Genomic DNA, 101,784 nt, shown 5'->3' on the forward strand with positions numbered 1-101,784 from the left:
CGTCTCGTTGCTGGGCGGTGGAGGCTTCTTTGGCATCGGTGTGTCCGCGGCAGGGGTGAACGAAATCGAAGCCGCGCTGGAGTTCGGCGCCGTGGTGGCGATCAACCTGGGGGTGGCTTCCGGTAGTGTCGAGGTCAAAGCAGGCATCTACTTCCACTGGCTCGAACCCTCGCCCGGGGATGGCAGCGTGGAGCTGGCGGGCTACGTGCGGATTCATGGCGAGTTGTGCGTGTTGGCACTGATCTCGGTATCGCTGACCTTCAATCTGCAGCTGGGTTACTTGAAGGAAGGCGGCAAATCTTTGGTGTACGGCGAAGCCAAGCTCACCGTCGAGATCGAAATCCTGATGTTCAGCACGTCCGTATCGGTGCACTGCCGGCGGGAATTTTCCGGCGCCGAAGGGGACCCTAAATTCATCGAGCAAGTACCCGATAGCGACACCTGGGCCGCCTATTGCGATGCGTTCGCGCCGGTGAGCCTCTGATGGCCCGCCAGTCGCTGGTGTGTACGGCGCTGCCAAACGGCTACAGCACCGATGGCCAGTGGTTGCGGTTGTCGCTGCTGATCTCGCCGCGGCTGGATGCTCAGGCCGCCCCGGCGCGATTGGCCAGTTTTTTCCCGGACTGGGAGGACTGGCCCCATACCCTGAGCGGCGCCCGCATCAATGTCACCTGCCAGGGCACAACGGTATCCATGGCGGCCGATGGTAGCGGCACAGAGGATCGCCTGGACCCGACACTCGGGCTTGCGGATTCGGCCGTGTGGCGCGCGTTGTTCACCGCTGACACCTTTGTGCGCAGCTACGTCTTCCAGGACTTGTCCGGGCACGAGGTGCGTTCATTCGACAGCGTGGGCCTGATGGAACGGGTACAGGGCTTGTACCGCGACCTTGCCGGCAGCACTGGAGACGCGTTGCCTCGGGTGTCTGATTTCATTGAAAACCCGGCTTGGGGTCAATGGATTGCCGCGGTACGTCGGCTGGATTCGATCCGCGGCGGTGACGGCGGCTTGGAGGCCCCGCAGGAACTGATGCTCGCGTTGCAGGCCTTCCGCGGGTTCCATGCGCCCCTGGCTGCACCCGTCAGGCGCACGGCCACGCGCACGGATGACCCACGCATCCAGGCCAATTGGCAGGAGCACAGCCGTGCGGCCTTGCCCAGGCCCGAGGACCTGGCCGGCACATTGGACTTTCATCAGATCGTCGGCGCCATGGGTTCTTACCCTGTATTGCTGCGCAAGCTAGGCCTGGTGGTGGATGTATTGCTCAAGCCCGAGCACTTCGCGGGCGGTGCGGACCTGGCGTTGCAAGTGGCGGTGATTTTCCCGCCGGGTAGCTCAGGTACCGCCGCGACGCCTGCCGCCGCGCCCGTGACCCGTACCAGGCTGACCAAGACGGAATTCGCGGCGGTCAACGACGCAGCTGCGGATTTCCCGCTCAAGGATGGCTTGCTGGACCTTGCTCCCGCGCGTATCGGGTTATTGCAGGCGGACATCGACGGCGCAGCGCTGAAGGTCATGAATTTCGCGCGGTCGCTGGGCCGGCGGCTGGGCCCTGATCAGCGCGTAAACGCTGTTACCCGCCACGAAGACAGCGTTGGCGCGCCGGCCTTGCGCACGGCGGGCTGGATGCTGGTGCAGCGCCACCGGGGTGCCTGGCTACAGAGCCGCTTTGCGGTGAATCAGCTGCGCAATAACGCGGTAGAGCAGCAACTGGCCGGCACGCCAGCGGCGGTGGAGTTGCGTGCCGAGGACCTGGTGCGCGGCTACCGCATCGACATCTGGGATGCCAGCAAGGACCGTTGGGAGTCGCTGTGTCGGCGGCTGGCACGCTATTCGCTGAACGACGGTGCACTGATCGTGGAACCCGATGGCGAAGAAGAGGGCACCGTGCGGCTGGCCGCGACCACTTCGCCAGACCCTGTCAGCAACCCGAAGGTTATTTCGCTCCACGAAGCCCTTGTCACCTGGACCGGATGGAGCCTCGCGGCGCCGCCGCCCGGGCGTAATATCCAGCCCGACGACAGTGTAGACACAGCGCCGGCTGGCAGCGAAGCGGTGATTCCGCCGGGGTTGAAGTTCTCCTCGAGCTTCAAGCCGGTGACGTTTTCGCTACCGCCGTTGCGCTACGGCCACCACTATTGGTTCCGCGCCCGCGCGGTGGACCTGGCGGGTAACTCGCTGCCCTACATCCCCGGCAATTACGGCGCAGAGCAACCGGCCGCTCAGGCGCTGCCATTCCTGCGCTTCGAACCCGTGGTGGCACCAGTGCTCGGCCTGGTCGCCAACGACGGGGTGGTTGAAGCGCCGGGCCCCGGGGAGTCCATGGGCCATATGGTGATCCGCAGCTTCAACGATACCCCCGAGGACGTCACTGAAGTGAGCGGCGAGCGCGCCCGGCGCGCGTTACTCCCCGCCCGCGTCAGCACCCGCGAGGCGGAACTGCACGGCATGCTGGATGACGCCGGCCGCTTGAGCGCGGCCACGTTCACTCTGCTTGCGCACAGCCACGACCTTGACGGCCGCGACCCGGCCGCGGTGTTGCGTGAGGTGACCTTGCCAATGCCCGGCCCGACCGTGTTCGCCGTGCACGAGGCAGGCCGTGCCATGACCTACTTGCCGGACCCTTATGCCCGCCGCGTGGCCGTGCGCATTTTCGATCACCCCAACATTGCCTCTACACACATCATCAGCGTTCCCCTGTACCCGGAAACAGATTGGCCGCAGGCAAGCCCCTTCATGCTGGAGGTGTACGACGACGAGGCCGGGCAGCCGCGTTTCGACCTGGCCAGCCGCCGCGTATTAATCCCCTTGCCCAAAGGAGTGACTGCGCGGGTACGGGTGTCGTGCCAACTGGATGATGCGGCGTTGGCTACCTTGGGGATCTTCCAGTGGCTGGATGCACCCAGCCAGGCGGCGCAGCGAATGCGAGCACTGGCGGGCCAGCATTGGATGCTCACACCGTGGCAGGAAGTAACCCTGGTGCACGCGGTACAACGGCCGTTGAAGTTGCCGACAATTACTCAAGTGGCCATGCTGCCGCGGCCGCTTGGCGCAACGTCAGTACGGCCGATGCTGCAGGTGGGCTGCTCCATTGCCACTACCGACCGGCTGGACTTGCTCGCCCGTTGGCACGAACCGGTGGACACAGGCAGCGAGCCCCAGGCGCGGCAGCGTGAAGATGTCGCTTTTCCGGTCAAGCTTACCGACCGCCTGACCTATGCAACGGTGTTCGACGGTAATGCCGCTGGCGGTTACCCCGAGCACACCCTCAGCGCACCGGACGTGGTCGGCATCAACGCGCTGACCGATGAGCGCCTGGTGCCCAGGGTGCATGAACTGCAAAGCACCCACTACCGGCGAATAACCTATTGGTTCGATGCCACCACCCGCTTTCGTGAATGCTTGCCGCCCGCGTTGTTGCTCGACGAAACCGGCGCCCCCACTGATGAACACATCAAGGTCACTGGCGAGCCGGTGACCACGTGGGTGTTAAATTCGGCACCACCGGCGGCACCGGTTTACCTGTATGCGATACCGACTTTTCAATGGGTGCGAGCTCCGGACGATCAGGGTGGCCATCGCATCGAGCGCCGCGGAGGCCTTCGTGTCTACCTTGATCGCCCTTGGAATGGCTCCGGTTATGGCGAAATGTTGGCCGTGGTATTGCCGCCGCCCGGTTTTCGAGGCGAGCCCAATACGGACCCTCCTGGCCACCCCCTGCGCCAATACGTCACCCAGTGGGGCAGCGATCCGGTATGGAGCGCGCCGACCGTCGCTGGCCTTGCGCCCCGGCTGGAGCATTTTCCGCTGGCCCGCACCGCGCCCGACCCGCAAGGCGCCTGGCTGCCGCCGAATGCGCCTGCCGCCGAAGCGGACCAACCGCCCGGGGCTTTCAACACCGATCAGCTTGCGCCGCCGGGTTTTTCGCAGCGCACGCTGCCAGTGGCCGTGGCGCCCCACGACGTGCGATGGGACGCCGAGCGCCGGCTGTGGTTTTGCGACATCAACATCGTTCACCAAGGGTACTTTCCCTTCATTCGCCTTGCCCTGGCACGCTACCAGCCGAGTTCTGAGCCGGGGGCACACCTGTCCAACTGTGTGCTCGCCGACATTATCTCCGTGGTACCCGATCGGGTGCTCGCCATTGCGGCGGTCGCCGAAGGGCAGTGGCAAGTAACGCTCTCGGGTACCGGCTATATCGAGGGCCCCGAGCGCATTGGCAAGGGCGAGGTGGAGGTGTGGGTGGAGCGTCTGGAGCCGCGCCTGGGTGAAGATTTCGGTTGGCTACGGTTTCCCGAAGCCTCGGTGCAAGGTGGCCCGGGCGAGGCGCCCGTGCTCTGGAATGGCCGGGTGATGCTGGCGCGTAGTGCCGCAGGCTGTCGCCTGGTGGTCGCCGAATACGAGGTGTATTTCGTCGACAATCCAGCGGGGTTAGCCGCGCCGCCGGACCGCAAGGCGCGACGGCTGGTGTTTGTGGAGCACCATGTCCTTGGCCAGTGAGCGTTTGTTCTGCTCACCCGAGCCACGTGTGGGGCTGGTGATCGCTACTTTCGCGGCTTTGCCCTACGTACACCTGGCGCTGGAATCCCGTTGCCGCTTCTATCCGCAAGTGCCTGTGCTGGTGCATGACGACGGCAGCCCTCAGGCGCCGGTGCTGCGACAGTTGTGCGCTCAATACGGGGTGGCATTGAGCTGCAACCCGCACCGCTTGCGCCATACGGTAGGTGACCTGTCGGCCTTCGTTGAGGGTTTGGAATGGGCCGAGCACTTGGGGCTGGAGCTGCTGGTGAAAATGTCGCGGCGGTTCATACCGCTGGTGAACTGGCTACCTGGCTTGCAGCAGTTGGCCTGGCATTCTCAGTACGCCACCTATAGCCAGCGCTGCACTGGCAGCGGCTTCGGCTTTCGTACCGAGTGCATCGGCCTGCATGTGCCCAGCTGGCGCAACGGCGGGCCCTACGAAAGCCTGCGTCAGCGCACTTGCTTGAACGAACCGCTGTTCGTGGAAGGCTACGTGCACAACCTGGCGCGAACGCTTCACCGTTCATGTTGCGATGCCAACCGTCACTATGAGGCGCAGCACCCGCGCCCCAGTGAGGCAGAGGCCTATGGCGCCTGGCCCCTTATGCCAGAGAGCCGCTGGGAACGCAGCGCCCACCTGTTATGGCACGATTGCGACACGCCTGTGGATTACGCGCGGCTGGCGGTGCTGTATGGCCTGCCCTACAGCCCGCTGGATTTCGAAGACCCGAACCAGGGTGCCGGGCTGGGAGTAGACATGTCAGGGGTCCGCTGAATCAAGGCGGGCCAGCGACAAGCTACCTTGCGAGGTAGTCGATAGCGCCACCTTCGAAATACAGCTCCACCCCCCGGATCACGTCGTCCACCGTGACCATATGAAGGCACCGCGGCAAGCCATTGATCACGTCCACGCACAAGCTGCCAGGCGCATCCTTCTCGTCGCCGTCGCCCAGCGGCAGTACGCGGGATTTCCAGCATCCGCCGGCGGCGCAGCACTTCAGCGCGCCCGTGCGGTGCAGGTATTGGTGAGTCGGGTAGGCTTCCCAATGCGGCGGCTCGCGCCCGCCGGCCACCACCACACAGGGCCGTGCGGTGGGCTGGCCGGGCCCTGTTTCAATAGCGGCGGCCAAGTGCATCAGCAGGGTAACGGGGCATAGCACCCCCTGCGCGTGATACACCAGGCGCACCAGTTGGCGCAGGTCAGTTTGGCCACGCAGGTCAATCACCCCGTCCAGCGGCGGGTGTTCATGCCCTCGCTCACCCACCTGCACGAACAGGATGCTGCCCGAGAAATGGTCCACGACCTGCTGGTAGCGTTCCGCCGCCCACCACTTGGCGGTGTAGTCCGCCTTGCCGCCGGCTACCACGATCCAGAACGGCAGCGGCGCGCCTACCTGTTCCTCGACCTGGGACATCCAGGCTTTTTCCTGGTCGTGGAGGTGAATGTCGCCGTGAAAGCATGAGGGGCGAAGCGGGACACCCAACCGGTTTTCCAGAAACTGGCAAAAACCATGTATGAAGTGGTAGGGCAGCTGGTTGCTGCGATTGATCAGTGGGTACTCACATTCGATCACTTCTACGCCAGGGTCGCTTTCCAGCAGCGGGGTGAGGTAAGGGTTGTAGTCCCACAGCGCCGGGCAGGGCGTACGTACATCCGTTTCGAATTCACCAGGGTAGCTCCGATGGAGGTCACGCACGGCAGCGGTCAACATCACGATATCGCCGGGGGATTGATGGTTACGCAGTATCAATCGGCGCATGAACCGGAGCTCCACAGTGGTAGGCACCTGTTCACCATAGCGCAGCTTAATTGCTGCTCGTCGCCGATATTACTGGCGGTCGCTCGCTGGCGGCACGCTAGAGCCGGGTTCAGGCCCATCAAGCGTGCCCAGCAGGCTGGTCGCTTTGCTGTTCAGCAATGACCCTGCCTGGAAATAACCCATCACCGTGCTCACGCTTCGGTGTTCGGTCATGGCCATCACTTCACCCAACGGCACGCCCTGTCGACCGGCCTCGGTGACGAACCCCGAGCGCAGGCTGTGAGCTGCCCAGTCACCTTCCAGCCCTGCGAGCTTCGCCCGCCGCTGCACGATGCGCGCCACCTGGTCACCGGACAGCCCCGACGTACCTACCTTGCCGCCCTTGTACAGCCGCCTGAACAATGGGCCTGACGCCGCAGGCGCCGCCGCCAGCCAGGCCGCGAGTGCCTGGGCGGCCGGCCCCTGCAGTGGCTTGTCGCGGCGCACGCCGCCGGTGTCGGTTTTGGTAGCGCCCAGGGAGTACAGCCAGGTGTGCTCATCGAGGCGGCGCACATCCTCCACCTGCAGGCCCACCACTTCCGAGCGACGACGACCGCCACCGCTCCAGGCCAGCAGCAATAAGGCGCGATCGCGCACGCCGCGAACGCCATCCGTGCAGGTCGCCAACATCGCCTGCAAGGGCCCGGCGACCATCGCGGTTTTCTTTCGCACTGCCACGCCCTGGCGCGACTGGGCCTTGCGTGCCTCACGCAACAGCGTCTTGAGCGAGGGTGCTTCGGTCGGGCTGTCCCAACCACGAATGCGGTGCCATTTGCCGAGCACGGCCAATCGATGCACAACCGTGTTGTAGGTCAACGCCCCAGGCTTTGCCTTGACCCGAGCGCCAACGAGGGCGGTATCGATCGCCGGCGGCAACAGGTGCGCCCAGCTGCCGTTGCCCAGCGGGCGGGCTAGGTGATCCAGCACGAACTGCACCGTTACGGCTATCGGCAGCGGGGTATCGCCAAGGCCAATGCCATAGCGCAGCTGCAGCCAACCGGCCCAGTAAGCGAGCGCGCTACGGTAACTGCGCACGGTATTGGCCGCCGTGCCCGCCGCCACGAACGCTGCTGCAGCCTCCTGAGCGTTAGCGGCCAATGAATGCGCGTCCAGCGGCCCTTCTAAACGCGGCAAATGCACAAGTGTATTTTCTATTACGTTCAACGTATTATATTTCCGGTTTAAGAATTATAGCGTCGGATAACAATTCATTATCAGACCCAATATATAGCGGAGGGGCAGCAAATGGCGATAGGTGTGCCAGAAACAGCGGTGTTCGAAGCGGCAGACGCAGTACTGGCCCGTGGCGAGCGGCCAACGGTGGAACGCGTGCGCCTGGAGCTCGGCCGCGGTAGCCCGGCACGGGTCGGCGCACTGCTGGATCAATGGTGGGAGCAGTTGGCGGGGCGCTTGCGCGGCGAAACCCGCCTGCCAGGGTTGCCCGCCGAAGTCGCGCAAGCCTTCGTTGCGATCTGGCAACAGGCGACCACCCTGGCGCAGGCCGTAGTCGAGCAATCGGTGGCAGCGCAGCGCCAGGTGCTCGCCGAGGAACGCGAGCAATTGGCAACGGCTCAGGAGCAGGCGCGCCAGGATGTGGCAGCGGCCCGTCATCAGGCGGCCGAGGCGATTACGGCACGGCAGGCCGCTGACACCCGGCTGGCTGACCTGGAGCGGTTGCTGGAGCAGCGCCAGTCCCAGATCAATGACCTGCAGCAGCAGCGGCAGGAGTCGCACGAAGCGGTGCTGGCCCTTCAAGAGAAGATTCAAGGGCTTCAGCACACGCTGCTCGACGCGCAGCAACGGGCCGAAGCCGAGCGGGTGGCTCAGCAAGCCTATACCCGTGGAGTGGAGGATCGCGCCCATGCTGAAGTGGACCGTGCGCGCGGAGAAGCCAAGCTGCGCCTCACGGAGCGCCGCGAGCTGCAGCGTCAGCTCGAACTGGCCCAAGGAAAAGTGGAAGAAACCCGTGCCGCGCTTAACGAAACCCAGCGCGACGCGGCGGCCCAGCTGGCACGTGCAGAAGCGGCAGCGGAGCAGGGCGCGCGGCAACTTCAGGCCATGGACGCGCAGCTATCCGATGCATTGCGGGCCCTCGAGGTAGCGCAGCACGCGGCAGTGGCACAGCAGGCTCGGGCGGAGACGCTGGAGGCGCAGCTCGCTCACCTGCGCACCGCTCGGCAGCGTAAAAGTGCAGGCAAAGCAGCAAGAGGCCCCGCGGCGAAGGAGGAGTAGCCAATAAGCTTTGCGCCATCACGTTTCACAATACCTCCCAGCGCTCAATGCGATTGGAAGGCACCGCTCCCCCCGCGCTAAATTCCCTCGAGTCGATGCTGCCCAGTGGGTGGCTTTGTGCATAACACCTCATCCAGGAATAGAAAAGCGAGATGACCATGAGTGGTAGCGTCGTAAATCCGCCCGGTGCAGCCAGGCGGATTTTCCGCTGTGTCGTAGGGCTGGGCCTGGTGTTCTCCAGTATCGTTTCCCAGGCTGCGGACGCACCGGCGGATCCTGCGGCAAACGCGCTGCTCAAGCGAGCCGTCGATTACTACCAGCTGCAGGGCGATGCGGCGCTGGCAGCGTTCAGCCGGCAAGGCGAATTCATCGACGGTGACCATTTCATCTTCGTTGTCGACAGCCATGGGACCCTGCTGGCCAGCGGTGGGCCTTCAGCCGTGCTGATCGGCCGTGAGGTTTCCAAAGTGCTTGCCCCTGAGCTGAAGGCAGCTTTCGATCAGGCACTGAGCGCCAAGCAGGATCCCAGTGCAGGCATACAAACGGTTGAATACCGCTGGGACAACAAAGCCCAACGCCGGATTGAGCTCAAACGCGTGTACTTCCAGAAAGTAGGGGACCGCGTGATTGCCGCCGCGCAGTCTGTGCCACGTGCGAGCGCCAACCAGGCGCAGCAGTTGCTGAGCAAGGCCGTCGCTGCGATCCAGAAAGACCCGGAAGGTACGTTCAAGTCGATCAATGACTTGTCTGCGCAGTTCCATGAGGACGACTTGTACGTGTTTGTGGTCGACGCCAACACGCAGCGCTATGTTGCCCATGGGTACAACCTGCGCTTGCTGGGCGTGGATTTCGCCAGCATTCATGACCCGGCGGGAAAGCCGGTAGGTGCGCCGATCATGGCGTTGATGCGTAAGGCCGAATCGGCGAAGTACGACTACCGCTGGAAGAACCCGGTCACTGGCATTGTCGAAGACAAGTACGCGTTGATCCAGCGAGCGGGCCATTACCTGGTGGTCGTGGGCTACTACCGCGGCGCGGACTGAGCACAGGCGCGTTCGCCCGGTTCAGGTACCACCTGGCCGGGCAGCCATCCCAGCTCACCGGCCAGCGGAATTTCACGTATCGGCTTTGACACACTTGGCGAGCAAACCTATACCCTGCTTTCACCTCGCAGGCAGGGTCGTCCAATGGATAGCAAGCACCCTGGTCAGCCACGGCAGTCGGCCACCCACCGCACGTCAGCATTTCCCTTTCGCCCCACCCATCTGAGCCTCGCCCTGCTGGCTACGCTTGGGGCGTTTACCACGGCGCCAGCCGCGGCGAGCTGTGGCAGTGGCAGCATCAGCACGGCAGTGACCGAGCCTTGCGTGCTGGAGCGCAACACAAACCTGGTGATTACCAGGCAAGGCTCGATTGATGTGACAGGCGCTGCGGCGGTGAGCATCGACCACCCTGGCAATGGCACCCACCGTATTTTCAACAGCGGCACCCTGCGCGGTGACCAGGGGTTGTCGATTGACGGCGCGACCGTCACCGGCGCCGTGCAGAACAACGGCGGCGGGGTGATCGAAAGCCGGATCGGCCCGGGGCTGCTTGTAAAGGGCAGTACGTTCACGGGAAACATCACCAATGCTGGAACCATTGCGGCCCCAAGCTCCGAATACGCCATCCGCCTCCTGGAAAGTACCCTCAAAGGGTCGCTGAACAACTCGGGGCTGGCCAAGAGTGGTATTGCCATTGTCGAAAGCCAGGTGACCGGCGATATCACGAATAGCGAAACCGGCACCATAGAACTGGCAGCCATCTACGGGAGCACATTGGAAGGCTCACTGCGCAACGCCGGCGACATCAGCAGTGAGTCCGGCGGGCTGGCTATGGCCAGGACGGTTGTGAACAAGGACATACTCAATTCCGGCGTAATGGGCGGCTATCTTGGCCTGAGCATCGTATCGAGCGTGGTGCAGGGAAGGGTGGCCAATACCGGCCTGATCAGCGGTACCGCCCAAGCGCTTTACATGATCCAGGCCACACTGCGCGGTGGGCTCAGCAACAGTGGCGAAATCAGTGGCTACGGCCGGAACGTTATCACCTCCAGCACCCTGGGCGGGCTGGATAATTCAGGCATTGTGCGAAGCTCCAGTACTGCACTGTTGCTCAACAACGTCTTTGTCCGCGGCAACCTGAACAATACCGGCAGTTTTCTTGCTTCCAGCGGCGGCCATGCCGGGCTGGAGTTGATCGCCGGTACCGTGACCGGCAACCTGAGCAATTCCGGCACGCTGAATGGCGGTGAGGGCGGCTACGGGCTGATCATTTCACGGGGCACAGAGATTGAAGGCGACCTGGTCAACAGCGGCTACGCCATTGGTTACCAGGGCATACGCCTGAACGACACAACGATACGCGGAAGCCTGATCAATACCGGGCGCTTGCTGGGCGGCCTGGCCAGCGGGCAGGCTGGCGGCCAGGGCCTGAGGATGGTCGGCGGCAGTATTGGCGGCGACCTGGTCAACCGGGGCGCCGTTCAAGGGCGCAAGGACGCGATGGTGCTGTCGGGGGTGCACATCCAAGGCCAGATCATCAACACCGGCTTTCTCATCAGCCCCAATGCGCTGCGCCTGATCGACACGCAGGTAGACGGCGGCCTGGTGAATGCCGGCACCATCGCCGTGCGCAAAGGCGAGACCGGTTATGCCTTGTCCGTGGATGCCGATAGCCGCCTGGACAACCTTTACCTGGCTGGCGACCATGCGCGCTTCGAAGGCGCTGTGTATGCACCGCGCACCACGGCGACGGTTTACAGCACCGCCCGCTACGTGCTTGAAGCCGGGGATGATTGGACCATCGATAAACTGGTAAACCGCGGCACCCTGGAGTTGGCCGCGCCAGCCAGCCGCACCGCCACGCCCGCTACCATCGCCGGCGACTATACCCAGCGAAGCGGCGCGGTGTTGCGCACCGATGTGGCTGACGCCACCCATTACGGCAAGCTGGTGATAAGCGGCACCGCGGCGCTGCCCAGCGCGGCACGCATCGACGTTGATGTAACCCATGCCAACCAGCCGTTCAACGTGACGACGCTGCAGGATGTTCTGAGCGCCGGGACGCTGAAATCGGATGGCACCTTTGCAGTGACCGGCAACTCCGCGCTCTTTGATTTCAGTGCGCTGAAGGACGGCAACACTGTGGATCTGACGCTCAGCTCGCGCGCCTCCAATGGTGCCAGCAGGGCGGCGGCCAATGCAGGGCGCGGGGAGCTGGCCAGCGTGGCCAGGGTGCTCGATGGCCAGTTCAACCAGGGCAGCGGCAGCCCACTCACGCCGTATTTCGTCAGCGCCAGCAGTGAGGCCGAGGTCGCCCACAGCCTGGCGCAAACCCTTCCGCTCGATAATGCCGGGCTGCGTGCCAGCCAGGCGGCACTGATGGAAATCAGCGACGCGCTGCAACAGCGTTTGTTGCCGACCGGGCAAGGCATCGTGAATTACCAGGGGGTGGCGCAACCCACCCTGTGGTCACGGCCGTTCAATACCTTGGCCAGCCAAGGCCGCGGCTCGCGCAGCGATAACAGCGGCAAGGTGATCGGCATGGACACCCAGGCAGGCCCAGGGCGCCGAATCGGCCTGGCCTTCGCCTACGCACGTGGCGACACCGCGGGGGACGGCGCGGGGGGAAGCCAGAACAGCCGGCTGGACCTGTGGCAGTTCAGTGGTTATAGCGCCTACACCCTGGCACCCGACACGGAGGTCATGCTCTATGCCGGGGCTGGGCACAATTCGGTCGCAGGCGAGCGCAGCCTGAACCTCAGCGGGCTCAACAGCGATGCAAAGGCCGAGTACGACAGCCTGTTCGCCACCGTCGGCGCAAGCCTGGGCCATGCCTGGCGACTGAGTGACGCCACGCGGGTGATCCCGGCCCTGCGCCTCGATTACAACCATATCCGAGACGATGCCTATAACGAAAAAGGCGCGAGTGCCGTGGCGCCGCTGCTGCTGCGAGTGGATGCCAGAGAAACCGACCAACTGATCGCCGGGCTCGACGGCCGCCTGGAACATGCCTTCACCCCCGACGGTAGCCGCCTGGCGTTAACCGTGGGCGTAGGGTACGACCTGATCAATCAGGACAACACGGCCACTGCCAGCTTCACCGGTGCTCCGGGCCAACGCTTCACCGCCGGCGGCGCCAGCGCCAGCCCGTGGTTACTGCGCGGCGGGCTGAGCCTGATCACTCCATTGCCACGCGGCGCGGAGCTGTCGGTGAGTTACAGCGCGCAAAGCCGCAGCGACTACGATGCCCAGGCCGCGACCGTGCAGGTGAATGTACCGTTCTGAGGTAACCGCGTGCGTGATTTTCGCGAGCCGTCACCGAAAGGCAGAACCCCGCTTCCCACAGGGTAAGGGGCTCCTACAGAGCATGCAGGCGGCGGGGAGCCGCTGACCTGCGGCTTAATCTTTCTCCAGCCGACGGATCGTTCGAAACCCCACATGCTCGGTGGCCAGGTTGGCTTCCTGGCGCTCACGTGCCGCGACCCGGTAGCGCATGCAGTAGTTGGACGCACAAATGAACGAGCCGCCTTTGATGACTTGCCGCGGCACCCCAAGGATGGGCGTGAAGCCGAGCCGGGCGGGGTCACCGTTGGTATGGTTCTGCAGGGTGCCGGTGTACACGTCGGTCGTCCATTCCCAGAGGTTGCCGATCATGTCGAACAGGCCATACCCATTGGGCGTGAAGCAGCCGACCGGGGCGACGCCCGGGTAGCCGTCGGTGGCGGCGTTATCGAAGGGAAAGATGCCTTGCCAGTAGTTCGCGGTGGGCTTGCCCTGGGCATCCACCGGCGCAAGCGCGCCTTGCTCGCCGTCGCGCCCGCCTCGGGCGGCATACTCCCATTCGGCCTCGGTGGGCAGCTCATTACCCAGCCAATGGGCGTAGGCTTCGGCGTCCTCCAGCGTCACCAGCGCTACGGGCTGATTGGCGGACACCGGCTTGGCCTGAGCCGGCCCGGCGGGCTGACGCCAGCTGGCCCCGGCTACGAAATGCCACCACGGCATGGACTGCTCGCTCAGTTGCGCCTGGGTCGGCACCTGAAACAGCGCGGCGCCGCCGGTGCGTTCGGCCTCCGTGACGTAGCCGGTGGCCGCCACGAACGCCGCGAACTGGGCCTGGCTCACCTCAGTACGGTCGATCATGAAGCTCCCGACCTCGGCCGTGCCCAGCATCACTTCATCCGGGTAACCCTGCTGGCTGCCGGGCCGGTAGACGCCACCCTCGATTCGTTGCATGCCGGCCAGCGGGTTGGCCGGCCAGCCTGCGGGAATACCGTTGTAGCGCGAGCAACCCTGCGGCGCACCCAAGGGCGCGTCGCTCGACGGTAGCTGCCGCAGGCCGAGCAGCGCCCCCACCAGCGCGACCGCCAGCAGCCCGGCCAGCGCTGCGTGCCTCGCTCGGGTCATGGCGCCGTGGCTGCCGCCGGTGGCACCACTACACCCACCTGGCGCGCGTAGGCTTGCCAGGCAAGGCGCAGCCGTTGAAGCGTTTCAGGCTGGCTGGCAGCCAGGTCATTGCGCTCGCCGCGGTCCTTGGCCATGTCGAACAGCTGCCAGTTCAATGGTTGCGGAGCGCCGCCGAACCCGGGCTGCGGGCGCATCCCCAGCAGCTTGAGGTTGCCCTCACGGTAGTAGAGGTTGCCGAAGAGCTCACCGGCCAGCACGGGCGCCTCGCCGTGGGGCGCACCTTGGCCTTCGAGCATGGGCAGCATGCTCTTGCCAGTAATCGGATGCTTGGGCTGGCCTTGATAGCTGCTGCCCGGGTCGCCCATATGGGCAAGCGCCAGGAACGTCGGTGCCAGGTCATCGACGCGAGCGATACCGCGCTCCATGCCCTGGCGACGCAACGCCGCAGGCAGCTGCACGATCGCCGGCACGCTGATACCGCCCTCGGCGGTGGTGCCTTTGAACAGGTGGAAGGGCGCCGCGCTCACCTCAGCCCAGCGCACGCCGTAATCAATCTGCGAGCCTGGCTTGCCCAGGTTGGCCAGGCTGTTGTCAGTGTGTGGGCCTCGTGGATAGAACTGTTCGTGGCGCTCGGCGGCCGCGCCGTTATCAGACATGAACAGGATCAGCGTGTTGTCCAATTGCCCACTCTGTTTGAGGTAATCGAGCAACCGCCCCACGTTATGATCGAGGTTGTCGACCATGGCCGCATACACTTCCATCTTGCGCGCTTCAATCGCCTTGCCTTGCGCATCGAGCTGCTCCCAGGCAGGCAATTGGGGGTTGGCAGGAAGCGGCTGTGCCGGCTCGAAATCCTGCGGCAGGATACCTAGCTGCTTTTGCCGCTCGATCCGCGCCAGGCGCACCGGGTCGTAACCCTGGTCATAGCGGCCACGGTATTTTTCAAGGTAGGCAGCCGGCGCTTGCAGTGGCCAGTGAGGCGAGGTGAAGGCCGCGTAGGCGAAGAAGGGTTTGCCATTCTTTTCACCCGCCTGGAGGTAGCTGATCAGCTTGTCGGTGTAGAAATCAGTGGAATAGAAGTCATCCGGCAGCTCGGCGGGCTTGCCGTCCTCGCGGTAGTGCACCTGCTCGATTTTGGTGGGGTCCACGTTGGCGGGCTTGAAGTGTGATGCGCCGCCTTCGAGCAGGGTGAACGAATGCTCGAAACCGCGGGCGTCCGGCCCTTGGCCTGGCTCCAGGCCCAAATGCCATTTGCCGACCATCTGGGTGCTGTAGCCGCCGTCTTTGAGCAGTTGCGCGATAGAGTGGGACTGCTGATTGAGGTACCCCTCATAGCCCGGCTTGCCTTGCTGGAAGGGCAACAGCCCCTCGGCCATGCTGCCGAGGCCCGCCAGGTGATTGTCGGTGCCGGACATCAGCATCGAACGGGTGGGCGAGCACGTGGGCGCGGCGTACATGTTAGTGAGCACCAGTCCCTGCTTGGCCAGGGCGTCGAGGTTGGGCGTATGGATCTCACCGCCGAAGGCACCCAGGTCGGAATAGCCCAGGTCATCGGCCAGTATCAGTAGAATATTGGGCCGCGTATCGGGGCGTTCGCTGGCGGTGACAGAGAGCGTGGGGCAAGTCGCGACAAACAGCAGGCTCAGCGCGAATCGCTGCCACGCAGTGCGGGATTGGGTCATGAAAAGCTCCGGATGAATGACTGAAGGCAGGCGAGGGCGGCCACGGCACACGACAGGCGCGCAGCGGCCGCTTCAATGCTCAGCGAACGCCTTGCCCGGCCATGGCGGCGGGCGAAAACTCCGACGCGTTGTACTGGTCGACCACCTTGTATTGCGAAGGCAGGCCGGCGTACACGTTCTGGATAAACCAGGCGCCGGACGTCAGGTCATAGAAGCCCGAAGACAGCTGCGCCTGGGCGGGAATGTCCGGCATGTCCGCAGGCAAAGACCACAGAGTCTTGGCCAGGTGGCCGTCCGCATCCCAGCGGTCGGCGAGCAGCGCCTGCCAGGTGTCTTCATCCAGGTAGTAACGGCCCTTGGGCAGCTGGTGCCGCTTGCCCGGGGCCAGGTCGGCATCGATCACCCATACCCGGTGCAGCTCCCAACGCACGTAGTCGGGGTTGAGGTGATGGGCGCCCAGCAGGTCTTCAGGCTTGGCGGCAGCCTGGAACTTGTTGGTGTTGTAGGGGATGTACATCTCCTTCTTGCCCACCAGCTTCCAGTTGAAGCGGTCGATCCGGCCGGCGAACACGCTCAGTTCGTCAAAGCTCATCACCCCGGCGGTAGCGGGCGTGGGCGTATCGCAGCAGGCATTGGGGAGCTTGCGCACGCGGCGCTGGCCTGTCAGGTACACATGGGCCGCGGACTTTTCAGCATCGATGTTGGTGTGGCCGATGATCTGCTCGCCGGCCCGGATGGGTGGCCCGGCGTTGACCATGCGGAACAGCCAGTACTCGCCCTCGAAGGTCTCCGGGCTGCCGTTGGAGAAGTAGTAGGGCATCTGCTGGATGGCATTGCCGTCCGTGGTCATCACGGGCTTGCCATCGGCGGTGATCAGGTAGTGGCGGAAGTGCATTTCCAGCGCCGTACCGCGCCAGTTCAGCAGGTGGTTCCAGATGGCCTCGGCGCCGTTCTGCGGGATCGGGAACGGGATGCCCCCGTAGGCGCCTTTGGGCACCGGGCCACTTTCACTCTCGGCCATGGACGCGCGGGTCGCGTTCTTGAAGGTGTTGTCGTACACCCACTGAGGCGCCGCTGCGGTGCGGTGAGTGGGGTATACGTCGATACGGTAGGTATCCGGGAAGCGCTTGAACATCTCCTTGCTGCCGTCGCTCACCTTGTCGGCATATTGGGCGAGGTTCTTGGCGGTGATGCTGAACAGCGGCTTTTCGGCGGCGAAGGGGTCGAGCCGTTTGCCGCCCGGCTTGTAGGCCGGGTCCACATGGGTGTCACCGCCGGTCCAGGCCGGGATGCTGCCGTCGGCGTTGCCGGCGCGCTCCGCACCCATCGGGGTAAGGGTACTGTTGAGCTTGGCGGCGTCTGCGGCGGAGGCGGCCACACCGAGCGGCGCGTGGAGCACCCAGGCGCTCAACATGGCCAGGCTGAGGGTCTTCAGGGTCGTCTGGAGGGTCATGGGCAGCCCTTAGTAGGTCGTTTTAACGGAGAAGGCCAGGTAGTCCCGGTCCTTCAGCGATTGCAGGTAATTGAACTGCGACGTGGCGTTCAGGTTGGTGTCTTCGGGGCCGTAGTAGTGGGTGTAGGTGAGCCCGAATGTGACGCGGTCCATATAGGTGGCGGTGACGCCGATGTTCATGTCGCCGCCGTTGTCGGTTCCGAAGCTGCTCACCACCGAGGACTTGCCCAGCGGGAAGTAGCTCGCCCCCATGGGTACGCTTACATCGATGCCAGGGAACAGCTGGCGGTAGGTGGGGGTGTAGACAAAGCGCAACCCCAGGCCGTCATCGGTGGCGCCGGGGTCCAGCGCCGAACGGTTTTTGGTCACGCTCAGCAGGTGGTTCCAGGCGACCTCTGCAGCCAGGCTGCTTTCTTCGGCGATGAACGACGGGCCAAGCGAGGCGAGCACGTTGAGGTTGATGTGCGCGGTGCGCCCTACGGCGTACAGCGGATGGTCACTGTTGTCCGCGCCACTGCCGGCGATCACCGTCTGGCCGTTGGACACCAGCGGCATGTTCCAGCGCAGAGACGCTTCGCCGGCAAAGCTGTACTCATCCACCGTGGTGGCGAAGCTGGCGCCCAGTGCGCGGATGTCTTCGGGGTACACCCAGTAGTAATCGCCCACCTGGCCGGTGGCGAAGTTCGGCCCGGTGGCGCTGCTGCGCAGGTACAGCTTGGGGCTTTTGTCGTGGTACTGGATGGCGTACAGGCCGTAGTCCACCGACTCCCCGGCAAAGCGCAGCTGCAAGCCGCCCTGGCCGGTATCGCGGGCATCCTTGTCCTTGCCATGGAAGAACGCCGCCGGGCTGTCGGCGCTGCCACCCAGCGCGGAGGGGAAGGGCGCGCCCACGATCAGCCGCTCGTTGCCTTCGCCAATGGTGTCACTGCTGGAAAAGTAACTGCCCGCGCCAGGCAAGCGGTTTTCTTCCCACTCCAGTTGATAGAACGCGCCCAGCGAGATGTCATCGGTGAGCTGGAAAGTGCCGGACAGTTGATTGACCGGGCGGGTGATTTCCTTGAACTGGGTATTGGGCACCGACTGTGCCTTCACGATATCGACCGGGGCCATGCCGCCGGCAATGCCGTTGGCGCCGAAAAACAGGCTTTCACCCCAGATCAGTCCGTGGCGGCCGGCGCGTACCGACACTGCCTTGTCACTCAACTGGCCGTTCCAGTACACAAACGCGTCCAGTACCTCGGCATCACCGCCGTGCAGGTGGCGGGTATCGTCTGTGAATTCGTCATAGCCCACGGAACGGGCGTTGGCACGGCTCGCATCGTTGTTGTCGTTGTCGCCCTGGTACACCGTGTCGTACCAACCCGCCGCGCTCACACGCGCACCCACCTGGCGGTAGGCCAGGTCCAGCTCCGAGAGAATATCCAGGCGGTTGGAGATCAGCCCCTTGCCGAAGGCCCGGTCGCCGTCGTCCTGGTTCAAGGCGGTCTGCCCCGAGGTCAGCTTGTTGCTTGGGCTTTTGGTCCGCCATGCGTTGCTGTATTTGAAGGTGTTGTCCCAGCGAAGCTTGATGTCGGATTCGCCCGTGTCGATTTCCATCGCCTGAGCAAGGGGTGCCGACAGTAGCACCGCCGCCACCAACGCCATTTTGTGTGAGCCGTGCCGCATCCGCAGGGCGCGCCTTGGCCGGTTGATCGAGCAACCTGTCATAGGGTGAACCTCTTGTTGTTGTGAATTATTGCGAGGTGCCAGGGCGGCGCGGCGAAAGCTCGCAGGTGTCGGCCTGGGGAAGATAGCGGTCGGGCAGTAAGGGTGCGGGGGCGTTCGAAAAGCTCATTCCAATCCCTCGGGTTCTTGTTTTTATGGCAATGCATGCGGGGCATTTTTGTGAGCGAAGCCTGCCACCGGGTTACGGATTTTTACTAATCGCGTGACCGGATAAGACGTATGGCCAAATTCGATACCCAAGTGAAATCAGGCTGGAACAGCCGAGATAAGAGCGGCTCAGGCCAAATTCCTGTGGATCCACGGATGACTGCGTATTCGAATCTGCCTTGACTTCAACGGTAGTAATGGCTTTCTATGGATCCATACAACTACAAGAACCCGGAGAGCCTCATGTATCCAAAAAACACCTGGTACGTTGCTTGTACGCCTGACGAACTTGCTGAAAAACCCCTCGGCCGGCAGATTTGCGGGGAAAAGATCGTGTTCTACCGGGGTGCGGAAGGCCAGGTTGCGGCCGTGGAAAACTTCTGCCCACACCGTGGCGCGCCCCTGTCATTGGGCTATGTGAAAGACGGCAAGCTGGTGTGCGGGTATCACGGCCTGGTGATGGGCTGCGACGGCAAGACCGTAGAGATGCCCGGCCAGCGCGTGCGTGGCTTTCCTTGTAACAAAGCCTACGCAGTGGTGGAGCGGCACGGGTTTGTGTGGGTATGGCCGGGTGACCAGGACAAGGCCAACCCTCAACTCATCCCCCACCTGGAATGGGCTGAAAGTGACGATTGGGCTTACGGCGGCGGGCTGTTCCACATCGGCTGTGATTACCGGTTGATGATCGACAACCTGATGGACCTCACCCATGAAACCTACGTGCATGCCTCCAGCATCGGGCAGAAGGAAATCGATGAAGCCGCCCCGGTGACCACGGTGCAGGGCGACGAGGTAGTGACTGCCCGGCACATGGAGAACATCATGCCCCCGCCGTTCTGGCGCATGGCCCTGCGCGGCAACAACCTGGCCGATGATGTGCCGGTCGACCGCTGGCAGATCTGCCGGTTCAGCCCGCCCAGCCACGTGCTGATCGAAGTGGGCGTCGCCCATGCGGGCAAGGGGGGCTACCACGCGCAACCTGAGCACAAGGCATCGAGCATCGTGGTGGATTTCATCACCCCGGAAACCGAGACCTCCATCTGGTATTTCTGGGGCATGGCGCGCAACTTCAACCCAGGTGACGAGGCGCTGACCGCGAGCATCCGCGAAGGGCAGCGCACGATCTTCAGCGAAGACCTGGAGATGCTTGAACAGCAACAGCAAAACCTTCTCGCGCACCCTGATCGCAACCTGCTGAAGCTCAATATCGACGCCGGCGGCGTACAAGCACGGCGGATGCTGGATCGGATTATCGCCCGGGAGCGGTCACCTGAAATCGTGCTTGAGGGTGCGCAACAATGAGCGGGCCAGCCATGCTAGACGTCGTGGTCACTGCGCGCAGCCATGAAGCGCTGGATATCTACAGCTACGTACTGACCGCAGCCGATGGCGGGAGCCTGCCTGCCTTTACCGCCGGGGCCCACGTTGACGTGCACTTGCCTGGCGGCCTGATCCGCCAGTACTCCCTATGCAACGCTCCGGGTGAGCGCAACCGGTATCAGATTGGGGTGCTCAAGGACGCCGCCTCCCGTGGCGGCTCGCAGTGCATGCACGAGCGTATCGACGTGGGTGAGCGCCTGCGGATCAGCGAACCACGCAATCACTTCCCGTTGGTGCCCGAAGCTCGCCGCAGCCTGCTGTTCGCGGGCGGGATCGGTATCACGCCGCTACTGTGCATGGCCGAGCATTTGGCCGCAAACGGTGAAGATTTCGAGCTCCACTACTGCGCCCGTTCAGAACGGCACGCAGCATTCCTGGAGCGGCTCGGCGGGTCGGTGTTTAAGGGCAAGGTAGTGGTGCATTTCGACGAAATGGCCGATACCCACCTGGATGCCGCCCGTGTGCTTGCTGCCCCCAACTCCGGAACGCACCTGTACGTGTGCGGGCCGGGCGGCTTCATGCAACACATTCTGGATACCGCCGCAGCCCAGGGCTGGGCGCCCGGGCAGCTGCACCGCGAGTACTTCGCCGCCGCACCCGTAGGCCCTCAGGCCGCCGGGCACTTTTCCGTAAAACTGGCCAACAGTGATCAGGTATTCGACATCGGGCCGGACGAAACCGTGGTTCAGGTGCTGGAGCGCCACGGTGTGGACATTCCTGTTTCATGTGAACAGGGCGTATGCGGCACCTGCCTCACGCGCGTGCTGGAAGGGGAAGTGGACCACCGGGACCTGTTTCTCACAGAGGACGAGCAGGCCGCGAACGATCAGTTCACGCCGTGCTGTTCAAGGGCAAAGTCACCGCTGTTGGTGCTCGACCTCTGACTGCCTGCGAGGGTCTCATTTGCCACGCGATATCACGGTGAAGTCCGGGCTGCCCTCAGCCTCGCCGAACACCTTGGCGTAACGCAGGGTGGCATTGGCGTGCTCGCGCATGATGGCCTCGGCGCGAGCACCCTGGCGGTTGCTCAGGGCGTCGTACACGGCGTGATGCTGCATGTGGGCGAAATTGAAGCGGCGGTATTCGCGCACCATGGCATGGCGATCGATCGCCAGCGCCGAGACCGAGGCGAAGGGGCGGTGATCATTGCGGGCAAGCGCTTCGGCAATCGCCGCATTGCCACTGCTGGCGACGATCACCTGATGAAAGCGCATGTTGAGGTCGTGGTACACCTCAAGGTCCTGCTCGGTGACATACCCCTTGGCAAACAGGGCATCCCCTTGTTCCAGGCATTCGAGCAACGCCGCGTGCGCCTGCTCGGACAGCCCCCGTTCGGCACTCTGCCGCGCGGCCAGGCCCTCCAGCACCCCGCGTACCTCAACGGCGTTGGCGATATCGTCCGCGCTCAGCGCCCGCACTTGAAAGCCGCGGCCGCCGTGGCGTACCAGCAGCCCCTCTTGCTCCAGGGTGCGGAAGGCAATACGCACTGGCATCCGCGATACGCCGAAGCGCTCGGCGGTAGGAATTTCCATCAGCCGCTCGCCGGCGGCCAGCTCGCCAGAAGCAATCATCTTGCGCAGTGCGACCAGCACCAATTGGCCCGGCTTGGTCATTGAATGCGATTCCCTGTCAATGGCCGGCTATGGTACAGCACCGGCATTGCCGCGAGAAACAACGCCTGCCGGGTTCACCTCAGGCTGGCGAGGCACCCTCATAAGCGTCCTGCAGCAGCTGACGTATCCCGGCCGCTTCGATAGGGCGGGGGTTCCAGTAAGGGTTGGACAGGGCAATGTCGGTGGCGCGGTCCAGGTCGGCCTCGGTCAGCCCCAACGCTTTCAAACTGGTAGGTGCGCCCAGGGAACTGGACAGCTTGAATAGCGCAGCGGCTGGGCTGCAGTCGTGATCATCCAAGGCCCGGTTGATGCGCGACAGTGCCGGCGCCGCGCCTTGGTTGTAGGCAATGGCATGGGGCAGCACGATGGTGTGGGTCTGGGCGTGGGGAAGGTTGAAGCTGCCGCCCAGCGTGTGGCACAACTTGTGGTGCAAGGCCATGCCCACATTCCCCAACACCGTGCCGCACAGCCACGCGCCGTAGAGGCAGTCGCCGCGTGCGTCGAGGTCCTCAGGCGCCTGATAGATACGCTTCATGCCCTGGGCCAACGCGCGAATGCCTTCTTCGGCCATCAACGACATCACCGGGTTGCCATCTTGCGCATACAGGCCTTCCGCCGCGTGGGCGATGGCGTTCATGCCGCTGGTGATGGACATCTCAAGCGGCAGGCTGACTGTCAGCGAAGGGTCATAGATGACTGTTCGGGGCAGTACCCGCGGGTCCTTCCCGGTGCGTTTGAGGCCGTTTTCGGTCAAGCCATAGACCGGGGTCATTTCCGAGCCCGCGTAGGTGGTGGGAATCGCCAGGATGGGCAAGCCCGAATCCATGGCAATGGCCTTGCCAAGGCCTGTGGTAGAACCGCCACCGATGGCGACGGCGCAGTCCGCGCCCAGTTCACGCGCCACCTCGCGGGCCGTGCGCGCCGTCTCGATCGGCACATGCATCACCGCCTTGTCGAAGATAGCCGCAGCACGATCCCCCAGCAATGCGGCCACTTGCTCGGCCTGGGCGCGCTGTTCGGGGGTACAAAGCACCAGGGCGCGGCGGGCACCGAGGCGGTCTATTTCGGCCTCGAGCTGGGCGAGCGAGCCTTTGCCGAGAATCACCCGTGAAGGTTGGCCGTTATAAACGAAGTCCGGTGTAGCCATGGAAGTACTCTCCTGTACCTGGGATAGGGGCGCCTGAACCCGAGAACTGCACGGGGTGGTCAGGCAGGTGCTAGGACAAAATCGAATTCGAGCGTATGGAAGGGCGCCTGGCTGACCACGCCATTGGGCTGTGGCCCGGGCGGATGCTGTTTCCATTCGGCAATCAACCCAGCGCGCACGCCAAACAGGGCATCACAGGCCAGATAAGGGTCGCCTTCCTGGAATACGGACGTGGTGAGCGGTCGATAGCCTGCCGCGTCGATCTCAAAGGTCATGTGAGCCGGCCGCCACGCCGGGCGATCAAGGGCTTGGAGCAAATCGTTGACTGGCCCTTGGGCTAGCATTCGCTGCGGCTGTGGCATCGCACATGCGAACCGGAAAGTGCCGCCACCATCGGCTTGCAACAAGGCTGCTGGCGCCGATGGGTTACCTGACGCTGTAACGCGCACCCTGGCGTGGGGTATCGGCTTGCCCATCGGATCGCGAACGGTGCCGTGCACCCAGCCACGAGGGCCGGGCACGCTTGCACTGATGTCCGCATCAAGGTCATGAAGCGCGGCTGCGGCGCCAGGCCGTTGTTCCAATGCGGCGGGCTCCGTGCAGCCGCCCGGCCTGGCCGAGTGTTGGGCCAGCACCAGCGTGGACAAACCCAGCACATGGGACAGCAGCGCCAGCTCGCAGTGGCTGGCCGAACTTGCCTGGCCGGCCTGCTGAAGAAACGCAACGCCTTGCCGCCATTCGTGCTCGCTCAGCCGAATATCCCGCGCAAAGGCATGGAGGTGCTGCACAAGGCTGGTCATCACCTCGTTCAATCGCGCATTCGGCGCATTGCGATGTGTGGCCAGTACCGCCTGTGTGATTGTGGTTTCGTCCAGGTTGCGCATGGTGACTGCTCTTCTAGCCTGATGCGCTGAACGTTATAGTTCCACGAGCCGTTAAAAAAGGCCGGTTATGGAATTGTTTATTTCACTGATGAAAAACTAGAAGGGAACGCCGATGGACCGTCTCACTGAGCTGGAACTGTTCGTACTCACGGCCGAAGTAGGCACCCTGAGCAAGGCGGCGGAGATTCTGGGGCTGTCCAACGCCGCCGCCAGCAGGCATTTGGTGGCCTTGGAGCAGCGGTTGAACGTGCGGCTGATCGACCGCAATACGCGACGGCTGGCACTCACTCATTCAGGGCATCAGTTTTATACAAGCTGCAAAAGCCTGCTGGGCGAGCTCAAGGAGGCCGAAGCGTCGCTGACCGAGTCCTTGGTGCAGCCGATGGGCACCTTGACCATCACGTCCTCCATATCCTTCTGCATGCTGCATATCGCGCCGCTGATTCCGGCGTTTCGCAAGTTGTACCCCCACATCAATGTGAAGGTACTGGGTGAGAACCGCTATTTCGACATCATCGACAGCGAGATAGACCTCGCCATCAGAACCCGCGAGTACGAGCCGGATTCCAACATCACCATCCGCCGGCTGGCTGAAACGCGCCGCGTGCTGGCGGCAGCCCCTGGTTATCTTCAACGTAAGGGTATACCGCAAACGGTTGAGGACCTGGCCAACCACGACTTGCTGATCTACAGCCATGCCAACCAGCCGCGGGTAATGCGGTTCACCCGGGGCAGCGAGGAAGTGGCCTATAAGGTTGACCCTATCTTGGAAACCAACGACGGGCAGATCGTGCGGGCCGCGGCGCTGGCGGGTGGGGGCATCCTGGTGCAGCCAAAATACATCATCAATGCCGACCTGGTGGCCGGGCGCCTGATACCCGTGCTGGACGACTGGGACCTGCCGCGGCTGATCATCAATATGGCCTTTCAAAGCCGCCGCTACATGCCCACCAAGCTGCGAGTATTCATCGACTTCCTGTTGGCTGATTTCAACACCCACCAGTATGAGCGCCACTGGACCCGTTGAGCGGTTCAGATCATTCCCGGCTACGCGCGGTTCACACCTCGCGCGCCACTCAAGCGATCCGGACCTCTGAGTCACTGCTGGCTATCAGTTTTCCACCAGGCGGAAAACACATTTGCCGCATGCGCGTTTGTTTTCCGTTTCATTGGCAGTAATCTCGACCTCACTGAGCGTACACACAATTTCAATAAAGGTTGACCTCATGTCCGACTACCCAGCAGTACGTAGCGCGTCGTCGAAGATCCTCTGGCGTATCGCGGCCATTACCACCATGGGCTCGTTGGGGTTCGGCTACGACACCGGCGTTATTTCCGGTGCGCTGCCCTTTATGTCGCTCGACGCCGCCCAAGGCGGCCTCGGGTTGACCCCGGTATCCGAAGGGCTTGTAGCATCGGCGCTGATTTTTGGCGGGGCACTGGGCGCGTTGTTCGCGGGGCAGTTGTCCGACCGTTATGGCCGCCTGGGTGTGCTCAAGGGCCTGGCCTTGTTGTTTGCCATCGGCGCACTGGGCACTGCCTGCTCTCCCGATTTGACCACCATGATCGTCACCCGCTTCATCCTTGGCATCGCAGTGGGCGGCGCGTCGTCAGCGGTGCCGGTGCTGATCGCGGAGCTGGCAGCCCCCCGGCATCGTGGCCGCCTGGTGTGTCAGAGTGAATTGATGATTGTCTCCGGGCAATGCCTGGCCTATGTGGCCAGCGCCGGTCTGGCCCACCTGTTCGACAGCCCGATCATCTGGCGGTACATGCTCGCCATCGCTTTGGTGCCGGCGGCGCTGCTCTATGTCGGCATGCACTTTGTGCCCGCGTCGCCCCGCTGGCTGGTCAGCAAGGGGCGCATCGCCGAGGCCAAAGCCACGCTTTCGGGCATCCGCGACACCCAGCGCGAAGCCGACCTGGAAATGAAGGCAATCGTTACCCAGCACAGGCTGGAACGGCGCCACGGCAGTGCCTGGAGCGCCCTCAAGGCACCGTGGATGCTCAAGTTGTTGGCCATCGGGATCGGGCTGGGCTTCGTTATCCAGTTCACCGGCGTCAACGCCTTCATGTATTACACGCCGATGATCCTCAAGGAAACCGGCATGGGCACCCACGCCGCGCTGGTCGCGACCATTGGCAATGGGGTGGTCTCGGTAGTGGCTACGCTGATTGGTATGTGGGTGATCAACCGCATGGGCCGCCGCAGCATGCTGTTGCTGGGGCTGACGGTAGTGGTACTGGCGCAGATCTTCCTCGGCGTGGTGGTCAACTTCTTGCCGCACTCGCTGATGCAGAGCTACCTGGCGCTGTCTGGCGTGCTGGTCTTCCTGTTCTTCATGCAGATGTGCATCGGCCCGGTGTACTGGCTGCTGATGTCGGAAATATTCCCCACCCATGCCCGTGGTTTGATGAACGGCATTGCGGTAGGCATTTTCTGGGTATTCAACGCGATCGTGGCGTTCGTGTTCCCGATCCTGCTCAGCCAGTTCGGTGGCATGACGTTCTTCCTCTTCGCGGTCATCAACATTGGCTCCATTGTGTTCTGCAGCCTCTGGCTGCCCGAGACCAAAGGCCTGAGCCTGGAAGAAATCGAGACACTGATGGAACAGCGCCTCAGCGGCGGCAAACGTATCCCCGACGCGGCCCGGGCCTGCTGAATCTACATGGCAAATGTCGGCCCTTGCGCCTTCGGGCAAGCCGGCCTTCACGAATACGTGCAAAAGGTGAACACCATGAATGCGCAACTGGATGCTGAATCGCCCATTGGCGGGATGTTCGAAGAGGAACGCTCGGCCGACATCGTGAACGCTCGTATTGGCAAGGGCGCCGACGCCCGGTTGAGCGAAGTGATGGCGGTGCTCACGCGGCACCTGCATGCCGCGATCAAAGAGATCGAGCCCACCCATGAGGAATGGTTCAAGGCCATCGAGTTCCTGACCCGCACCGGCCAGATGTGCACCGACTGGCGCCAGGAGTACATCCTGCTGTCCGACGTGCTGGGCGCGACCATGTTGGTGGATGCGATCAATCACCGGCGGCCCACCGGCGCCACGCCCAACACCATCCTGGGCCCATTCTATGTGGCTGACGCCCCGCGCTACGAAAACGGCGCCAACATCTGCCTGGACGGCAAGGGCGAACCTACGCTGGTCAGCGGCCGGGTGCTGGACACCCAAGGCAAGCCTATCGCCGGGGCCACCCTGGACGTTTGGCAAACCAACGATGACGGCTTTTACGATGTGCAGCAAAAGGGCGTACAGCCGGACTACAACCTGCGCGGCCTGTTCACCAGCGATGAAAACGGGTTCTACGCCTTTCGCACGGTGAAGCCGCGGCACTACCCGATCCCGGCGGATGGCCCCGTGGGCAAGCTGCTCAGGGACCTGGGGCGGCACCCCAACCGCGCGGCGCACCTGCACTTTATCGTGACCGCGCCCGGCTACGACCAGGTGATCACCCACATCTTCACGCCCGATTGCCCGTATCTGCGTGAAGACACGGTGTTCGGCGTTAAAAAGGAGCTGGTGGCGCGGTTTACCACCGAGACCGACCCCGGCGTCGCCCAACGATACGATTTGCAAACGCCTTTCCTGGCTGTGAACTGGGATTTTGTCCTCACCCCGGCCTGACCTCCCAACGATTGCTCATCAACTTTGACCCAAGTGACCACCATGCCCAATAACAATGTAGAACTGCTGGCTGCTTATTGGACCCTCGCGGGCGACACCTACCCGGGCGCACCGAGCGAAATTGCCACGCATTCCCTCCAGGCGAGGGCCGAAGCCGCAGCCAAGGCCGGCTGGCGTGGCATGGGGCTGCTGCATGCAGACCTGTTGCATAACCTGGAAAAGCTGGGCCTGCCTACCATGCGCAACATCTTCAAGGACAATGGCATCAAGTTCCTCGAAGTCGAGTTTCTCACCGACTGGCACCTGCAGGGCGCGCCGCGGGCGGCCTCTGACAAAATGCGCGATGAACTGCTGGAACTCGCCGGCGAGCTGGGCGCGCACAACATGAAAGTGGCCGGTGGCCTGTTCGAGGAAGGCCCGCCTGATGTTTCGCTGATGCGAGACAGCTTCGCCATCCTGTGTGACCGCGCGCAGCCCTTCGGCGTGAACGTGGTGATCGAGTTCCTGCCGTTCTCCAGCGTTAACACGATCGACCGCGCCATTGCCGTGACAGAAGGCGTGCGCCCCAACGGTGGCCTGCTGGTCGATACCTGGCACGTGGCTCGCGGCGGCATGCAATTCGATGAAATTGCCAAGTTGCCGCTCGAATTGGTGAAGTCCATCGAGCTCGATGACGCCAACCACAAGATCGTCGAATCCCTGTTCAACGATTCCACTCACCATCGCAAGTTCTGCGGCGACGGCGAGCTGGACGTTCCGGCGTTCATTCAACAGGTGGTGAACCTGGGCTACCGCGGGCCATGGGGTGTGGAATTGATCAGCGCCGAATGCCGCAAGCTGCCATTGGAAGTGGCGGCCAAGCGAGCCTTCGATACCACCATCGCCCAGTTCGAGAACATCCGTTTTCCGGCCTAGAAACAAGCCGCAGGCGTCCTCTTACAACAATCAACAAGCACATCTGGAGAAGTACCATGGTAGGTATCGCAGTTTTGGGCGCTGGGCGCATCGGCAAGATCCACGCCGCTAACGTGGCCGCCAGCAAGCTGGCGACACTGGTGGCGGTGGCAGACCCCTTCGCGGACGCGGCCGCCAGCCTGGCGGATGAGCTTGGCACGCAAGCCATGACCGATTGCGAAGCCGCCATCGACCGCCCCGACGTAGACGCCATCGTGATCGGCACCCCGACGCACACCCATATCAACCTGATGCTGCGCGCGGTGCGCCAGGGCAAGGCGGTGCTGTGCGAGAAGCCGATCGACCTGGACATGGCCAAGAGCCTGGCGGCGGTGGAGGAAGTGGAGCGGCTCAATGGCCGGGTAATGCTGGCCTTCAACCGCCGCTTCGAGACCACCTTCGCGCAGATGCGCGCCGCCATTGACGCCGGTGACATCGGCGACGTGCGCCAGGTCATCATCAGCAGCCGTGACCCTGGCCTGGCACCCGAGGACTACATCAAGCATTCCGGTGGGATCTTCCGCGACATGACTATCCACGACCTGGACATCGGCCGTTGGCTGCTGGGCGAGGAGCCGGTGGAATTGAGCGCGATCGGCAGCCGCCTGGTGAACTCGCCACTGATGGAAAAATACGACGACTACGACACCGCGATGGTGCACATGCAGACGGCCTCCGGCAAACAGTGCCACATCAACAACTGCCGTCAGGCCGTGTACGGGTACGACCAGCGCATCGAAGTGTTCGGCTCCAAAGGCATGTTGCAAATGGACAACCTGCGGCCCACCACCATCCGCCGCTGGAGCCAGGACGTAACGGATGCGCGCGAGCCGCTGCTGAACTTTTTCCTCGAGCGTTACCAGCAGGCCTACAAGGCAGAACTGGAGGCTTACATCGACGCCCTGGCGTACAACAAACCAATGCCGACCACCGTGCAGGATGGCTTGCAGGCCTTGCGCCTGGCCGACGCCGCGGTGGAATCGGTTGCCACCGGCCGTGCAGTGCGCCTGTAAGCGGTTCGCGCTCAATTCTGGACAGCATCATCAGGAGAACCTCATGTCCTATCAACTTCAGAGCGGTACGACCATCGGCGTGGCCTGCCTGGGCATCACTCACCCACATACCTCGGGCCGGGTGAAAGCATTCCAGCGTATGGCCGATGTGCAGTTCCTCGGTGCCTTCGACGACAGCCCCTTGCTTGAACCGTTCTGTGACGCGTTGGGCCTGCAGGCACGCAGCAAGGAGGAGATCCTTGCCGACCCTAACGTGCATGTGGTGCTGGTGCATCCCAAAAGCTATCTGATGGCCGACTGGGCTATCGAGGCCCTGAACGCCGGCAAGGCGGTGCTGTGTGAAAAACCGGCAGGCCGCGGTAGCCAGGACACCAGCAGAATCGTCGAGGCAGTGGAGCGCACCAATGGGCTGTTCCAGGTGGGCTACTGCTGGCGCTACGCGCCGTCGGTTGAAAAGATGCAGCAAGTGCTCGAGAGCGGTGAGATCGGCAAGGTGCTGCAAGTGCGCGCCCATGCCGGCTGCTCCCATGACGAGGCAGACACCAACCACATGAAGCAGCCCGGGGACCGCGGCGGCGCCTTTTATGTGATCGGCTGCCACACCATCGACCGGATCCTGCTGCACTTCGGCAAGCCTCGCTCGGTCAACGCCCGCATCACCAAGTTTGCCGGGCAAATGAGCGAATCCGCCCGGGAAGACGCGGTAGGCGCGGTGCTCAACTATGACGACAAGCTGATCACCATCGACTTCATGTCATGGGACCCGATGCCCTGGACCGAGAGCTGGGACATCACCGCCTATGGCACCCATGGGGTGATGCATTCCACCCCCATGCCAGCGTCGTACAAGCTGTACCACGACGGCAAGAACGGCTATCAGCAGGGCTGGACGCACTGGAACGAGAACAGCTTCCCGGAAATCTGGGCAGTGCGCAAAACCGTGTACTCGCCGGAAATCGCCGAGATCGGCAACCCGGTGTACTTCGATCGTGAGGCCGCTGCGTTCGTGAAGTCGTTGCGCACAGGCAGTCCCTCCACCGTGCCGGCCACGCAGGCACACAACATCAACGTGATCCTCGAAGCGCTGTTCGAGTCCGCTGATGCCAACGGCCAGGAAGTTTCACTGGCCTGGTAACCCGATAGCCGTCCGAGTACGCAACGCCTGCTTCACCGGCCTCGATTTCGAGGCCGGTCGGGCGTTTGCACCCTCGAGAATTCACAACAACAACAAAAGCTGAGGGCATCATGCACAAGATCATCAAACTGGTTGCAACTGTGGCGCTGGGGCTGGCCGTTGCGGCGTGCTCCAAGCAAGACGCCAATACCAAGGGCACGGTAGGGATCGCCCTGCCGTCCAAGACCGAGGCGCGCTGGGTGTCGGACGGCAGCAGCATCGTCGACTCGTTGAAAAAACTGGGCTACGACACCGACCTGCAATACGCCCAGTACGAGGCGCCCACGCAGCTCTCGCAGATCGAGAACATGATGGTCAAGGGCGTGAAAGCGTTGATCGTGGCGCCCATCGACGGCACCACCATGGCCGATGTGCTCAAGCAGGCAAAGGAGAAAGGCATCAAGGTCATTTCCTACGACCGCCTGATCCGCAATTCCAAGGACTTCGACTACTACGTTACCTTCGATAACTTCCGCACCGGGGTACTGCAGGGCCAGTCCATCGTCGATGCGCTGGCGCTCAAGCAAGGCAAGGGCCCGTTCAACCTGGAGATCTTTGCCGGCTCCACCGACGATAACAACGCTCACGTGGTGTACGCCGGGGTGATGTCCCAGCTCAAGCCCTACATCGACAGCGGCAAGCTGGTGGTGCGAAGCGGCCAGGTAGACATCGACAAGACCGCCACCCCGAACTGGGACGGCGCCCTGGCCCAGGCGCGTATGGACAACCTGTTGAGCGCTTTCTACGGCACCGCCCACCTGGATGCGGTACTGGCCATGAACGACCAGATCGCCAACGGGGTGGTGTCCTCGCTGCGCGGGGTAGGGTATGGCAGCGGCAAGAGCGCGATGCCCATCGTGACGGGCCAGGATGCCGAAATCTCCAGCGTGAAGTCGATCATCGCCGGTAACCAGTCCTCCACGGTGTTCAAGGACACCCGTGCCCTGGCCGGTGCCGCGGCGCAGATGACCGACGCGGCCTTGACCGGCCAGACCGTGAGCGTCAACGACACCAAGTCCTACGACAACGGCTCGATGGTGGTGCCTACCCAGTTGCTCACGCCCCAGCTGGTGGATCGCAGCAACTGGCAGAAAATCCTCGTGGACGACACCAAGTTCTACACCGCCGAGCAGCTGCGCTAGGCACCGCGCACGTCAACGCCATCGGCTTGCCCCCTGGGCAGGAGAGAGCACATGAGCAAAACCATTCTCGACATGCGGGACATCCAGAAAAGCTTCGGGCCGGTCAAGGCGCTGACCCGGGTCAGCCTCTCGGTGGGCGAAGGCGAAATCCACGCCATCTGCGGCGAAAACGGCGCGGGCAAATCCACGCTGATGAAAATACTCAGCGGCGTGTACCCCCATGGCAGCTTCGAGGGGCAGATCATTTTCGACGGCCAGCCGAGGAGCTTTCACAACCTGCGCGACAGCGAGGCCCTGGGTATCTGCATCATCCACCAGGAACTGGCTCTGGTACCGATGCTGTCGATCACCGAAAACCTGTTCCTGGGCAACGAAATTGCCAGCCGAGGCGTGATCGACTGGGACAAGGCGCACCGGCTCGCCCGAGGGCTGCTTGATCGCGTAGGCCTGGACGTGCGGCCGCAGACGCTCGTTGCCAACCTGGGCATCGGCCAGCAACAGATGGTGGAAATTGCCAAGGCGCTGGCCAAGAACGTGCGGTTGCTGATCCTCGACGAGCCCACCGCCAGCCTCAATGAAAAGGACAGCGACACCTTGCTCAAGCTCATGCTGGAGCTCAAGGGGCGCGGAATCACGTCAATCATCATTTCCCACAAGCTCAACGAGATCGGCCGGGTGGCGGACGAAATCACGGTGATTCGCGACGGCAGCACCGTGGATGTCATCGACTGCCGAAGCGCGCCCATCGACGACGCCCGGGTTATCCGCTCTATGGTCGGCCGGGAGCTGTCCGACCGTTACCCCAGGCGAGAAGCCAGCATCGGCGAGGTGCTGTTCGAGGTCGAGGGCTGGTCGGTGGGTGACCCCGAGCATGCTGGGCGAGACCGGATTCGCGACATCACCTTCAACGTGCGCCGCGGCGAAGTGGTCGGCATTGCCGGGCTGATGGGCGCCGGCCGCACGGAACTGGCGATGAGCGTATTCGGCCGCTCCTACGGCACCCGCATCCGCGGCAAGGCCCGCCTGGAAGGCCGCGAGGTGGACGTAAGCACCGTGCGCAAGGCCATCGACCTGGGGCTGGCCTACGCCACCGAGGACCGCAAGGGCGCGGGGCTGGTGCTGGGCGACAGCATTACCCGCAACACCACCCTGGCCAACCTGGCAGCGGTGTCCCGGCGCTGGGTAATGGACGGGGCGGCTGAAACCAACGTTGCGGAGGACTACCGCACGCGTTTGCACATCCGCTGCCCAGGGGTGGATCAGCCCGTGGAAAAGCTATCGGGTGGCAACCAGCAAAAAGTGGTATTGGGCAAATGGCTGTTCTCCAACCCCAAGGTGCTGATCCTCGATGAACCCACGCGGGGCATTGATGTGGGCGCCAAGTACGAGATCTATGGCGTGGTCAATCAGGTGGTAAGCGAGGGCAGAGGGGTGGTGATGATTTCCTCTGAAATGCCGGAACTGCTGGGTACCTGCGACCGCATTTATGTGATGAACGAAGGGCGCTTCGTGGGCGAGTTCCCGATAGCCGAAGCCTCTCAGGAAAAGATCATGCAAGCGATCATGAATAACGAGGTGACCCCATGAGCGAAGCCACGCTGCCGCTTTCCACCAAACCCACGGCGCTTACCTCGTTCAAGCGTGGCGCGCGTGAATATGGCCTGCTGGCCTCGCTGATCGTGATCATGGTGTTCTTCCAGGTAGCCACCGGCGGGGCCTTGATGCAGCCGCTGAACCTGACCAACCTGCTGCTGCAAAACAGCTACATCGTGGTGATGGCGCTGGGCATGCTGATGGTGATCGTGTGTGGGCACATCGACCTGTCGGTGGGCTCGGTGGTCGGGGTGATCGGCGCCCTGGCTGCAGTGCTGATGGTGCAGTACCGGATGGATTTCTTCAGTGTGTCGCTGATCTGCCTGCTGGCAGGCGGGTTGATCGGTGCCGCACAGGGCTATTGGGTGGCGGTGTGGCGGATGCCTTCGTTCATCGTCACGCTGGCGGGCATGCTGATCTTCCGCGGCGCCACTATCGCCATTTCCCAGGGGCAATCTATCGGGCCGTTCCCACCGGCCTTCACGGCCCTCAGTTCCGGCTTCATACCGGAGCTGTTCGCGTACGCCGACCTGCGGATCACGTCTCTGCTGCTGGGCGCGGCCGTGGCGGCGATGTTCTGGGCCGTGGAGTATCGCAGCCGCCGAAAAGCCGCCAAAAGCGGCGCGTCAGTAGGGCCCATGGCCTTGTTCGCGCTGAAGAACGGCGTGATCGCCGCGCTGATCGTCTACTTCTGTTACCTGCTGTCGACCTACCGCGGCATTCCCACCGTGATGGTCATCATGAGTGTGCTGGTGGCTATCTACACCTTCGTGATGAACCGCACTGTGATCGGCCGCTGGGTCTACGCCGTGGGGGGCAACCTCAAGGCCGCCAAACTGTCCGGCATCAACACCTCACGCGTGACCTTCTTCGCCTTCGTCAACATGGGTGTGCTGGCGGCGGTGGCCGGGCTGATTTTCGTGGCCCGCCTCAACAGCGCCACGCCGCGGGGCGGTACCGGCTTCGAGCTGGACGTGATCGCTGCCGTGTTCATCGGCGGCGCCTCGGCATCGGGGGGTGTGGGCAAAGTAGTGGGCGTGGTCATCGGGGCGTTCATCATGGGCGTGCTGAACAACGGCATGTCGATCATGGGGATCGGGATCGACTATCAGCAGATGATCAAGGGCGCGGTGTTGCTGGCAGCGGTGTTCGTGGATGTGTACCAGAAGAGCAAGGCCTGACGGTCGCGGCAGCCTATTTTCAGAGAGACAGCGATGATCAAGCACATAGTGATGTGGAACCTTGCAGGCACCACCCCGGAAGAAACTCGACAAGCCTGTTTCTACCTCAAGGAGCTGTTCGAGGGGCTGGCCGGGCGCATACCCGGCCTTCTCAAGGTAGAAGTAGGCGTTGATTTCAGCCGAATCGACTACGCCTGTGACGTAGTGCTTTATACGGAATTCGATTCGGCGCAATCGCTCGCCGGTTATGCCGAGCACCCGGAACACCTTCGCGTGCGCAAGGCGCTTGGCAACTCGCGCATCGCCCGACATCAGGTCGATTACATCGTTGAATAAGGGATGAGCGGCCTCCCGCCCCTCAAACAATGGCAGAATCCCCTGACTGAAACGTTTCGGAGACTGCCATGCTTCGTTCATTCGAACGCCGCCTCGACCCTTTCCCGCCTGATGAAATACCGCCACCGCCGGACGGCCTGGCCCGTTTTCTCTGGGCCTGCACCCGTGGCGCGCGGGGGTATATCCTTGCAATGGCGGTGTTCAGCGCCGGTGTGTCGATCTACGAAGCCTGGCTGTTTTCCTTCCTCGGCCAGGTTGTGGACCAGCTCTCGGCCTGGCAGGCGGGTGGCGCGGCGGCCATCGAAGAAAAACGTGTGTTGTGGAGCATCGCGATCGTGTTGCTAACCAGCATCGGATTGGTGGCGCTGCGCACGATGGTTCAGCACCAGGTGTTGGCGATCAACCTCCCGCTGCGGCTGCGCTGGGATTTCCATCGGCTGATGCTCAGGCAAAGCCTGTCGTTCTTTTCGGACGAATTCTCTGGCCGGGTGACCACCAAGGTGATGCAAACCGCGCTCGCGGTGCGTGAGGTGCTGTTCACGGTAATCGAGATTGCCCCGGGGATTGGGGTGTATTTCATCGCGATCATTGCGCTGGCCGGTGGCTTCGACCTCAAGCTGATGCTGCCCTTCGTTGCATGGATTGTGCTGTTCGGGTTGGCCATGTGGTACTTCGTGCCCCGCTTGGGCAAGGTGGGGCAGGAACAGGCCCATGCGCGGTCGTCCATGACGGGCCGCATTTCCGATGCCTACACCAACATCACCACGGTAAAGCTGTTCTCCCATTCCCGGCGCGAGGCGCATTTTGCGCGGGCGGCCATGGAAGATTTCAAACACACAGGCTTTCGCCAGATGCGCCTGGTGAGCCAGTTCGAGATCGTCAACCAGGCGCTGGTGGTAGGGCTGATTCTCGGTGCCGGCGGCTATGCCCTGTGGCTGTGGCACCAGGGCGAAGTGGGCACCGGCGCCGTGGCGGCGATCACCGCCATGGCCTTGCGCATCAATGGCATGTCGCACTGGATCATGTGGCAGATGACCACGCTGTTCGAGAACATCGGCACCGTGCAGGACGGGATGTCGACCCTTACCCGCGGGCCCAAGGTGCAGGACGCGCCGGGCGCGGGCGTGTTGCAGACCACCGGCGGGGCGGTGGTGTTCGATAACGTGAGCTTCAACTACAACGGCGAGCGGCAGGTGCTCGATGGCCTGAACCTGGCCATACATCCTGGCGAGAAGATCGGCCTGGTAGGCCGTTCGGGTGCGGGCAAATCGACCTTGATCAACCTGCTGCTGCGCTTTTACGACGTGGACAGCGGCGAAATCCGCATCGATGGGCAGAACATCGCCAAGGTGACCCAGGACAGCTTGCGCAGCGCCATCGGCATGGTGACCCAGGACACCTCGCTGCTTCACCGCTCAATCCGCGACAACATCGCCTACGGCCGGCCCGATGCCACCGACGAGCAAGTACACCGCGCCGCGGTCAACGCCCAGGCCGACGGGTTCATCAGCCAGCTCAGCGACAAACAGGGCCACAGTGGCTACGACACGCTGGTGGGCGAGCGCGGTATCAAGCTCTCCGGTGGCCAACGACAACGTATCGCTATCGCCCGGGTGATGCTCAAGAACGCACCAATCCTGCTGCTGGACGAGGCCACCAGCGCGCTGGATTCGGAGGTGGAAGTCGCCATCCAGGAAAGCCTCGACGAAATGATGCAGGGCAAGACGGTGATTGCCATCGCGCACCGGCTGTCCACCATCGCGGCCATGGACCGGCTGATCGTGATGGATCAAGGGCGTATCGTGGAGCAGGGCACCCACGCCCAACTCCTCGAGAAGAATGGCACCTATGCCCGGCTGTGGCGGCACCAGAGCGGTGGCTTCCTGGGCGAGGATCAGGCGGTGGCAGAAGAAATGGAGTAGCGGCGCGCCTAACGGGCGGCGACTCACGGCGCGGGGCCCGTTACAATGGCTTCTTTTGCCTGAGCATCCTGTAATGACCGAAGCACAACGCCTGTCTCGCCGCCTGATAGAACTGGTCGGCTGCTCCCGTCGCGAGGCGGAGATGTACATCGAGGGGGGCTGGGTCACCGTGGATGGCGAGGTGGTGGACGCACCCCAGGCCCAGGTACAGCCCACGCAGCAAGTGGTGTTATTGCCGGGCGCCAAGGCCGAGCCGCCGGAACCGGTCACGCTCCTGCTGAATCAGGGCCCTGGCCTGGATGAGGACAGTGCCTTGGCGTCCATCACGCCAGACAGCCAGGCGCCAGCGTTCGACACGGGCAAGCGGGTGCTCAAAAGCCACTTTCACCGCCTGCAATGCCTGGCGCCACTTCAAGCTGGCGCCACCGGCCTGCAGGTGTTCACCCAGGACTGGCGCATTGCGCGCAAGCTTACCGCCGAGTTCGGCAAGCTAGAGCAGGAATACGTTGTGGAAGTGCAGGGCACCCTGCGCGAAGGCGGCCTTGAGCGGCTCAAGCGCGGCGCGATGCATAAGGGGCAGGCATTACCTGCCGCCAAAGCCAGCTGGCAGAACGAAACCCACTTGCGGATTGCCATCAAGGCGCCGACGCCCGGGTTGATCGCCTTGTTGTGCACGGCGGTCGGCCTCACGCCGGTGACGATGCGCCGGTTGCGCCTGGGCGGCGTGCCAATGGGCAAGCTGCCGGTGGGGCAATGGCGCTACCTCACAGGGCAAGAACGGTTCTGAATGCAACTGTACAAAGCGCCTCCGGCAGGCGCTGGTCACAATACATACACCTCAGGGGCAGGCATGGCACGCGGCGGTATCAACAAGGCGGTAGTGGAGAAGGCGCGCAACGCGCTGATTGCCCAAGGGCGCAATCCCAGTATCGACGCCATCCGGATCGAACTGGGCAACACAGGTTCCAAAAGCACCATCCATCGCTACCTCAAGGAACTCGAGCAGGCCGAAGGCACGCTTGCCGAGGGTATGCTTTCCATCAGCGAGGAATTGACGGCACTGGTGACTACCCTTGCCCAGCGGCTGCACGACGAAGCCCAGGGCCGCATCGATGTGGCCCAGGAAGGTTTTGACGAGCACCGGGCGCGGTTGCAGGCGCAGCTGAACGAAACCGCCAGCCGGGCGGACGCGCTGCAGCAGTCGCTCGCTGGTACGCAAGAGGCCCTGAGCCAGGCGTTGAAGCGGCATGAGACCCTTCAGGCGACGCACCAGGCCGAGCAAACGCGGAACGCGCGCCTTGCCCAGGCCAATGAAGACCTCCAGGCTCGGCTCGCTGACAAGCAGGCGCAGGTGCTTTCGATCGAAGAGCAACTTCGCCAGGCTCGCGATACGATCGAACAGCACCGCGCCCTGAGCGATGAGCAACGCGCACAGGTTCAGCGCCGTCACGAGGCGCAGCTTGAGCAGCTTCAGGCACAGGTGCAGCAGGCTCAGCACGCTTTGGCGGGACGCCAGGAGGCGCTGACGCAGCTTGAACGGGATAACGAACGCTTGATGTCCGCCCTTGGCCAGAGCGAGCAGCAGCGGCTGCAGGCTGTGGAGCATAGTGCTCACTTGCAGCGCGAAGTGGCGCGGTTGGCAACGCTCCAGGGCCAGGCCCAGGGCGCCCGCGAGGTATTGGCCAGCCAGTTGGCCGACACTCGGCAGGCGTTGGAGAACGCCCGCGAAAGTGCAGCGCAGCAGGGCCGCGAGCTGGCAGAGGCGCGGGTGCGTGGGGAGCTACTGGAGCAGGCGCTATCCGAGGCGAAGGCTGCGCTTCGGCCGCCTGTGATCGACGCGCCCGAGCTCGCCTGACCCGGGCCCGGTCGCGATAGGGCAAAAAAAAGCCACCGTCCCCAAAGGGCGGTGGCAAACGTTATCACCAAAGGACGAAGTGGAGACGCGCCGGGCCGCGCAGACGGCGGGGGATGCCTGTCGCCCCGGCAGCATCAGTCTTCAGGGCAAACGTTAACACCGTTCGAAAGGTTTGATGAATCAGGGCTGTTGATAGCAATCATCGCTCAAATCCATGAATGGAAAGCGCATTAAGCAGCGCAGCGCCGCCGGCTAAATCGTTACATTTGGTTCGAATTCGGAACAATCCGATACTCTGCGTTACCCCCAGCCCCTAAAGTGCCCGGCCAGTTCAATGGCGGGCTTTTCGGCGGCAGCATCTTCCTGGGTTTCCCATGCCGGGTCTTCGGGCTAAGCTCTGAAAACGGGAGATTTCCCGAGCCAAGCCTTCCGGCGAACTCCCCCAAGGAGCGTGCCTGGCGCGCCATGAACCGAAAGTTTCGAGGCTTGGCAATATGAAAACAGTAGTGCATGTACACGGCTCCCTTTTCCGGTTGAATACCGCAGCCGTCCTCTCAGGCGGGGTCGTCTCGTGATGAAGGCAAATTCCGTTCGCACCCGCCTGATGCTGCTCGACGACCATGAGTTCATCCTCCATGGCATCTCCCAGATCCTTGCCCGCCACCCTGATGTAGAAGTCATCAGCACGCACACCGAGAGCCGCACCCTGCTGGAAGCCCTGCGCATCATGCCGGTGGACATGGTGGTGATGGATTACGCCCTCAGCCCTGGTGAAGTCGACGGCCTTAACCTCATCAAGGCCATCAGAACCCGCCATCCCCGAACCCGCGTGATCGTGATTTCGTCACTGCATACGCCGTCTACCGTTGCGCTCACGCTTCGCTGCGGCGCGGCCGGTTTCGTGGGCAAGGAATTGGGTGCAGAGGAATTGCTCAAAGCCATTCGCGTGGTCTCGAACGGGCGGGTGTATCTGCACCCGGACATGGAGGACGCCCTCCAGCGCAACAACGTCGCGGTGCATCCACTGGGGCCTACCGAAGAGGTAGACGAGCCCGTGGCCGCGCTGGTCAATACCACCACCTTGACCCTGCGCGAGCGCGAAGTGCTGCGCTGCTGCCTGGATGGCTTATCCGTCACCGACATCAGTAGCAAATTCTCTCGAAGCATCAAGACCATCAGTGCGCAGAAACAGTCGGCCTACCGCAAGCTGGGCCTTCGCACCGACCACGAGCTGTTCAAGCTCCGTGCGCTTCTTGAACGTCGGTAACGCCAGCCGGCGCAGCCTGATCGCCGCCGTGTGCGGCCTTTGGGTTGGCGTGGCCACAGGGCAAACGTTCACAGCCCAGGAGCAGGCATGGATACGCGAGCACCCTGTGGTGCGCTATGCCATCGACCCCTATTGGCCGATGGAATACTACGGCGGCCGTGGCGAGCATCAGGGGCTCACCCGGGAATATATCGACCATATCGAGCAGGCCACCGGCCTTGCCTTCGAACTCGTGCCCAGCAGTGACTTCCAGCACAGCCTGGCCATGATCGAGCAGGGCGAGCTCGATGCCGTCTCGGCGGTGTCGGTGCGGTTGCTCGATGACGAAGTCCGTCATCGGCTGTTGTTCAGCGATCCCTATTTCGTGGGGGCGTCAGTAATCATGACCAAGGCGGCCAGCCCGATCGCCTATAGCCCGGCCAAGCTGGAGGGCCAATTGGTCGCCGTGAAAGGGGGCGGGGGCTACGAGCGCTACCTGAGCCGTAATTACCCGGGTATTCACTTGCTGTTATTGAACGACCCGGAAGCCGCCCTGGCGGCCGTGGATGAAGGGCACGCTGACGCCGTCATCGGCCTGGACCAAGTGCTGCGCCCTCTGGTACGGCGCAAATATTTCGACCAGCTGCACCTTTCCGGCATCATTTCTGACATGCCGGCCGTGATCGCCATGGGTATTGCACCCACCGAGCCGTTGCTTAAAAGCATCATCGACAAGGTGCTCGGGGAGCTCACATCTCGGGAAACCGACCTGATGGAAGCCCGTTGGATAGCCAGTACCGACTTTGGTGCCCCGTCCTGGGGATCGCTGTTGCGTTATTACCGCTGGGAGCTGGCCGGTACCGCCGTTTGTGTGCTGCTGCTGGCCGCGTTCGCCCGCCATGCACTGATGGCCCGGCGGGCCGCGCTACAAAGTGAGGGGGTGAAGACGGCATTTCTGGCCATGATGAGCCATGAAATTCGCACGCCAATGAATGCCATCGTTTCCTCACTCGAGCTGTTGCGACGCACGCCTATGCAGCCTCGGCAGGAGCAACTCACCAGCCTGGCCAGCAATTCGGCGGGGAACTTGCTGGAGCTGCTGGACAATGTACTGGACCTGTCGCGGCTGGAGGCGCAACAAGTGCAGCTGGAATTGCAACCCACCCGCCTGTGGGAGCTGGCCAGCGCTGTGGCGGATATCCACCGGTTAGCCGCCGACGCCAAGGGCATCGCCTTGCGGCTGCACACCCGAGGCCCGGCGCACGCAGTGGTGGAAATTGACGCCATGCGCCTGCGGCAGATCCTCGGCAACCTGTTGTCGAACGCGGTCAAGTTTACCGAGCAGGGCCAAGTAGACCTGCGCGTTACGCTGCAAGAGCAAGAGCAGGCCCACCTTTTGGTGGAGGTAGCCGACACTGGTATCGGTATCCCGGCCGACCGGCAAGCCAGGCTGTTCCAGCCGTTCGTTCAGGCCGACAACTCCACCAATCGCCGCTACGGCGGCAGCGGCCTGGGCCTTGCCATCTGCCGCGACCTCGCGCAGCTGATGAAAGGCGATATCGGCCTGCGCAGCGCGCCGGGGCAGGGCACCACAGTATGGGTACGGTTACCGGTGCGGGTACTGGCCATGGCTGCGGCCGCCGATCCGGTGCCACCCAACTCGAACCTGGAAACCTCGCGACGGCCGGAAGGACCGCGGCTGCTGGTGGTGGAAGACCATCCGGTGAACCAGCAAGCCATCGCTTTGCAGCTGCAGACCCTGGGGTATCGCCACGAAATAGCCGCCGACGGGCCCGCGGCCTTGGCCCGGCTGGCTGCTGGCGGCATCGACGGCGTGCTGCTCGATTGCAACCTGCCTGGCATGGATGGCTACGAAGTGGCTTCCCGGATCCGGGCCTGGGAGCGCGAAACCAGACGCGCACAGCGCTTGCCCGTACTGGCGATTTCTGCGGCCAATGACGATACACACCGCGAGCGAGTGTTCGCTCACGACATGGACGGCAGCCTGAGCAAACCCCTGCGCCTGGCGGAACTGGAAGATTTGCTCGCGCTGTGGGTACCGCCAGCCTCGGCTGAACCCGCCGATAGCCCGCAGGATATGCTCCGGGCGTTATTCATCAGCGCTACGCAAGCCGACCTGCTGGACATCGAGGCGGCAACGCGCGCAGGGGATCTGCAAGAGGTCGCCCACCGCGCCCACCGCATACTCGGTGCAGCATTGATGGTGGGCGCGACGGAAGTGGCTGCACTGGCCGGGGCCCTGGAGGAGCAGTTGACCCGCGCCCCCGATCAACCCCTCCAAGCCCCTGTGCTTGACGGCCTGCGGCAAGCCTTGAGCACATTCGCCGCAGCCAGGGTTTAGCTACAGCTTGAAGCGCAGCACGGTAGCGTTGAGGCTTACCGCCAGGCGCGACAAATCGTTGCCCGCTGCGGCGGTTTGCTGCGCGCCGGCGGCCGTCTGGGTCGACAGGTCGCGAATGCTCACCAGGCTACGGTCCACTTCACGGGCCACTTGCGCTTGCTCTTCGGTAGCCGAGGCGATGTTCAGGTTACGGGCGTTGATTTGTGCGATGGCAGCGGTGATGTCCGCGAGCGCGGCGCCCGCAGCCTGGGCCACGTCCACGCTCACACGGGCACGGTCGCTGCTTTCGGCCATGGAGTTCACGGCCTTGTCGGTGCCGGCCTGGATCGCCACAACCATCTCTTCGATCTGCGCGGTGGACTGCTGGGTACGGTGCGCCAGTGCGCGTACTTCGTCCGCAACCACGGCAAACCCACGGCCAGCTTCGCCTGCTCGCGCCGCCTCAATGGCCGCGTTCAATGCCAACAGGTTGGTTTGCTCCGCCACGCCGCGAATCACCTCCAGCACGCCGCCAATGCTGCGTACCTGCCCGGCCAATGCATTCAGTTCGCCGGCTGCCCGATCGACAGCGCCTTGCAGGTCATTGATCGAAGCTACCGTTTGCGTCACCTGCTCATGGCCATGCTCTGCCGCTGTGCTCGATGCCCGGGCGGCTTCGGAGGCCAACACGGCGTTGTTAGCCACCTCGTCCACCGCGGCGGACATCTGGTTCATAGCCGTGGCCGATTGCGCAATTTCGTCGTTCTGGCGCTGGATACCCCGCAAGGCATCGTCAGTGACCGCGGCCATTTCTTCCGAAGTGGACGCCAGCTGATTGGATGAATCCCCCAGTTCGGTCAAGGTGCGGCGCAGGTTCACCTGCATCCGCCCCAGTGCCGCCAGCAAGCGGCCGGGCTCGTCGGTACCGTCTTCAGGCACAGCCTGGCTGAAGTCATTCGCGGCGATGCGCTCGGCAACGCCCAGCGCGCGCGTGAGCGGTGCCACCAGGCTGCGGGTGAACAGCATGGCCAGGGCGATGGTCGCGGCGAGGGCCAGCATGATCACCACAATGGTCACCTCCTTGGCCTGGGTGTAGGTGGCGGTGGCATTGGCGTCTTCACGCTTGACCTTGCCGTCGATAAGGTCGTTGAGGGTCTGGATCAGCTCCTGCACCCGGTCTGCGGCCAGGGTCATCTCGCCCGTGCTGGAGGTGAGTACCCGGATAGTGTCCTCTTGCCCGGCGCGCACCGCCGCAAGGTAGCGATCATGCACACCAAGGTAGGCCTGGGCGGCCTGGCGCAGGCTGGCGTAGGCGGCCTGGCCTTTTTCACTGATCAACAACGGCCGCAGCACCTCGAGGTTGCCAGTGAGGTCTGTGCGGGCCTTCTGGATACGCTCCTCGGCGGACGCCGCACTGGCGCTGTCCTTGGCCAGCCGCAGGCTGCCGTTGTAAAGGCGGATGGAGAGCATGTCGTTGCGCAACTGGTCGATGGTCTGCACGCTAGGCAGCACGTTGAGTTGCAACACGCTTTGCGATGCGCGGATGGCAGAAACCTGACCCAGCGAGAACAAGCCGAAGCCTGCCACCAGTACGGCGAAAAAGCCGAAGCACACAAGTGAGCGCTGTGCGATGCGCATTTGACGTAAGAACATGAAACCCCCCGGTGTATAGATGACCTATTATCGGCTGAAACGGTTAATCTTTAGTATGGCCATGTGCCATTTCCTCGACCAGAGGCGTTTCAAGGGGTAGGAGCGGTCTGAGAGGCGAGGTAGGCGACCAGGTCGCTGAGCTTCTGCTCACTGCCGATCCACCAGAAATTCATTCGCGTACCGGGTACTACCGCCTTGGGGTCGTCGATATACGCCTTGAGTTTTTCCTCCGTCCACACAAAGCCCGCGTTGCGCATGGCTTCGGAATACTGATACCCCTCGCTGCCAGCGGTGTGGCGCCCTACTACGCCCGTAAGCAGCGGGCCGAACGCGTGCTGGGCACCCAGGCCGATGCTATGGCAACCGCTGCAGCGCGCCTGGAAAACCGCGCGGCCCGCCTCGGCATCCCCTTCGGCTTGGGCGCCAGTGGCGGCGGTGAGCATGAGCAGGGCGTAGAGGTAATGCGAGGGTGAAAGAGTCATGACGGTATCCACTGCTGGGCTGGCCAATAGAAGTGGCAGGCCGGAACGTGCGCATAAATAGAACGGATGCCCATCCAACGCAAGCCCAGGGCTCGCGACCCCTTGTCGCAGCCGCATGGGGGGCATGCCTGCGCAGGGGCCTTTACCCTTCAGCTCGCCACAGGCAGCATGGCCTTTTCGGTTGGGGGCTGGGCCATGCGACGACTACCGTCCCTGGGTGCGTTGAAAACCTTCGAGTGCGCGGCGCGCCATGGTCATTTCGGCCATGCCGCGGCTGAGTTGTGCGTCACTGACAGCGCGGTCAGCCACCAGATCCGCCAGCTGGAGGAGCAACTTGGCGTAGCGCTGTTCCTGCGCGAAGGCCGCAACGTGCGGCCAACGCCGGCGGCAGGGCGGCTCATGCAACGCTTGCAGCAGGCATTTGAAATGATCGGGGAAGCCTGTGACCAATTACGCGACCCCGCTTCATCTGCTGTATTGCGGCTGGCGGTCACCACGGAGTTGGCGCAAAAGTGGTTGGTAAGCCGGCTGGGCGATTTTTCCAGCCGGTACCCACACATCACTTTGCACCTCTATGAGCAAGCCATCGACGCCACGCTGCCGGGCGAGGACGTAGACATCGCAATCACCTATGGCGCCGGCCCGGCAGACAGCAGCGCCTACTTCGTTCGCCCGCTGCCGGCCTTGGAATTCTTCCCGGTGTGCAGCCCTGGGTTGTTCAACCTTGGCCGGCTCAAATCTCCTGCCGACCTGGCCGGGCACTGCCTGCTGCATGACGATCAGGATGGCAAGACCTGGACCGCCTGGCTTACCAGCCACGGCGGCGACCTGCGCCCGGCGCGCCAGCAGTATTTCGCCCATGCGGGGCTGAGCCTGGAAGCCGCCGCGCAAGGGCAGGGCGTGGCCATGGGCGACAACCTCACTGCCCAGGAAGACCTTCACAGCGGCCGGCTGGTGCGCCCCTTTGCCGCTTCGATCACAGCGCTGGGGCAATACGCGCTCGTGTGCGAGCGAGTACGGCTGGAGCGCCCGCCCGTGGCGCATCTGGTCGCCTGGTTTGCCGAGCAGTTGGGCGACCCCTGAGTTTTATTCAAGGGTTGGCCAGAAATGCTCGTTGGCGAGCGTAAGCGGTGATCCCGTAGGGTGCGTACGTCCCCTTACCACTCGAGGTTCACATGGCACGTTTGCTCGATACCCTTCCCAAAGCTGATGGTTTTCGCCTCCCCGGCGAGTTCGAGCCAAAGGCCGGCTGCTGGCTCGGGTGGCCGGAGCGCCCGGATGTATGGCGCAACGGCGGCAAGCCCGCGCAAAGGGTGTGGGTCGATATTGTAACGGCCATCGCCGCCAGCGAGCCGGTGACGGTCTGTGCCTCGGCGGCGCAGTTCGCCAATGCACGGCGCCAGCTTCCGGCGCAGGTCCGGGTGGTGGAGATGACCTGCAACGACACTTGGTTCCGCGACAGCGGCCCCTGCTTCGTGGTCAATGACCGCACCGGCGAAGTGCGTGGCGTGGACTTTGAATTCAACGCCTATGGCGGGCTGGACGGTGGGCTCTATTTCCCTTGGGACAAGGACGATCAGATCGCCAGCAAAATACTTGAGATCGAGGGCCTGGACCGCTACCGCGCGCCGCTGATCGCTGAGTTGGGCGGTATCCAGAGTGACGGTCAGGGCAGCATCCTGACGACCGAGCAGTGCCTGCTCAACCGTAATCGCAACCAGCACCTGGGCAAGGACGAGGTCACTCGCAGGCTTACCGACTACCTGGGGGCCGAGCAGGTGATCTGGCTGCCACGGGGGTGCAAGTTCGACGAAACCGACGGCCACGTTGACGACCTGGCCTGCTTCGTCCGCCCCGGGGAAGTGGTGCTGCAATGGACCGACAACCGCAGCGACCCGCAGTGGGAAATCTATCAGCAAGCCTACGACATCCTGCGCACCACCCGTGACAGCCGCGGCAGGGAGCTCACCATCCATAAACTCATGCAGCCCCAGCCACTGGAGTGGACCGCCGAAGAAGCCGCAGGGCTCGATCAGCTCGATACCACCCATAGCCGCCAGGCCGGCACGGTAATCTGTGCCTCGTACATCAACTACTACGCCGGTAACAGTGCAATCGTGGTGCCGCTGTTCGGCGTACCCGAAGACCGTCTCGCCCTTGCCACCCTGGCCGAGCTATTCCCCCGGCACCGCATTGTGGGTATCGAAAATTCCCGCGAGATCCTGCTCGGCGGCGGCAACGTAGCCTGTATCACCATGCCGCAATACGCAGCCTCTCGGCGCCAGGAGGGCGGGGCATGAAGCTACGCGACCTTGCCGTAGGCCTGGCCGGGTGCCTGGTATCGGCCACAAGTCTGGCGGCCGACAGCTCGCCCGCCACGGTCAACCTGTACATCTGGGGCGAATACCTTGCGCCCGATACCTTGGCCAATTTCGAGCGCAGCACCGGCATCAAGGTGGTCGCTGACCACTTCGACAACCTGGAAATCGTCGAGACCAAGTTGCTCACTGGCCGCAGCGGGTACGACCTGGTGCTAACGGCCGGGCAGCATCTGTCCAGGGCGATCACCGCCAAGGCCATCCAGCCGCTGAACAAGGCACAGTTGCCACACTTCGACGGTATCGGCCCGTGGTTCCGCCAGCAGATGGCAGTATTCGACCCCGGCAACCGTTACGCCGGCATCTACGGCTGGGGCACCACGGGTTTTGGCTATCAGCAGCAGGCCATCGCGAGCCGGCTACCCAACGCCCCCACGGATAGCTGGGCCATGTTGTTCGATCCGGCGGTGGTGTCGCGCTTCGCCGATTGCGGGGTAAGCCTGCTCAACGACCCGAACGAGGTGTTCGCGGCGGTGATGCGCTACCTCGGCCTGGACATCAACAACCAGCGCCTGGGCGACCTCAAGCTGGCTGAACAGCAACTGGCGAAGATCCGCCCCTACGTGCGCTACTTCGACAACGACCTCAACCTCAGCGACATGGCCAATGGCAACACCTGCCTGGCCATGTCGTGGAACGGCAATATCGGCATGGCAGCCGGCCAGGCGCAGGCGGCTGGCAAGCCTTTCAGCCTGGCCTACACAATACCCAAGGAGGGCACGCTGATCTGGTTCGACGCCATGGTCATCCCGGCAGACGCACCGCACCCCGCAGCGGCACATGCCCTGCTGGACTACCTCATGACGCCCGACGTCATCGCCCCCATCACCAACACTATTCATTACGCCAATGCCATTACCGCCGCCGATACGCTAGTAGACCCTGCCATCCGGAACGACCCGGCCACGTACCCGCCGGAGGCAGCACGCGCTACGCTGTACGCAAAGAACGACAACAGCAAGGCCTTCAACCAGGCATTGACTCGAGCGTTCACTCGCTTGAAGGCGGGGCTGTAACACGCTGAACCCCACTCTCTGGCCAGGGGTCTACCTCCGGAAGCCACAGCGTGGAACGACTGGATGGAACGCAACGAATGGATCGACCTGCTGCAAAAGCTGCTGATGGCCCGCGGCCCAGGCGGGCAGGAAGAAGACGTACGCGAGCTGTGTGATAAAGCCTTGAAAGGTTGCTGTGACGAGTTGCACGTAGACGCGGCGGGGAACCTGGTTGGCTTGATCAAGGCAGCGACGCCGGCCCTTGCCAGTGATGCGCTCAAGATCATGGCGCACCTGGATGAGATCGCCATGGTGGTCAAACTGGTCGACCCGGACGGCACCCTGCAGGTTGCCGCCTTGGGCGGCGCCAAGCCCATCAGTTTCGGTGCCTGCCCGGTGGATATTCTCGGCGACGACAATGTAATGCCTGGGGTGCTGTCGTTCGGCTCCATGCACAGCAGCGGCGCCACCGCCCAAGGGCGGGACGTACTGGCAGGCAATGTGAGCTGGGATGACGTGCATGTGGTTACACGGCAAAGCCGTGAAACACTGATGGCAAAGGGGGTACGCCCTGGCACGCGTGTTGTATTGAGCCAACACTGGCGCCAGATGTTCAGAGTAAACGATGGGCTGGCTGCCCATTTCATGGACGACCGGGCGCCCTTGGTTGCGTTGATACTGGCTGCTCACGGGGTGGCCCGACGGCGCGAGGCGCTAGCACGGGATGTGTGGTTCGTGTGCACCACCCTTGAAGAAGAGTCCAACGCCGGAGCCATGTACGCCGCCTCCCGCTTGCCCGGCGACACGGTATTAGCCGTTGAGGTAGGGCCAGTGCTGGAGGAATACGGCACGGTATTGTCGGCCAATCCCATCGTTAATACCGGCGACCAGAAAGGCTATTACACCCGTGCGGTAGTGAGTGGCCTGATCGAGGCGGCCAAGCGCGCCGGCACCGAGGCGCAGGTCGCGCTGTTGGTGGAGTTCGCCTCGGATGCCAGCGCAGTCATGAGCGCGGGCATCTGCCCCAAGGCCGGCTGCATTGCCATCCCTACAGAGAATACGCACGGCTACGAACTGGTTCTTGAAACGGGCATTGAAGCCTGCGCAGCCACTTTGGTCGAATTCGCGTTGGCGCGCCCCTGAAATCACGATGAGGTGACAAACATGAACCAGTATCTCCAGCAGCCTTTGCGCACCGCTCAACGCGCCCTGGTACTTGCAACCCTGACCGCTGCGGCCGGCTGCGGCGGGCACTCCACTTCTTCGGACGTCACCGCGCCCGGGGCCGAAAGGAAGGCTGACACCGTCGCCCTGGACGCCGGCGCTGCCTTGCTGCAGAGCCGCCCGCCGATCGACGCACTGAATGCCTACCTCGATGGCTTCCACTTCTATAACGGCCACCCTGGCACCCAAATGGAAGCCCACCACTACTGTTCGATCCTCAACGAAGAGGTGATCCAGTGCGTGATCTACGACGGCAACGTGAAGGACGCCAAGTTGATGGGGGTGGAGTACATCATCAGCGCGCAGTTGTATGCGACCCTTCCGGCTGCAGAGAAGCCGCTCTGGCACAGCCATGTGCATGAGGTGAAATCCGGGCAGCTGGTTGCGCCCGGCATACCGGAGCCTGCCGAGCACGCCTTGATGGAAAAACTGGTCAATACCTATGGAAAAACCTGGCACACGTGGCACACCGACCTGGACAAGAAGCTTCCCCTGGGCGTGCCGCAACTGATGATGGGCTTTAACGCCGATGGCCAGATCGACCCGGCACTGGTCAGCCAGCGGGATCAGCGGCTGGGGATCAGCAGCGCTGAAGAGAAGGTGAACCGCGCGGATATCCCCGCACCTGTGGTCAATCCAGGTGCCGATGCCTGGCAGAAGGGCAAGGTGATCCAGCTTGATGACCCTACCGGCCAGCAACACGGTGCAATGCAAGGCGCGAAGCAGAAAGCACCCGCCGCGCCTGCCGAGAATGCGCATTCCGCCAAGCCTTGAGGGTGCCTTTCGGCGGGCGGTGCCGTGGTCCAGGAATATGGCGCTTTGCCACGGCCTGTGTTCAGGGTACATTTCGCCCAATGCCATGGTTTTTGCGCCTTTGTTGTCGTGGCCCTATAAGCACCAAAAGGGGGTGACATGTGCGACCACGACAACGACGCCGCGGCCGAGCAGGCGGTGAATGCGTTTTTCGACGAACTGGCAGCGGTACAAATGCCGCATGGCATCGCCTGGGGCCATCAGACCCAAGTCAGCGAGTTCCGCGCGAAGGCCGGAACCTCAGGGGCGGCATACCCCACCGAAGAGTTGCTGGGCTACCTGAGCGGGCTGGCGGTTACCGGCGTATTGAGCGCTGACCAGGTGAGCCGCTTCACCGACTGCATCCGCGCGTTTACTCAGCGAGGCTGGCTTTAGACGCTGGGTAGAGGCCTCGGCGCTTGCGAAGGGGGGTTTCGCGGGCGCTTTCCGTCGGTCGAGGGGGGAGGTTGGTTGCGCGGCGCAGGCGCGCCGCTTACCCTGCCGGCCCCAATCGCCGATTCCGAACATTCCCCTTGAACACCTTCCGATGAGCAGTACCGCTCATTTCATCGACGGGTCTATTTCCCGACATATCCTGCGGATGTCCAGCACCACAGCGGCAAGCCTGTTGGCGGTGTTCGCGGTCGATATTCTCACGCTTGTCTACGTGGCGATGCTTCACGACACCACACTGCTGGCGGCAGTGGGCATTGCAAAGACGCTAGTGTTCATCAACAGCGGATTGCTCTCAGGCCTGATACTGGCGGCCGGGGCATTGCTATCGGCGCGTATGGGGCGCGGCGCGGTAAGCGGTCGTGGCCGGCTGGTAACGAACATGCTGGTACTGGCAACCACCCTGTCGACGGCGGTGGCCCTGCTCGAGCTGGCTATCGCCTGGCCGATTGCCGCGTGGTTTGGTGCCGATAGCGCCCCCTGGGTCGCGGGAAGGGTGTTCATTGCCATCACCGTTCCGGCAAGCGTGCTTCATTGCACGATGCAGCTGTGCGCCCAGCTGCTCCGTGCCGAAGGCCATAGCAGGCTCGGCCTATGGGTGGTTCTATCGGGGGCCGCCACGCTGGCCGTGGCGGACCCGCTGTTGATCTTCGCCTGCGGGCTGGGGCTCAAAGGTGCCGCAATCGCTTACGCCCTCGCCGCGTTGGTAGCGTTGACGGTGGGCCTCAATGCCGTGGGCCGACGTATCGGTCTTTCCCGCAAGCTAAGGCCAAAACTGTTCAAGCTACACGCGCGCCAGCTGTTCAGCGTCGCGCTGCCCGCCATGCTGGGCAACCTGGCGATGCCCTTCGCGGTCACCTACCTGCTGCTGACACTGGCTAGCTTCGGCGCTCCAGCTTTGGCGGCGATGGCGGTGATCGATCGGCTGCTTCAATTCTGTTATTGCCTGTACTTCGCCTTGCCCAATGCGCTCGCTCCCGTGCTCGCGCAAAACCTGGCAGCGGCCCGGGACACACGAGCCAGAGCGGCCATTGGCTTTACACGGCGGCTGGTGATCCTCTATGGTTTGGCGGTTTGGGCCATGCTGGAGCTGGCCGCCGCGCCGCTGGCCAGTGTGTTCGGGCTGCCGCCGGAGGCGTTGCCCCTGTTCAATGCGTTCTGCCATTTCGGGGCGGGGCTGTGGGTGGCCTTCGGGCTGGATTTCATCGCCCTTGCCATGTTCATTACCATGGGCCGTGCGTGGTGGGTCGCCGCCTTCGCCTGGCTGCGCGGCACCCTCGGCACGCTGCCGTTCGTGTATGTGGGCAGCCGCGTGAACGATGGCAGCGGGGCGTTGCTGGGGATGTGGGTCGGCAATGCAATGGTTGCGGCGTTGAGCGTTGCGAGCGCGGCGGCAATGGCCAAGACATTCTTTGCCCGCCGCGCTGCCGCAGTATCGACCGTCAGTAGTATTCAACGTTAGGGGACATATGGTTACCAGGGACACTCAAGGCTCGCCCGACGAAAAAGCCGCCCCCAAGCGCCGACGGGCACCGAAGGGTGAAATGCGCCGGGCCGCCCTGCTGGACGCGGCGACCCAGGTATTTGCGCGCGATGGCTACCTGGCTGCGTCCATGCGCGACGTGGCCGATATCGCTGGCATTACCACCGTTGGCTTGCTCCATCACTTTCCGAACAAGGTCGCGTTGCTGCGTGCACTGCTGGACCGCCGCGACCAGCGGGTGATCGAACGCTTCAGCGATTTGCTCGACGCCCCCACGCTAGATGGCTTCTTGGCATTTCTGCGATTGAGCATGGCCTTCAGCGTGGAAAGCCGGGAAGAATGCCAGGCCGCGGTGATGATCAACACCGAAAGCCTCTCGGATACACATCCGGCATGGCCCTGGTACAAGGAAAAATTCAAGGTCACCCACACCCATGCACAAGCGCACCTGGCTTCGCTGATGGAAAGCGGTGAAATCCGCCCCGGCGTGGACGTCAAGCTACTGGCCCAGGAGATCTTTTCAGTGATGGATGGCCTGCAGATTCAATGGCTGCGGGGCCCAAAAGACGTGAAGGTAATGGACGTGTTCGACCATTACCTTCAGCGGTTGGAGCGGGATTTAAAAGGCTAGGCCATTCCCAGGCTAGCGCCTGGTCCCACAGGTAGGGGCAGGCAGAGCCTGCGAACAGGGTTGATCATTCAATTCCCGCGTTGCCCGTCAGTACGTTTGCGCGGCCGTTACCTGCACAGCCTTGCGCACAGGCGCGGGCAGCGGGTTGCTGTCGCGGGTGGTCAGCTGCTCGGGGTACAGGGTTACTAGCGTGCGGCTCAGGGAAAGGTTTTCAGAGTCACTACCCACGCGGATCTTGAACTTCCCGGCATCCACGTTCCAGCTGTCGGTGCTTTCCACGTAGTACGCCAGCGAGCGGGAATCGATCGGGATGCTCACTGTCTTGCTCTCACCGGGCTTGAGGTACACCTTGGTGAAGCCCTTCAGTTCCTTCTCAGGGCGATCGACGGACGGGTTCACCGGCTGCACGTACAGCTGAGCCGTCTCGAAACCGGCCTTGTCGCCGCTGTTGGTGAGGGTAAATTTCACGTCGATGGTACTGCCCGGGGTGAGCACATTGGTGGACAGCTTCAGGTCGCTGTAGTCGAACGTGGTGTACGACAGGCCATAGCCGAACGGGTACAGCGGCTTGGTGTGCTTTTTATCGTAGCCGCGGTAGCCCAGGTAGATGCCTTCGCTGTAGGTCATCTCAGTCAGTGCATTGTCGCCGCGGTAGGCCGCAGGGTCCGAATAGGACGCATAGCTGGGGTTGTCTTCGATCTTCTTGTCGATAGTGATCGGCAACTTGCCCGACGGGTTGACCTTGCCGTAGAGGATCTCCGCCAGTGCCTGGCCACCTTGCTGGCCGGGGAACCAGGCATGCAGCGAAGCACCTACCTTGTTCGCCCACGGCTCCATGTTCAGCGACCCGCCGCTGTGCAGCACCACGATGGTGTTGGGGTTGGCCTTGGTGGCGTAGGTGATCATGTCGGACTGGTATTCTGGCAGATCGAAGCCGTGGTCGATGGATTCACCTTCGTATTCGTAAGTGTTGCCAGCGGCGATTACCACGGCATCGTAGTCCGCCAGATCCTTGGGCGGGCGCAACGAAGCCCAGCTCATCTGCACACCAGCGATACCACCCAGGAAGGTGGTGTAGTCACCACGGGTGCGGCGGTATTCAAGCTTCACGGTGTATTCCTTGCCGGCCGTGAGCTTGGCGGTTTTGCCGGAATGCGCGACCGCGTCGAGCAGGTCGAAGGAAAGCGGCACGCCGTCGCTTTCCAGTACCAGCTCATCGTTCACCCATAGCTTGTACGGGCCATCGGCGCGCACCTTGAATACTTGCTCGCCGCTGATGGTGGGCTTGATCTTGGTGGTGAACCTCGCGGAGAAGGCGCCTGCTGCAGGGCTGAAGCCTGATACCGCCGTGGTGCCAGCGTTGGTGACGTTGGTGCTGGTCGTCCAGTCCAGATTGATCCCCGGCTCCACGCGAGTGAGCACCGGCGAACCGGACAACTCGGTGTTGGCGAAGTACTCGGCCTTCACACCGCTGTTGCTGATGCTGTTCTTGCCGGTGGTTGGCTGGTACCACACCGAGGCCTTGGGGTTGAGGCTCATCTCGGAGAGGTATTCCACTTTCGAGCTGCTGGAAGCCAGTTGTTGTAAACCGCTCAGTTCCGTCACGTAGGTATTGGGCGGTGAGTTGGCGGTACCGAACGGCGAGGAGGGCGCTTGCAGGGCGAGGTCACCGATCACCGCGATTTTCGCGGTGCGGGCCAGCGGCAGCAATGGCTTGGTGCCGTCAGTTTTCTCGTTGCGCAGCAGCACGATGGATTCGCGCGCCATATTCAGCGAGGCCGTCTGGCCGTACTCGGTGTGCTCCAGGGTTTGCGCAGTGTTGAGCTTGGTGTCGAAGCCGTAGCTCACCATCCCACGCAGGTTGCGGCGAACCTTGTCGTCTATCACGTTCTGGGTCAGCTGGCCGCTCCACAGGTACGGCAGCAACTTGGCCTCAGTGAATTGCAGGCCCGAGGGCATGTCGATGTCTGTTCCCGCCCAAGCCCCCTTGAAAGCATCGGTGACAGAGTTGAAGTCGCTGATCACAAAGCCCTGATAGCCCCATTCACCCTTGAGCACGTCGGTGATCAAGTGATGGTTTTCGCAGGCGTAGTCGCCGTTGATCTTGTTGTAGCCGCACATGATCGACGCCACGTTGGCATTCTTCACCAGCGATTCGAAGCCCGGCATGTACAGCTCGCGCAGCGTGCGCTCGTCCACCTTCACGTTGAGGTAATGGCGGTTGGCTTCCTGCTCGTTGGCCAGGTAATGCTTGCCGCCGGCCTGAATGCCCTGCGCCTGGATGCCGTTGGCAATCGCCGGGCCCAGCGCGGCGCCGAGGAAAGGATCTTCGCCGCTCACGTATTCGGCGGCTCGCCCCCCGAACGGTGTGCGGTAGAGGTTAAGGCCAGGCGAAAGCATCTGTTGACCGCCAGCGATGCGGGTCTCGTAGCCGATGGCCAGGCCGAACTCTTTCGCCCGGTTGATGCTCCAGGTGGCGGCCAGCGCGGTTTGCGCAGGGTACTGCGCGCCGAAGGTAGCGTTGTTCACGTGCACACCCATGGACGAGTCATAGGCCACGGTGCCCGCCATGCCGAATTTGCTCAGCACCGGGATCATGTGGCCGTCGTCCACGCGGGTGAAGTTGATTTTTTCGGCTTGGCTCATGTTGTCCAATACCGCGCCCACGCGGGCTTCCACGTCGTTACCGGTCTTGGGCGTAAGCGGTGTGGCGGCATAAGCCTGGGCCACGCTGAACGCCAGCAGGCTCAGGCCGAGGGTGTGCTTTAAGGTCGACAAGGGCAACGTCCTTTTAAATGAAGGGTTCAAACGCCGGGGCACACAGTTCATGGCTGCTGGGCCTGAGCGGGGGCGTCATCGGTAGCGATCGGGGTATCCAGCACTGCGGCGGGACCGCTGGTGGCCTGGCTCACCTTGCTCACACCGGAGGCCTGGTCGCGTTTTTCTTCAAAGGCTTCGCGCACGGGTTGGCCAGAAGTAGCCGCCACCGTGGAAGTGTTATCGGCCAGGCAATTGATACTTTGCGCGCACAGCAGTGCCGCGCCTAAAACAGACAACAAGGGTCTGGTCATCGATAGGCTCTCGATTATGGGTATAAGAGGGAACGTGATATCAGCGGCCGGCAACAAGGTATGCAATATTGGCCGCTGCGTAAGTGTGGATGATGCCGTTAAAAGTTCAATGATCGCAAAAATATTTTTCAGGCCACCGGCATTGATGTGGAAATTTACAAAAAACAGGGGCGCGATCGAGAATAACCAGACGCAGGCAAAAACGTATAATTGCGCTATATACAGCATTTGCAGGATATCCTGCCGACTGGAAGCCATGAAACGCACGAGCGTGCTGATAAATCCACAGCTTGCAACGCGGATTCCTAAATCATAAACCTAGTTGCAATTAGGTTTTGCGTTCTGATATGCTGCGTCGGCATCGGCCTGACTGTACTTTGTATCTATGTTTTATCCGGCTCAAAAGTAACCGGAGAAGCAACTACAGCGAAGCATTTAGTTGCCCTTTGCTCTCATGCCAGGATAGTTTTCGATGTATCACGGCGTTCTCTTTGAGGGCGCCGGGTACGTTTGCCTGTATATTAAGCGCAGCAGAACCTACACATGCCAAACTTGATCGAAGGCCCGGTACCGTTCGCAGTAACAGTATGCGAATGGCTGATCGCCAATACCGATATCAAGGCTGCCGATATAAGCCGGGCGAGAAAGTTGTGCGCGGCCGAGGCCGGTGACGAAGACGAAGTGCTGCGTACCTTGCTACGCCTTGGGGCGATCAGCGATGAAGAAGCGGCGACCGCCTGCGCGGCACTGCTTGGCGCCCCAAGGCTGGAAGCGGTAGTCAGCGTCGATGTTTGCGAGCCGCTGGCAATCGGCACCGAGCGCTTTCTGCGCCACTACATGGTAGTGCCTGTTTCGCAAGGCGAAAGCGGCCTTACGGTCGCTGCGGCGCCGCCCGTTTCCCGGTATGCCCTGGATGCACTGGCATATAGCGCAGGCCAGCCGGTGTGCGTGGTCGTGGCTACCGCCAGTCAAGTGAACAGCTTGATCGAGCGCTGCCACGGGGCAGGTCGCACCGCCATGGATGCATTGATCGAAGCGATGGACGATAACCCTGACCAGCAGGACGACATCGAGCACCTGAAAGACCTTGCCTGCGAAGCACCGGTGATTCGGCTAGTGAACCTGATCCTGCAGAAGGCGGTGGAGCATCGCGCCTCGGACATTCATGTGGAGCCCTTCGAGGGGCAGTTACAGGTGCGGTACCGCGTAGACGGCGTGCTGGTGCACGGTGAAGCGCCGCCGCCTGGCTATGCCGCCGCCATCGTATCCCGCCTCAAGATCATGGCCCGCCTGGACATTGCCGAACGCCGCTTGCCCCAGGACGGCCGGATCATGCTGCGCATCCAGGGCCGCGAGCTGGACCTGCGGGTATCCACGGTGCCCACCGGGTTCGGGGAGTCGGTAGTGATGCGGTTATTGGACCGGCAAACGGTAAGCTTCGACTTCCCCAGCCTGGGCATCGACGGCCCGCGCCTGCAGGCCTTGCTCAGCCTGCTCGAACACCCACACGGTATTTTGCTGGTCACCGGCCCCACTGGTTCGGGCAAAACCACCACCCTCTATACCGCGCTTTCACGATTGAACACCGCCGAAAGGAAGATCATCACCGTCGAGGACCCGGTCGAATACCAACTGCCGGGCATCAATCAGATCCAGGCCAAGCCCGCCATTGGGCTGGATTTTCCGGCGGCACTACGGTCGATCGTGCGCCAGGACCCGGACGTGATCATGATCGGCGAAATGCGTGACCTCGAAACCTGCCGGATCGCCATTCAGTCTTCGCTCACGGGCCACCTGGTGCTGTCCACGCTGCACACCAACAGCGCGGCGGCAAGCATCACACGATTGCTGGACATGGGCGTCGAGCACTACCTGATCGCCTCGACCGTGCAGGGGATACTGGCGCAGCGGCTGGTGCGCAGGCTGGACCCTGTCACGCGTATCGCCTTCGAGGCGCCGGCGGAGCTGATTGCCCTGCATCAGCTTGATCACTACACCCAGGAGCGCCCCATCCGGCTATACCGTCCCGATCCCGACGCCCCGGGGGGCGGGTATTTCGGGCGTAGTGCGATCACCGAACTACTGGTGATGAACGACGAACTGCGCGGCCTGCTTACTCGCCAGGCCGATGCCGCTACGCTGGAAGCCGCCGCGCGCCGCGATGGGCTGATCACCTTGTATGAAGACGGCCTGCGCCAAGCCCTGGCCGGTATCACTTCGCTCGAAGAGGTGCTGCGCGTGACGCGCGGTGACTGACATGCAGCCATTCGTTTACAAGGCGCTGGACGCCGATGGCGTACTGCACAAGGGCAGCCTGGAAGCCAGTGACGAAAAAGTCGCAGCGGCTCGCCTGCAGTCGCGCGGGCTGCTGGTGGTGAGCCTTGGCGCTGGCACCGGGCATACGCTGGCCCGGCGGGCAACGCGCATCTTCAAGCGCGCCGACCTTGTGAGCTTCACTCAGCAACTGGCCACGTTGCTCGGCGCCGGTCAGCCGCTCGACCAGGCGCTAGGTATCCTGTTGCGACAGGCGCCCGAGCCACGGCGGCAAGCCCTGATTCTGCGGGTGCGCGAGCAGGTCAAGGCCGGCAAGCCGTTTTCCGTGGCGCTGGACGAGGAGGGTGGCCAGTTTTCCACGCTCTACGTCAGCCTGGTTCGCGCCGGTGAGGCGGGCGGCGCCCTGGACGTGACGCTCGGGCAATTGGCGGACTACCTGGAGCGCAGCCACAAATTACGCGGCGAAGTGACCAATGCCCTCATCTACCCGGCATTTCTGGTGGCCGGTGTGCTGGGTTCGCTGGCGCTGCTCCTGGCGTATGTGGTGCCGCAATTCGTACCCATCTTTCGCGACCTCGGCGTGCCGATCCCTTGGATCACCGACGTGATCCTGAGCCTGGGCGAGTTCATGAGCACGTATGGCCTGGTATTGCTGGCGGCAGGAGTGGCACTGCCTTGGCTGGTCGTGGCTCGGCGGCGCGATCCGCTACGGCGCCAGCGCCAGGACCGGGCCCTGTTGCGGGCGAAGGTATTCGGCCCGCTGCTGCAAAAGCTTGAAGCCGCCCGGCTGGCACGCACGCTGGGCACTCTGCTCAGCAATGGCGTAGCCCTGCTGCCGGCGCTGCTGATCGTGCGCCAGCTCAGCGGCAACCACGCAATGCGCGCCCAGGTCGAGCGGGCCACCGAGCATGTGAAAGGTGGTGGCCGCCTGGCCCAGGCGTTTGGCGATGAGCCGCTATTGCCGGAGCTGGCTTTGCAGATGATAGAAGTGGGCGAACAGTCCGGCCAGCTCGCCGCCATGTTGCTCAAGGTCGCCGACGTGTTCGACGTTGAAGTGAAGCGTGGCATTGACCGCCTGCTCGCTGCGCTGGTGCCCACCCTTACCGTAGTGATGGCAGTGCTGGTGGCCGTGATCATGTTGGCCATCATGCTGCCGCTCATGAGCCTTACCAGTAATATTTAAGGACGTTCCCATGCCTCGTTTTGCTTCAGCCTCGCCGCGCCAGCGCGGTTTTACCCTGCTCGAAATGCTCGCGGTGATCGTACTGCTGGGGATCGTGGCCACCATCGTAGTGCGCCAGGTGGGCAGTAACGTTGACAAGGGCAAGTACGGCGCCGGCAAGGCGCAGCTGGCCAGCCTGGGGATGAAAATAGAAAGCTATGCCCTGGACCTGGGGGCGCCGCCGGCCACGCTCGATCAACTCGCGCACAAACCAGCCAATGCTCGCCAGTGGGCCGGGCCTTATGCCAAGCCTTCGGACCTGGTCGACCCCTTTGGCCATCGCTTCGGTTATCGCTACCCGGGTGAACACGGTAGTTTTGACCTTATTTTCTATGGGCAGGACGGCGCGGCGGGTGGCGAAGGCTACAACGCTGACCTTGGCAACTGGGAGTGACGCGCGTGCGCCCGATGCCCCGTTCGTACGCCCGCAGTCGGGGGTACACGCTGTTCGAGCTGCTGGTGGTGATCCTGATGGCAGGGCTGGCCGCCGGCCTTGTGGGTGTGGGTGTGACCCGGGGCCTGCAGCAAGCCGCAGAACGCGACGCCGTGGCGCAGATGGTCAACGCCCTGAGGGCAGCCAGGGTACAGGCCATCGTGACCGGCCAACCGGCACTGGCGCGGTTCGACCTGCGCGCTCGCAGCGTGCAGGCCCCGGGCCGAAAGCCAGTGCCATGGCCGGCCGCGATGCAGGTGCGCCTGCACACCGCCGAGGCCCTGGGCTCGGCGTTCGAGTTCTATCCCGATGGCGGCGCCAGCGGCGGCAACATCGATGTGCTCAGCGGTACCCGCAATTGGCGCATCGATATTGCCTGGCTCACAGGGATGGTCGAGCTGCGGGAAGGCTCATGATCGGGCAGCGTGGTTTTACCCTTCTGGAAATGCTCGCGGCCCTTGCGGTGCTGGCGGTGTGCGCAAGCGTATTGGTAGGTGCCTTCGGGCAGAGCGCCCGGGCGCTGCAGCAAACCCGACACGCTGACCGTCTGAGCCTGGCCGCCCGCTCGGTGATGGATGATCTAGGGGAAGGCCCGCTTCAGCCTGGGCATTCCCAAGGGGTGTGGGATGGTGTGCGCTGGGCCCTTGATGTCACACCCCAGCCGTCGCAATCAGGGGCGTTGCGACTGTTCAAGCTGGACCTGAGCGTTGAAGCGCATGGCCGGGCCCAGCGTTTCACCACATTAAGTGTTCGCCAGGGGGGCCTCACGCCATGAGGCGTGAACACGGCTTTACCCTGCTGGAGATTCTGGTGGTGCTAAGCCTGCTGGCCGTGCTGCTGAGCCTGGTGGGCGCGGCATTGGCGGGCGCCAACCGTGCGGTGGCCAACGCCGAGCGTTTTAGGACGCGGCTCGATGAAATACGCGCCACCCAACATTACCTGCGCCAGGCGATCAGCCAGGCATTGCCACTGGCGCTCACCGAGGCCGCAAGCGGTAAGCCCCAACGCTTCATTGGCCAGGCGCAGGCCATGCAGTTTTGCGCCCCGCTGGCTGCCGGTATTGCCTCCGGCCTGCAACAGCATCGGCTGATACTGGCTGATCACCGCTTGGTTACAAGTTTTAGCCGTCTACAAGGTGATGAACGCGTGCCTTATGGCGAACCACAAGTGCTGTTGCACGGGGTGACAGCGCTGGCCTTTGGTTACCGGGGCTTGAATTCACTGGGCAAGCCCACTGGTTGGCTGAGCGAATGGCCGTGGCCGGAGCGCTTGCCACAGGCGGTACGCATCGACCTCACACTGGACGGTAGCGCGCCCTGGATAAGCCAGCAGGTCAACCTGCGGCTGGACCTGAGCAGCGAGCCGGGGGCGTGATGACCAAGCATCGTGGCATCGCCCTGCTGCTGGTGCTTTGGGTGCTGGCGCTGCTCAGCACCTTGCTGGCCGCGCTCGCCGGCGGGGTACGGCTGGAGTACCGGCAAGCGCTGTGGCAGCAGCAACGTACCCAGGCGCTGATGGCAGCCGAGGCGGGGCTGTGCCTGGCGGTACTTGCCTTGAATGCGCAGCCCGTTCAGGCCCGCTGGGCTGCTGACGGCTCGGTGCATGCGGCTGAATTTGCCGGCATGGCGCTGCGTGTTCGCATCCGTAGCGAGCGGGGCAAGCTGGACCTTAACGCCGCGCCTGTCGGCAGCATCGCCCGCTTGCTGCACGCCAGGGGTGCCACGCCCGCCGTGGCTGCACAGGTGGCAGCCGCTGTGGAGCGCCAGCGCGGGCGCTCACCACTGCGCACCCTCGAGGAACTGCGCCCGCTGCCTGGAATGAGTGGCGTGCTCTACAACCGGGTAGTGCCCTACATCACGGTGTGGTCCGGGCAGGCTCAGCCCGACGCCGGCCTGGTGGCCAGGCCTCTGGCCCGCGCGCTGGGTTTGCCAAACGTACGCACGGCGGCTTTGGACGCCGGCCAGATTTTCACCATCACCAGCCAGGCCCGGTCACCCGGCGGCCAGGCGACCACCCTGCGGGCCACAGTGCTCATGACCACAGCGAAGGAGGGCGCCAGGCCGTATCGGGTCTTGCGTTGGCAATCATGACGCTATCTTTATCTACGTTGCGCGCAGGCCGCATGGCGCTGTACGCCGCCTGGCGGGCCAGCCCCGCTTCGGCGTGGTATCAGGCCTGGCTGCACGAATTGCGCACCTTGCTGCCCAGCGCCATGCAGGCCTGGCTTGCCCCGGCAACCCGGGTGCAGCGGCTGGCATGGCCGCTACCTGCCACCCTGAACATCGAGCAGCCTGCGGTGCTGGTGCTGCCCGCCAGCGAAGTGCTGGTTCAACCGCTGATGCTACCGGCGGGCGCGAGGCGGGACGTGCACAAGGTGCTGGGGTTCGAAATCGATCGGTACACCCCCTTCACCGTTGAGCAGGTGCACTTTGTCGCACAAGTACTGCACAACAAAGGGCCCAAGGTAAAGGTGCTATTGGTGGCGCTCAGCCAAGAGCGCCTGCACGCGATGCTGGACACGTGCGTCGCACGGGGGCTATCGGTGGTGGGGATCGACGCGCTGACCGGGGATGGTACGCCGCTTGGAATTGACTTGTTGCCCGCCGCGGCGCGGCCGCGAAATACCAGGCGCTGGTCGCTCAATCGCGGCCTCGCGCTGTTCAGCTTTGCGCTGGCGGTCACAGCCATGGTGACGTTACTGCACGTGCGCGGAGCTCAGCTCGAGGCCTTGCGAATTACCGTTGAGCATCAACGTGAAGCAATTGCCGAGCTGGAAACCACGCGCCGCGAACTGATCAACACCCGAGGTGCGGCCACTTACCTGACTGCGCTGAAGGCCGAGCGGCCCACCTTGACCGCCATGCTCGCCAACCTCAGCGAATGTCTGGGCGACGACAGTTGGGTACAACAGCTGGAAGTGCGCGACGGCGGCGCGGTTTCGCTGTCGGGCCAGAGCCAGCGGGCGAGCGCTCTGATCACTCGGCTCAAAACCTGCCATACCCTGGCGGACGCCCACTTCCAGGGGATCATCCAGCCCGACACGCAGACCGGGAACGAACGTTTCTCGCTCAGCGCTCACCTCGTACAGGAGGCGGGCGATGCGCCGACCACTGACTAGCCGTGAACGCAAGATAGCCGCCCTTACAGTGTTGGCGTTGTTGCTGTGGGCCAGCTGGTACCTGCTGATCGACAGCTGGTTTGCCGGCCCTCTACGGGAAATGGCTGAACAGGCAGATGACCTCAACGCGCAGCAATACCGCTATGCGCAGCGGCTGATCCAGGCGCCAGTCGTGCGTGCCCAACTTGAGCATGCCCGGCAGGACCCGACCAGCCGTAGCAGCCTGTTGCCCGGTGACGACCCCAGCGCTGTCGCCGCTGACCTCATGCAGTTCGCCGTGGACCAGGTGAAAGCCCAGGCGGGCACGGGCCCTGGCTGCGAGGTAACTCAGCGCATGCCGATCGTGCCTGAGGTTGACGCCGCCCAGCCGTACCGTGAAGTGAAAGTGAGCCTGAGCCTGGACTGCGCCATTGAGCCCTTGATCCGGTTGTTCGCTGCGCTGGAGTATCACCGGCCGTTTCTGTTCATTGACAGCCTCAGCGTTCATCAGGCGACCAACGCGCCCGCAAAAGGCGGACCGGGGCGGCTTCAGGTTCAGTTGTTGGTACGTGGTTACATGGCGCCCGCGGCTGAAGGCGGGCCCCGCTCATGAAACCTCACTTTATGACATTCGGGCTGCTGGCCCTCAACGCAGGCTTGGCTGCCAGTTTTGCCTGGCTACTGCTCGCAGGCCCCGGGCCGATCGATGACCCGGCGCTAGAGCCTCATCCGGCCGTTACCGTAGCGGAGGGGGCACCGCTCGCCCCGACCGCCCTGGAACCGGCGGCCATGGCCGTTGCCTGGGCACGCCCGCTGTTCAGTCCCGACCGCCAGCCCGACGCGCCCAAGGCCGGGCCCTCGGGGCCAGGCCTGGATGGCCTGAGCCTGACCGGCGTGGTTATCGACGGCACTGCCCAGTGGGCGCTGCTGCGTCAGCGCGACAAGCGCCCATTGAAATTCCAGCGCGGCGACACCCTCGATGGCGGCTGGGTGCTTACCGCTCTTGGCCCCACCAGCGCCACGTTCACCCGCCAGGGGCAGGCACGCACCCTCAGCCTGCCTGTACTTCGCTTGCCGCTGCCTTCCCTGGCTCCGGCCCCTAAACTCCCAGACGTATCGGCACCATGACCCACACTTTTCGCACTTCGCCTTCATCATTCCGCCTGCGTACCCCGCTGCTGGGGCTGGCCACCGCCCTTACGCTCGGCGGTTGCGCCACCCCTGCAACCACACTGGACAACGACCCGGGGTTGTTGCGCGAAGCGCTGGCCGGAACAGGCCCGGCCCGCGCACCGTTGCCGATGGCCAGCGAGCCGATCAGCGTGGCGGCCGGGAGTGATACTGCGGGCCAGGCGCCGCAACGGCAGATACGCGCAGGCAACCAGCGGTTCATACGGCCGGCAGCGGCCACCAGGCCAGCAGCCCCACCGGTGGCGGGCGATGTGGTGTTCAATTTCACCGACCAGCCCATCGAGGCGGTGGTGAACACCGTAATGGGCGACTTGTTGCACGAGAACTACAGCATCGCCCAGGGGGTGAAGGGCAACGTAAGCTTCTCCACCTCTCGGCCGGTGACTCCGCACCAGGCGCTGTCGATTCTTGAAACGCTGCTGTCCTGGACCAATAACGCGATGATCCGTCAGGGCGAACGTTACGTGATCCTGCCCGCCGACCAGGCCGTTGCGGGCAAGTTGGTACCCGAAGTGGCGGTGAGCGCGCCCGCCAGCGGGTTGTCTGCCCGCATGTACCCGCTGCGCTACATTGGCGCGGCCGAGATGCAAAAACTGCTCAAACCGTTCGTGCGGGAAAATGCCTTTTTGCTGGTAGACCCGGCGCGCAACCTGCTGAGCCTGGCCGGGACACCGGAGGAGTTGGCCAACTATCAGGAAACCATCGATACCTTTGACGTGGATTGGCTCAAGGGGATGTCCATCGGCGTCTACGGTTTGCAACGGGCGTCTGTCGCCGAATTGATGCCACAGTTGCAGAAACTCTTCGGTCCCGACAGTGGCATGCCCTTGGCCAGCATGGTCAAGTTCATGCCTAACGAGCGCACCAATTCCATCGTGGCGATCTCGCCTCAGCCCGAATATCTGCAAGAAGTGGGCGAGTGGATTCGTACCATCGACGAAGGCGGGGGCAACGAGCCACAGCTGTATGTGTACGACGTGCGCAACATGAAAGCGGCCGATCTTGCCAAGTACCTGCGCCAGATCTACGGCAGCAGCCAGGCCAGTGAGGATGGCGCGGCCAAGGTGGCCCCGGGGCTCAAGACCACCACGCTCAGCTCACTGAATGGCGGCGGCACCAGCCAGAGCAGCAGTGGCTTGAGCGCATTGGGCGGTACGGCATCTTTCGCGGCCGGGCAGGCGGGCGAGAGTAACGAAGAAAGCACCGCCAGTGGCGAGGAAGAAAACAGCGCAGACCCGGGCACCGCCCAGACAGGAGAGCAAACCCGAGGTTTGCAGGAATCGGTACGCATCACCGCGCAGAAAAGCACCAACCAACTGTTGGTACGTACCCGGCCGGCTCAGTGGAAGGAGATCGAAGCGGCAATCCGCCGGCTAGATAACCTTCCATTGCAGGTGCAGATCGAAACCCGCATCCTCGAAGTGAAGCTCACCGGCGAGCTGGACCTGGGCGTGCAGTGGTACCTGGGCCGGCTGGCAGGCAACTCTTCAAGCACCACGGTGGCCAACACCAGCGGTAGCCAGGGTGCGCTCGGTGGCGGGGGTGCCGGGCTGGGGTCGAGCGACTCGCTGTTTTATTCGTTCGTGAGCAATAACCTGCAAATCGCTTTGCATGCGCTGGAAACCAACGGCCGTACGCAAGTGTTGTCAGCGCCCTCACTGGTGGTGATGAACAACCAGCAGGCGCAGATCCAGGTGGGTGACAACATCCCGATCAGCCAGACCACCGTCAATACCTCTACCTCGGACACCACCTTGAGCAGTGTGGAATATGTGCAAACCGGGGTGATCCTGGACGTGGTCCCGCGTATCAACCCAGGCGGGCTGGTGGCCATGGAAATCCAGCAGCAAGTGAGCGACGCGGATACCAGTAACGTGACTACCAGCCAACCCAACCCGGTAATCTCCACCCGGTCGGTGAGCACGCAGATTGCGGTGCAGAGCGGCCAGACCATACTCCTGGGGGGCTTGATCAAGCAGGATAACGCCGAGAGCGTCTCCAGCGTGCCGGGGCTTTCCCGCATCCCCGGGCTGCGTTGGTTGTTCGGCACCACCAGCAAAACCCGCGACCGCACCGAGCTGATCGTATTGATCACCCCACGAGTGGTGACCAACACCAGCCAGGCCCGCCAAGTGACTGATGATTACCGGCAGCAGATGCAGCTTTTGAGGCCGGGCGTGGCGCAGGGCTGGTGAGGCGCATGCAGATGCAAGCGTCATTGCAGCCACTGCGCGTCCCAAAGCGGGTAGTGGGCCAGGCTCGCCACCAGCCCGGCCCTCAACGGGTTGGCCACCACATACCAAGCGGCTTGAAGCACAGAGTCTTCGATTCGAAGCGCGCGGTCGTGGTAGCCCTTTTGCCAGAGCGGCGCTGTACCTTCCCTGTTCTTGTTGAAGACTACGGTTGACCTGGATTTCATTCGACCGACTACGCTGCCCAAGGATTTGTGCCGCAACGAAAACAGCCAGTGGAGTCTGGCATGAGCACCCATGCATGGGTCGAGGTGTGAGCCTCCAGGTCGGCGGCGCGTAAAGCGTGAATAACGGGGCGAGCGCCTGGCCAGTCCATGAAATGTCTTTGGCGGTTGTGGGTGACCACGGTTACCAGGTACACGCGGTTTTCTTCGGAAATCCGCCCTTTTCTAAGGGTGTGAGTTTTATACATATCAGGCCTCCATGCCGTGTATTCGTACGTTCCAGACCGTAGCAGCCAATGCCAGGTCGCGGGCAAGCCCTGCTGCTACACAATTTGAAATCATGCCTGTAGCAGCAAGCCTTGGCTGCTACAGGCCCGGAAGGGCCGAGGATTGATGAGCTGCGCTCATAGCTACACATAGCCAAGCGGGGCTAATCATTCCGGGCAATCGCTTCTACCCTCATCAGGTTGCTGCCCTAACGACAGATTTCATTGAACGAGAATCTGCGTGCCTGATGAGGACCTCCCATGACCGATGATGCGAACGCCCCTGGCGATCTGGCGCCCTCGCGCCGTAATTTCCTGAAATTCGGCGTGTCGAGCGTCGCCGCCGCTACCGTGTCCACGTGGATACCCGGCGCCGTGGCTGCGGCCCAGGCCACCGCGCAGGTGGATGAGGAGGCGCCGAAGCAAGGCGAGCGGCGTATCCAGCTCAAGGTGAACGGCCAGACCCACGTGCTCAACGTGCCGGTAAATGCCATTCTGTTGGACGTGCTGCGCGATCGCCTGCAGCTCACGGGCACCAAGAAAGGCTGCGACCACGGGCAATGTGGGGCCTGCACCCTGATCGTCAATGGCGACTCGATCAACTCCTGCCTGTCGATCGCGGTGCAACATGACGGCGACGAGATCCTCACCATCGAAGGGCTGGAACAAAACGGCCAGTTGCACCCCCTGCAAGAAGCATTCTGGGCCCATGACGCCTATCAGTGCGGGTACTGCACCTCGGGGCAGATCATGAGCGCCTACGCCATCCTGCAAAACCCGGATATTCCCGAGGATGACGCCAGCGTGCGGGAAGCCATGAGTGGCAACATTTGCCGCTGCGGCGCTTACAAGAACATCCTCAGCGCCATCCAGGCGGCCCGGCCGAAGATGAAGGGAGTGGTGTAATGCGCACCTTTCAGTACACCCGCGCGGATTCGCCCGCTCAGGCCATCGGCCGCGCGCCCGACGCGAACCGCGCCTTTCTTGCCGGCGGCACCACCTTACTCGACCTGGTGAAGCTGGACGTCATGCAGCCAACGGAAGTGGTGGACATCAACCGGCTTGCGCTCAAGCAGGTGGAGCGCCTGAGCGACGGCCGCCTGCGCATCGGCGCGCTGGTCACCAACAGCGACCTGGCCCATCACCCGATTGTGGTGAAGGACTACCCTGTGCTCTCCCAGGCATTGCTAGCAGGAGCGTCCACTCAGCTGCGCAACAAGGCCACCACCGCCGGCAATGTGATGCAGCGCGTGCGCTGTGGTTATTTCCGCGATGGCGTTTCCGCCTGCAACAAACGTACGCCGGGTTCGGGCTGTGCCGCCATCGACGGCCACAACCGCAGCGTGCATGCCGTGCTGGGCACCAGTGGCCAGTGCATCGCCACGCACCCTTCGGACATGTGCGTGGCGATGGCAGCCATTGGCGCCACGGTGACGGTGCAGGGCGCAGGCGGGGTGAAGGAAGTGGCTTTTGCCGACTTTCATCTATTGCCCGGCAAAACGCCTTGGCTGGAGCATGCCTTGGGTAAGAACGAACTGATCACACACATCACCCTGGACGCACCGTTGACCAACGCTCGTTCGGGGTACCTGAAGTTGCGCGACCGCACCTCGTACCAATTTGCCTTGGCCTCCAGCGCAGTGATCGTGGTGATGAATGGGCCGCGCATTGCCCAGGCGCGCGTTGCCTTGGGCGGTGTGGGCACCAAACCGTGGCGGGCCGCTGAAACCGAAGCCGCGCTGGTGGGGCAGGTTCCGTCGCCCGAGCTGTTCGCCCGTGCCGCCGCGCGGGCCTTTGAAAGCGCTACGCCATATTCGCAGAACGCCTACAAGGTCCCGCTCGGGCAGCAGGCAATCGTGCGCAACCTGCGCAACCTTCTGGTGTAAGGAGAGAGCCCGTGATCGAGCCCACTATTGGCGCCCCTCAGCGGCGCATCGACGGCCGCCACAAAGTCACTGGCCGCGCCCGTTACGCCGCTGACCATCCTGTCAAAAACCTTACCTATGCCTATGGGGTGTACAGCACCATCGCCAGCGGCACCGTGCTGAGCATCGACGACCGGGCTGCACGCGCCATGCCTGGCGTGCTCGCCGTGCTTCACCACGGCAACATGCCGGCTCTCCACCGCTCACCGGCTGCGGCGTTCACCTTTGACATCCGCGCCATTACCTACGTGGATGAACACCGTTTGCCGTTCGAAGATGACCAGGTGTACTACCCCGGCCAGTTCGTTGCGCTCGTGGTTGCCGACAGCTTCGAGCGTGCTCGGGAAGCGGCGCAGCAGGTAAAGGTGCAATACCGCACCGGGGAACTGGTGCCGGGGCTGGAACAATCCCTGCAACGTAAACCTGCAGCGGACGGCGGCGCGGGGCATACCCGCGGCAACGCCGACGCTGCGCTGGCAACCGCGGTGCACAAGGTGGAGGCCACCTACACCACGCCGGTGGAAGTGCACAACCCTATGGAAATGCACAGCACCACTGCGTACTGGGAGAACGGTCGGCTATCTGTGTATGAATCCACACAGGGTGTGGTCAACCATCGCAACGTGCTAGCCAACGTGTTCGACCTTACCCCGGACCGCGTGGAGGTGAAGGCCCCGTTCATTGGTTCGGGCTTTGGCAGCAAACTCTTCCCTTGGCCTCATTCGATTGCGGCCTGCGCCGCTGCGAAAGTAACCGGCCGACCGGTGCAACTGGTGGTACCGCGCGCCCAGATGTTCACCACCGTGGGCCATCGACCGGAAACGTCCCAGCGGCTGCAGGTAGCAGCAGACGCCAACGGCAAGCTGGTGGCGATCAAGCACGAGTCGGTGAACACCACCTCCATGGTGGACGTGTACATCGAGAATTGCGGCGGGGTGACCAAAAGCTTGTATTCCTGCCCTAACGTGGTGGTGAGCCATGCCAGCGCGCCGGTCAACCGTGGTACGCCCACGTCCATGCGGGCGCCTGGTGCGGCGCCGGGGCTGTTCGCGCTGGAATCGGCCATGGACGAATTGGCGTTGGCCTGCGACATGGACCCCTTGGCGTTTCGCCAGAAGAACCTGTCCAGCCGGGACGAAAGCACCGGCCTGCCCTGGTCCAGCAACCACTTGGCCGAGGCCCTCAGCACTGCCGCAGAGCGCTTCGGCTGGCAGCAGCGCAAGCCTGGCACAGGCGCCATGCGCGAGGGGGACGAAATCATCGGTTATGGCCTTGGCGCCTGTAACTGGGAAGCCTACCGGATACCTGCGGAGGCAAGGGTTACGCTGCGTGCCGACGGCACCGCGTTGGCCCAGTGCGGATTGCAGGACATTGGCACCGGTACATACACCATCGTAGCGCAGACGGTGGCGGACCTCACCGGGCTGCCACTGGAGCGCATCGAGGTGGAACTGGGCAGCTCGGCGTTCCCGGCCGGCCCGTTGTCGGGCGGCTCCTGGGCTACCGCCAGCGTGATGCCTGCGGTGGCCGAAGCCACCCGGTTGGCGCTGCGCAAACTGAGCGGATATGCCACGGGCAAGGGCGGGCCGTTCGCTGGCACCGCGCCCGAAGCGCTCACCGTAAGCGGCGGGCGGCTGAGCGACGGCCAGCGGGCGATGGCCTTCGCCGACGTGCTCAAAAACCAGCGGCTATCCCGCGCCGAAGCGGAGTACCAGAGCCCCGGGGCGGACACCAGCAAGTTCGCGTTCCGATCCTTCGGCGCGCACTTCGTGGAAGTACGCTGGGACCCCGGCATTTCGAGGCTGCGCGTGGCCCGAGTGGTAAGCGCTATCGACGTAGGCCGGGTGGTCAATCCGCTGGCAGCGCGCAATCAGGTCGAGGGTGCGATTGTGATGGCCATCGGCATGGCCTTGTTCGAGGCGGCGGAGTTCGACCCGCGCAATGGGCTACCGGTGAACAACAACTATGCCGAATATGTGGTACCGGTGAACGCGGACCAACCTGAAATCGACGTAATCCTCCTCGACCATCCGGACCTCCACCTCAACGAATTCGGTGTGCGAGGCATCGGTGAAATCGGCGTGACCGGGCTGGCCGCGGCAGTCGCCAATGCCGTGTACCACGCCACCGGCAAGCGCATCCGCAACCTGCCGATCACCTTGGACAAACTCATGGACGGTATTCCCACCTGATGCCTATGAAACCGCTGGACGTACAGGTGGTAGAACAGGCGCTGGCGTGGCTCGAACTGGGTCAGCCCGTGTGGTTGTGCACGGTGCTCGCCACGTTCGGCTCGGCGCCCAGGGAGCCAGGGTCGATGCTGGTGGCCACCGCGTCGGGGGTCTTTTGTGGGTCGCTGTCCGGCGGCTGCGTGGAGGAGGATTTCCTCCAGCGGCTGGCCGCCGGTGAGTTTACGCCCGCAAGCCAGGTGGTGCGCTACGGTGAAGGTGGGCTCGCGCCCACTGTCGCCTTGCCCTGTGGTGGCTCACTTGATGTGTTGCTGGAACACTTCGCCGCCGACGAGCCTGCTCGGGCGCACTTCGTTGCGTTGAGGCGGGCACTGCTCGGTGATCGGCCGGTCAGCCGACACATCAGCCTGGGCAATGGCGAGCCCAGCCTGGACGATATCCGTAGGCATGCGCCGCGAGTGAGTCGCGATCAGGATCACATTTGTATCAACGTAGGCCCGTGTACACGATTGATTGTGGCGGGAGTGTCGCCGGTGGCTGAGTACTGCATCGACTTCGCCCAGGCGCTGGGGTTCGAGGTGATCGTGTGCGACCCTCGCCCGGAACACCTGGCCTGGCTGCAGGGCAAGGTGCCGGCGGATAAACTGCTGGAAGTGCTGCCTGCGGTCTTCATCGCAGGCGGCGGCTGCCATCAAGCGACCGCGGTGGTGGCGCTGACCCACGACCCTCGGCTGGACGATCTCACCTTGATGGAAGCCGTGCGCACTCAAGCGTTTTACATCGGTGCCATGGGCTCGGCCCGCACCAGTGAAAAGCGCCGCGAACGCCTGGCCAGGATCGGCCGCCTGAGCCCGGAGCAGTTGGCCCGGGTACATGCACCTATCGGCCTGAACCTGGGCAGCAAAACCCCGGCACAGATAGCGCTTGCGGTGATGGCGGACATTGTTCGGCAAGCCAATGGCGTGGCCCGCGAATGTTTATAGGCTGCTACGGGCTGCTATCCATGCGTTGGTCGGCCTGCAAGCGGTTGCAGGCACATTGTTAGTTTGCCAGCCCCTGGCCTTACTAGCGAGCCGAGGATAATTCAAGCGCATATTAGGATATGCCAATAATGAATTTAGGGCATGCCTCGAGCAGTGCTATGTTCAGCCGATAAAGCCCGCTTCCTCTCTCGGCCACCGTGCGCGCGGATCCGAACCCACCCGTTCCGGAGATGCTGCATGCCTGGCCGTTCTGCCAACCGTTTATCCCGCCGCCGCTTGCTCGGTTATGGCGCCGCCGCCCTGGCCAGCCCGCTGTGGCTACCACTTGCCGAGCGCGCCCTGGCCGATGAGCCCAACCATGCTGCCCATGGCCAGGCCGCTGAGCCCCCAGGCACCGGGGCCTTTATCAAACTCGACGCTCCTTACAAACTTAAACTGGCCATCAACCTCAACGCCGTTTGCCTGGCCCCCGTGGTGATCGCGCACGGGGAAGGCTTTTTCACGGAGCACAACCTGGACGTGGAATTCGTGAACTTTGGTAATTCCACAGAGGTACTGCTCGAAGCCATTGCCACAGACAAGGCGGATGCCGGGCTGGGCATGGCCCTGCGCTGGCTCAAGGCGCTGGAGCAGGGCTTTGACGTGAAGCTCACCGCGGGTACGCACGGGGGTTGCCTGCGCCTGTTGAGGGCCAGCAGCAGCCCGATCACCTCACTGGAAGCGCTCAAGGGCCAGACCATCGGCGTGACCGACATGGCCAGCCCGGACCGTAACTTCTTCTCCATCCTCTTGAAAAAGCACGGCGTGGACCCGGTCAGCGACGTGCAATGGAAGCTCTATCCTGCCGATTTACTTGGCACGGCGCTGGACCGGGGGGAGGTGCAGGCCATCAGCGGAAGCGACCCGTTCATGTACCGGCTGATCAAGGCAGGCCAGGCACGAGAGCTGTCCAGCAACCTGGTGGATGAATACGCCAACCTGTCGTGCTGCGTGGTAGGCGTCACCGGCAAGCTGGTGCGCGACAACCGCCAAGTCGCTGCGGCACTCACCCAAGCCGTGCTGGAAGCCCACGACTATGCGGTTCAGCACCCGGAGGCAGTGGCCAAGGGGTTCCAGAAGTTTGCGTTGAACACCACCGAAGCCGAGGTGCAAGCGATCCTGCACGACCACACCCACGGGCATCATGCGGTGGGTGCCGCGTTCACCCAGGAAATCGTGACCTATGTGGACGACCTGAAAACCGTGCAGGTGTTCGATGCCAGCACCGATGCCAGGCAGTTCGCCGGGGAGATCACCGCCGATGTCTTCAGCTGAGCTCAGCCAATCCACGCCCGCCGCCCTTCGGCGCAACGGGCCCATCGCCTGGCGGCCCGCGCTGGCAAGCCTGGCATGGCTCATGGCGGGCGTGTTGACCCGCTTTTACCCGGACGCCACCCGCCATTGGCCGCTTACCGACAGCCTGGCGAACGCGGAGCTGGCTGCCGCAGTGGCAATTGCAGCGCTGGCGCTGGCAGGTGTACGCCTGCCTGAACTGAACCGGCGGCTGCGCCACGCCTCAGCCTGGCTGATCGCACTGGGCGCTTTGTTGGCGTTATGGGAACTGGGCACGGCAAAGCTGGGGTTGCTGCCCGTGCCGTTTTTCGCGCCGCCGCAGGCTTTGGTCGCCGTTTATCTGAACGACTGGGCGCGGTTGCTGGACAGCCTGGCCCATTCGGCGCTGCTGTTGGGCACCGGTGTGATTACCGGCGCGGCGTGCGGCTTCGTGGCGGGGGTAGCGATGGGCTGGTCCAGCGCGGTGGGCTACTGGCTGCGCCCCGTGCTGCGCCTTCTTGGCCCGGTGCCATCCACGGCGTTGTTGCCGCTGTGCTTCTTCCTGTTTCCCAGCAGCTGGAGCGCCAGCGTATTCCTGATCGCGCTTGCCACCTGGTTCCCCGTCACCGTGCTGACCTGGTCGGGCGTGACCAGCGTCGACAAGGCCTATTACGACGTGGCCCGCACCCTGGGTGCCAAGCCGTGGTTCCTGATACGGCGAGTGGCGATCCCCGCCGCCATGCCCCACGTGTTCGTGGGCGTGTTCATGGGGTTGGGGGCCTCGTTCTCCACCTTGGTGGTGGCGGAAATGATGGGGGTTAAATCGGGGATTGGCTGGTACCTGCAATGGGCGCAAGGCTGGGCAGCCTACGCCAACATGTATGCGGCCTTGCTATTGATGGCGGTGTGTTGCTCAGGGCTGATTTGCGCCTTGTTCAAGGTGCGTGATCGGCTGCTGGCCTGGCAAAAAGGAACGGTGAAATGGTAGCGCTCAACCAACGGCATACGGCAGGGCTGGCGGTGCACATCGAGGCGCTGAGCCACGCTTTCCACCTGGATGGGCAGCCGCTGCCGGTACTGGATAACGTAAGCCTGAGCATCGCCCCAGGTGAATTCGTCGCGCTGCTCGGCCCGTCCGGCTGCGGCAAATCCACACTGCTGCGGCTGGTGGCGGGGCTGGAGCCCGCCGATGAAGGTACGTTGCTGGGCGATGGGGTGCCGATTTCCGGGCCGCATCCTAGCCGCGTAGTGATGTTCCAGGAGCCCACGTTGTACCTCTGGCGGCGGGTATGGGACAACGTCGCCATCGGCCTGGAAGCCCAAGGGGTGCTCAAAGGGCAACGCAGCCGCGTGGACAACGCCTTGGCCAAAGTGCATCTGTCCGAGTTCGCCCGCGCCTGGCCGCGGCAGCTGTCCGGCGGCATGGCGCAGCGGGTGGCACTGGCCAGGGCCTTGGTGAACGAGCCGCGCTTGCTGATCCTCGACGAGCCGCTGGGCAAGCTGGATTCGCTTACCCGTATCGCCATGCAAAAGGAACTGACCGACCTGTGGCAGCGCCAAGGCTATACAGCCTTGCTGGTTACCCACGACGTGGAGGAGGCGCTATTGCTGGCCAACCGTATCATCGTGTTTAGCGGCAGGCCTGCGAGGGTGCGCTCGGAAATTTCCATAAACCGAGGCTTTCCGCGGCGGCGGGATGATCCGTATCTGGTAAGCCTACGACGGGAGATTCTGGCCCAGCTGGGGCTGGAGGAGGCGGCTTGAAATGCAGATTTTGCATCTTAGGATATGCCTTAAATGAATTTCACAACGTATTCGCCATTGCGTAGGTTATAAGCGATCAGTCTCAATATTACATCGCTTATAACCGACCATATGGAGGCCCCCTTGGGCACACTCTTCAAACTCGCCGCTGCCGCGCTCGCTGCTTCGATCAGCCTGGGCGCCTCCGCGCTAACGCTGACCGTAGGCGACCAGAGTTACAACACCCGTGCCGTGATGGAAGCCGCCGGCGTGCTCGAAGGCCTCCCGTACACCCTCGACTGGAAACAGTTTACCGCTGGCTCGCCAGTGGCCGAGGCGTTGAACGTGGGCAGCCTTGACCTTGGCCTGCTGGGCGATGCGCCGCCGCTGTTTCTCGGCGCGCTGGGGGCGCCTATCAAGGTGATCGCGGTGACCCAACAAAACCTCGATGGCGTGGCCATCATTGCGGCCAAGGATTCTCCAATCAAAACCATCGCCGACATCAGAGGAAAGCGCGTGGCGATCTGGAAAGGTTCCTGGAGCCAGCAGTTGTTGTTTACGGCCTTGGACAAGGCGGGCATACCCCGGGATCAAATAGACATCCGCTACCTTAGTGCGCTGGATGCCTCCCACGCCCTGGACGGCGGTTCTGTGGATGTGATCGCCACCTGGGAGCCCTACGTGACCCAGCAGGAGCGCCAGGGCGCGCGGGTGATCACCACGGCCAAAGGGTTGATCCCCGCGCAAAGCTTCGTGGTGGCCAACAATACGTCCCTGGAAGAGAAGCGGGCCGCCATCGCGGATTTCCTGGGGCGGTTGAAAAAAGCCCGCAGCTGGACCCTCAGCGACGCCGCTCACAACGAAGCCTATGCCGACGCCTGGGCCGAGCGCAGCCGCGCCGACCGCGAGATCGCCCGGGCCTGGTTCTCCCGCGCGCAAACCAACCTTGGGCCGGTGAGCGAGCAGAACATTGCGGACGCGCAAAAAACCATCGACTTCTTCGCAGGGCTGGGCCTGATCAAGGCGTACCCGGCGGCCCAGTTGTTCGATCGCTCGTTCACCACCGCCCTGGCCGTGCCGGGTACCGCCACTGCCCAAACCGCGCCCTGAACCGAGGAGGCCCCTGACATGAGCAAACGACAGCTGAAACTAGGCGCCCTCACCATGGGCGTGGGCGGCCCCGGCCGGCATAACCTGTGGCTGGACCCGGAACTGCCCGCCGACGCCAGCGTGAACATCGACTGGTACATCGACATTGCCCGCCAGGCCGAGGCGGCGCTGTTCGACCTGATCTTCATCGTCGACAGTCAGTTCATCACGCCTGGTTCGCCGCCCCATTACCTGAACCGGCTGGAGCCGCTCACGCTACTGTCGGCCCTGGCGGTCAGCACCCGGCACATTGGCCTGGTGGGCACGCTCACTACCTCATACAACGAGCCGTTCAACGTGGCCCGGCGCCTGGCGTCACTGGACCTGATCAGCAAGGGCCGGGCAGGGTGGAACGTGGTTACCAGCGGTGACGCCGGGACCGCCGGCAACTATGGCCGTGACGAGCACTACGACTACGACACCCGTTATGGCCGTGCCCGTGAGCATGTTCAGGTGGTGCAGGGATTGTGGCAGTCCTGGGAGCACGATGCCTTTGTGCGCGACCGCAGCACCGGGCGCTATTTCGACCCGGCCAAGCTGCATGCGCTGAACCATAAGGGCGAGCATTTCTCCGTAGTCGGCCCTTTGAACATCCAACGCTCGCCACAGGGGCAGCCGGTGATTTTCCAGGCGGGAGATTCCGAGCAAGGCCGGGAATTGGGCGCTGCCATTGCCGACGTGGTCTTCACCCACGCACCGAGCCTGGAGCAAGGCCAGGTGTTTTACAAAGAGATCAAGGAGCGTGCGCGCCTCCAAGGGCGCGATCCCGAACAGGTGCTGGTGTTGCCAGGCGCGGAGATCTTCGTGGGCGATACCGATGCGCAGGCCCGGGAGATCGAACGCCACTATCATCAGGCCGACCACAGTTTCGAACAGGCCTTGCTCGAGTTCGGCCGTTCGTTTGGTTGGCATGACTTCAGCCAGTATGACCTCGATGCGCCGTTCCCGGCCCAGGCGCTGGAGTTTGCCCGCAGCAGCTTCTTCACCGTAGCCAAACGGATCACCGACCGGGCCGTGAGTGAGGGCCTTACCCTGCGCCAGGCCGTGGAAGCCTCGCGGCAATTGCGCCCGGGGGCGTTTGTGGGCAGCGCGACGACCATCGCGGATAAAATGGCGTTGTGGCTGGAGGCGAGGGCAGTAGACGGCTTCAACATCTACATCGGCCACCCGGGCCAATTCCGCCGGTTCACTGAGGAAGTAGTGCCGCTGCTGCAAAAGCGCGGGGTATACCGCACTGAATACCCGGGCACTACGTTGCGCGAAACCCTCGGGCTCGCGATTCATGACAACGTACGGGGTTAGCCTGCCGACGGTGTGGCGAAGCGGCGCGCGCAATGGTAGCGTCGCCGCGGGTTACCTTACGAACGCTATGAGGATAAAGCCATGACCGAATCGAACTGGCGGGCCGCGCCGCTGACCTGGGGCCAGGGGCCGCGAACCTTCGAGGTATTTCTGGAGCCTACGTGCCCGTTCTCGGTCAGGGCTTTTCGCAAGCTCAGGCCGTTGCTGGAACAGGCCGGGAAGGATCGGCTTACCGTAAAAGTGCGCCTGCAGTCGCAACCCTGGCATATGTACTCGGGCGTGCTGGTACGTTGCATCCTCGCTGCCTCCACCCTGGAGGGTGGCGCGGACGCTGCCTGGCGGGTAATGGAGGCAATCGCCGACCACCGGGAGGAATTCGAGTTCGAGCACCACGCCACCGGGCCTAACCTGGATGCGACGCCCAACGACATCATCGCCCGGCTGGAAGGCTACAGCGGCGTGCCCCTGGCCGCAGCATTCGCCATCCCTGACCTGGACCGCGAGATCAAGTGGCACTGCAAGTACGCCCGCCAGAACGGCATCCATGTATCGCCCACGTTCATGGTCGACGGCCTGGTGCAATCGGCGCTTAGCAGTGGCGACTCGGTAGAGCAGTGGCTGGCCCAGCTTAAGCTCAGCTGACCCGTCAGTGTTTGAACAGCCGGGTATCCAGCGCGAACGCCTCGGGAGTGACAGTGGCCAGCGCCGCGCCGGGGTGCAGCGGATTGAACAGGTAGTTGGTGGTGTGTGGCATCACGGCGCTGGGTACCGGCAGTAGCAGCGCCTGTACGCCACGCAGAAAACCATCGCCTACAGCCCGTGTGCGCGCCTGATCCTGCTGCCAGCCTTGATCCAGCTCGGGGGCCGGTGCCTCAATCGCCCCGTCCGGGAGCTCTACCCGCAGCAGCTGCAGGCTCTCGGGAAAATCCTCCTGGTCCACTTCCAGATGCACCAGCACCTCCAGCAATGCCCCCGAAGGTGTGCCCGCCAGGTACACCACCGGGTGGCCGATCGTATGCCAGCGCCCACCGGCCATCAGCCCTCCACGACCGGTGAGGTCGTCGAACGCGCTGATGCGCCATAGCGTCAAAACGCAAAGCCCTCGGCGAGCTGCACCAATGCCTCTTCCACTTGCCGGGTACCCTGGATGGTGGAAAGCATGGCAACAGGCGTTTTACCCCCGAAGCGTTCCTTGGGCTTGGTGAGCCACCGGCGTGCCTTGGCATCGTCCCCGAACAGGGCCTGGGCCATGGCTGCGATATGGGCGGAGCGATACAGCCGGTCGCTCTCGTCGACAGTCAGCGGCTGGCCTTTGGTGAGGCGACTTTTGAGCGTTTTCAGCGGAATGATGTGATCACGCTCGAGCGGGCTGATCGTTCCTTCATCGGCCAGCGTTTTGACACGGCTCGCGGGGAAGCCCATCTCGATCAGCTCGTGGATTCGCTGGTCCGACGCGCTGGCTGGAATTTCCAGCAGCGCCTCGAGGCGAGTACGGTAGGCGAAGTAGGCAGCTTCGCGCAGAATTTCGGCATGCATGGAGGAGGCCCTCGTTGCGGCATTTGCCGAATAGTATCCGGCGAACCCCGGATTTGTCGCAAGGTGAATCTCCTGACGGAATTTATTATCAGAGATCGCCAAGGCTGGCACGCAAGGGCGAGGCTTGGGGCACCACGATCGCCTGCGCGGAGGGCGAGCGAGCTTCCTGGGCGAAGTAGGTCAGCTTGGCATGCGCCGCCTGGGCGAACACCGGGACGGTATCCGCTACATCTGCGCTGATATCGACGTTGCCCACGTTGAGGGCTTCGAGCAGCGGCAATCCGCTGGGGAATTCATGCCAGCTGACGTCGATATTCTTTTCAGCCAGGGCCTTGTCCAGCGTGCCGCGGGTTTTGAGCAAGGCAATGAGCGTGGAGGACTTCTGATACCCGATACGTACGGTGTCCCGGGCTTGGGCCTGGGTAGTGACGCCCAGGCCAGCCATGGAAATCAGGGCAGCCACGGCGGTAAAACGAAGAAAGTTGGGCATAGTGCACTCGGTGTTGGACGGTTGGGCGAAGCGGCAACGAGCGCAATGCTAAAGCCCCTGAAAAACAGGGATAAATACTTTGTGCGCATAAGCTTACGCCCAATGCGCGCCCAGCCTGAGGAGCACCCGGCAACCTGCCGAGGCACAGGTTCCCGGGCCAATCGTGCGTTAACCGAGGTCGCTCGCCTGGTGCCGCTCGGGCAATTGCTCGGCTTCGTCGCCCCACACGCGGTTCACTCGCCGCCCACGGATCACCGCAGGCCGCTGAGCGATTTCATTCGCCCAGCGCAGTACATGTGTGTACTCCTGCACGGCGAGGAATTCGCCTGCGGAATAGAGGTTGCCGCGCACCAGCTCACCGTACCAGGGCCATACGGCAATGTCGGCGATGGTGTAGGCGCTACCGGCCAGGTACGGCTGCTCGGCGAGGCGGCGGTTGAGCACGTCCAGTTGGCGTTTCGCCTCCATGGTGAAACGGTCGATGGGGTACTGCATCTTTTCCGGCGCATACGCATAAAAGTGCCCGAAGCCTCCGCCCAGGTACGGCGCTGCGCCCATTTGCCAGAACAGCCAGTTGAGGGTTTCTGCGCGGCCGGCGGGGTCGGCTGGCAAAAAGGCGCCGAACTTCTCGGCCAGGTGCAGCAGGATCGAACCGGACTCGAACACCCGCACAGGCACCTCACCGCTGTGATCAACCAGCGCGGGGATCTTGGAGTTAGGGTTGATGTCCACGAACTCACTGCCGAACTGGTCACCCTCCGAGATGCGGATCAGCCATGCGTCGTACTCCGCGCCCGTATGGCCCAAGGCAAGCAGCTCTTCCAGCAGTACGGTGACCTTTACGCCATTGGGCGTGGCCATGGAGTACAGCTGCAACGGGTGCTTGCCTACGGGCAGGGGCTTGTCATGGGTTGCGCCGGCGATGGGGCGGTTGATGCTGGCGAACTGGCCGCCAGACGGCGCCTCGTGTTTCCAGACCTTGGGTGGAACGTACGCGGTGTCGCTCATGGGTAACCTCCAGGGGTTCGATAGCCGGTAGGGTGGCACTAGCGTATCAGGCAGCGTTGCCACCCAGTTCGTTCTTCAGGAAATCGAGAAACGCGCGAGTTTTCATCGGCACCCGGCGCGCGGTGGGGTACACGGCGTTGATGGAGATCGGCGGCGCCTGCCACTCGCACATCACCGCCACCAGGCTACCGCGGCCCAACGCCTGCTCCACGATGAACGTAGGCAGCAGGGCAATGCCCATTCCGGCCTCGGCCGCCTGGGCGAGCAGGTCCCCGTTGTTGGCATGCAGCGGCCCGGTAACATGTACGTTCTGGGTTTCCCGGCCATTGCTCAGTTGCAGGGTAACGCCGCTTTGCAGGTAGCCATAGTTCAAGAACGCATGGCCGGCCAGGTCCCTGGGGTGCTGCGGCGTGCCGGCGCGTTCAAGATAGTCAGGGGAGGCCACCAGCATTCGCGGGGCAGGCGCCAACTGGCGTGCTACCAACGAGGAGTCGGCGAGGCTTGCGATGCGGATGGTCACATCGAAGCCGCCCTTGATCGGGTCTACTTGCTGGTCACTGAGCACCAGCTGCAGCTCCAGCCGGGGATGTAGCGCATGAAAGCGCGGCAGCAGCGCGCCCAGCTGGGTGAGCCCGAACGACATCGGCGCGTTCACCCGCAGCACCCCCTGCACTTCGGCCAGCCCACTGCGGGCGCGCTGCTCGGCTTCATCGAGCGAGGCGATCAATTCGCGGCAGGCTTCGTAGTATTCGGCGCCGGCTTCGGTCAGGTGCAGGCTGCGGGTGGTCCGCAGCAACAGCTGTACGCCAAGATTTTCCTCCAGTGCCTGGATCTGCTTGCTCACCTTCGAACGGGGAACGCGCATGGCCCTGGCCGCTGCGGCAAAACCGTTGGCGTCCACGGTTGAAACAAAAGCGCGCATGCATTCAATACGGTCCATCGACACTGTCCCTAAACTGGAATCAATAAGTCCTGATTCTAGGGAATTGTTGCGCCGCTGCGCTAGCCCTAAAGTACACCCATGCCATGGCGATCACCCGAAACCGCCCCTGGCGCCTCATCACTATAAGGAGATACTCAATGACCCTGTTGCGCAAAACCCTCACCGCCACTGCACTCGCCCTGTCCATTGGCAGCGCTTTCGCTGCCGAGCCCGATGCCATTGCCAACCAGCGTATCCAGGCCTTCCTCAATGCCCTGAACGCAGGCGGCGGCAAGCCGCTGGAACAGCAGTCGCCCAAGGATGCCCGCGCCGTACTGACCGGCGCGCAGAATTCCGTGAAGGTGGACCTGAGCGGCACGGAGGTGAGCGAGCGTCGTATCGAAGCCAGCGGCCAGTCGATCAAGCTGACCGTGGTAAGGCCGGCCGGTGTCAAAGGCGCGCTGCCCGTGTTCATGTTCTTCCACGGTGGCGGCTGGGTGCTGGGCGACTACCCAACCCATGCGCGGTTGATCCATGACCTGGTGGTGGGCTCTGGCGCGGTAGCGGTGTATGTGGACTACACCCCATCGCCCGAGGCGCATTTCCCTACCGCGATCAACCAGGCTTATGCGGCCACTCGCTGGGTAGCCGAGCACGGCCGCGAGATCAACGTGGACGGCAGCCGCCTGGCGGTAGCGGGTAACAGCGTGGGCGGCAATATGGCTGCGGTAGTAAGCCTGATGGCCAAGGAGCAGGGCACACCGAAGCTGCGCTTCCAGGCCCTGCTATGGCCGGTGACCGATGCCAGCTTCGACACCGGCTCCTATCAGCAATACGCTGAAGGGCATTTCCTTACTCGCAACATGATGAAGTGGTTCTGGGACAGCTACACCACCGACGCCGCTCAACGCGCCGACATCCACGCTTCGCCATTGCGCGCTACCACCGAACAGCTCAAGGGTCTGCCGCCTGCGCTGGTACAAACCGCGGCCCTGGACGTGTTGCGTGATGAAGGCGAGGCCTATGCTCGCAAGCTGGACGCGGCTGGGGTGCCGGTTACCGCCGTGCGCTACAACGGCATGATCCATGACTACGGGCTGCTCAACCCCTTGAGCGACGTGCCAGAAGTACAGGCTGCAATGCGCCAGGCCGCGAATGAGCTTAAAGCCCACCTTTGAGTGGCCTCTGAGCGGCAAGCCATAAGCTGCAAGCTGCAAGCCAAGAGCGCCTGGCTTGTAGCTTGTAGCTTGAAGCTTGAAGCTCCAATGGCTATGGTCGCGGGCTGAACATTGCCAGGAGCTGTTACCTGATGCCCGTCGACAATTACCGACCCAATCCCGACCTGCTGGCTTACGCACAACAGGGGCGCGCCAGTTACCGGGGAATGATCCCGAGGGCCGGCGTGCCGGACCCGGTGGCCGAAGTGCGGGACATGGACATCCCGGTGGCGCATCTGCAGCAGGCCCTGGCAGCCAGGTTGTACGTGCCTGCTACCCCTTCATCCGAACCTTGCAGGCCCGTGGTGCTGTTCCTCCACGGCGGGGGGTTCATCTGCGGGGATCTCGATACCCACGACGTCATGCTCCGCGCCCTGGCGAACCGCAGCGGTGCGCTGGTGATCTCGTTGGCGTATCGGCTGGCACCCGAGGCGCCCTTTCCGGCAGCGCTGGAGGATACCTTCGCTGCGCTGACCTGGCTCAAAGCCAATGCTCAGGAACTGGGGGGTGACCAGCACCGCCTGATCGTGTGCGGCGACAGCGCCGGTGGCAACCTGGCGGCGGCGGTGTGCCTGCTGGCCCGGGAGCGGGGCGGGCCAGGCATTGCCGGGCAAGTGTTGTTCTATCCCAACCTTGACGGCATCGGCGACACCGCTTCCTGGGCTGCGTTGGGTGACCGGTATTTCCCCACCCGGGCGGCGATGGAGCTCACGCTGCAGTGCTACGTGCCAGGCCCGACGGAGCAGCGACATGACCCTCTGGTGGCGCCGCTGCGGGCAGCCCTGCATGGCTTGCCGCCGGCCTTGGTTATCAGCGCCGGGCTGGACCCGCTCAAGGATGAAGGCCGCGCGTATGCGCTGAAGCTGCGCGAGGCAGGGGTTGCGGCTCAGGAGACGCTGTACCCGGAGGTGGAACATGGCTTCGTGCAATTTTTCAAGGAAGCCTGCAACGGCCGCATGGGCGAACAGGCACTGGACCAGGCCGCCGCGTTCGTGAAAGCCTGCCGCTGACGGTATACCTTACAAGACCTCGCTGGGGTCAGCTGCTCGTGTTTTGCGCCTGAAGAAAGATGGAAAACAGCTCGGACTGCGATTTGATCCCAAGCTTGCTGTACATGTGCTTTCTGTGAACCCGCACGGTTTCCGCGGAAATATCCAGCTTGCGGGCGATTTCCTTGCTGGAGCAGCCGCTGAGCATCAGCCGGCCCACGTCCAGTTCCCGTGCGGTGAGCTGGGCGCCCCGGCTCTGTTGCACCGACGCTTCCAGCCGGTCTCGCCAGCTGTCTGCGCAGGGCACGGGAGCGGCCAATAGGGCAGCCGGCTCACTCACCTCGAACGGCATTCGCTGTCGCAACAGTGCAACCACCCATGGGTGGATCATTGCCAGCAAGGCGATCTGCTCAGGGCTGAAGCGCTGGGTACAGCCCAATGAAAGGCACAGGGTGCGGTCCGGGTCCAGTTGGCAGTTGAATTGCACCTCATCGGCAACCACGTTCAGGCGGAAGTAACGCTGGTAGTACTCCGTCAGTTCAAAGTGTTCCGGCGCCACCTCGGCCAGGCGGAACAGGCCACTGTGGGGGCGCTCCCGGCTGGCGATATAGAAGGGGTCCAGCAGGTACAGGCCGTGGAGGTAATCCTGGAACAATTCGTCAGGGCTGCCATCCTGCGCAGGGCACTCGGCGAACACCAGCGGGCGCTCGGCGCTGCTGAATTGCAGCGCAACCCAGCTATCGAAGGGCACGTGCTGCTGTATCAGCCGCACCAGCTGCGCCCAGAAGTTAGGGCGGTCCAGGCCTTCGATCAATTGAGCGATCGAGCGGTGCCATGCCATGTCCTGAAGCGTGACTGTCATCGTTCTACCCCTGATGGGTTACCTCAGCTGCGGAATACCCCCTGGCCCGCGCTGATGCGCATACTGCCCGCACAGCCGCCCGCCGGCCAGCATTTTGCGGCGGGCACGCACAAGAACCTTGAGGAGCACCCATGAAGGTCGAACTCGCCCAACTCGCAGGGCAGGACAACGATACCGCCCACAACCTTACCCAGGCCTTGCGGGCGATTGCTGAATGCGCCGCTGACACCCAGTTGATCGTTTTTCCGGAAACGCACCTGATGGGCTTTCCGTCCCGGGAAACCGTAGCGCGTGTGGCTGAACCACTGGATGGCCCCACGGTGGCTGCGGTGCAAGCCGCCGCCCGGGAACGCGGGGTCGCAGTGGTGATCGGCCTGGCGGAAAGCGACAAGGGCCAGTTCTATAACACCACAGTGCTGATCACCCCGGACGGCATCGCGCTGCGCTACCGCAAAACCCACCTGTGGGCGTCGGACCGTGGGGTTTTCACCCCCGGGGACCGCTTCGCCACCTGCGTGTGGAATGGCGTACGGGTAGGCCTGTTGATCTGTTACGACATCGAGTTCCCGGAGTCGGCCCGGGCCCTCGCGCAGTTGGGCGCCGATTTGATCATTGTCACCAACGGCAACATGGACCCCTACGGCCCGGTACACCGCACCGCGATCATGGCGCGGGCTCAGGAAAATCAGGCTTTTGCGCTAATGGTCAATCGGGTAGGCGAAGGGGATGGGGCACTGGTGTTCGCCGGCGGCAGCGCATTGGTCGACCCGTTCGGCACGCTGCTCCATGAAGCCGGCCGCGACCAAACCTGCTTCGCGGTGGAGCTGGACTTCGCCCAACTGGCCGCCGCGCGCCGGGACTACCGCTACCTGCACGACCAGCGGCTGCGGTTGCCAGGCCAGGTGATCGAGCATCCCGACGGGCTTCGCGAGTTGCTGATCCCCCAGGCATAACCGCTTTTTCAAAACAAGAACGTTTGTTGCGCCGCACTTTATCTCTGCCATAAAACCTATAAATCCGGAGTGGTCGCTCATGGCTCGTTTGCAACGTACCCTTTCACTGGGGTCGGTGGTGCTGTTCGGCATCGCTTACATGACCCCTATCATTGTGCTCGGCACCTTTGGCATTCTCGCCCAGGCCACAGACGGCCAGGTGCCTGCAGCCTACCTGGCTGCGCTGATCGCCATGTTCTTTACTGCGATGAGCTATGGCCGTATGGCCGCGGCTTTTCCCGTGGCCGGCTCGGCGTACAGTTATGTGCGCAAGGCTATCAGCCCCCGGCTGGGCTTTATCGCCGGCTGGGCTGTGCTGCTCGACTACCTGTTCCTGCCCATGGCGATCTGGCTGATTGGCGCGGCCTACCTGGGCTCGGCCTTCCCGTCGGTGCCGCAACCGGTGTGGGTGCTGGCGTTCATCGTGGTCACCAGCGCAATCAATATCGTTGGCTTGAAGCTGGCCAATACCGTCAATGCCTTGCTCATGCTGGTGCAGTTCCTGGTGCTGGCAGCCTTCGTGGCCTTGTGTATCCACTATATAGGCGGTGATGGGCATACGCCGCTGTGGTCCTTGGCACCTTTCACCAGCGGCAATCTGCAAATGCCGCTCATCATGAGCGGCGCGGCCATTGCCTGTTACTCCTTCCTGGGGTTCGACGCGGTCAGCACCCTGACCGAAGAAACGCGCGACCCGCGCCGCACCATCCCCAGGGCCATCATGCTGATCACGCTGGCGGGCGGGCTGATATTTGTGGGGGTGTCGTACTTTGTGCAACTGGCCCACCCGGGCGCACAGTTCGAGAACATCGACGCCGCGGCTTACGAGATCGCTCGGAACATCGGAGGCGACGTGTTCGTTTCGGTCTTCCTGATCGGCCTGGTGGTAGGGCAGTTCGCTTCGGGCTTATCGGCGCAGGCCAGCGGCTCCCGGCTTCTGTATGCCATGGGCCGCGATGGTGTGCTGCCAGCATCGGTGTTCGGCCGGCTGAGCGAGCGCTTCGGTACGCCGGTCAGCAGCATTGTGCTGTGTGCGGTGGTGGCGTTGCTGGCGCTTAAGCTGGACGTCACCACTTCCACGTCGTTCATCAACTTCGGGGCGTTCCTGGCGTTCAGCCTGGTGAACCTGTCGGTGATCTTCCATTACTGGATCGGAGGCGCCCGCCGCGGGGTACGAGAAGCGCTGCTGTTCCTGCTGTGCCCATCGATCGGCCTGATAGCGGACCTGTGGCTGATGGTCAGCCTTGACCGCGCCGCGGTGATACTGGGCATAAGCTGGCTGGTACTTGGCTGTGGCTGGTTGGCCTGGCTCACGGGCGGGTTCCGCCGGCAGCCGCCAGAGATGGACTTCCAGGAAGCAACCTGACCCCCGGGCACCTGGTTTTGAAGCACATCGGCGCCTATCAGCTACCGTAAACCCACGCGCACCGTTCGACTCGTAACCCATCCTTCATCACGAACGCCAGGCGCGACGGGAGAAGCACATGGCTACGTTTGACGTGAAAGACTATGGCGCGGTGGGCGATGGCGTAACGGATGACACTGCAGCGATACAGGCAGCCATCGACGCCGCGGGCGTGAACGGGGGAGACGTCTACGTTGGCCCGGGCACCTATGTGGTGTCCCCGGGGGCCAGTGGTCGCTGCCTTGTGCTGGGCGGTAACACTCAGCTGACGGGCGCCGGCATTGGCGCGAGCATCATCGAGCTGGCCGACAATGCAGCCGGGGCCACGGCACTGGTGTTCAACAACGGCGATAATACCGGCGCCAGCGAGCTGACCCTTGATGGCAACCGGGAAAACAATACGGGCACGGTCAATGGCTGGGTGAGCGGCGACCATGACAACGTGACGATCGCTGCCGTGGAAGTGCGTCAGGCCAGCGGTGTGGGCTTCGACCTGCGTACCACGGGCTCGTTTCTGGTCAGCAATGCCGAGGCCCGCCTCAACAGCCAGGACGGCATGCTCGCCGAGGGCCAGGCCGAGGGGGTGATCCAGGATTCACTGGCCTTTGGCAACGGTGCGGCGGGTTTCCATCTGGCCGGCGACCTCAAGCTGCTGGACAGCGACGCCGTGGGTAACGGCCAGGACGGCGTTCTGCTGTATGACACCGACGGCGCCACCAACGCCCTGCTGGTCGACGGTGGCAATGTGCAGGGCAACGGTGGCGAAGGCATACATACGCTGCAAGTGGACGGCTACACCGTGCGGGGCGTTGAAGTGTTCGAAAACACCAATTACGGCATCGAAAGCGATGGCTCGCGCAACGGTGTGATCGACCTGAACATCGTTCACAACAATGCTCAGGATGAATTTTCCGGGGTCGAAATCAACATCGATGGCTGGAACGGCAACGAAACGATCACGGCGATCAATATTGCAGCGACGCACAACCTGGTCTACGGCGGCCGCTACGCCTATTACGGCATCGCCGAAGGCTACCAGGTGGGCCACGACAACTTGATTGCCGACAATATCGTGACCCATTCGGTGGCCCCCATCGTGGCGGCCGGGGAAGACAGCATAGCCCGGGGCAATGCGCCCTGGATCATCCGTTACGGTACCGACAGTGCGGACCGCCTTGGCGCGACCATCGTACGGGACCAATTGCACGGTGGCCTGGGCAATGATCGCCTCGAGGGCGGCCAGGGTGAAGATGTGCTGGAGGGTGGCCAGGGCGCGGATGTACTGACCGGAGGGGCGGACGCCGACGTATTCCGCTTCACCCTGGCAAGCGACAGCTACCGGGACGGGACCAAAAGCCATGCCGACCGGATCACGGATTTCAACCTGAGCGAGGACCGGCTCGATCTCACCGCGTTGGGCTTCAGCGCCCTGGGTAATGGTCACGGCGATACGCTGCGGCTGGTGTATGACCTCACCCGGGACGTGACGTACCTGAAAAACCTCGAAGCAGACACCGACGGCAATCGGTTCGAGCTGGTATTGCAGGGTGACTTGTCTGGCCTTACCGCGGCCAACCTGCAGGGCGAGCAGAGCGGAACAGGAGCCGCAGATACCCTCAATGGCGCCAACACGGCGGAAACCTTCCATGGCGACACAGGCCGCGATCGCATCCTCGCCCAAGGCGGAGACGACTTGCTGTACGGCGACGCCGGCGGTGACACGCTGACTGGCGGCGCTGGTGCCGATACCTTCGTGTACAACCAGTTGAGCGACAGCCTGCGGTCAAACGTGGCCAATGGCACTCAGGGGCGGGATACTTTGGTGGATTTCAGCGCTTTGGCAGGTGACCAGATCGACGTCTCCGCGCTTGGGTTCACTGGGCTGGGAGATGGCCACGGCACTACCCTCAAATTGGTTGCCAGCGCGGACGGCACGAAGACCGTGCTCAAATCCCTGGACAGCGATACCAGCGGCTTCCACTTCGAGGTGCTGCTGCAAGGCGTGGAAAAGGCCTCACTGGCAGACACCAGCATCGTATTCGCCCACGACTATGGCACCCGGCCCAGCACCGTTCCTGACTGGTTGGACAATAACGTGTTCGGCACATCGGGGGCCGATACCCTCACCGGCAATTCGGCCGATAACGTATTGCGTGGCGGGGAGGGCAAGGATCGCCTGTTCGGCGGCGTAGGCAACGACACGCTGGTAGGCGGTGGAGGCTCGGACGCATTGGACGGCGGCACCGGTGACGACACCTTTGTGTACACCCAGGTCAGTGACAGCTACCGGCTGGGGCAGGTGTTTACCGACACCCTGAACCATTTCTCCGCTCACGATGACCGTGTGGATGTCTCCGCGCTCGGCTATACAGGGCTGGGTGATGGCCATGACGGCACGCTCACGTTGGTCGAAGACTCCGGGCGTACCTTTTTGCGCAGCCTGGACGCCGATGCTCAGGGACGCTTGTTTGAAATCCGCTGGGCTGGAGAGATTGCCAACTCGTTGAGCGCCGACAACTTCGTGTTCGCGCAGCCAGAGCCCACCGCAGACCTCCATTTGCTTGGCGCTGCGACGCAACCTGCGTAGGAGGTCCGTCTTGCAGGCTGCCATGTATTGTGCCGTTGCGCGCAACCCCTCAAACTGCGCCTGTCCAGATGGAGTGCAGTGATGGATCTCGAACGTCGCAACAACGTACAGGTAAGCGGCGATGGGCCGGTAACGCTTGTGTTCTCGCACGGGTTCGGCTGCGATCAGAGCATGTGGCGGCAACTGGCGCCCGGGTTCAGCGAGCAGTTCCGGGTAATTACCTATGACCTGGTGGGCGCGGGTGGGTCGGACCTTTCGGCCTACGACCGCCTCAAGTATGGGCACTTGCAAGGCTATGCCCAGGACCTGAACGAGCTCATCGCACGGTTCACCGAGGGGCCTGTCGTCGTGGTGGGCCATTCGGTCAGTGCGATGATCGGGGTGCTGGCCGATCGCGCCAACCCAGGCGGAATCGCGGCCCATGTGATGGTCGGGCCTTCTCCGTGCTATATGAACAAGCCCGGGTACTTCGGCGGGTTCGAGCCTGCCGACATCGAGGAACTCCTGGAAACCCTCGAGAGCAACTACCTGGGCTGGTCCAGCAACATGGCGCCAGTGATCATGGGCGCCCCCGGGCAGCCGGCCTTGAGCGAAGAACTGACCAACGCGTTCTGCCGTACCGACCCCGAGATCGCCAAGCATTTCGCCAGGGTGACGTTCCTTTCGGACAACCGCGCCGACGTCGAGGGCCTGGAAACACCCGCACTGATCCTGCAGTCGACCGAGGACATCATTGCGCCCCCCGCTGTTGGGGAGTACCTGCACCGGGCAATGCCCAACAGCACCTTGTGCGTGCTCGACAATGTGGGGCATTGCCCCCACATGAGCGCTGCGGATGAGTGTGGCGCGGCCATGCGGCAATTCCTCTCGGCCTTGGCGTTGCGCTGAATGCAGCCAAGTGACCACCTGCTGGGCGCCGATAGCCTGTTCGACCAAGCGGCCTGCGGGTTGCTGGTCACCCGCGAGAATGGCGAGATCCTGCGCGCCAACGGTACCTTTCTCAATGGGTTGGGCTACGAAGCGTCGCAGCTTGTGGGGCGGCGCTTCCAGGACCTATTGACTATCGGCGGAAAGATCTTTCACCAGACGCACTGGTTGCCGCTGATGCGAATCCAGGGCTCGGTGCGCGAGGTGAAGCTCGAAGTACTTAACGGGCAGAGGCAGCGGGTGGTGATGATGATCAACGGAGTGCGGAGCGAGCGTGACGGGGCGTCCTATCATCACCTGGCGTTTTTCGAGATGGCCGACCGCGACAGCTACGAGCGGGAAATTCTTGCCGCACGCAAGGCGGCCGAACAGGCGTTGCAGGCCAAGACCGACGTTGAAGCCGCGCTGCGCCAGGCTCGGGATGAGCTGCAGGAAACCTATGAATTGGCTCGGGACCGGGCACTGGCAGCAGAACAAATGGTTGCCATCGCCAGCCACGACCTGAAAACGCCGCTGGCAGCCATCCTGATGGCGGGCGGTTTGTTAAAGCGTTCCCCAAGCCTTGAGCGGCAGCACGCCTTGGCCAACCTCATCACCCAGTCGGCAGAACGCGCCGACCGGCTGATCCGGGACTTTCTGGACTTCACACTGGTGCGCGTGGGGCAGGGTATCCGTATCCGCGCTACGCACGCGGATATCCATCAGGTGGTGGCCAGCGCACTGAGCGAGCTGCGGATCGCCTTTGCGCAAGCGGTCATCGAGCATCGGCAAAGCGGCGAGGGCATGGCACCGTTCGACGGTGACCGGATCCGCCAGCTGGTGGCCAACCTGGTTGCCAACAGCGTGGCATACGGTGACCTCGATCACCCCGTACGGGTGACCACTGAAGTCACCGCGCAACAGCTACGGGTGTCCGTACACAACGCGGGGCCAGCCATTCCAGCCGAAGCCAGGGCCACGCTGTTTGACGCCCTGAGCCGAGGATCGGACCGTGGCGACGCGCGCAGTGTTGGCCTGGGGCTGTTCATCGTGAGGGAGATTGCACGCGCCCATGGCGGCGAAGTAGAGGTAGCGTCTGAAGAGGGCAGCGGCACGTTGTTTATCGCTACCCTGCCGGTGAGGCGGGATTAACCTGGCTGTTCCCGCAACCCTTACACCCCATGCGTCCGGTCATACCCATTGACCGCCGGCGGTACCCAGCCTTCCGGTAGCGAGGCGGCGGCATACACTTCGACCTTCATCGGGTAGCACGCCACGCTATCGGAGGAGTGTTCGGAGGAGCAGTCCCCTCCGGGGCACGCCGACATGCAGGCCAACAAGTCGATCTCGGCGAAGAACTCAAGGTAGTCACCCGGGCGTACCGGGCTGGCTTTCATGAAGTACTGCCCGGTATCCCGCGTGAAGCCAGTACACATGAACACATTCAGCACATCGTGCACATGAGCTTCGGCCTCCCGCAGGGGCAGGCCCGTGGTATCCGCCAGCGCGCGAGTGAGGTTGGAGTGGCAGCAGTAATGATACTGGCCACCATGGCTGAGCAGGTTATGGGTGTAGGGGTCGCAGCGGGTGCCGATCACATCATGGACTGCACCGCCGTATTCATCGAAACCATACCAGTCCAGGCTGTCGTGGGTGAGGGTGGCCATGGGTCGCAGGTAAGGGAAACTGGAAAACAGCTGGTCGCCGACGCCCACGTGGGTCCCATTGAGCGCACGGGTTTTACCGGTATACAGCCGCTCGCTGAGGTCATGGGCGTTGAACAGGTTGAGGTCGCCCACCTGCGGGCCCTCTGTGCAAACAATGCGGCAGAAATGCCCGGCGGGCACCGACCAGGTAGCGGCGCTGCGTGGTGGCACGGTGACTGTTTCGACCAACCTGAGAGTGTTCCTCAGCGCCTGGTAGCTGGGCAAGTGGGGCCGGGGCAGGCTCTCGACCGGGTAGCAGATCACCGGCTTGATCGCCCGGCGCGCCGCTGCGTCCAGGGGCACGACGGTAGTGGAATGTCCTTTCATGGCAAGGTCTCGCGTGATCAGGCGAAGGGCAGGGCGTTCGGCTTACTGTACCGGGCCCTGCGGGCGCTTGCGAGCGCTTGATGTGCGGGCTGGCAAACAGGCACGTATTGACAATTGGTGGTTATAACATAACATTCCGGTGCCACTTCACTGGAGCTGTTCATGCGCCCGATTGCCTCTGCTTTAACCGCCGCTGACGCCCGCCTGCCCGTAACGGTGCTGTCGGGCTTTCTCGGGGCAGGTAAAACCACGTTGCTCAATCATATCCTTGCTAACCGCGACGGGCGGCGGGTGGCGGTGATCGTCAATGACATGTCTGAAGTCAATATTGATGCCGCTTTGCTGCGAGGCGGCGCGGCGGCGCTTTCTCGAACCGAGGAAAGCCTGGTGGAGCTGAGCAACGGCTGTATCTGCTGCACCTTGCGCGAAGACTTGCTGATAGAGGTCGCCAGGCTCGCGGGGCAGGGCCGCTTCGATCATCTGGTGATCGAATCCACAGGTGTTTCGGAACCTCTGCCCGTCGCGGAAACCTTCACTTTCGCTGGCGAAGACGGCCGTTCCCTCTCCGATGTCGCTCGCCTGGACACGCTGGTGACGGTGGTGGACGCGTTCAACTTCCTGCATGACTACGGCTCGGAAGACGACCTGGCGGCGCGGGGCCAGGCCCTGGGTGAAGAGGACACGCGTGCGGTGGTCGATCTGCTGATTGAGCAGGTGGAATTCTGCGATGTGATCGTGGTGAACAGGCTCGACCTGGTCACCGACCTCGAGCGCGAGCATCTGGAGGCGATCCTGCAACGGCTGAACCCCCGGGCGCGTATCGAAACCGCGCGGTTCGGCAAGGTTGCATTGAACCGCGTACTCGGCACGGGCCTGTTTGATTTCGAACAGGCGGCCCAGGCGCCAGGTTGGCTCAAGACATTGCGCGGCGAGCACCTGCCGGAAACCGACACCTATGGTGTAGGCAGCTTCGTTTACCGTGCACGGCGTCCGTTTCATCCTGTGCGGCTGCATGCTGCAATCAACCAGGAGTGGCCCGGCGTGGTGCGCTCAAAGGGGTTTTTCTGGTTGGCCAGCCGACCGCAACACGCCTTCGAATGGTCGCAGGCCGGTGCCATCTGCCGGCATGGGCCCGCCGGGCTGTGGTGGGCCGCCGTGCCCAGAGAGCAGTGGCCCACGGCAGCCGTAGACCGTGCGGCCATCGAAGCGCTATGGGACAGCGCGGTGGGTGATGCCCGGCAGGAATTGGTGCTGATCGGGATAGGCATGGACGGGCGTGCGCTTACCCAGCTACTGGACAGCTGCCTGCTGACCGACGCTGAAATGGCAGACGGCCCCGAAGGTTGGCTCGGGTTGGAAGACCCATTCGAGTAAGCCAGGCGTGTTCAAAACCGCGCCAACCGATAGGGCGTTGGGTCCGGCAGCGCATGAGGGGCTTCGCCGGGGCCAGCCAGCGCTCCGATCATTTCTGCAGTGATAGCCGCTTGCGTCAGGCCCAGGTGTTGGTGACCGAACGCCAGCAACACCTTCCCACTGGCTACCCGGTCGATTACCGGGAGTGAGTCGGGAAGGGAAGGGCGAAAGCCCATCCAGGGCGTGGCGCCTTCGGTATTCAGGCTTTCGCGGAACAGGCCCTGGCTCAACCGTTGCAGTTGCCAGGCGCGGCCCATGTTGGGTGGGCGATGCAGCCCGGCGAATTCCACCGTGCCCGCCAGGCGCAAGCCCTCGGCCATGGGCGTCATGATGAACTTGCGCTCCAGCGAGGTGACGGCGAACGGCAACCGATCCCGCTCGGCTGGCAGCATCAAGTGATAGCCACGCTCCGTATCCAGCGGTACTCGCTTGCCCGTCAACGCTTGAGTGAGCGCGGCCGAGTGAGCACCACACGCAATCAGCACGCGCCGCGCGGACAACGCGCCTTCGCCGGTGTGCAGCACTACACCGTGACCGCTGACGATGCCGCCCGTGACCTGTTGCTGACGGAAGCGCACCCCTGCGGCCTGAGCGGCGCGGACCATCGCTTGCACCACGGCGAAAGGGTCAACCACATGTGCGGTTGCCGGGAAGAACAGCCCACCCGCGATACGCTCACTCAATTGCGGCGCAGCGGCCTGTACGGCCTTGGCGCTCCACTCGTCCACGGGTACGTTCTGTGCGTGCATGCGCGCTGACAGGCTATCCATACCGGCGCGGGCTTGCGGCTGTTCATACACCAGCAGCGACCCCTCGTGCCGAAGCAATGCCGGTTGGTCGATACTCCCCAGCAGGCGCTTCCATGCGGCCAGGCTGCTTTCATTCAGTGCGCGTAACCCGGCGACCGTGCGGTTGAACGGCCCCGGGCGCAGGTTGAGCAACAGCCGCACCAGCCAAGGTGTAGCCTGCGGCAGGTAGCGCCAATCCAACCGCAGGGGGCCCATCGGGTCCAGCAACATCCCGGGCAGGCGCTTGAGGATCGAGGCGTCGGCAATGGGGAACACCTGCTCGGTTGCCAGGTGCCCCGCATTGCCATAGGAGGCGCCGCGGCCTGGCGCCTGCATGTCCACTACTTCTACCTTCAGCCCTTGGCGGGCGAGTTTCAGGGCACACGCAACACCGACCACCCCGGCCCCTACAACAATGATGTCCACCTGGTTTGGCACAGGCACGGTATTGGCTAATCCCATGGGCACGGTACCGGTCACGCAAGGTTGTGCTGGGCTGTCCAGCTGGCGTACCAGCGGGCGAACAGGCGGTACTGGCTCTCGGCATAGTGGCGCTGGGCGTCACTCAAAGCATCGGTTTCGTTGAAGTGCAGGCTGTATTCCAGGTCGCCGTTGAGCACCATCAAATGCTTGTAATAGAGCACCAGGTCAGTGCCTTCATCGAAGGAGGACAGCACGGCAAGCGCGGCCTCCAGTTCGGTGGCCAATTGCCGAGCCCTGGCGTCGCCTTCAGCGGCCTGTTTGCTTAGCGAAACCAGCTGCAGCACCTGGCGGGGCAGTGCATTGCCGATCCCCGTAATAGCGCCAGTCGCATTGCAGTTGACGAAACCATGCACCACCTGGGTATCGACGCCCACCATCAGGGTTACGCTTTCATCCCGGGAGGTAATGTGCTCGGCGGCATAGCGCAGGTCTGCCGCGCCGCCGAATTCCTTGAAGCCGATAAGGTTGGGGTGCGCCTGGCGCAGCTCGAAAAAGAGGTCTGCACGAGTGGCGAAGCCGTAATAGGGGCTGTTATAGATCACCGCCGGCAAGTGGGGGGCTGCTTGCAGTACCGCCGCGAAATGGGCCTTCTGGGCAGCGGCGGAAGACCCGCGCGACAATACCCGCGGAATCACCATCAAACCCTGAGCGCCCACTTTCGCCGCATGGGCGGCATGGGAGACCGCTTCGCGGGAGTTCACCGCGCCGGTGCCCACGATGGTCGGCACACCGGCGGCGGTTAGCCGGGCCACACCTTCCTGGCGCTGAGCCTCGGTGAGCAAAGGCCAGTCGCCCATTGAACCGCAGTACACCACCGCGCTCATGCCGATATCGACGAGCTCCCGGCCCTTGGCGACCAGTGCGTCGAAATCCGGTGTGCGTGACGGCGTGCAAGGGGTCATGAGGGCAGGAATGCAGCCACTGAAGGTCGACGTGTTCATGCGGGTTCTCCGGAAGGTGAAGTGGGGTAAAGGGATCAGCCGCTCAGATGCCCCAGGCGAAAGGGTCCTGCTCGTCGATCAATAGCGTGCTGTCGGCAGTAAGGTAGGCTTGGCCGGTAATGAAGGGCCGGATGCGTTCGCCGTCCCATTCGTACCGTGCCTCGAAGCGGCTGCCGGTAATGCTGGCCTGTACCCAGTTTTCCCCGGCAGCCAGCTTTCCGTCCGCCGCCAGGCAGGCCAATTTGGCGCTGGTGCCCGTGCCGCAGGGGGATCGATCGTAGGCCTTGCCGGGGCACATCACGAAGTTGCGGCTATGGGCCTGAGCGTCATCGGCGAACAGCTCCACATGGTCGATAAGGGCACCGCCTTCTCCGTGGATGCCTTGGGCTTCGAGCGCCTGGAGCAGTGCCCAGGTATAAGCCGTGAGTGCTTCGACATTGTTCAGCTCAAGGCGCTGACCATGATCTGCCACCAGGAAGAACCAGTTGCCACCCCAGGCAATATCCCCATAAACCTTGCCGTGCCCGGGGAGCGTCACTGCGATATGCTGCCGATAGCGCCAGGCTGGAACGTTGCGCACCGTAACAGCGCCGCCTTCGTGCAGCGTAGCCTCGACCAGGCCGACTGGCGTGTCGATCCGGTGTACGCCTGGCCCGATTCGGCCAAGGTGATACAACGACGCGACCAGGCCGATGGTGCCGTGACCGCACATGTTCAAATAGCCGGCATTGTTGAAAAAGATAACGCCGCACGTAGCGCCCGGCGTTACCGGCTCGCAATACAGCGCGCCAACCAGTACGTCGTTGCCACGGGGCTCCAACAGGCATGCACGCCGCCAGCGATCATGGTGCTCACGAAGGGCGTCGCGTTTTTCCGCCATACTGCCAGCCGGCAGCTCAGGGAAACCGCTCATCACCAGCCGCGTAGGCTCGCCGCCGGTGTGGGAGTCGATGACATGAAGACGGTGCATGGGCACTCCAGCAGGGTTGGCAGGTGCCTAAGGGTGCGCGTGCTGGCGGGCGGATGGCTTGATGCGTTTGCGCTAATGGAATGACGATTTCAGCACAATTGCACAGGCGCATGCGGCGTGGCCATGGACAATCCGCGTTAAGCGGCCGCAAGCTGTCACTTCGGATACCACCCTAGTCAGGCCGTACATGACCCCCGGTTCGCTCGCCGCGTTGTTTCAACCCGCTACCTCAAAAGGCCCTGATAGCCTGGACGAACTGCTGGAGGCCGTGGCGCCCATGGTGCCTTTACTGGACGTGGTGCCCAATGCTGCCATCTTTCTGAAAGATATCGACGCGCGCTATGTGCTCGCCAACCGCGCTCTGGTGGAACGCTGCGGATACAAACACGCCAGGCAGCTGCTAGGCAAAACCAGTGCCGAAGTATTTCCTGCGCAACTGGGGCCCGGTTATACAGAGCAGGACAGGAAAGTACTGCAGCAAGGGCTGATACTGCAGGACAAGCTGGAGCTGCATTTATATGGTTCGCAGGAACCGGGCTGGTGCCTGACTCATAAATGGCCCTTGTATAATCGCAACGGCGACATCTTTGGCCTGGCTGGTATTTCTCTGGATTTGCAGTCCGCCAGCGAAACCCACCCAGCCTATCAGCGGTTGGCCGCCGTTGAGGCTTATATACGCGAGCACTTCAACCGGCCGGTAACCCTCGCCGCGCTAACCAAAATCGCCGGTATTTCCATCGCCCAATTGGAACGTTACTGTAAGCGCGTGTTCCACCTGACGCCCCGCCAGATGATCCAGAAAGTGCGCCTGGAGCATGCTCACCGCCTGCTAGGCACAGACCTGCCCATCATCGAAGTGGCGTTGCGCTGCGGCTACACCGACCACAGCGCTTTCACGCGGCAATTCAAACTGCTTACTGGTTTCACGCCCCGGCAGTACAGGCAGACGAAAGGTCAGTGAACCTTTGGCAAAGCTCCGTTCGTCCGGTGACTACACCGAAAGCGTACTTAAAAAGTGAATTTCGGCAAAAGCGATCGGGTCAAGAACTATGAATGCTGGACATTTGTAGAGGTTACTACCATGACCATCGAAGCCGATACTCTTGAACAACTCACCCGCACCCTGCAACAACGCGGAATGAAGCTGGTGTCTGATATCCATTTCACCCGGGCACCTTACCGGCATAACCACCGCTGGGTTTGCATCGTCGAATAACGCCATCGCAATAGTTTGCGCAGCGGGTTAAACCTTGACTTTCAAGTCTTTGACCGAGTGTGCACGTTGTTCGTCCAGCGAGTTGTAATAGGTATTCTGGGTAGTGCTGAGGCTGTTGTGACGAAGATCTGCCTGCAGATCTTTCATGTCACGATGCTTGGCGTCAAAGGTTGCCGAAGTATGTCGCAGCCAATGCAACGAAGCCGAGCGCAGTTGATCAATCTCGTCGTCGCTCCAGCCCTCGGCTTTCATACGCAGCAGCGAACGATCGAATACTTGCTGTAACAGCAGCCGAATATGCCGATCTGACAACCCTGCGCGCCCCTTGAGCGTGCTGATCAGCGGCAGCTTTTCGTGAGGTGAGGGCAGGGGAGAAAGCTGTCGGTATTGCCGGTATCGAACCAGATACGTTTGAACATAGTCATCCCGCACGCTGATTTTCGCCGCCTTGTTACCCTTGCCCACCACATGCAGCCACCAGTGCCCGCGGCTGTCCCGCCGAAAGTCTCCCATGGTGGGGGCCCAGTTATCCCGGCCAACAAGGTCCGAGATACGCAAGTACATGGCATAAAGCGTGGCGACAATGAACAAGGTGCGTTCATGGGCAGAATCTTCCTGCGCCATGGTTTCCGCCGTTTCGATAACGAAGTTCCACTGCAGCTGAGTAAGCGAGCGCGATGCGACATCCACGGTATTGCGCTGCTTGTAGACAGACTTCTGTTTCACCGCACGGAACGGATTGACTTCAGTCAGGCCTTCGTCAATCGCATGCTGGAAGAAGCTGCCACAGACCGCGAATACCTGAGCGACCGAGCCCTGGCTCATCTTGTAAACCGCCGGGGGAAGGTCGGCCATGCTTTCCGCTGCGATCTTGCGTTCACGTTTGGCGATGGTCACGCTGAAGGGGCGCCAGGCCGGGTTGGCCGTATAGGTATCGGAAGCGAGCGCCTTGCGGCCACCCTGGCGGATAAATCGGGATTTCACCACCGGGCCGACCCAGGCCGCGGGTGGGTTGAGGCAGAACTCCATGAACGCCTCGGCATCGCGCCGGCGTAGTTCCAGCAGAGGCTTGCCGGCGACGAGGAGGGCCCATAACAGCAAACGTTCCACATGAGTACGATAGGACGTAAACGTTGCTTCGTTGCCAGCGTAGGATTTAAGGAAACCCCGAACCGCCTGATAACTTTCAACAGGGCAAGTTTGCTCATCGCACTGGTTGAGAAACGCAAGTACCGGCGCACGTTCGCCTGTCATGTTCATGAAATGCAAATCGAGAAAGCGATCGTAGGTATCGAACAGGGGTAACGGGCGGGCTGCCATATGGCGATGTCTCAAAGGCGATAAAACGTGGAACAGGGTGCCTTGAAAACGAGAAAATTGCAATATCCGGGTCTGGTAGTTATCGGATATTACATTTGTGGCAGGGCTCTTTCGAGACGCCCTAGTTGGCTTGGAAATCGCTCTTTTGTCAAGAGTAAGCGGCGGCAACTCCTTTAAACGAATTTAACCCTGTTTAGGCGTATTTAGTGGAGCGGTATGGCCGGCCTGTACTTCAAAAGCGCAGCCTGGCGATTGCAGTTGGATTTGTATGCCTTCGAACCAGCCTTAAGGTAGCTGTGCCTTGTGGATGCTTGAATAAGCTTTTCGGGATCACGCGGCTTGGTAGGTATCTAAACGTGTGAGACGCAGCGCGCTGTACATGTGGCCATAGCTGCAGCTGCGTTGTAAGGTGCAGTGCCCGATATACAACGTTCGGCACATTCGACGCCTGCCGCGGATTGGACAGCTTGGCGAAGCTGGCACGTTGCGTGGAGTTGTCGTGCTGCAGCGATGAACGTTGTGGCGATCATTCCATGGCAAGTGAGCAGCGACAGCAGCTGGGAGCATGACATGCCGTAGCCAGAGGGGCTCGGTACAGGCCGCCATGTAGCGAGCGGTTGACACAGTGCCGGGCTGTTTCAGCGAGGGGGTCGGCCGGCAGGTCACTGAGATGTGGCTGGCCTCGTTTCCAGCGCCTTACCGAGGGTGCGATATTGTAATATCATGTTACCGATAATGCACATTATGTTAAATCATATGTCAGAGCGGCTTCCTCTCTTTGTCAGCGTTTCGAATAAATGGTTTTGCCTACTAATAGCCTCCAGGTACGCCAGCGGCTGTCGACTGGACTATCAACGCCACTGGCGAGCGGACTACCGATGCCTGAAAGCCCGCGACCTTCGCGAATCTCTATGAAGCGTGGTGCATGCAGCCATAAAGCACTCCCCAGCAGACCTTACCCTCATCTCAGCTTACTGTGGCCTGTGGCTAACGCCGTGGTGCATCTGGTCACGAGTAATAAGTTTGAATTCGTACGCCAGTGCGAGGCACACGATTGCTTTCTGCTGTTCCATGACCTGAGCAAGTCCCATCGGCGACGCTGCTGCGATATGGTCACCTGCGGGAACCGTATGAAGGTGGCAGCGTTTCGATCCAGGAAAAATCCCCGATAAAGCGGATTGCAATAGCTGAGAGAGCCGCCAGAGCGCCCTCCTCCTATAAGTGGAGCATTTCAACCGAGTTGCTATACCCTGAGGTTTTCGGGTCGACAAACCACTGGGAATGTTGCACCGTTTTATTCGCAGAGGGATTACCAGATGCTACTGCCAGATTTCGAAAAGCTTTTTCACGCTGCGATCCGGATTACCAGCGTCCCGGAGGTCATGGCCGCGCTGGCGTCGGTCACTGCGGGCACGTCAGGCGACTACGACGGTGTACCCCAGGTTGTCGTCAAACAAGACAATATCTCCATCCGCGCTGGGGGCGGCGTGTATGCAATATCTGGTGAACGCAAGGCCATTGAGCTGCTTATCAAAACCATGGTTGCCCTTGATACCAGTGGAAAGGACGAGAGATTCCAGGCCTTTCGTGAGGCTGCTACACAGCTGGGGCATGCAAAACGATACCTGCTGACATACGAGTACCAGAAGGCCAACCTGGCCAAGCTCGCCGAGAATCCGGAACTGCGACAACGCGCTGTAGCCAACCTGGACAGAATCGCGATAGTGAACGGTGAATCGCCCCAGAGCGAAGAGTGGCGTGCGCTGCTTCGAGGCGATTTCCAGGAGATGTTCGACCTCGTGATGAGCCATGGCGAACACGGTAGCGACCTTCGTCGCTATTCGCCGGTTACGGGATTTATCACGGAGGAAGAACGCGGTGAGATTCATGCCAGGATCATGGGACGGGCACTGCCGCCATCAACTGGTTGAGCCATGTTGCGGCCCACACGACATTTTCATCCCGGCCTCGGCGCTCACATCCCAGATTATTGTTGGAACCATGGCCGTCGGCATCGGCTCCATCGTTATGGATGTGTAGCGCATGGCAAGCCTACCGGTCGATGTTTTGCGCCACCACTCATGAACCCTATCAAACCTGGTTATCCAAACCACGGCCAATGACTGACGGTGAGGTAAACATGACTGAGCGCTTTCAAATGAACGTAGCCGGCGAAAACGATTTGCCACCTGTTACACCCCCGCCGCTCAGCCCAGGGCGCACGAACCTGAACCCGAGCGACGAGCCGGGTATCGACGAGCTTCCGGACAACGAGGGAGAGGCGCCGGCTGACGTATCGCCTACGCCTTATGAAGAGGGGGTACCCGATATGGACCCGGACAATGCCGAACTGGATGACCAACCGAATCCGCGCTGACCAAAAGCATACGTAGCCGCAGGGCTTGGCGCGACTCGGCGTTGGCCGTCAACCGGTCGCAGCCAAGGCTTGCTGCTACAGGCTGCTTCAAATCGGTAGCCGCAGGGCTTGCCGCGACTTGGCGTTGGCCGTCAACCGGTCGCAGCCAAGGCTTGCTGCTACAGGCTGCTTCAAACTGTGTAGCAGCAGGGCTTGCCCGCGATCTGGTGTTGGCCGGCAAACCGGATGAAGGGCTCAAGCAGGCAGT

General features: G+C 62.8%; 88 protein-coding genes and 1 pseudogene (1 of these 89 running past the window's edge). 65 read left to right on the forward strand and 24 right to left on the reverse strand.

Features of this window, described 5'->3' with window-relative positions; all coding sequences use genetic code 11:
* The 3 genes in view from G7016_RS06710 to G7016_RS06720 are tightly spaced (each overlapping or abutting the next) and all read left to right on the forward strand, a layout consistent with a single transcriptional unit that may run on beyond the window.
* Positions 1-484, forward strand: partial view of a hypothetical protein gene (locus G7016_RS06710; RefSeq protein WP_181112062.1) — the final stretch only. It extends 2,696 nt beyond the left edge of the window; 484 of the gene's 3,180 nt are visible here — the last part of the coding sequence; the start codon falls outside the window, past its left edge; it ends in the stop codon at positions 482-484.
* On the forward strand, positions 484-4,500 hold the full coding sequence (locus G7016_RS06715; RefSeq protein ID WP_181112063.1) for a hypothetical protein: 4,017 nt from the start codon (positions 484-486) through the stop codon (positions 4,498-4,500). The genes G7016_RS06710 and G7016_RS06715 overlap by 1 nt, the downstream gene beginning before the upstream one ends.
* Positions 4,484-5,296 (forward strand): hypothetical protein, encoded by an 813-nt coding sequence (locus tag G7016_RS06720; RefSeq protein ID WP_181112064.1) that lies wholly within the window; start codon positions 4,484-4,486, stop codon positions 5,294-5,296. Before G7016_RS06715 ends, G7016_RS06720 begins: the two co-directional genes overlap by 17 nt.
* Positions 5,297-5,318: 22 nt before the next feature.
* On the opposite strand, the gene G7016_RS06725 is transcribed toward G7016_RS06720, so the two are convergent.
* A complete protein-coding gene (locus tag G7016_RS06725) occupies positions 5,319-6,281 on the reverse strand; it encodes a glycosyltransferase family 9 protein (protein ID WP_181112065.1) in 963 nt (320 codons plus the stop codon).
* 69 nt (positions 6,282-6,350) lie between these two features.
* A complete protein-coding gene (locus G7016_RS06730; protein ID WP_181112066.1) occupies positions 6,351-7,484 on the reverse strand; it encodes a site-specific integrase in 1,134 nt (377 codons plus the stop codon).
* A gap of 81 nt (positions 7,485-7,565) precedes the next feature.
* Between G7016_RS06730 and G7016_RS06735 the strand changes: the two genes are divergently transcribed.
* From G7016_RS06735 to G7016_RS06745, 3 genes are all read left to right on the forward strand, one after another.
* The gene (locus G7016_RS06735) at positions 7,566-8,552 is read left to right on the forward strand and encodes a DNA-binding protein (protein WP_181112067.1); all 987 of its coding nucleotides are present in this window, start codon (positions 7,566-7,568) and stop codon (positions 8,550-8,552) included.
* 158 nt (positions 8,553-8,710) lie between these two features.
* Entirely contained in the window at positions 8,711-9,595 is an 885-nt protein-coding gene (locus tag G7016_RS06740; protein ID WP_181112068.1) for a cache domain-containing protein, read from the forward strand.
* A gap of 144 nt (positions 9,596-9,739) precedes the next feature.
* Positions 9,740-12,880 carry an autotransporter outer membrane beta-barrel domain-containing protein gene (locus G7016_RS06745; RefSeq protein WP_181112069.1) on the forward strand — a complete coding sequence of 1,047 codons (3,141 nt, stop codon included), beginning with the start codon at positions 9,740-9,742 and terminating at the stop codon, positions 12,878-12,880.
* Between the two features lie 114 nt (positions 12,881-12,994).
* Here G7016_RS06745 and G7016_RS06750 read toward each other — a convergent pair whose 3' ends face one another.
* The 4 genes from G7016_RS06750 to G7016_RS06765 all read right to left on the reverse strand — a co-directional run bounded on the left by G7016_RS06750 (position 12,995) and on the right by G7016_RS06765 (position 18,778).
* Positions 12,995-13,999 (reverse strand): SUMF1/EgtB/PvdO family nonheme iron enzyme, encoded by a 1,005-nt coding sequence (locus G7016_RS06750; RefSeq protein ID WP_181112070.1) that lies wholly within the window; start codon positions 13,997-13,999, stop codon positions 12,995-12,997.
* A complete protein-coding gene (locus G7016_RS06755) occupies positions 13,996-15,681 on the reverse strand; it encodes an arylsulfatase (RefSeq protein ID WP_181112071.1) in 1,686 nt (561 codons plus the stop codon). Before G7016_RS06755 ends, G7016_RS06750 begins: the two co-directional genes overlap by 4 nt.
* Before the next feature lie 79 nt (positions 15,682-15,760).
* On the reverse strand, positions 15,761-17,134 hold the full coding sequence (locus tag G7016_RS06760; RefSeq protein WP_181112072.1) for a DUF1329 domain-containing protein: 1,374 nt from the start codon (positions 17,132-17,134) through the stop codon (positions 15,761-15,763).
* A 9-nt stretch (positions 17,135-17,143) separates the two neighbouring features.
* Positions 17,144-18,778 carry a DUF1302 domain-containing protein gene (locus G7016_RS06765; RefSeq protein WP_258195091.1) on the reverse strand — a complete coding sequence of 545 codons (1,635 nt, stop codon included), beginning with the start codon at positions 18,776-18,778 and terminating at the stop codon, positions 17,144-17,146.
* Between the two features lie 471 nt (positions 18,779-19,249).
* Here G7016_RS06765 and G7016_RS06770 point away from each other — a divergent pair, with 471 nt between their 5' ends.
* Together G7016_RS06770 and G7016_RS06775 are read left to right on the forward strand one after the other, a co-directional pair.
* A complete protein-coding gene (locus G7016_RS06770; RefSeq protein ID WP_181112074.1) occupies positions 19,250-20,308 on the forward strand; it encodes an aromatic ring-hydroxylating dioxygenase subunit alpha in 1,059 nt (352 codons plus the stop codon).
* Positions 20,309-20,319: 11 nt separating this feature from the next.
* Positions 20,320-21,270, forward strand: coding sequence for a PDR/VanB family oxidoreductase (locus G7016_RS06775; RefSeq protein WP_181112075.1), 951 nt, complete (start codon positions 20,320-20,322; stop codon positions 21,268-21,270).
* Between the two features lie 15 nt (positions 21,271-21,285).
* On the opposite strand, the gene G7016_RS06780 is transcribed toward G7016_RS06775, so the two are convergent.
* The 3 genes from G7016_RS06780 to G7016_RS06790 all read right to left on the reverse strand — a co-directional run bounded on the left by G7016_RS06780 (position 21,286) and on the right by G7016_RS06790 (position 24,030).
* Positions 21,286-21,999 carry a GntR family transcriptional regulator gene (locus tag G7016_RS06780; RefSeq protein ID WP_181112076.1) on the reverse strand — a complete coding sequence of 238 codons (714 nt, stop codon included), beginning with the start codon at positions 21,997-21,999 and terminating at the stop codon, positions 21,286-21,288.
* A gap of 79 nt (positions 22,000-22,078) precedes the next feature.
* Positions 22,079-23,146: a maleylacetate reductase gene (locus tag G7016_RS06785; RefSeq protein ID WP_181112077.1), complete on the reverse strand. Its 1,068-nt coding sequence runs from the start codon at positions 23,144-23,146 to the stop codon at positions 22,079-22,081.
* A gap of 59 nt (positions 23,147-23,205) precedes the next feature.
* Complete coding sequence (locus G7016_RS06790; RefSeq protein WP_181112078.1) at positions 23,206-24,030, reverse strand: dioxygenase; 825 nt, start codon at positions 24,028-24,030, stop codon at positions 23,206-23,208.
* Positions 24,031-24,142: 112 nt separating this feature from the next.
* On the opposite strand from G7016_RS06790, the gene G7016_RS06795 reads away from it, so the two are divergent.
* The 15 genes from G7016_RS06795 (at position 24,143) to G7016_RS06865 (ending at position 42,440) form a co-directional block, all read left to right on the forward strand.
* Positions 24,143-25,057: a LysR family transcriptional regulator gene (locus G7016_RS06795; protein ID WP_181112079.1), complete on the forward strand. Its 915-nt coding sequence runs from the start codon at positions 24,143-24,145 to the stop codon at positions 25,055-25,057.
* A 199-nt stretch (positions 25,058-25,256) separates the two neighbouring features.
* The gene (locus tag G7016_RS06800) at positions 25,257-26,690 is read left to right on the forward strand and encodes a sugar porter family MFS transporter (protein ID WP_181112080.1); all 1,434 of its coding nucleotides are present in this window, start codon (positions 25,257-25,259) and stop codon (positions 26,688-26,690) included.
* 75 nt (positions 26,691-26,765) lie between these two features.
* Positions 26,766-27,662, forward strand: a complete 897-nt coding sequence (locus tag G7016_RS06805; protein WP_181112081.1) for an intradiol ring-cleavage dioxygenase — start codon at positions 26,766-26,768, stop codon at positions 27,660-27,662.
* Between the two features lie 42 nt (positions 27,663-27,704).
* Positions 27,705-28,577, forward strand: coding sequence for a sugar phosphate isomerase/epimerase family protein (locus G7016_RS06810; RefSeq protein ID WP_181112082.1), 873 nt, complete (start codon positions 27,705-27,707; stop codon positions 28,575-28,577).
* Between the two features lie 56 nt (positions 28,578-28,633).
* A complete protein-coding gene (iolG, locus tag G7016_RS06815; RefSeq protein ID WP_181112083.1) occupies positions 28,634-29,629 on the forward strand; it encodes an inositol 2-dehydrogenase in 996 nt (331 codons plus the stop codon).
* Positions 29,630-29,672: 43 nt separating this feature from the next.
* On the forward strand, positions 29,673-30,764 hold the full coding sequence (locus G7016_RS06820; RefSeq protein WP_181112084.1) for a Gfo/Idh/MocA family protein: 1,092 nt from the start codon (positions 29,673-29,675) through the stop codon (positions 30,762-30,764).
* 110 nt (positions 30,765-30,874) lie between these two features.
* Positions 30,875-31,945 carry a multiple monosaccharide ABC transporter substrate-binding protein gene (gene chvE, locus G7016_RS06825; RefSeq protein ID WP_181112085.1) on the forward strand — a complete coding sequence of 357 codons (1,071 nt, stop codon included), beginning with the start codon at positions 30,875-30,877 and terminating at the stop codon, positions 31,943-31,945.
* Positions 31,946-31,996: 51 nt separating this feature from the next.
* Complete coding sequence (gene mmsA, locus G7016_RS06830) at positions 31,997-33,532, forward strand: multiple monosaccharide ABC transporter ATP-binding protein (RefSeq protein ID WP_181112086.1); 1,536 nt, start codon at positions 31,997-31,999, stop codon at positions 33,530-33,532.
* Positions 33,529-34,719, forward strand: coding sequence for a multiple monosaccharide ABC transporter permease (gene mmsB / locus G7016_RS06835; RefSeq protein ID WP_181112087.1), 1,191 nt, complete (start codon positions 33,529-33,531; stop codon positions 34,717-34,719). Before mmsA ends, mmsB begins: the two co-directional genes overlap by 4 nt.
* A gap of 33 nt (positions 34,720-34,752) precedes the next feature.
* Complete coding sequence (locus tag G7016_RS06840; RefSeq protein ID WP_181112088.1) at positions 34,753-35,055, forward strand: Dabb family protein; 303 nt, start codon at positions 34,753-34,755, stop codon at positions 35,053-35,055.
* Between the two features lie 68 nt (positions 35,056-35,123).
* Positions 35,124-36,977, forward strand: coding sequence for an ABC transporter ATP-binding protein (locus G7016_RS06845; RefSeq protein WP_181112089.1), 1,854 nt, complete (start codon positions 35,124-35,126; stop codon positions 36,975-36,977).
* Positions 36,978-37,050: 73 nt separating this feature from the next.
* Positions 37,051-37,764 carry an rRNA pseudouridine synthase gene (locus tag G7016_RS06850; protein WP_181112090.1) on the forward strand — a complete coding sequence of 238 codons (714 nt, stop codon included), beginning with the start codon at positions 37,051-37,053 and terminating at the stop codon, positions 37,762-37,764.
* A gap of 63 nt (positions 37,765-37,827) precedes the next feature.
* Positions 37,828-38,832 carry a DNA-binding protein gene (locus G7016_RS06855; protein WP_181112091.1) on the forward strand — a complete coding sequence of 335 codons (1,005 nt, stop codon included), beginning with the start codon at positions 37,828-37,830 and terminating at the stop codon, positions 38,830-38,832.
* 574 nt (positions 38,833-39,406) lie between these two features.
* On the forward strand, positions 39,407-40,099 hold the full coding sequence (locus G7016_RS06860; protein ID WP_181112092.1) for a response regulator transcription factor: 693 nt from the start codon (positions 39,407-39,409) through the stop codon (positions 40,097-40,099).
* Entirely contained in the window at positions 40,077-42,440 is a 2,364-nt protein-coding gene (locus G7016_RS06865; protein ID WP_181112093.1) for an ATP-binding protein, read from the forward strand. The genes G7016_RS06860 and G7016_RS06865 overlap by 23 nt, the downstream gene beginning before the upstream one ends.
* On the opposite strand, the gene G7016_RS25785 is transcribed toward G7016_RS06865, so the two are convergent.
* Positions 42,441-44,072, reverse strand: a complete 1,632-nt coding sequence (locus G7016_RS25785; RefSeq protein WP_181112094.1) for a methyl-accepting chemotaxis protein — start codon at positions 44,070-44,072, stop codon at positions 42,441-42,443.
* Positions 44,073-44,161: 89 nt separating this feature from the next.
* Positions 44,162-44,554 carry a c-type cytochrome gene (locus G7016_RS06875; RefSeq protein ID WP_375139679.1) on the reverse strand — a complete coding sequence of 131 codons (393 nt, stop codon included), beginning with the start codon at positions 44,552-44,554 and terminating at the stop codon, positions 44,162-44,164.
* A 195-nt stretch (positions 44,555-44,749) separates the two neighbouring features.
* Here G7016_RS06875 and G7016_RS06880 point away from each other — a divergent pair, with 195 nt between their 5' ends.
* From G7016_RS06880 to G7016_RS06915, 8 genes are all read left to right on the forward strand, one after another.
* Positions 44,750-45,637 (forward strand): LysR substrate-binding domain-containing protein, encoded by an 888-nt coding sequence (locus tag G7016_RS06880; protein WP_181112095.1) that lies wholly within the window; start codon positions 44,750-44,752, stop codon positions 45,635-45,637.
* Positions 45,638-45,729: 92 nt separating this feature from the next.
* The gene (gene aguA, locus G7016_RS06885) at positions 45,730-46,854 is read left to right on the forward strand and encodes an agmatine deiminase (protein ID WP_181112096.1); all 1,125 of its coding nucleotides are present in this window, start codon (positions 45,730-45,732) and stop codon (positions 46,852-46,854) included.
* Positions 46,851-47,948: an extracellular solute-binding protein gene (locus G7016_RS06890; RefSeq protein ID WP_181112097.1), complete on the forward strand. Its 1,098-nt coding sequence runs from the start codon at positions 46,851-46,853 to the stop codon at positions 47,946-47,948. Before aguA ends, G7016_RS06890 begins: the two co-directional genes overlap by 4 nt.
* Before the next feature lie 63 nt (positions 47,949-48,011).
* On the forward strand, positions 48,012-49,070 hold the full coding sequence (locus tag G7016_RS06895) for a M42 family peptidase (protein ID WP_181112098.1): 1,059 nt from the start codon (positions 48,012-48,014) through the stop codon (positions 49,068-49,070).
* A gap of 21 nt (positions 49,071-49,091) precedes the next feature.
* The gene (locus tag G7016_RS06900; RefSeq protein WP_181112099.1) at positions 49,092-49,925 is read left to right on the forward strand and encodes an OBAP family protein; all 834 of its coding nucleotides are present in this window, start codon (positions 49,092-49,094) and stop codon (positions 49,923-49,925) included.
* A 138-nt stretch (positions 49,926-50,063) separates the two neighbouring features.
* Positions 50,064-50,339: a hypothetical protein gene (locus tag G7016_RS06905; protein ID WP_181112100.1), complete on the forward strand. Its 276-nt coding sequence runs from the start codon at positions 50,064-50,066 to the stop codon at positions 50,337-50,339.
* A 151-nt stretch (positions 50,340-50,490) separates the two neighbouring features.
* On the forward strand, positions 50,491-51,858 hold the full coding sequence (locus G7016_RS06910) for an MATE family efflux transporter (RefSeq protein WP_181112101.1): 1,368 nt from the start codon (positions 50,491-50,493) through the stop codon (positions 51,856-51,858).
* Between the two features lie 7 nt (positions 51,859-51,865).
* Positions 51,866-52,510: a TetR/AcrR family transcriptional regulator gene (locus G7016_RS06915; protein ID WP_225774098.1), complete on the forward strand. Its 645-nt coding sequence runs from the start codon at positions 51,866-51,868 to the stop codon at positions 52,508-52,510.
* Between the two features lie 87 nt (positions 52,511-52,597).
* Here the strand turns inward: G7016_RS06915 and G7016_RS06920 are convergent, their stop codons facing one another.
* Together G7016_RS06920 and G7016_RS25520 are read right to left on the reverse strand one after the other, a co-directional pair.
* Entirely contained in the window at positions 52,598-55,339 is a 2,742-nt protein-coding gene (locus tag G7016_RS06920; RefSeq protein ID WP_181112103.1) for a beta-glucosidase, read from the reverse strand.
* Positions 55,336-55,839 (reverse strand): hypothetical protein, encoded by a 504-nt coding sequence (locus G7016_RS25520; RefSeq protein WP_258195092.1) that lies wholly within the window; start codon positions 55,837-55,839, stop codon positions 55,336-55,338. The genes G7016_RS06920 and G7016_RS25520 overlap by 4 nt, the downstream gene beginning before the upstream one ends.
* Positions 55,840-56,124: 285 nt before the next feature.
* On the opposite strand from G7016_RS25520, the gene G7016_RS06930 reads away from it, so the two are divergent.
* The 21 genes from G7016_RS06930 (at position 56,125) to G7016_RS07035 (ending at position 77,724) form a co-directional block, all read left to right on the forward strand.
* Positions 56,125-57,837: a GspE/PulE family protein gene (locus G7016_RS06930; protein WP_181112105.1), complete on the forward strand. Its 1,713-nt coding sequence runs from the start codon at positions 56,125-56,127 to the stop codon at positions 57,835-57,837.
* A 1-nt stretch (position 57,838) separates the two neighbouring features.
* Positions 57,839-59,038, forward strand: a complete 1,200-nt coding sequence (gspF, locus tag G7016_RS06935) for a type II secretion system inner membrane protein GspF (protein ID WP_181112107.1) — start codon at positions 57,839-57,841, stop codon at positions 59,036-59,038.
* Between the two features lie 10 nt (positions 59,039-59,048).
* On the forward strand, positions 59,049-59,471 hold the full coding sequence (gene gspG / locus G7016_RS06940) for a type II secretion system major pseudopilin GspG (RefSeq protein WP_181112109.1): 423 nt from the start codon (positions 59,049-59,051) through the stop codon (positions 59,469-59,471).
* 14 nt (positions 59,472-59,485) lie between these two features.
* On the forward strand, positions 59,486-59,926 hold the full coding sequence (locus G7016_RS06945) for a prepilin-type N-terminal cleavage/methylation domain-containing protein (RefSeq protein ID WP_181112111.1): 441 nt from the start codon (positions 59,486-59,488) through the stop codon (positions 59,924-59,926).
* Complete coding sequence (locus G7016_RS06950; RefSeq protein ID WP_181112112.1) at positions 59,923-60,285, forward strand: prepilin-type N-terminal cleavage/methylation domain-containing protein; 363 nt, start codon at positions 59,923-59,925, stop codon at positions 60,283-60,285. The genes G7016_RS06945 and G7016_RS06950 overlap by 4 nt, the downstream gene beginning before the upstream one ends.
* The gene (locus G7016_RS06955) at positions 60,282-60,884 is read left to right on the forward strand and encodes a prepilin-type N-terminal cleavage/methylation domain-containing protein (protein ID WP_181112113.1); all 603 of its coding nucleotides are present in this window, start codon (positions 60,282-60,284) and stop codon (positions 60,882-60,884) included. The genes G7016_RS06950 and G7016_RS06955 overlap by 4 nt, the downstream gene beginning before the upstream one ends.
* Entirely contained in the window at positions 60,884-61,600 is a 717-nt protein-coding gene (locus G7016_RS06960) for a type II secretion system protein GspK (RefSeq protein WP_181112114.1), read from the forward strand. The genes G7016_RS06955 and G7016_RS06960 overlap by 1 nt, the downstream gene beginning before the upstream one ends.
* Positions 61,597-62,628 (forward strand): type II secretion system protein GspL, encoded by a 1,032-nt coding sequence (locus tag G7016_RS06965; RefSeq protein WP_181112115.1) that lies wholly within the window; start codon positions 61,597-61,599, stop codon positions 62,626-62,628. The genes G7016_RS06960 and G7016_RS06965 overlap by 4 nt, the downstream gene beginning before the upstream one ends.
* Positions 62,609-63,220: a type II secretion system protein GspM gene (gene gspM / locus G7016_RS06970; protein WP_181112116.1), complete on the forward strand. Its 612-nt coding sequence runs from the start codon at positions 62,609-62,611 to the stop codon at positions 63,218-63,220. Before G7016_RS06965 ends, gspM begins: the two co-directional genes overlap by 20 nt.
* Positions 63,217-63,735: a general secretion pathway protein GspN gene (locus G7016_RS06975; RefSeq protein WP_181112117.1), complete on the forward strand. Its 519-nt coding sequence runs from the start codon at positions 63,217-63,219 to the stop codon at positions 63,733-63,735. The genes gspM and G7016_RS06975 overlap by 4 nt, the downstream gene beginning before the upstream one ends.
* Entirely contained in the window at positions 63,732-65,993 is a 2,262-nt protein-coding gene (gspD, locus tag G7016_RS06980; RefSeq protein WP_181112119.1) for a type II secretion system secretin GspD, read from the forward strand. The genes G7016_RS06975 and gspD overlap by 4 nt, the downstream gene beginning before the upstream one ends.
* 748 nt (positions 65,994-66,741) lie before the next feature.
* Positions 66,742-67,386, forward strand: a complete 645-nt coding sequence (locus G7016_RS06990; protein ID WP_181112121.1) for a (2Fe-2S)-binding protein — start codon at positions 66,742-66,744, stop codon at positions 67,384-67,386.
* Positions 67,386-68,366, forward strand: coding sequence for an FAD binding domain-containing protein (locus tag G7016_RS06995; protein ID WP_181112123.1), 981 nt, complete (start codon positions 67,386-67,388; stop codon positions 68,364-68,366). The genes G7016_RS06990 and G7016_RS06995 overlap by 1 nt, the downstream gene beginning before the upstream one ends.
* A gap of 11 nt (positions 68,367-68,377) precedes the next feature.
* Positions 68,378-70,597, forward strand: coding sequence for a xanthine dehydrogenase family protein molybdopterin-binding subunit (locus G7016_RS07000; RefSeq protein ID WP_181112125.1), 2,220 nt, complete (start codon positions 68,378-68,380; stop codon positions 70,595-70,597).
* 5 nt (positions 70,598-70,602) lie between these two features.
* Entirely contained in the window at positions 70,603-71,577 is a 975-nt protein-coding gene (locus G7016_RS07005) for an XdhC family protein (protein WP_181112215.1), read from the forward strand.
* 237 nt (positions 71,578-71,814) lie between these two features.
* Entirely contained in the window at positions 71,815-72,891 is a 1,077-nt protein-coding gene (locus tag G7016_RS07010) for an ABC transporter substrate-binding protein (RefSeq protein WP_181112127.1), read from the forward strand.
* Entirely contained in the window at positions 72,878-73,876 is a 999-nt protein-coding gene (locus G7016_RS07015; RefSeq protein WP_181112129.1) for an ABC transporter permease, read from the forward strand. Before G7016_RS07010 ends, G7016_RS07015 begins: the two co-directional genes overlap by 14 nt.
* A complete protein-coding gene (locus G7016_RS07020) occupies positions 73,870-74,652 on the forward strand; it encodes an ABC transporter ATP-binding protein (protein ID WP_181112131.1) in 783 nt (260 codons plus the stop codon). The genes G7016_RS07015 and G7016_RS07020 overlap by 7 nt, the downstream gene beginning before the upstream one ends.
* Positions 74,653-74,763: 111 nt before the next feature.
* Positions 74,764-75,741 (forward strand): ABC transporter substrate-binding protein, encoded by a 978-nt coding sequence (locus G7016_RS07025; RefSeq protein WP_181112133.1) that lies wholly within the window; start codon positions 74,764-74,766, stop codon positions 75,739-75,741.
* 18 nt (positions 75,742-75,759) lie between these two features.
* Positions 75,760-77,082, forward strand: a complete 1,323-nt coding sequence (locus G7016_RS07030; RefSeq protein WP_181112135.1) for an LLM class flavin-dependent oxidoreductase — start codon at positions 75,760-75,762, stop codon at positions 77,080-77,082.
* Positions 77,083-77,163: 81 nt separating this feature from the next.
* Positions 77,164-77,724: a DsbA family protein gene (locus G7016_RS07035; RefSeq protein ID WP_181112137.1), complete on the forward strand. Its 561-nt coding sequence runs from the start codon at positions 77,164-77,166 to the stop codon at positions 77,722-77,724.
* A gap of 4 nt (positions 77,725-77,728) precedes the next feature.
* On the opposite strand, the gene G7016_RS07040 is transcribed toward G7016_RS07035, so the two are convergent.
* The 5 genes and pseudogenes from G7016_RS07040 to G7016_RS07060 form a co-directional block, all read right to left on the reverse strand.
* Positions 77,729-78,172, reverse strand: coding sequence for an RES family NAD+ phosphorylase (locus G7016_RS07040; protein WP_181112139.1), 444 nt, complete (start codon positions 78,170-78,172; stop codon positions 77,729-77,731).
* Positions 78,169-78,618 (reverse strand): antitoxin Xre/MbcA/ParS toxin-binding domain-containing protein, encoded by a 450-nt coding sequence (locus tag G7016_RS07045; RefSeq protein ID WP_181112141.1) that lies wholly within the window; start codon positions 78,616-78,618, stop codon positions 78,169-78,171. The genes G7016_RS07040 and G7016_RS07045 overlap by 4 nt, the downstream gene beginning before the upstream one ends.
* Positions 78,619-78,709: 91 nt before the next feature.
* Positions 78,710-79,108: pseudogene (locus G7016_RS07050) on the reverse strand (ABC transporter substrate-binding protein); the annotation flags it as partial.
* Between the two features lie 168 nt (positions 79,109-79,276).
* Positions 79,277-80,116, reverse strand: coding sequence for a glutathione-dependent disulfide-bond oxidoreductase (yghU, locus tag G7016_RS07055; RefSeq protein WP_181112143.1), 840 nt, complete (start codon positions 80,114-80,116; stop codon positions 79,277-79,279).
* Between the two features lie 46 nt (positions 80,117-80,162).
* Entirely contained in the window at positions 80,163-81,056 is an 894-nt protein-coding gene (locus G7016_RS07060; protein WP_181112145.1) for a LysR family transcriptional regulator, read from the reverse strand.
* Positions 81,057-81,196: 140 nt separating this feature from the next.
* On the opposite strand from G7016_RS07060, the gene G7016_RS07065 reads away from it, so the two are divergent.
* On the forward strand, positions 81,197-82,216 hold the full coding sequence (locus G7016_RS07065) for an alpha/beta hydrolase (RefSeq protein WP_181112147.1): 1,020 nt from the start codon (positions 81,197-81,199) through the stop codon (positions 82,214-82,216).
* A 131-nt stretch (positions 82,217-82,347) separates the two neighbouring features.
* Positions 82,348-83,265 carry an alpha/beta hydrolase gene (locus G7016_RS07070; RefSeq protein WP_181112149.1) on the forward strand — a complete coding sequence of 306 codons (918 nt, stop codon included), beginning with the start codon at positions 82,348-82,350 and terminating at the stop codon, positions 83,263-83,265.
* A gap of 28 nt (positions 83,266-83,293) precedes the next feature.
* On the opposite strand, the gene G7016_RS07075 is transcribed toward G7016_RS07070, so the two are convergent.
* Positions 83,294-84,106 (reverse strand): helix-turn-helix transcriptional regulator, encoded by an 813-nt coding sequence (locus G7016_RS07075; protein ID WP_181112151.1) that lies wholly within the window; start codon positions 84,104-84,106, stop codon positions 83,294-83,296.
* Positions 84,107-84,237: 131 nt separating this feature from the next.
* On the opposite strand from G7016_RS07075, the gene G7016_RS07080 reads away from it, so the two are divergent.
* From G7016_RS07080 to G7016_RS07100, 5 genes are all read left to right on the forward strand, one after another.
* Positions 84,238-85,059: a carbon-nitrogen hydrolase family protein gene (locus G7016_RS07080; RefSeq protein ID WP_181112153.1), complete on the forward strand. Its 822-nt coding sequence runs from the start codon at positions 84,238-84,240 to the stop codon at positions 85,057-85,059.
* Between the two features lie 79 nt (positions 85,060-85,138).
* Positions 85,139-86,464, forward strand: a complete 1,326-nt coding sequence (locus G7016_RS07085; protein ID WP_181112155.1) for an APC family permease — start codon at positions 85,139-85,141, stop codon at positions 86,462-86,464.
* Between the two features lie 118 nt (positions 86,465-86,582).
* Entirely contained in the window at positions 86,583-89,090 is a 2,508-nt protein-coding gene (locus G7016_RS25345; protein ID WP_181112157.1) for a M10 family metallopeptidase C-terminal domain-containing protein, read from the forward strand.
* Between the two features lie 81 nt (positions 89,091-89,171).
* Positions 89,172-89,978: an alpha/beta fold hydrolase gene (locus G7016_RS07095; RefSeq protein ID WP_181112159.1), complete on the forward strand. Its 807-nt coding sequence runs from the start codon at positions 89,172-89,174 to the stop codon at positions 89,976-89,978.
* Positions 89,979-91,148 carry a PAS domain-containing sensor histidine kinase gene (locus tag G7016_RS07100; protein ID WP_181112160.1) on the forward strand — a complete coding sequence of 390 codons (1,170 nt, stop codon included), beginning with the start codon at positions 89,979-89,981 and terminating at the stop codon, positions 91,146-91,148.
* A gap of 20 nt (positions 91,149-91,168) precedes the next feature.
* Here the strand turns inward: G7016_RS07100 and G7016_RS07105 are convergent, their stop codons facing one another.
* On the reverse strand, positions 91,169-92,029 hold the full coding sequence (locus tag G7016_RS07105) for an urea carboxylase-associated family protein (protein WP_181112161.1): 861 nt from the start codon (positions 92,027-92,029) through the stop codon (positions 91,169-91,171).
* 162 nt (positions 92,030-92,191) lie between these two features.
* Here G7016_RS07105 and zigA point away from each other — a divergent pair, with 162 nt between their 5' ends.
* On the forward strand, positions 92,192-93,403 hold the full coding sequence (gene zigA, locus G7016_RS07110; RefSeq protein WP_181112162.1) for a zinc metallochaperone GTPase ZigA: 1,212 nt from the start codon (positions 92,192-92,194) through the stop codon (positions 93,401-93,403).
* An 11-nt stretch (positions 93,404-93,414) separates the two neighbouring features.
* On the opposite strand, the gene G7016_RS07115 is transcribed toward zigA, so the two are convergent.
* From G7016_RS07115 to G7016_RS07125, 3 genes are read right to left on the reverse strand one after another with little or no spacing between them, the layout of a single operon-like run.
* Positions 93,415-94,692 carry an NAD(P)/FAD-dependent oxidoreductase gene (locus G7016_RS07115; RefSeq protein WP_181112164.1) on the reverse strand — a complete coding sequence of 426 codons (1,278 nt, stop codon included), beginning with the start codon at positions 94,690-94,692 and terminating at the stop codon, positions 93,415-93,417.
* A 14-nt stretch (positions 94,693-94,706) separates the two neighbouring features.
* Positions 94,707-95,654, reverse strand: coding sequence for a dihydrodipicolinate synthase family protein (locus G7016_RS07120; RefSeq protein WP_181112166.1), 948 nt, complete (start codon positions 95,652-95,654; stop codon positions 94,707-94,709).
* Positions 95,655-95,697: 43 nt separating this feature from the next.
* Entirely contained in the window at positions 95,698-96,624 is a 927-nt protein-coding gene (locus G7016_RS07125; RefSeq protein WP_181112168.1) for a 4-hydroxyproline epimerase, read from the reverse strand.
* Between the two features lie 187 nt (positions 96,625-96,811).
* On the opposite strand from G7016_RS07125, the gene G7016_RS07130 reads away from it, so the two are divergent.
* The gene (locus G7016_RS07130; protein ID WP_181112170.1) at positions 96,812-97,585 is read left to right on the forward strand and encodes an AraC family transcriptional regulator; all 774 of its coding nucleotides are present in this window, start codon (positions 96,812-96,814) and stop codon (positions 97,583-97,585) included.
* Between the two features lie 120 nt (positions 97,586-97,705).
* The gene (locus G7016_RS25030) at positions 97,706-97,840 is read left to right on the forward strand and encodes a hypothetical protein (protein WP_258195093.1); all 135 of its coding nucleotides are present in this window, start codon (positions 97,706-97,708) and stop codon (positions 97,838-97,840) included.
* 27 nt (positions 97,841-97,867) lie between these two features.
* On the opposite strand, the gene G7016_RS07135 is transcribed toward G7016_RS25030, so the two are convergent.
* Positions 97,868-99,160, reverse strand: coding sequence for a tyrosine-type recombinase/integrase (locus G7016_RS07135; protein ID WP_181112172.1), 1,293 nt, complete (start codon positions 99,158-99,160; stop codon positions 97,868-97,870).
* Between the two features lie 911 nt (positions 99,161-100,071).
* Between G7016_RS07135 and G7016_RS07140 the strand changes: the two genes are divergently transcribed.
* The 3 genes from G7016_RS07140 (at position 100,072) to G7016_RS07150 (ending at position 101,537) form a co-directional block, all read left to right on the forward strand.
* Entirely contained in the window at positions 100,072-100,332 is a 261-nt protein-coding gene (locus tag G7016_RS07140; RefSeq protein ID WP_308812142.1) for a CGNR zinc finger domain-containing protein, read from the forward strand.
* A gap of 144 nt (positions 100,333-100,476) precedes the next feature.
* On the forward strand, positions 100,477-101,091 hold the full coding sequence (locus G7016_RS07145; RefSeq protein ID WP_181112174.1) for a hypothetical protein: 615 nt from the start codon (positions 100,477-100,479) through the stop codon (positions 101,089-101,091).
* A 209-nt stretch (positions 101,092-101,300) separates the two neighbouring features.
* Complete coding sequence (locus G7016_RS07150) at positions 101,301-101,537, forward strand: hypothetical protein (protein ID WP_181112176.1); 237 nt, start codon at positions 101,301-101,303, stop codon at positions 101,535-101,537.
* Positions 101,538-101,784 lie beyond the last annotated feature (247 nt).

It is taken from the genome of Pseudomonas japonica (assembly GCF_013522925.1).
In the GTDB taxonomy this organism is placed as follows: domain Bacteria; phylum Pseudomonadota; class Gammaproteobacteria; order Pseudomonadales; family Pseudomonadaceae; genus Aquipseudomonas; species Aquipseudomonas japonica_A.

Coding starts and splice junctions, on each gene's coding strand:
- gspM (WP_181112116.1), top strand. CDS start 62,609: ATGCGCCGACCACTGACTAGCCGTGAACGCAAGATAGCCGCCCTTACA.
- G7016_RS06990 (WP_181112121.1), top strand. CDS start 66,742: ATGACCGATGATGCGAACGCCCCTGGCGATCTGGCGCCCTCGCGCCGT.
- G7016_RS06770 (WP_181112074.1), top strand. CDS start 19,250: ATGTATCCAAAAAACACCTGGTACGTTGCTTGTACGCCTGACGAACTT.
- zigA (WP_181112162.1), top strand. CDS start 92,192: ATGCGCCCGATTGCCTCTGCTTTAACCGCCGCTGACGCCCGCCTGCCC.
- G7016_RS07100 (WP_181112160.1), top strand. CDS start 89,979: ATGCAGCCAAGTGACCACCTGCTGGGCGCCGATAGCCTGTTCGACCAA.
- G7016_RS06930 (WP_181112105.1), top strand. CDS start 56,125: ATGCCAAACTTGATCGAAGGCCCGGTACCGTTCGCAGTAACAGTATGC.
- G7016_RS06945 (WP_181112111.1), top strand. CDS start 59,486: ATGCCCCGTTCGTACGCCCGCAGTCGGGGGTACACGCTGTTCGAGCTG.
- aguA (WP_181112096.1), top strand. CDS start 45,730: ATGGCACGTTTGCTCGATACCCTTCCCAAAGCTGATGGTTTTCGCCTC.
- G7016_RS06915 (WP_225774098.1), top strand. CDS start 51,866: ATGGTTACCAGGGACACTCAAGGCTCGCCCGACGAAAAAGCCGCCCCC.
- gspD (WP_181112119.1), top strand. CDS start 63,732: ATGACCCACACTTTTCGCACTTCGCCTTCATCATTCCGCCTGCGTACC.
- G7016_RS06740 (WP_181112068.1), top strand. CDS start 8,711: ATGAGTGGTAGCGTCGTAAATCCGCCCGGTGCAGCCAGGCGGATTTTC.
- G7016_RS07130 (WP_181112170.1), top strand. CDS start 96,812: ATGACCCCCGGTTCGCTCGCCGCGTTGTTTCAACCCGCTACCTCAAAA.
- G7016_RS06820 (WP_181112084.1), top strand. CDS start 29,673: ATGTCCTATCAACTTCAGAGCGGTACGACCATCGGCGTGGCCTGCCTG.
- G7016_RS06950 (WP_181112112.1), top strand. CDS start 59,923: ATGATCGGGCAGCGTGGTTTTACCCTTCTGGAAATGCTCGCGGCCCTT.
- G7016_RS07070 (WP_181112149.1), top strand. CDS start 82,348: ATGCCCGTCGACAATTACCGACCCAATCCCGACCTGCTGGCTTACGCA.
- G7016_RS07135 (WP_181112172.1), bottom strand. CDS start 99,160: ATGGCAGCCCGCCCGTTACCCCTGTTCGATACCTACGATCGCTTTCTC.
- G7016_RS07060 (WP_181112145.1), bottom strand. CDS start 81,056: ATGGACCGTATTGAATGCATGCGCGCTTTTGTTTCAACCGTGGACGCC.
- G7016_RS07020 (WP_181112131.1), top strand. CDS start 73,870: ATGGTAGCGCTCAACCAACGGCATACGGCAGGGCTGGCGGTGCACATC.
- G7016_RS06765 (WP_258195091.1), bottom strand. CDS start 18,778: ATGGCGTTGGTGGCGGCGGTGCTACTGTCGGCACCCCTTGCTCAGGCG.
- G7016_RS07045 (WP_181112141.1), bottom strand. CDS start 78,618: ATGCATGCCGAAATTCTGCGCGAAGCTGCCTACTTCGCCTACCGTACT.
- mmsA (WP_181112086.1), top strand. CDS start 31,997: ATGAGCAAAACCATTCTCGACATGCGGGACATCCAGAAAAGCTTCGGG.
- chvE (WP_181112085.1), top strand. CDS start 30,875: ATGCACAAGATCATCAAACTGGTTGCAACTGTGGCGCTGGGGCTGGCC.
- G7016_RS06785 (WP_181112077.1), bottom strand. CDS start 23,146: ATGGCTACACCGGACTTCGTTTATAACGGCCAACCTTCACGGGTGATT.
- G7016_RS07120 (WP_181112166.1), bottom strand. CDS start 95,654: ATGAACACGTCGACCTTCAGTGGCTGCATTCCTGCCCTCATGACCCCT.
- iolG (WP_181112083.1), top strand. CDS start 28,634: ATGGTAGGTATCGCAGTTTTGGGCGCTGGGCGCATCGGCAAGATCCAC.
- yghU (WP_181112143.1), bottom strand. CDS start 80,116: ATGAGCGACACCGCGTACGTTCCACCCAAGGTCTGGAAACACGAGGCG.
- G7016_RS07150 (WP_181112176.1), top strand. CDS start 101,301: ATGACTGAGCGCTTTCAAATGAACGTAGCCGGCGAAAACGATTTGCCA.
- G7016_RS06960 (WP_181112114.1), top strand. CDS start 60,884: ATGACCAAGCATCGTGGCATCGCCCTGCTGCTGGTGCTTTGGGTGCTG.
- G7016_RS07080 (WP_181112153.1), top strand. CDS start 84,238: ATGAAGGTCGAACTCGCCCAACTCGCAGGGCAGGACAACGATACCGCC.
- G7016_RS07095 (WP_181112159.1), top strand. CDS start 89,172: ATGGATCTCGAACGTCGCAACAACGTACAGGTAAGCGGCGATGGGCCG.
- G7016_RS06955 (WP_181112113.1), top strand. CDS start 60,282: ATGAGGCGTGAACACGGCTTTACCCTGCTGGAGATTCTGGTGGTGCTA.
- G7016_RS06840 (WP_181112088.1), top strand. CDS start 34,753: ATGATCAAGCACATAGTGATGTGGAACCTTGCAGGCACCACCCCGGAA.
- G7016_RS07125 (WP_181112168.1), bottom strand. CDS start 96,624: ATGCACCGTCTTCATGTCATCGACTCCCACACCGGCGGCGAGCCTACG.
- G7016_RS06805 (WP_181112081.1), top strand. CDS start 26,766: ATGAATGCGCAACTGGATGCTGAATCGCCCATTGGCGGGATGTTCGAA.
- G7016_RS06720 (WP_181112064.1), top strand. CDS start 4,484: ATGTCCTTGGCCAGTGAGCGTTTGTTCTGCTCACCCGAGCCACGTGTG.
- G7016_RS06790 (WP_181112078.1), bottom strand. CDS start 24,030: ATGCGCAACCTGGACGAAACCACAATCACACAGGCGGTACTGGCCACA.
- G7016_RS25520 (WP_258195092.1), bottom strand. CDS start 55,839: ATGGCTTCCAGTCGGCAGGATATCCTGCAAATGCTGTATATAGCGCAA.
- G7016_RS07145 (WP_181112174.1), top strand. CDS start 100,477: ATGCTACTGCCAGATTTCGAAAAGCTTTTTCACGCTGCGATCCGGATT.
- G7016_RS06855 (WP_181112091.1), top strand. CDS start 37,828: ATGGCACGCGGCGGTATCAACAAGGCGGTAGTGGAGAAGGCGCGCAAC.
- G7016_RS06745 (WP_181112069.1), top strand. CDS start 9,740: ATGGATAGCAAGCACCCTGGTCAGCCACGGCAGTCGGCCACCCACCGC.
- G7016_RS07030 (WP_181112135.1), top strand. CDS start 75,760: ATGAGCAAACGACAGCTGAAACTAGGCGCCCTCACCATGGGCGTGGGC.
- G7016_RS06975 (WP_181112117.1), top strand. CDS start 63,217: ATGAAACCTCACTTTATGACATTCGGGCTGCTGGCCCTCAACGCAGGC.
- G7016_RS06715 (WP_181112063.1), top strand. CDS start 484: ATGGCCCGCCAGTCGCTGGTGTGTACGGCGCTGCCAAACGGCTACAGC.
- mmsB (WP_181112087.1), top strand. CDS start 33,529: ATGAGCGAAGCCACGCTGCCGCTTTCCACCAAACCCACGGCGCTTACC.
- G7016_RS06755 (WP_181112071.1), bottom strand. CDS start 15,681: ATGACCCAATCCCGCACTGCGTGGCAGCGATTCGCGCTGAGCCTGCTG.
- G7016_RS06775 (WP_181112075.1), top strand. CDS start 20,320: ATGCTAGACGTCGTGGTCACTGCGCGCAGCCATGAAGCGCTGGATATC.
- G7016_RS06910 (WP_181112101.1), top strand. CDS start 50,491: ATGAGCAGTACCGCTCATTTCATCGACGGGTCTATTTCCCGACATATC.
- G7016_RS06860 (WP_181112092.1), top strand. CDS start 39,407: ATGAAGGCAAATTCCGTTCGCACCCGCCTGATGCTGCTCGACGACCAT.
- G7016_RS06810 (WP_181112082.1), top strand. CDS start 27,705: ATGCCCAATAACAATGTAGAACTGCTGGCTGCTTATTGGACCCTCGCG.
- G7016_RS06965 (WP_181112115.1), top strand. CDS start 61,597: ATGACGCTATCTTTATCTACGTTGCGCGCAGGCCGCATGGCGCTGTAC.
- G7016_RS06900 (WP_181112099.1), top strand. CDS start 49,092: ATGAACCAGTATCTCCAGCAGCCTTTGCGCACCGCTCAACGCGCCCTG.
- G7016_RS07010 (WP_181112127.1), top strand. CDS start 71,815: ATGCCTGGCCGTTCTGCCAACCGTTTATCCCGCCGCCGCTTGCTCGGT.
- G7016_RS07140 (WP_308812142.1), top strand. CDS start 100,072: ATGAAGCGTGGTGCATGCAGCCATAAAGCACTCCCCAGCAGACCTTAC.
- gspF (WP_181112107.1), top strand. CDS start 57,839: ATGCAGCCATTCGTTTACAAGGCGCTGGACGCCGATGGCGTACTGCAC.
- G7016_RS07035 (WP_181112137.1), top strand. CDS start 77,164: ATGACCGAATCGAACTGGCGGGCCGCGCCGCTGACCTGGGGCCAGGGG.
- G7016_RS06800 (WP_181112080.1), top strand. CDS start 25,257: ATGTCCGACTACCCAGCAGTACGTAGCGCGTCGTCGAAGATCCTCTGG.
- G7016_RS25785 (WP_181112094.1), bottom strand. CDS start 44,072: ATGTTCTTACGTCAAATGCGCATCGCACAGCGCTCACTTGTGTGCTTC.
- G7016_RS06750 (WP_181112070.1), bottom strand. CDS start 13,999: ATGACCCGAGCGAGGCACGCAGCGCTGGCCGGGCTGCTGGCGGTCGCG.
- G7016_RS06895 (WP_181112098.1), top strand. CDS start 48,012: ATGGAACGCAACGAATGGATCGACCTGCTGCAAAAGCTGCTGATGGCC.
- G7016_RS07015 (WP_181112129.1), top strand. CDS start 72,878: ATGTCTTCAGCTGAGCTCAGCCAATCCACGCCCGCCGCCCTTCGGCGC.
- G7016_RS07115 (WP_181112164.1), bottom strand. CDS start 94,692: ATGGGATTAGCCAATACCGTGCCTGTGCCAAACCAGGTGGACATCATT.
- G7016_RS06725 (WP_181112065.1), bottom strand. CDS start 6,281: ATGCGCCGATTGATACTGCGTAACCATCAATCCCCCGGCGATATCGTG.
- G7016_RS06780 (WP_181112076.1), bottom strand. CDS start 21,999: ATGACCAAGCCGGGCCAATTGGTGCTGGTCGCACTGCGCAAGATGATT.
- G7016_RS07065 (WP_181112147.1), top strand. CDS start 81,197: ATGACCCTGTTGCGCAAAACCCTCACCGCCACTGCACTCGCCCTGTCC.
- G7016_RS06890 (WP_181112097.1), top strand. CDS start 46,851: ATGAAGCTACGCGACCTTGCCGTAGGCCTGGCCGGGTGCCTGGTATCG.
- G7016_RS06845 (WP_181112089.1), top strand. CDS start 35,124: ATGCTTCGTTCATTCGAACGCCGCCTCGACCCTTTCCCGCCTGATGAA.
- G7016_RS06905 (WP_181112100.1), top strand. CDS start 50,064: ATGTGCGACCACGACAACGACGCCGCGGCCGAGCAGGCGGTGAATGCG.
- G7016_RS06735 (WP_181112067.1), top strand. CDS start 7,566: ATGGCGATAGGTGTGCCAGAAACAGCGGTGTTCGAAGCGGCAGACGCA.
- G7016_RS07085 (WP_181112155.1), top strand. CDS start 85,139: ATGGCTCGTTTGCAACGTACCCTTTCACTGGGGTCGGTGGTGCTGTTC.
- G7016_RS06880 (WP_181112095.1), top strand. CDS start 44,750: ATGCGACGACTACCGTCCCTGGGTGCGTTGAAAACCTTCGAGTGCGCG.
- G7016_RS06995 (WP_181112123.1), top strand. CDS start 67,386: ATGCGCACCTTTCAGTACACCCGCGCGGATTCGCCCGCTCAGGCCATC.
- G7016_RS07025 (WP_181112133.1), top strand. CDS start 74,764: ATGGAGGCCCCCTTGGGCACACTCTTCAAACTCGCCGCTGCCGCGCTC.
- G7016_RS07105 (WP_181112161.1), bottom strand. CDS start 92,029: ATGAAAGGACATTCCACTACCGTCGTGCCCCTGGACGCAGCGGCGCGC.
- G7016_RS06850 (WP_181112090.1), top strand. CDS start 37,051: ATGACCGAAGCACAACGCCTGTCTCGCCGCCTGATAGAACTGGTCGGC.
- G7016_RS06795 (WP_181112079.1), top strand. CDS start 24,143: ATGGACCGTCTCACTGAGCTGGAACTGTTCGTACTCACGGCCGAAGTA.
- G7016_RS07075 (WP_181112151.1), bottom strand. CDS start 84,106: ATGACAGTCACGCTTCAGGACATGGCATGGCACCGCTCGATCGCTCAA.
- G7016_RS06875 (WP_375139679.1), bottom strand. CDS start 44,554: ATGACTCTTTCACCCTCGCATTACCTCTACGCCCTGCTCATGCTCACC.
- G7016_RS25030 (WP_258195093.1), top strand. CDS start 97,706: ATGACCATCGAAGCCGATACTCTTGAACAACTCACCCGCACCCTGCAA.
- G7016_RS06760 (WP_181112072.1), bottom strand. CDS start 17,134: ATGACCCTCCAGACGACCCTGAAGACCCTCAGCCTGGCCATGTTGAGC.
- G7016_RS06920 (WP_181112103.1), bottom strand. CDS start 55,339: ATGAACTGTGTGCCCCGGCGTTTGAACCCTTCATTTAAAAGGACGTTG.
- gspG (WP_181112109.1), top strand. CDS start 59,049: ATGCCTCGTTTTGCTTCAGCCTCGCCGCGCCAGCGCGGTTTTACCCTG.
- G7016_RS07005 (WP_181112215.1), top strand. CDS start 70,603: ATGAAACCGCTGGACGTACAGGTGGTAGAACAGGCGCTGGCGTGGCTC.
- G7016_RS25345 (WP_181112157.1), top strand. CDS start 86,583: ATGGCTACGTTTGACGTGAAAGACTATGGCGCGGTGGGCGATGGCGTA.